At 36.0% G+C, this 115,343-nt stretch carries 108 protein-coding genes (2 of these 108 running past the window's edge); 100 read left to right on the top strand and 8 right to left on the bottom strand.

What is annotated here, in order from left to right; genetic code table 11:
• The 7 genes from carB to I589_RS09385 all read left to right on the top strand — a co-directional run.
• Window positions 1-1,618, top strand: the 3' portion of a protein-coding gene (gene carB / locus I589_RS09420) for a carbamoyl-phosphate synthase large subunit (RefSeq protein WP_010767676.1). 1,568 nt of this gene lie to the left of the window's left edge; 1,618 of the gene's 3,186 nt are visible here — the last part of the coding sequence; its start codon lies off the left edge, out of view; its stop codon occupies window positions 1,616-1,618.
• Between the two features lie 200 nt (window positions 1,619-1,818).
• Window positions 1,819-2,601, top strand: coding sequence for a dihydroorotate dehydrogenase electron transfer subunit (locus tag I589_RS09415; RefSeq protein ID WP_010767677.1), 783 nt, complete (start codon window positions 1,819-1,821; stop codon window positions 2,599-2,601).
• Window positions 2,598-3,524: a dihydroorotate dehydrogenase gene (locus tag I589_RS09410; protein ID WP_010767678.1), complete on the top strand. Its 927-nt coding sequence runs from the start codon at window positions 2,598-2,600 to the stop codon at window positions 3,522-3,524. Before I589_RS09415 ends, I589_RS09410 begins: the two co-directional genes overlap by 4 nt.
• Entirely contained in the window at window positions 3,524-4,243 is a 720-nt protein-coding gene (gene pyrF, locus I589_RS09405) for an orotidine-5'-phosphate decarboxylase (RefSeq protein ID WP_010767679.1), read from the top strand. Before I589_RS09410 ends, pyrF begins: the two co-directional genes overlap by 1 nt.
• On the top strand, window positions 4,240-4,872 hold the full coding sequence (gene pyrE / locus I589_RS09400) for an orotate phosphoribosyltransferase (protein ID WP_010767680.1): 633 nt from the start codon (window positions 4,240-4,242) through the stop codon (window positions 4,870-4,872). Before pyrF ends, pyrE begins: the two co-directional genes overlap by 4 nt.
• 280 nt (window positions 4,873-5,152) lie before the next feature.
• On the top strand, window positions 5,153-5,866 hold the full coding sequence (locus tag I589_RS09390) for a carbonic anhydrase family protein (RefSeq protein ID WP_010767681.1): 714 nt from the start codon (window positions 5,153-5,155) through the stop codon (window positions 5,864-5,866).
• On the top strand, window positions 5,863-6,753 hold the full coding sequence (locus I589_RS09385) for a LysR family transcriptional regulator (RefSeq protein ID WP_010767682.1): 891 nt from the start codon (window positions 5,863-5,865) through the stop codon (window positions 6,751-6,753). The genes I589_RS09390 and I589_RS09385 overlap by 4 nt, the downstream gene beginning before the upstream one ends.
• A gap of 413 nt (window positions 6,754-7,166) precedes the next feature.
• On the opposite strand, the gene efbA is transcribed toward I589_RS09385, so the two are convergent.
• Window positions 7,167-8,870 (bottom strand): fibronectin-binding protein EfbA, encoded by a 1,704-nt coding sequence (efbA, locus tag I589_RS09380; RefSeq protein ID WP_010767683.1) that lies wholly within the window; start codon window positions 8,868-8,870, stop codon window positions 7,167-7,169.
• Window positions 8,871-9,200: 330 nt separating this feature from the next.
• Between efbA and I589_RS09375 the strand changes: the two genes are divergently transcribed.
• A complete protein-coding gene (locus tag I589_RS09375) occupies window positions 9,201-9,695 on the top strand; it encodes an AmiS/UreI family transporter (RefSeq protein WP_010767684.1) in 495 nt (164 codons plus the stop codon).
• Window positions 9,696-9,863: 168 nt separating this feature from the next.
• Here the strand turns inward: I589_RS09375 and I589_RS09370 are convergent, their stop codons facing one another.
• Window positions 9,864-10,238 (bottom strand): DUF1622 domain-containing protein, encoded by a 375-nt coding sequence (locus I589_RS09370; RefSeq protein WP_010767685.1) that lies wholly within the window; start codon window positions 10,236-10,238, stop codon window positions 9,864-9,866.
• Window positions 10,239-10,412: 174 nt separating this feature from the next.
• Between I589_RS09370 and I589_RS09365 the strand changes: the two genes are divergently transcribed.
• The 70 genes from I589_RS09365 (at window position 10,413) to I589_RS17840 (ending at window position 89,475) form a co-directional block, all read left to right on the top strand.
• A complete protein-coding gene (locus tag I589_RS09365) occupies window positions 10,413-11,012 on the top strand; it encodes a hypothetical protein (protein ID WP_010767686.1) in 600 nt (199 codons plus the stop codon).
• Between the two features lie 329 nt (window positions 11,013-11,341).
• The gene (trpX, locus tag I589_RS09360; RefSeq protein WP_010767687.1) at window positions 11,342-12,340 is read left to right on the top strand and encodes a tryptophan ABC transporter substrate-binding protein; all 999 of its coding nucleotides are present in this window, start codon (window positions 11,342-11,344) and stop codon (window positions 12,338-12,340) included.
• Window positions 12,341-12,371: 31 nt separating this feature from the next.
• Window positions 12,372-13,250 (top strand): ABC transporter permease, encoded by an 879-nt coding sequence (locus I589_RS09355; protein WP_010767688.1) that lies wholly within the window; start codon window positions 12,372-12,374, stop codon window positions 13,248-13,250.
• 6 nt (window positions 13,251-13,256) lie between these two features.
• On the top strand, window positions 13,257-14,036 hold the full coding sequence (locus I589_RS09350; protein WP_010767689.1) for an ABC transporter ATP-binding protein: 780 nt from the start codon (window positions 13,257-13,259) through the stop codon (window positions 14,034-14,036).
• A 302-nt stretch (window positions 14,037-14,338) separates the two neighbouring features.
• Complete coding sequence (locus I589_RS09345) at window positions 14,339-14,998, top strand: M23 family metallopeptidase (protein WP_010767690.1); 660 nt, start codon at window positions 14,339-14,341, stop codon at window positions 14,996-14,998.
• A 484-nt stretch (window positions 14,999-15,482) separates the two neighbouring features.
• A complete protein-coding gene (gene aroE / locus I589_RS09340) occupies window positions 15,483-16,352 on the top strand; it encodes a shikimate dehydrogenase (RefSeq protein WP_010767691.1) in 870 nt (289 codons plus the stop codon).
• 29 nt (window positions 16,353-16,381) lie between these two features.
• Window positions 16,382-17,410 carry a 3-deoxy-7-phosphoheptulonate synthase gene (gene aroF, locus I589_RS09335; RefSeq protein ID WP_010767692.1) on the top strand — a complete coding sequence of 343 codons (1,029 nt, stop codon included), beginning with the start codon at window positions 16,382-16,384 and terminating at the stop codon, window positions 17,408-17,410.
• 10 nt (window positions 17,411-17,420) lie between these two features.
• Window positions 17,421-18,491, top strand: coding sequence for a 3-dehydroquinate synthase (gene aroB, locus I589_RS09330; protein ID WP_010767693.1), 1,071 nt, complete (start codon window positions 17,421-17,423; stop codon window positions 18,489-18,491).
• An 8-nt stretch (window positions 18,492-18,499) separates the two neighbouring features.
• On the top strand, window positions 18,500-19,666 hold the full coding sequence (aroC, locus tag I589_RS09325; RefSeq protein ID WP_010767694.1) for a chorismate synthase: 1,167 nt from the start codon (window positions 18,500-18,502) through the stop codon (window positions 19,664-19,666).
• 13 nt (window positions 19,667-19,679) lie between these two features.
• Window positions 19,680-20,771: a prephenate dehydrogenase gene (locus I589_RS09320; protein WP_010767695.1), complete on the top strand. Its 1,092-nt coding sequence runs from the start codon at window positions 19,680-19,682 to the stop codon at window positions 20,769-20,771.
• An 11-nt stretch (window positions 20,772-20,782) separates the two neighbouring features.
• Window positions 20,783-22,075, top strand: coding sequence for a 3-phosphoshikimate 1-carboxyvinyltransferase (aroA, locus tag I589_RS09315; RefSeq protein ID WP_010767696.1), 1,293 nt, complete (start codon window positions 20,783-20,785; stop codon window positions 22,073-22,075).
• A complete protein-coding gene (locus tag I589_RS09310) occupies window positions 22,072-22,578 on the top strand; it encodes a shikimate kinase (RefSeq protein ID WP_010767697.1) in 507 nt (168 codons plus the stop codon). Before aroA ends, I589_RS09310 begins: the two co-directional genes overlap by 4 nt.
• The gene (gene pheA / locus I589_RS09305) at window positions 22,579-23,430 is read left to right on the top strand and encodes a prephenate dehydratase (RefSeq protein WP_010767698.1); all 852 of its coding nucleotides are present in this window, start codon (window positions 22,579-22,581) and stop codon (window positions 23,428-23,430) included.
• Between the two features lie 134 nt (window positions 23,431-23,564).
• Window positions 23,565-24,683: an LCP family protein gene (locus I589_RS09300; RefSeq protein WP_010767699.1), complete on the top strand. Its 1,119-nt coding sequence runs from the start codon at window positions 23,565-23,567 to the stop codon at window positions 24,681-24,683.
• An 86-nt stretch (window positions 24,684-24,769) separates the two neighbouring features.
• Window positions 24,770-25,618, top strand: coding sequence for a DegV family protein (locus tag I589_RS09295; RefSeq protein ID WP_010767700.1), 849 nt, complete (start codon window positions 24,770-24,772; stop codon window positions 25,616-25,618).
• 230 nt (window positions 25,619-25,848) lie between these two features.
• A complete protein-coding gene (locus I589_RS09290) occupies window positions 25,849-26,328 on the top strand; it encodes a DUF6530 family protein (RefSeq protein ID WP_010767701.1) in 480 nt (159 codons plus the stop codon).
• Between the two features lie 14 nt (window positions 26,329-26,342).
• The gene (locus tag I589_RS09285; RefSeq protein WP_010767702.1) at window positions 26,343-28,562 is read left to right on the top strand and encodes an AAA family ATPase; all 2,220 of its coding nucleotides are present in this window, start codon (window positions 26,343-26,345) and stop codon (window positions 28,560-28,562) included.
• A gap of 378 nt (window positions 28,563-28,940) precedes the next feature.
• Window positions 28,941-30,581: a glycoside hydrolase family 13 protein gene (locus I589_RS09280; protein WP_010767703.1), complete on the top strand. Its 1,641-nt coding sequence runs from the start codon at window positions 28,941-28,943 to the stop codon at window positions 30,579-30,581.
• A gap of 10 nt (window positions 30,582-30,591) precedes the next feature.
• On the top strand, window positions 30,592-31,194 hold the full coding sequence (gene yqeK, locus I589_RS09275; RefSeq protein ID WP_010767704.1) for a bis(5'-nucleosyl)-tetraphosphatase (symmetrical) YqeK: 603 nt from the start codon (window positions 30,592-30,594) through the stop codon (window positions 31,192-31,194).
• 54 nt (window positions 31,195-31,248) lie between these two features.
• A complete protein-coding gene (locus I589_RS18360) occupies window positions 31,249-31,392 on the top strand; it encodes a hypothetical protein (protein ID WP_010767705.1) in 144 nt (47 codons plus the stop codon).
• A 195-nt stretch (window positions 31,393-31,587) separates the two neighbouring features.
• Window positions 31,588-32,499 carry a helix-turn-helix domain-containing protein gene (locus I589_RS09270; protein WP_010767706.1) on the top strand — a complete coding sequence of 304 codons (912 nt, stop codon included), beginning with the start codon at window positions 31,588-31,590 and terminating at the stop codon, window positions 32,497-32,499.
• 88 nt (window positions 32,500-32,587) lie between these two features.
• A complete protein-coding gene (fss3, locus tag I589_RS09265) occupies window positions 32,588-35,812 on the top strand; it encodes a fibrinogen-binding MSCRAMM adhesin Fss3 (RefSeq protein ID WP_010767707.1) in 3,225 nt (1,074 codons plus the stop codon).
• A 112-nt stretch (window positions 35,813-35,924) separates the two neighbouring features.
• Window positions 35,925-36,239 (top strand): YdcP family protein, encoded by a 315-nt coding sequence (locus I589_RS09260; RefSeq protein ID WP_010767708.1) that lies wholly within the window; start codon window positions 35,925-35,927, stop codon window positions 36,237-36,239.
• A 12-nt stretch (window positions 36,240-36,251) separates the two neighbouring features.
• Window positions 36,252-36,626: a YdcP family protein gene (locus I589_RS09255; protein WP_010767709.1), complete on the top strand. Its 375-nt coding sequence runs from the start codon at window positions 36,252-36,254 to the stop codon at window positions 36,624-36,626.
• Window positions 36,627-36,635: 9 nt separating this feature from the next.
• On the top strand, window positions 36,636-36,971 hold the full coding sequence (locus tag I589_RS09250) for a hypothetical protein (RefSeq protein ID WP_010767710.1): 336 nt from the start codon (window positions 36,636-36,638) through the stop codon (window positions 36,969-36,971).
• A 15-nt stretch (window positions 36,972-36,986) separates the two neighbouring features.
• Entirely contained in the window at window positions 36,987-38,348 is a 1,362-nt protein-coding gene (locus I589_RS09245; RefSeq protein ID WP_174298976.1) for an FtsK/SpoIIIE domain-containing protein, read from the top strand.
• A gap of 226 nt (window positions 38,349-38,574) precedes the next feature.
• Window positions 38,575-39,720 carry a DNA cytosine methyltransferase gene (locus I589_RS09240; RefSeq protein WP_034684939.1) on the top strand — a complete coding sequence of 382 codons (1,146 nt, stop codon included), beginning with the start codon at window positions 38,575-38,577 and terminating at the stop codon, window positions 39,718-39,720.
• Window positions 39,707-39,997 (top strand): hypothetical protein, encoded by a 291-nt coding sequence (locus tag I589_RS09235; protein ID WP_010767713.1) that lies wholly within the window; start codon window positions 39,707-39,709, stop codon window positions 39,995-39,997. Before I589_RS09240 ends, I589_RS09235 begins: the two co-directional genes overlap by 14 nt.
• Window positions 39,998-40,252: 255 nt before the next feature.
• Complete coding sequence (gene mobT, locus I589_RS09230; protein WP_010767714.1) at window positions 40,253-41,437, top strand: MobT family relaxase; 1,185 nt, start codon at window positions 40,253-40,255, stop codon at window positions 41,435-41,437.
• Window positions 41,438-41,453: 16 nt separating this feature from the next.
• Window positions 41,454-41,573: a DUF3789 domain-containing protein gene (locus I589_RS18825; protein ID WP_010767715.1), complete on the top strand. Its 120-nt coding sequence runs from the start codon at window positions 41,454-41,456 to the stop codon at window positions 41,571-41,573.
• Window positions 41,574-41,577: 4 nt separating this feature from the next.
• Entirely contained in the window at window positions 41,578-41,799 is a 222-nt protein-coding gene (locus I589_RS09225; protein ID WP_002298822.1) for a hypothetical protein, read from the top strand.
• A gap of 14 nt (window positions 41,800-41,813) precedes the next feature.
• Window positions 41,814-42,317, top strand: coding sequence for an antirestriction protein ArdA (locus I589_RS09220; RefSeq protein ID WP_010767716.1), 504 nt, complete (start codon window positions 41,814-41,816; stop codon window positions 42,315-42,317).
• An 89-nt stretch (window positions 42,318-42,406) separates the two neighbouring features.
• Entirely contained in the window at window positions 42,407-44,449 is a 2,043-nt protein-coding gene (locus I589_RS09215) for a PHP domain-containing protein (protein WP_010767717.1), read from the top strand.
• On the top strand, window positions 44,430-44,729 hold the full coding sequence (locus I589_RS09210; RefSeq protein ID WP_010767718.1) for a hypothetical protein: 300 nt from the start codon (window positions 44,430-44,432) through the stop codon (window positions 44,727-44,729). Before I589_RS09215 ends, I589_RS09210 begins: the two co-directional genes overlap by 20 nt.
• A 66-nt stretch (window positions 44,730-44,795) precedes the next feature.
• On the top strand, window positions 44,796-45,185 hold the full coding sequence (locus tag I589_RS09205) for a conjugal transfer protein (RefSeq protein WP_010767719.1): 390 nt from the start codon (window positions 44,796-44,798) through the stop codon (window positions 45,183-45,185).
• Entirely contained in the window at window positions 45,169-47,619 is a 2,451-nt protein-coding gene (tcpF, locus tag I589_RS09200; RefSeq protein ID WP_211215222.1) for a conjugal transfer ATPase TcpF, read from the top strand. The genes I589_RS09205 and tcpF overlap by 17 nt, the downstream gene beginning before the upstream one ends.
• Window positions 47,620-47,623: 4 nt before the next feature.
• Window positions 47,624-49,738 (top strand): CD3337/EF1877 family mobilome membrane protein, encoded by a 2,115-nt coding sequence (locus tag I589_RS09195; RefSeq protein WP_010767721.1) that lies wholly within the window; start codon window positions 47,624-47,626, stop codon window positions 49,736-49,738.
• Window positions 49,735-50,739, top strand: a complete 1,005-nt coding sequence (locus I589_RS09190; protein ID WP_010767722.1) for a bifunctional lytic transglycosylase/C40 family peptidase — start codon at window positions 49,735-49,737, stop codon at window positions 50,737-50,739. The genes I589_RS09195 and I589_RS09190 overlap by 4 nt, the downstream gene beginning before the upstream one ends.
• Window positions 50,740-50,755: 16 nt before the next feature.
• A complete protein-coding gene (locus I589_RS09185; RefSeq protein ID WP_010767723.1) occupies window positions 50,756-51,670 on the top strand; it encodes a conjugal transfer protein in 915 nt (304 codons plus the stop codon).
• A gap of 847 nt (window positions 51,671-52,517) precedes the next feature.
• Entirely contained in the window at window positions 52,518-54,617 is a 2,100-nt protein-coding gene (locus I589_RS17850; protein ID WP_010767724.1) for a BspA family leucine-rich repeat surface protein, read from the top strand.
• Between the two features lie 478 nt (window positions 54,618-55,095).
• A complete protein-coding gene (locus I589_RS09175) occupies window positions 55,096-55,797 on the top strand; it encodes a WxL domain-containing protein (RefSeq protein WP_010767725.1) in 702 nt (233 codons plus the stop codon).
• A gap of 129 nt (window positions 55,798-55,926) precedes the next feature.
• Complete coding sequence (locus I589_RS09170) at window positions 55,927-56,955, top strand: WxLIP family cell surface protein (protein WP_010767726.1); 1,029 nt, start codon at window positions 55,927-55,929, stop codon at window positions 56,953-56,955.
• Between the two features lies 1 nt (window position 56,956).
• The gene (locus I589_RS09165) at window positions 56,957-57,337 is read left to right on the top strand and encodes an LPXTG cell wall anchor domain-containing protein (protein WP_010767727.1); all 381 of its coding nucleotides are present in this window, start codon (window positions 56,957-56,959) and stop codon (window positions 57,335-57,337) included.
• Window positions 57,338-57,566: 229 nt separating this feature from the next.
• Window positions 57,567-60,389 (top strand): BspA family leucine-rich repeat surface protein, encoded by a 2,823-nt coding sequence (locus tag I589_RS17845; RefSeq protein ID WP_010767729.1) that lies wholly within the window; start codon window positions 57,567-57,569, stop codon window positions 60,387-60,389.
• Window positions 60,390-60,720: 331 nt separating this feature from the next.
• Complete coding sequence (locus I589_RS09150) at window positions 60,721-62,337, top strand: helix-turn-helix domain-containing protein (protein WP_139242884.1); 1,617 nt, start codon at window positions 60,721-60,723, stop codon at window positions 62,335-62,337.
• 792 nt (window positions 62,338-63,129) lie between these two features.
• Window positions 63,130-63,591, top strand: coding sequence for a hypothetical protein (locus I589_RS09145; RefSeq protein ID WP_010767732.1), 462 nt, complete (start codon window positions 63,130-63,132; stop codon window positions 63,589-63,591).
• 52 nt (window positions 63,592-63,643) lie between these two features.
• Entirely contained in the window at window positions 63,644-64,051 is a 408-nt protein-coding gene (locus I589_RS09140; protein ID WP_010767733.1) for an RNA polymerase sigma factor, read from the top strand.
• A gap of 82 nt (window positions 64,052-64,133) precedes the next feature.
• A complete protein-coding gene (locus I589_RS09135) occupies window positions 64,134-64,325 on the top strand; it encodes a helix-turn-helix domain-containing protein (RefSeq protein ID WP_010767734.1) in 192 nt (63 codons plus the stop codon).
• A 168-nt stretch (window positions 64,326-64,493) separates the two neighbouring features.
• On the top strand, window positions 64,494-64,601 hold the full coding sequence (locus tag I589_RS18790) for a DUF3789 domain-containing protein (RefSeq protein WP_010767735.1): 108 nt from the start codon (window positions 64,494-64,496) through the stop codon (window positions 64,599-64,601).
• 797 nt (window positions 64,602-65,398) lie between these two features.
• Window positions 65,399-66,766 carry an MFS transporter gene (locus I589_RS09130; protein WP_010767736.1) on the top strand — a complete coding sequence of 456 codons (1,368 nt, stop codon included), beginning with the start codon at window positions 65,399-65,401 and terminating at the stop codon, window positions 66,764-66,766.
• A gap of 211 nt (window positions 66,767-66,977) precedes the next feature.
• Window positions 66,978-67,892, top strand: coding sequence for a sugar phosphate isomerase/epimerase family protein (locus I589_RS09125; protein WP_010767737.1), 915 nt, complete (start codon window positions 66,978-66,980; stop codon window positions 67,890-67,892).
• Between the two features lie 54 nt (window positions 67,893-67,946).
• Window positions 67,947-68,906, top strand: a complete 960-nt coding sequence (locus tag I589_RS09120; RefSeq protein ID WP_010767738.1) for an ROK family protein — start codon at window positions 67,947-67,949, stop codon at window positions 68,904-68,906.
• 214 nt (window positions 68,907-69,120) lie between these two features.
• Window positions 69,121-69,579: a C-glycoside deglycosidase beta subunit domain-containing protein gene (locus tag I589_RS09115; RefSeq protein WP_010767739.1), complete on the top strand. Its 459-nt coding sequence runs from the start codon at window positions 69,121-69,123 to the stop codon at window positions 69,577-69,579.
• On the top strand, window positions 69,557-70,729 hold the full coding sequence (locus tag I589_RS09110) for an apurinic/apyrimidinic endonuclease family protein (protein WP_211215219.1): 1,173 nt from the start codon (window positions 69,557-69,559) through the stop codon (window positions 70,727-70,729). The genes I589_RS09115 and I589_RS09110 overlap by 23 nt, the downstream gene beginning before the upstream one ends.
• A 1-nt stretch (window position 70,730) precedes the next feature.
• Complete coding sequence (locus I589_RS09105; RefSeq protein WP_010767741.1) at window positions 70,731-71,912, top strand: lactonase family protein; 1,182 nt, start codon at window positions 70,731-70,733, stop codon at window positions 71,910-71,912.
• Window positions 71,913-71,939: 27 nt separating this feature from the next.
• Window positions 71,940-73,052: a Gfo/Idh/MocA family protein gene (locus I589_RS09100; protein WP_010767742.1), complete on the top strand. Its 1,113-nt coding sequence runs from the start codon at window positions 71,940-71,942 to the stop codon at window positions 73,050-73,052.
• 59 nt (window positions 73,053-73,111) lie between these two features.
• Complete coding sequence (locus I589_RS09095) at window positions 73,112-74,206, top strand: Gfo/Idh/MocA family protein (protein ID WP_010767743.1); 1,095 nt, start codon at window positions 73,112-73,114, stop codon at window positions 74,204-74,206.
• Between the two features lie 18 nt (window positions 74,207-74,224).
• A complete protein-coding gene (locus I589_RS09090; protein WP_010767744.1) occupies window positions 74,225-75,580 on the top strand; it encodes an MFS transporter in 1,356 nt (451 codons plus the stop codon).
• Between the two features lie 126 nt (window positions 75,581-75,706).
• The gene (locus tag I589_RS09085) at window positions 75,707-78,151 is read left to right on the top strand and encodes a GH39 family glycosyl hydrolase (protein WP_010767745.1); all 2,445 of its coding nucleotides are present in this window, start codon (window positions 75,707-75,709) and stop codon (window positions 78,149-78,151) included.
• A 252-nt stretch (window positions 78,152-78,403) separates the two neighbouring features.
• Window positions 78,404-80,266: a PTS sugar transporter subunit IIABC gene (locus I589_RS09080; protein ID WP_010767746.1), complete on the top strand. Its 1,863-nt coding sequence runs from the start codon at window positions 78,404-78,406 to the stop codon at window positions 80,264-80,266.
• Between the two features lie 11 nt (window positions 80,267-80,277).
• Entirely contained in the window at window positions 80,278-81,051 is a 774-nt protein-coding gene (locus I589_RS09075) for an HAD family hydrolase (RefSeq protein WP_010767747.1), read from the top strand.
• Between the two features lie 499 nt (window positions 81,052-81,550).
• The gene (locus tag I589_RS09070) at window positions 81,551-81,829 is read left to right on the top strand and encodes a hypothetical protein (RefSeq protein ID WP_010767748.1); all 279 of its coding nucleotides are present in this window, start codon (window positions 81,551-81,553) and stop codon (window positions 81,827-81,829) included.
• 414 nt (window positions 81,830-82,243) lie between these two features.
• The gene (locus tag I589_RS09065) at window positions 82,244-82,663 is read left to right on the top strand and encodes a MerR family transcriptional regulator (protein WP_010767749.1); all 420 of its coding nucleotides are present in this window, start codon (window positions 82,244-82,246) and stop codon (window positions 82,661-82,663) included.
• 77 nt (window positions 82,664-82,740) lie between these two features.
• Window positions 82,741-83,607, top strand: a complete 867-nt coding sequence (locus I589_RS09060; protein WP_010767750.1) for an aldo/keto reductase — start codon at window positions 82,741-82,743, stop codon at window positions 83,605-83,607.
• 27 nt (window positions 83,608-83,634) lie between these two features.
• A complete protein-coding gene (locus tag I589_RS09055; RefSeq protein ID WP_010767751.1) occupies window positions 83,635-84,252 on the top strand; it encodes an NAD(P)H-binding protein in 618 nt (205 codons plus the stop codon).
• Window positions 84,253-84,343: 91 nt separating this feature from the next.
• A complete protein-coding gene (locus tag I589_RS09050) occupies window positions 84,344-84,991 on the top strand; it encodes a flavodoxin family protein (protein WP_010767752.1) in 648 nt (215 codons plus the stop codon).
• 15 nt (window positions 84,992-85,006) lie between these two features.
• Window positions 85,007-86,302 carry an MFS transporter gene (locus tag I589_RS09045; protein ID WP_010767753.1) on the top strand — a complete coding sequence of 432 codons (1,296 nt, stop codon included), beginning with the start codon at window positions 85,007-85,009 and terminating at the stop codon, window positions 86,300-86,302.
• Between the two features lie 1,271 nt (window positions 86,303-87,573).
• The gene (locus tag I589_RS09040) at window positions 87,574-87,765 is read left to right on the top strand and encodes a DUF3173 domain-containing protein (protein WP_010767754.1); all 192 of its coding nucleotides are present in this window, start codon (window positions 87,574-87,576) and stop codon (window positions 87,763-87,765) included.
• Window positions 87,766-87,821: 56 nt separating this feature from the next.
• On the top strand, window positions 87,822-88,913 hold the full coding sequence (locus tag I589_RS09035; protein ID WP_010767755.1) for a site-specific integrase: 1,092 nt from the start codon (window positions 87,822-87,824) through the stop codon (window positions 88,911-88,913).
• 178 nt (window positions 88,914-89,091) lie between these two features.
• On the top strand, window positions 89,092-89,475 hold the full coding sequence (locus I589_RS17840) for a DUF6891 domain-containing protein (RefSeq protein ID WP_010767756.1): 384 nt from the start codon (window positions 89,092-89,094) through the stop codon (window positions 89,473-89,475).
• A 141-nt stretch (window positions 89,476-89,616) separates the two neighbouring features.
• Here the strand turns inward: I589_RS17840 and I589_RS09025 are convergent, their stop codons facing one another.
• From I589_RS09025 to I589_RS09015, 3 genes are all read right to left on the bottom strand, one after another.
• Complete coding sequence (locus tag I589_RS09025) at window positions 89,617-91,146, bottom strand: L-lactate permease (protein WP_010767757.1); 1,530 nt, start codon at window positions 91,144-91,146, stop codon at window positions 89,617-89,619.
• A gap of 1,309 nt (window positions 91,147-92,455) precedes the next feature.
• Window positions 92,456-93,295, bottom strand: coding sequence for a helix-turn-helix domain-containing protein (locus I589_RS09020; protein WP_010767758.1), 840 nt, complete (start codon window positions 93,293-93,295; stop codon window positions 92,456-92,458).
• A gap of 349 nt (window positions 93,296-93,644) precedes the next feature.
• Window positions 93,645-94,274 carry an SDR family oxidoreductase gene (locus I589_RS09015; protein WP_010767759.1) on the bottom strand — a complete coding sequence of 210 codons (630 nt, stop codon included), beginning with the start codon at window positions 94,272-94,274 and terminating at the stop codon, window positions 93,645-93,647.
• Between the two features lie 137 nt (window positions 94,275-94,411).
• Here I589_RS09015 and I589_RS09010 point away from each other — a divergent pair, with 137 nt between their 5' ends.
• From I589_RS09010 to I589_RS08990, 5 genes are all read left to right on the top strand, one after another.
• Window positions 94,412-94,729 carry a winged helix-turn-helix transcriptional regulator gene (locus I589_RS09010; RefSeq protein WP_010767760.1) on the top strand — a complete coding sequence of 106 codons (318 nt, stop codon included), beginning with the start codon at window positions 94,412-94,414 and terminating at the stop codon, window positions 94,727-94,729.
• Between the two features lie 186 nt (window positions 94,730-94,915).
• On the top strand, window positions 94,916-95,362 hold the full coding sequence (locus I589_RS09005) for an NUDIX hydrolase (RefSeq protein ID WP_010767761.1): 447 nt from the start codon (window positions 94,916-94,918) through the stop codon (window positions 95,360-95,362).
• Between the two features lie 94 nt (window positions 95,363-95,456).
• Window positions 95,457-95,960 carry a P-loop NTPase family protein gene (locus tag I589_RS09000; protein WP_010767762.1) on the top strand — a complete coding sequence of 168 codons (504 nt, stop codon included), beginning with the start codon at window positions 95,457-95,459 and terminating at the stop codon, window positions 95,958-95,960.
• Window positions 95,961-95,975: 15 nt separating this feature from the next.
• Window positions 95,976-96,794, top strand: coding sequence for a DUF2785 domain-containing protein (locus I589_RS08995; protein WP_051100879.1), 819 nt, complete (start codon window positions 95,976-95,978; stop codon window positions 96,792-96,794).
• A gap of 32 nt (window positions 96,795-96,826) precedes the next feature.
• Window positions 96,827-97,450, top strand: coding sequence for a class I SAM-dependent methyltransferase (locus I589_RS08990; protein WP_010767764.1), 624 nt, complete (start codon window positions 96,827-96,829; stop codon window positions 97,448-97,450).
• Between the two features lie 120 nt (window positions 97,451-97,570).
• Here I589_RS08990 and I589_RS08985 read toward each other — a convergent pair whose 3' ends face one another.
• The gene (locus I589_RS08985; RefSeq protein WP_010767765.1) at window positions 97,571-99,064 is read right to left on the bottom strand and encodes a glycoside hydrolase family 43 protein; all 1,494 of its coding nucleotides are present in this window, start codon (window positions 99,062-99,064) and stop codon (window positions 97,571-97,573) included.
• 710 nt (window positions 99,065-99,774) lie between these two features.
• On the opposite strand from I589_RS08985, the gene I589_RS08980 reads away from it, so the two are divergent.
• The 7 genes from I589_RS08980 (at window position 99,775) to I589_RS08950 (ending at window position 107,465) form a co-directional block, all read left to right on the top strand.
• Window positions 99,775-102,219, top strand: coding sequence for a glycoside hydrolase family 38 N-terminal domain-containing protein (locus I589_RS08980; RefSeq protein WP_010767766.1), 2,445 nt, complete (start codon window positions 99,775-99,777; stop codon window positions 102,217-102,219).
• Between the two features lie 53 nt (window positions 102,220-102,272).
• On the top strand, window positions 102,273-103,202 hold the full coding sequence (locus I589_RS08975; RefSeq protein WP_010767767.1) for an ABC transporter permease: 930 nt from the start codon (window positions 102,273-102,275) through the stop codon (window positions 103,200-103,202).
• Window positions 103,203-103,218: 16 nt separating this feature from the next.
• Window positions 103,219-104,130 (top strand): carbohydrate ABC transporter permease, encoded by a 912-nt coding sequence (locus I589_RS08970; protein ID WP_010767768.1) that lies wholly within the window; start codon window positions 103,219-103,221, stop codon window positions 104,128-104,130.
• Between the two features lie 20 nt (window positions 104,131-104,150).
• On the top strand, window positions 104,151-105,626 hold the full coding sequence (locus I589_RS08965; RefSeq protein WP_010767769.1) for an ABC transporter substrate-binding protein: 1,476 nt from the start codon (window positions 104,151-104,153) through the stop codon (window positions 105,624-105,626).
• A 209-nt stretch (window positions 105,627-105,835) separates the two neighbouring features.
• A complete protein-coding gene (locus tag I589_RS08960) occupies window positions 105,836-106,435 on the top strand; it encodes a DUF624 domain-containing protein (protein WP_034684922.1) in 600 nt (199 codons plus the stop codon).
• A 127-nt stretch (window positions 106,436-106,562) separates the two neighbouring features.
• Window positions 106,563-106,820, top strand: a complete 258-nt coding sequence (locus I589_RS08955) for a TfoX/Sxy family protein (RefSeq protein ID WP_010767771.1) — start codon at window positions 106,563-106,565, stop codon at window positions 106,818-106,820.
• Window positions 106,821-107,231: 411 nt separating this feature from the next.
• Complete coding sequence (locus I589_RS08950; protein WP_010767772.1) at window positions 107,232-107,465, top strand: hypothetical protein; 234 nt, start codon at window positions 107,232-107,234, stop codon at window positions 107,463-107,465.
• Window positions 107,466-107,505: 40 nt separating this feature from the next.
• On the opposite strand, the gene I589_RS08945 is transcribed toward I589_RS08950, so the two are convergent.
• Window positions 107,506-107,688 carry a hypothetical protein gene (locus I589_RS08945; RefSeq protein WP_010767773.1) on the bottom strand — a complete coding sequence of 61 codons (183 nt, stop codon included), beginning with the start codon at window positions 107,686-107,688 and terminating at the stop codon, window positions 107,506-107,508.
• Between the two features lie 13 nt (window positions 107,689-107,701).
• Window positions 107,702-107,926 (bottom strand): helix-turn-helix domain-containing protein, encoded by a 225-nt coding sequence (locus I589_RS08940; protein ID WP_010767774.1) that lies wholly within the window; start codon window positions 107,924-107,926, stop codon window positions 107,702-107,704.
• 241 nt (window positions 107,927-108,167) lie between these two features.
• On the opposite strand from I589_RS08940, the gene I589_RS08935 reads away from it, so the two are divergent.
• The 10 genes from I589_RS08935 to I589_RS08895 all read left to right on the top strand — a co-directional run.
• Window positions 108,168-108,407 carry a hypothetical protein gene (locus tag I589_RS08935; protein WP_010767775.1) on the top strand — a complete coding sequence of 80 codons (240 nt, stop codon included), beginning with the start codon at window positions 108,168-108,170 and terminating at the stop codon, window positions 108,405-108,407.
• Window positions 108,408-108,410: 3 nt separating this feature from the next.
• Window positions 108,411-108,905, top strand: coding sequence for a hypothetical protein (locus I589_RS08930; RefSeq protein WP_010767776.1), 495 nt, complete (start codon window positions 108,411-108,413; stop codon window positions 108,903-108,905).
• A gap of 33 nt (window positions 108,906-108,938) precedes the next feature.
• Window positions 108,939-109,088 (top strand): hypothetical protein, encoded by a 150-nt coding sequence (locus tag I589_RS18480; protein WP_010767777.1) that lies wholly within the window; start codon window positions 108,939-108,941, stop codon window positions 109,086-109,088.
• Window positions 109,089-109,208: 120 nt separating this feature from the next.
• The gene (locus I589_RS08925; RefSeq protein ID WP_010767778.1) at window positions 109,209-111,551 is read left to right on the top strand and encodes a hypothetical protein; all 2,343 of its coding nucleotides are present in this window, start codon (window positions 109,209-109,211) and stop codon (window positions 111,549-111,551) included.
• Window positions 111,541-111,792, top strand: a complete 252-nt coding sequence (locus I589_RS08920) for a hypothetical protein (protein ID WP_010767779.1) — start codon at window positions 111,541-111,543, stop codon at window positions 111,790-111,792. The genes I589_RS08925 and I589_RS08920 overlap by 11 nt, the downstream gene beginning before the upstream one ends.
• 114 nt (window positions 111,793-111,906) lie before the next feature.
• Window positions 111,907-112,611 (top strand): hypothetical protein, encoded by a 705-nt coding sequence (locus tag I589_RS08915; protein ID WP_010767780.1) that lies wholly within the window; start codon window positions 111,907-111,909, stop codon window positions 112,609-112,611.
• 70 nt (window positions 112,612-112,681) lie between these two features.
• Window positions 112,682-112,945: a hypothetical protein gene (locus tag I589_RS08910; RefSeq protein ID WP_010767781.1), complete on the top strand. Its 264-nt coding sequence runs from the start codon at window positions 112,682-112,684 to the stop codon at window positions 112,943-112,945.
• Between the two features lie 239 nt (window positions 112,946-113,184).
• On the top strand, window positions 113,185-113,376 hold the full coding sequence (locus I589_RS08905) for a hypothetical protein (RefSeq protein WP_010767782.1): 192 nt from the start codon (window positions 113,185-113,187) through the stop codon (window positions 113,374-113,376).
• 147 nt (window positions 113,377-113,523) lie between these two features.
• Entirely contained in the window at window positions 113,524-114,651 is a 1,128-nt protein-coding gene (locus I589_RS08900) for a replication initiation factor domain-containing protein (RefSeq protein WP_010767783.1), read from the top strand.
• 630 nt (window positions 114,652-115,281) lie between these two features.
• A protein-coding gene (locus tag I589_RS08895) for an ISL3 family transposase (RefSeq protein WP_010766954.1) crosses the window boundary here: on the top strand, window positions 115,282-115,343 show its beginning. It continues 1,234 nt past the right edge of the window; the window shows 62 of its 1,296 coding nt (coding positions 1-62); its start codon is at window positions 115,282-115,284; its stop codon lies off the right edge, out of view.

The following is a 115,343-nucleotide window of genomic DNA, read 5'->3' as shown; positions in this document are numbered from 1 at the left end:
CACCTGTGCAGCTGAATTTGAGTCTCAAACTCCTTATTTCTACAGTACCTATGAGTTTGAAAATGAAAGTATTCGCTCTGAAAAAGAATCGGTTTTAGTTCTTGGTTCGGGTCCTATCCGAATTGGTCAGGGGGTTGAATTTGACTATGCAACGGTTCACTCTGTCAAAGCCATTCAAGCAGCTGGATATGAAGCGATTATTATGAACAGTAATCCTGAAACAGTTTCTACAGATTTCTCTATCTCTGATAAATTATACTTTGAGCCGCTAACTTTAGAAGATGTCATGAATGTTATTGCTCTTGAACAACCAGTAGGGGTAATCGTTCAATTTGGTGGACAAACAGCGATTAATTTAGCGGAGCCACTTGTCAAACAGGGAGTCAAAATTTTAGGAACGAGTATTGAAGATCTTGATCGTGCGGAAAATAGAGACTTATTTGAACAAGCCTTAAATGAGTTAGAAATTCCTCAGCCTCCTGGTGACACAGCAACAAGTAAAGAAGAAGCTGTAGCTGTAGCCAATAAAATTGGCTATCCAGTTCTTGTTCGACCTAGCTATGTACTTGGTGGACGAGCGATGGAAATCGTGGAAAACCAGCAAGATTTGGAAGATTACATGGTTCATGCCGTGAAAGCTTCTCCAGAGCACCCAGTATTAGTTGATAGCTACTTGTTGGGTCGAGAATGTGAAGTCGATGCCATTTGTGATGGTGAAACAGTCTTGATTCCTGGAATTATGGAGCATATTGAACGTGCCGGAGTTCACTCGGGAGACTCAATGGCGGTATATCCTCCACAAACCTTATCTAAGGAAATTCAAGCAACTATTGCCGAATATACCGAAAAACTTGCGTTAGGATTAAATTGTATCGGGATGATGAACATTCAATTTGTCATTCATGAAGAAAAAGTCTATGTCATTGAGGTCAATCCACGAGCAAGTAGAACCGTCCCATTTTTAAGTAAAATTACTGGCATTCCAATGGCTCAAGTAGCAACGAAGGCGATTCTTGGTGAGTCTCTAAAAGAAATGGGCTATAAAAACGGATTATATCCGGAAAGCCAGCAAGTACACATTAAAGCACCCGTCTTCTCATTTACAAAACTTCAAAAAGTAGATACGTACTTAGGCCCAGAAATGAAGTCAACAGGCGAAGTGATGGGCTCCGATGTCAGTCTAGAAAAAGCATTATATAAGGCCTTTGAAGCATCAGGATTGCATTTACCAAGCTATGGTGCAGTATTGTTTACTATTGCAGATGAAACAAAAGAAGAAGCACTTCATCTAGCAAAACGCTTTTATGAAGTTGGTTATAGCCTTTTGGCAACAAAGGGGACTGCCGCTTATTTCAAAGAGCATGGGTTGGATGTGAAAACTGTCGCTAAAATTTCTGAGTCAACCGAAAAAACAGATGTCGTTGATTTAATTCGCAGTGGGGAAGCCCAAGTAGTGGTTAATACAATGGACAAAGACAGAAGTCATTCATCAAAAGACGGCTACACTATTCGTCGAGAAGCGGTTGAGCATGGCGTACCATTATTCACCTCATTGGATACAGCAGACGCCATTTTGCGAGTACTTGAATCCCGAGCATTCTCAACACAAGCGATTTAAAAATATCAGAAAAGCAACAGGTCAGGAGTTACCTTATTTTTCCCTGAGATTAAGATGTACACGTCCGAAATACAACTGGTCAGTTATTTTCAGATGTCCTAAACTCTTAATAAATCACGGAAAAGCAGTAACTCCTCAGACTCTGCTTCTCCACTTATTTTAGATAAACCTCATACATAACTGAGAAAAGGAGCATGAAAATGAAACAAGAAATGATGAAAATTGTCAGTCAAAAGCAACTGGCACCTAGAATTTTTGAGCTTACCTTAACTGGTGAGCTAGTAAAAGAGATGGGTACACCTGGTCAATTTATTCATATTCGGGTTCCTAGAGCTGATTTACTTTTGCGTCGACCAATTAGCATCAATCATATTGATGCTGAAAAACAGACTTGCAGGATTATTTATCGAGTAGAAGGTGAGGGGACAAAAGAATTTTCACAGCTTCAATCAGGCGATTTACTAGACGTAATGGGACCATTAGGTAACGGATTTGATCTCACAGGGCTAAATAAAGGCGATATTGCTTTTATTGTCGGAGGGGGTATTGGCATTCCTCCCTTATATGAGCTCTCAAAGCAATTACTCAAAAAAGGAGTGACACCAATTCATTTTCTGGGTTATGCTTCTAAAGAGGTCATGTATTACCAAGAAGAATTTGAAGGTTTAGCTGAAACAAGATTTGCTACAGATGATGGAAGCTTCGCTCACCATGGTCATGTCGGCCATTTATTAGAAGAAGCTGTCCAAACGATTCCCCCTGCTGCTGTTTTTGCTTGTGGGGCAAATGGCATGTTAAAAGCTGTTGAATCTCAGTTTAAAGAACATCCAAATGTTCAATTGTCTCTGGAATCAAGAATGGCTTGTGGAATGGGGGCTTGTTACGCCTGTGTTTGCCATGTTAAAGATGATGAAACAGGAAACAAGAGTGTGAAAGTCTGTGATGAAGGACCTATATTTAAAGCAGGGGAGGTTGTTTTATGAAGAATCGATTAGCGGTTCATCTACCAGGTTTAGACTTAAAAAATCCAATCATGCCCGCTAGTGGCTGTTTTGGTTTTGGTAAAGAATACAGTAAATACTACGATTTAAATCAGCTTGGTTCAATTATGATTAAAGCAACAACGCCTGAAGAACGTTTCGGAAATCCAACTCCTCGGGTAGCAGAAACACCTAGCGGCATGTTAAATGCTATTGGATTACAAAATCCTGGGCTAGATGTAGTGATGAATGAGATTTTACCTAGTCTGGAAGCTTTTGATACACTCCCAATCATTGCAAATGTTGCTGGGGCTTGTGAAGAAGATTATGTGCTTGTCTGTGAAAAAATCAGTCAAGCAAAAAACGTGAAAGCAATTGAACTAAATATTTCTTGTCCAAATGTAAAGCATGGGGGAATCGCTTTTGGAACAGACCCAGATGTTGCTTATGCATTGACTAAAGCTGTTAAAAAAGTTTCTCAAGTACCAATTTACGTCAAGCTTTCACCGAATGTGACAGATATTGTCCCAATCGCTAAAGCAATTGAAGCAGGTGGCGCAGATGGCTTTACTATGATCAACACCTTGCTTGGAATGAGAATCGATTTAAAAACACGAAAACCAATTTTAGCCAATCAAACAGGGGGCTTATCCGGACCTGCAATCAAACCTGTGGCCATTCGTTTAATTAACCAAGTAGCAAATGTCTCTAACTTACCTATCATTGGGATGGGGGGCGTTCAAACGGTTGATGACGTTTTAGAAATGTACATGGCAGGAGCAAGTGCTGTCGCTGTTGGAACAGCAAACTTTACGGACCCTTATATTTGTCCGAAACTGATTAATGAATTACCAAAACGAATGACTGAGCTTGGAATTGATTCATTAGAACAATTAATCCAAGAAGTAAGAGAGGGAAGAAAGTAATGAATACACGACCAATTATCGCCTTAGATTTTCCAAATCGAACAGATGTAGAATCTTTTTTAACAAACTTTCCTAAGGATGAATCCTTATTTGTAAAAATCGGTATGGAATTATTTTATCAAGAAGGACCAGAAATTGTTCGCTGGTTAAAAAGTTTAGGACATGACGTCTTTTTAGATTTGAAATTACACGATATTCCAAATACTGTTGAAATGGCGATGCGCAGATTAGCAGGTCTTGGCATTGATTTAACTTGTGTTCATGCAGCAGGTGGGGTGCAAATGATGGAAGCAGCACTTAACGGTCTTAAAAAAGGAACTCCTGAAGGACAAAAACGACCTTTACTTCTTGCTATTACGCAGTTAACCTCAACAAGCGAAGAACAAATGCATGAAGATCAATTAATTGAGGTTTCTCTTGAAGAAAGCGTGATTCACTATGCACAATGTGCAGCAAAAGCAGGATTAGATGGTGTGGTTTCTTCTGCATGGGAAGTCGCTCAAATTAAAGAAGCAACTCGTCCAGAATTCATCTCCTTAACACCTGGTATTCGACCTGCGGGAAGTGAAGTAGGAGACCAAAAGCGTGTGGTTACTCCTGGAAAAGCACGAGAAATCGGCTCAAACTTTATTGTAATTGGTCGTCCAATCACGCAGTCAGAAACACCTTATGAGACTTATGTACAAATCAAAAACGAATGGAATGGAGAACAAAAATGAGTGAAATAGCAAAAACAATTGCAAAAGATTTACTAGATATTAAGGCAGTATTTTTAAGTCCTACAGAACCGTTTACTTGGGCAAGTGGAATGAAAAGCCCAATTTATTGTGATAACCGTATTACAATGAGCTATCCAAATGTCCGAAAAGACATTGCAAAAGGGCTTGCTGAAAAAATCAAAACATCATTTCCTGATGTAGAAGTCATTGCTGGAACAGCCACTGCTGGAATTCCTCATGCTGCATGGGTAGCAGAGATTTTAGACTTACCGATGGTTTATATTAGAAGCAAAGCAAAAGATCACGGAAAAGGAAATCAGATTGAAGGACGTATTTCAAAAGGACAAAAAATGGTAGTTATTGAAGATTTAATTTCTACTGGCGGAAGTGTTCTTGAAGCCTCAGAAGCTGCCAAGCGTGAAGGAGCTGATGTCTTAGGCGTAGCAGCTATTTTCACCTACGAACTCCCAAAAGGCAAGGCGAACTTTGACGCCTATCATACACCATTAGTTACATTGACAAACTATTCTACCCTTATTGATGTAGCCTTAAACTCTAAGTATATTAATGAAACTGAATTAAAACTTTTAAAAGACTGGAAAAATGATCCAGAAAATTGGTCAAACTAGTCTTTTAAGAAAAATCAAAGCAAGACGTTTAAAAGACTGGAAGCTCAGAGGAAGAAATCTCGCCCTATTTTGTTGGGCGCCTGATTTTGTTCTTCTGTTTCTGTCTTTTTTTCTCTCAAGGATTATCGGTAAATTTATGAGCAATCTAAATGACAATTTTCATTTCTTCCGTCAAACTATATCTATTAGTGTGTATCATCTGCTAGTTGCTAGCCTTCCCTCACTATTTTTGGCGAGAGACAGGACTTTTATTGAATCTATAAAATTTGGAGGGAAATAGATGAAGAAGATTAAAAATATGGATGTCGAGTGGGGCTATTCAGGAACACGTGGGCCAGAGCACTGGCATGAACTGTGTGACTGGTTTAAAGAAGGGGCATCTTATCCTTATCAATCACCCATTCCATTACACCATCAAAAAATAGACGCCTCCGCTATTAACGAGTTGGCATTTTTTTATGAACGCGAGCACTTTACAGAAAAAGAGTTCAAAAATACTTTACACTTTGTTCCTTACGACACGAAAAGTTATGTTTTATTTAATGGAGTGAAGTATTCCTTAACGGACATTCACTTTCATATGCCCAGTGAACATATCATTGATGATCATCAAGAAGAACTTGAATTTCATCTTGTACACATGAATGAGCAAAAAGAAAACTTGGTTCTAGGAGCATTGTTTACTCTTTCAGATACTGGCGGACTCATCCTAAAAAATCAAGAGGGTGAGGTATGGGACTTTGATAATCATACGGAATGGTTTAATCCAGAAATATTTTTACCTGAGAAAAAAAGTCATTTTTATTATGTAGGCTCATTGACAACGCCCCCAACTAAGGGACCCATTAATTGGTTTGTTTTTGATACCGTTCGCACTATGAACCGAAACTTTGTCACACAATTTCGAAATGAAGTTGCTGAAAATAACAATCGACCTCTGCAGCCAATAAAAGATAGAAAAATACGCTATTTTACTGGAGTGAAGAAAGAATGAATCTTCAACAGCTCAAATATGTCGTTGCCGTAGCGAATAATGGTAGTTTTCGTGAGGCAGCAAAAAAAATGTATATTACGCAACCCAGTCTTTCAAATGGTATTAAGGAATTAGAAACTGAAATTGGGTTAACCTTGTTTACTCGAACAAACAAGGGGGCGTACCTCACAGAAGAGGGAAAAGACTTTTTAGAACACGCTGAAAAAATTCTTTTTCAGATGGATCACTTGGAAACTCGTTATCAAAAAAAAGAACAGCAAGAACGATTTTCTGTGGCTTCCCAGCATTATGATTTTCTAGGGCCGGTTATTGCTAAGTTACGAACCCAATTTCAACCACAATACAAACAGTTTCGAATTTTTGAAACAACAACTGCCAAAGTCATTGAAGATGTGCAGCAATTTGTTAGTGATGTAGGATTAATTTACTTAAACGAACATAATCAATCCAGCATTTACCGCTATCTTGAACAAGCAGATTTAGAATTTGAGCATTTAGGGACGTTTCAAACGCATATTTTTTTAGGACCACAGCATCCTTTGGCAAATCACACATCTATCCACATTCAAGAGCTTGCTAAATTTCCACAAGTCCGCTTTACACAGGATGGACAAAACTTTGCTTATTTTTATGAAGATTTAATTGAAATTCCTGAGCAAGAAACGGTTTTTTATACTAGTGATAGGGGAACTTTGATGAATTTACTTCTTGAAACAACGGCTTATGCTTCAGGTTCAGGAATTGTAGTTGGTGGAAGTAAAAGCCAAATTTGTCTGATTCCTTTAGCAGATGCTTCTGAAAATAAATTTTGTGCAATCTATCCGAAGAGAAAGCAGCAAACACCTATTGTGCGTGCATTTATTCAAGAGGTTAAAGCGTTATTATAATATGTAACTTATCTAATGAGCTCAAGCGCTGAAAAAAATCAGTTTTCATGAAGTTGAGAGAGGTCGAGGTAGAAGTGTTCAGCTCCAAGAAATAAGAAGGAATTCACGAAGATTGCTCCTCAAATCTTTGGGAATTTCAGCTTATTTTCGAAGCCTTCAACTCTAGCATGTCTCATGCGTAGAAGTTGTTGAGAGACAAACGCAGTGGAGACCTTCAACTCTAGCATGTTCCATGCGTAGAAGTTGTTGAGAGACAAACGCAGTGGAGATGAGTGACTTCTGTTCCCAACCTTTATTAAGTTTTTACGAGTGTGAGACCTAAAAAATACCCCAACTCTTTTTAAGCAGCGATTTCTTCTAAGACTGTGCATCATCTTAGACACTATCGATGCCCAAAAAAGGTGGGGTATTTTTTATTTTTCTTTTAGTGATTCTACTGTTGCTTCTTCTGGTGTGACATAAACAGTCTTTTGATTTTCATAAATAACATAGCCTGGTTTTGCACCATTTGGCTTTCTGATATGTTTGACTTGAACAACATCTACTGGAACTTGAGCAGAATGTCTATATTTCGAGTAGAATGCAGCTAACTCTGCTGCTTCTAAAATTGTTTCTTGTGTTGGATCATCACTTTTTATAATGACATGGGAACCAGGAATATCTTTTGCATGTAACCAATAGTCTGTTTTTTTCGCTGTTCTTAACGTTAATTGGTCATTTTGTAAGTTATTTTTTCCAACAAGCAGCTGTGTGCCATCAGAAGAAAGAAAACGTTCTGGTTGAGATTTCTTTTCCTGCTTTTGTTTTTTATTTTTACGTTTACGAATGTATCCTTGTTCAGTTAGTTCTTCTTTGATGACTGACAAATCCATAGGGCCTGCAATTTCAAGCTGTGCTAGAACGGATTCCAAATAGGCAATTTCATCTTTAGTTTCTTGAATTTGTTGACCAATTAGTTTTACAGCATTTTTTAACTTTTGATATTTTTGAAAATATTTTTGTGCATTTTGATTAGGCGAAAGGGCGGGATTTAATTGAATCGTCAATAGTTGATTTTCTTCATAATAATTGGGTAATTCAACTTTTGAAGCCCCTCTTGGAACTTGCGTCATAAAGGTTGTTAACAGTTCACCGTCGCGACGGAATTCTTCTGCGTTTTCAGAATCAGCCAGTGTTTTTTGACGTTTTTTTAGTTTTGTTTTATTTCTCTTTAGCTCATTTTCCATCTTCCGCAACAACTCGCTACCTTGCTGCTTAACACGATCTTTTTCAGCTTTATCTCCATAGAAGGCATCTAAAAGCTGACTTAGCGTTTCATAAGACATTACTTTTGTCGTTTGATTTGCCAGATTTTCATAGAGAATGGGGGTGAAATATTCTTTTTGTCCCACCGTTGTCAAAGTTGGCTGTATATGGTCAATGGCAGAAAAAAAGTCTGTCCAAACAGCCATTTTTTCATTTGGACGTTGGGCAAAGCGATAAGCAAGTTCATCTGCTGTATCTCTGCCAAATCCTTGAAATTGCTGTTGTAAATAATTCCCAGTCAATTCTTCTGCTTGAGATAAACGATGGAAGATTGCTTCTTTTTCTATCTCAAATGGATTTCTTTGTGTTTGAAGTGGAGGAGCAACATAATCGACTCCCGGAAGCAGTGAACGGTAAGTATTTTGTGAGCTTCCTATATGTTTGATTGCATCGAGAATCTTTCCAGTTTCTTTATTTAACAGAACGATGGTACTGTGACGTCCCATCAACTCAACAATTAAGACGATATTTTGTAAATCACCCAGTTCATTTCTCTTTGAAAACGTAAAATGAATGACACGGTCATTTTCGATTTGGTGAATACTTTCGAGAATTGCACCTTCCAGATATTTTCTTAACATCATCACAAAATTAGGCGGAGTTTCTGGATTTCCATAAGCAATCTCTGTCAACTGCACACGCGCATAGCTAGGATGAGCTGATAGTAACAGGCGTTTATTTTTCCCCCGTGCACGAATTACTAAAACAACCTCATTTTCGTAAGGCTGATGAATTTTTGAAATACGACCAGAAAGTACCTCTGTTTTCAGTTCTTGAATCATTGCATGTGTAAACACACCATCAAAGGACATTAAAATCCCTCATTTCTTTTCTAGAATATCTCTATTATAACGAAAAATAGAAAGAACTCCAATCTCTAGGTTAGAAAGAACAGGTTCAGCTATGAGAACCATGTAGACACATCTTACTTCAAAAACCTGCAACTCTAGCATGTGTCATGCATAAAAGTTATTGAAAAACAAACGAAGGAAAGTATCATAGCAAAAGTAACTGTTAGAATTATGTACCGAGCTCCTTCTGGGAAATAAAAACTAACTTTTTTCTTAGATTTTTTTCATTTTTCTTTTTCAAAAAGTGAAAACACGTTATTCTTAAAGAAAAAAAGAAGGGTAGGTACAAGTTTGTTAGGAATTGGATTGTTATTTGTTGGCATCACACTCATCTGTAATGGTTTAGGGGGACTACTTGGTATTCACCAAAAATCTTTAGCAGTAATGAATCTTTTTACAGGGACACTCTCTTTTTTATGCAATATGATTTATGTTATACGAGGAGACTATTATGAAGCTGGAACAGGTTTTTTGTTTGCCTTCACCTATTTGCTTGTGGGAGTTCTCTATATTTATAATCTGGATATGCGTATCTATGGAATCTTTGCCTTATTTGTTGCGATTAATACGATTCCTTGCGCGTATATCAGTTGGCAGATAGACGGTGATCCTTTGTTTGCCATTATTTGGTTACTTTGGGGTCTATTATGGGCAACAGGATTTATCGAGTATGTTTTGCATATCCATATAGGAAAACCGGTACTGTATTTTGCTCTCTTTTGCGGAGTGTTTACTACATGGATTCCAGGATTTTTGATGTTAACGAATCTTTGGCCTTATGGATAGAGACTTATTGAATAGCGACAAAAGAGCGAGGAGATGTCGGAACAGAAGTGTTCAGCTACGAGAAATAAGAAGGAATCCACGAAGATTACTCGTGAATTCCTTCTTATTTCTATAAATCACGTAGTTTCACTTTCAATGATGAACAGTACCTATTCTCAGAGCCAAACACTACTGCCCCGACTGTTTCTCATGTTCAAGTGCATCTTGTATTTCTTGATGTAGAAAATAGGAAATGACCGTTCGTATCACTACAAGTGCTGCTAGTCTTAGGATATCCGATAAACTTGGGTTAATAATAGATTCAATAATATCGGCTGCAATTAAAATTTCTAAGCTGAGTAATATATAACTTCCTAAAAAACTTTTAATGAAATTATTTGTTTGAGCTGCTTTCATTCGATCTTTTTGCATGATGTCAGAGCGCAAAAAATCAATCCCAGCGCAAATAACTCCCCAAATTAATACAATAATTGACAAAATATTTAGTGCAAACACGAGTATTTCTAAAAAGGGAGTAACTAATTGCATTAGTTGGTGTGCCATATAAATTCCTCCTTGTACTTCTTATCTCTAGTCTATCACAACAAATGAAATACAACAGGTATACGCCTACAATACTCCATTTCCTTTTCTTATTTCTGAATTTATTTACAGAAAAGATGGTTATTTTTTTTAATAATAGGTATAATAGATAGAGAAAAATTAGGAGGCTGTTGCATGGAGAATTGGTTAAATAAACTAAAAAATAAATTGGTAGATACTTGGTATGATTTCGTCGACTTAGCCACTGCCAATCAAAAACGTAGTTTAATCTATGCAGGCTCTTTGTTGGCATTTGTTACTATCTCGACTATTATTATGATTCTTCTTCAACCAGGCATCCGAAAAGAAGAAGTAGAAAGCTTGGTTTATCCAGCAATTCACTCAAGTAAAGTAAAATTCTTTGAAGAAGATGCAGATAAAGTGATTAAAGAAAGTAAAGCAATCTCTGTCATGTATAGCAAGCCTGACGGACAAAGCTATGAGAGTGTAATAAGTCTACTAAATGATTCAAAAGCAGTAAAAGAATTAAATCGAACGGTTTATTTTTATCCAATTGTCTATAAATCAAAACAATTAGAAGAGAAATATTCCATAGATAGTAATCAGGTAACCTTTGTTTTTTACGAGAATGGTGTAGAAAAGAATCGATTTGCTGTTGAAAATTTAAAAGACTTTGATAAAGAATTTATCCCAGAGCTCAATCGCTTACCAATGTGGAATATAACAGATTTACAACAAACAAGCCAATCAACAACTGAATCTTCTTCTCAATAAAATCTCATCTTTTTTTCATTTTTTTGTTGACGAATGAAAATTCATCCTGTACACTGAGTTCAATCATAAAAAAAGGAAGTGGCCATCATGAATCTATCTATCAAATTTGTAAAAGTGAATAACGTATGGCAAAGCTGGCGTAGATAGTTGTATTGATGAAGTCATTCATGGATACAGCTTTTAGAGTATGTTCTAAAATTTGTATCTATGCTAAGAAAATCTTATTCGGCCGCATAGATGAACTGTCTATGTGGTCTTTTGTTTTGCGACAACTACCACCACTCGGTAGTTGTCTTTTTTATTAAAAAAACAAGTTGGAGGAATTATAAATGAAAAATAAACGATTAATTTTTGCGGTCAGTGCCGTTGTCCTCGTACTCATCGCGTCATTCTTTTTACAAGAGAAGAAAACAGAAACAGTCCAAATTGAAAAGAAAAAAGTTGGTGTATTGCAATTCGTCAGTCATCCTGCATTAGATGAAATTTACAAAGGAGTAAAACAAGGACTAGCAGATGAAGGGTACACTGAAGATAAAATTGAAATTCTCTTTCAAAATGGGCAAGCCGATCAAAGTAAGCTAACTACAATGAGTCAACAGCTGGTTCAAAAAAAATCCGATGTGTTAATTGGCATTGCGACGCCCGCTGCTCAGTCTCTAGCAACAACTACTTCTGAAATTCCCATCGTTTTAGGGGCAGTAACTGATCCGGTGGGGGCAAATCTTGTAGCCGATAATGAAGCACCTGGCGGAAATATTACAGGTGTCTCAGATAAATCTCCAGTAAATGCTCAAATGGCACTAGCAAAACAATTACTTCCTACCGCAAAAACAGTGGGTATTTTATATTCGTCAGCGGAAGATAATTCAAAGTATCAAGTGGCTGAAGCGGAAGAAGCTGCGAAAAAACAAGGCTTTATGACAAAGAAAATGGCAGTTCCATCAAGTAATGAAATTGCTCAAACGGTTCAGGTCATGAGCCAAGAGGTCGATTTCATTTATATTCCTTTGGATAATACGATTGCAAATGCCATGCAAACAGTCGTCAGTGAAGCAAATAAATCAAATAAACCAATTATTACCTCTGTTGATACAATGGTTCAGCAAGGTGGGTTAGCCACTGTTGGAATCAATCAGTTTGATTTAGGGGTACAAGCAGGAAAGATGGCTGCAGATATTTTATCTGGGAAATCCGAACCAGCTACTACACCAATCTATACATTTACTGAAGGAGATACGATTATAAACACTACACAGGCTGAAAAATTAGGAATCACAATTCCAGAAGAATTAAAAAACTCAGCCAAGTTAGTTACAACAGAAGAATAAGCATATACAAGATGAATGAGGAGGAATAAATATGATTGTTTCAGCAATTGGTCAAGGAATGTTATGGGCAATACTTGGGTTAGGGATTTTTATGACCTATCGAATTTTAAATTTTCCAGATATGACAACAGAGGGTTCATTTCCTCTAGGAGGAGCTGTCTGCGTGACGGCCATCTCTCATGGAATTCATCCTATACTTGCCACTCTTTTGGGGATTCTTTCTGGAATGCTTGCCGGAATGGTAACAGGCTTACTATTTACAAAGGGGAAAATACCTGTCATCTTAGCGGGAATCTTGGTGATGTCAGGACTTAATTCAGTGATTCTTTTCGTTATGAAAACACCGAATCTTTCTTTGTTAAATAAACCGAGAATTCAAGATTTTTTCATTAAGCTCAATCTGCCAGATTATTTTGATATTGTGATTGTTGGGCTTCTTGCACTAGCCATTATCATCTCCTTACTTCTTTTCTTTTTTAATACAGATTTAGGACAGTCCTATATTGCGACAGGAGACAATGAAACGATGGCACGTTCATTGGGGGTGGCAACTGATCGAATGAAAATATTGGGATTAACACTGTCTAATGGTGTTATCGCATTATCAGGTGCACTGATTGCTCAAAATGACGGCTACGCAGATGTAAGCAAGGGGACAGGGGTGATTGTCATTGGTCTTGCCTCTATCATTATAGGGGAGGTGCTATTTGGCGAATTAACCTTTACCGAACGGCTCATCGCAATCGTTATTGGAAGTATTATTTATCAGTTATTGATTTTACTTGTTATCGCAGCCGGATTTGATACCACCTATCTAAAAATCTTCTCCGCAGGAATTTTAGCTTTATGTTTAATGATTCCACAAGTAAAACGTGCGTTGAATCTCACATTAGGCACAGAAAAGGAGTAACAGCATATGGCAATTATTGAAATCAAACAAGTTCGAAAAGAAATTGATAACGGGATTCAAGAAAAAAAAGTCTTATTAGATAGTATTGATTTAACCATAAATGCCGGTGAATTTGTCACGGTATTAGGGGGAAATGGTGCTGGAAAAAGTACACTGTTTAATTCTATTGCGGGAACGACGACTGTGACAAGTGGAACAATCACGATGGGGGATCGACTCGTAAATAATCTTTCCGAGGAAAAAAGAGCCGAATTTCTTTCACGTGTGTTTCAAGATCCAAAGATGGGAACGGCGCCTCGAATGACTGTCGCGGAAAATCTACTTCTTGCACAAAAAAGAGGGGAAAGACGCATTTTGAAAAAAAGACAGTTAAAACAGCAAAAAGAGTATTTCTATGAATTATGTAAAGAAGTTGGAAATGGACTCGAAAATCATTTAGATACTCCAACCGGACACCTTTCTGGTGGGCAAAGACAAGCTTTAAGTCTGCTAATGGCAACGATTAAACGACCAGAGCTGTTATTACTAGATGAGCATACAGCAGCCCTTGATCCAAAAACGTCCAAACAATTAATGGCGCTAACGGATCGTCGTATTAAAGACGAACAGTTAACTTGTCTGATGATTACCCATCGAATGGAAGATGCGTTACATTATGGAAATCGACTAATCGTTTTACAAAAAGGAAAAATTATTCAAGATCTTTCGGCAGAAGAAAAAGAAAAATTGACACTTTCAGATTTACTTTTATTTTTTGAAGAACAAGAGGAGGTCATTGTAGGGTAAAAGACATTTCTTCGTTCGCTATCAGTTCCAGTTTATCTACACTGGAACATTCCATGAATAAGGAATATAAGGTATACTACAAGAAACGACTGATTGGCTCATTTTATTTACGAATGTGATTATGAGATAGTCAAAAAAATACGGGTAACCAAATCCGTATTTTTCTATAACTAGCTTACTGGATAACAATTCTAGGATTTAAGTGTGAAAAGAATCGTGTTTATGCCTATGCAGTTAATGAACGAAAAAAGGAGGGAATACCGACGGAAACGAAAAAAAATGAAGAGTTTCTAATAGGCGGTTTGCCATTTGAAGGGCAATGGCTCGTTGGAAATACACCTGCAAATCAGATACCCAGCCATGGAACCACTTTATTTGGTACAAGCTATGCATTTGATTTTATGGCAGTTGACCGTAAGACGCGAACAGCCCCCAGTAAAAGCTGGCGCACATTTTTTGGGGTAGAACAACCTGAACTATTTTACAGTTTTGGCAAATCAGTATTTTCTCCAATTGAGGGAGAAATTGTAAGTATCCATAACGGGGAGGAAGATCATGTAGCTAGACGGAGTTGGTTTACATTACTCCCTTATGTGCTGAGTCAATCTTCACGTATACGCAAAGGACACCAGGCAATTGCCGGTAATTATCTTGTCATCAAGGCAAAGGAAGTTGATCTATTTGTTGCGATTGTTCATCTACAAAAAGATTCTATACTTGTAAAAGAAGGACAGTCCGTTACTGAAGGGCAACATATCGCCAACTGTGGAAACTCTGGAAATTCAACAGAGCCGCATATTCACATTCAGGCTATGAATACTTTAGATTTTTCAAACGGAAGCGGCATCCCACTTTTTTTCCGGCATTTTACACAACGAGAAAAAGAACAGATAAAAAAACGAACCAATGCTTTCCCAAACTCAGGTAGTGTTGTTTCTTCTGAAAAAATACCTGCTGAATAGTGAATAATAAAAAGAAATAGAGCTTCTATCCCTATGGACGCCTTGATTTCTCTGATAGAACTATTGATAGACGCAGTAATAAATAAAGGTGGATTTTTTGAAGGAAAGAAATCTGCTTCTGAAAATAAAATGAAAAAATAATGAAAAAAAGTGTTGACAGCTTTTTCTATTCATCCTATACTTAGGTCAATCTTAAAAACAGTTTGGAGCGATTGTTATGTTACAATTACAAAAACCACAACTGAATAATTATTACTTTAGCTATTTTAGATAAGGTTGTATTCATGAATTCATGGATGCAAACCTAAACGTTTGTATCTATGATGGCTAGGGAAATTTAAGATGCGAAGTTGTCTTATCCGCCACATAGATGAAAATCTATAGTGGCTTTTTATTTTCTGCACTTGTAAAAGGTGCTCACTGTAGATTTTTTGAAAATTTACGGTGAGCACCTTTTTTTGGATAATTGATTGGAGGAGAAAAAATGGAAAACAATATTACTGGACACACAAGACTGGTAGGACTTTTTGCGACACCGATTCGTCACAGTGTATCCCCCATGATTCACAACACTGCATTTCAAGAATTAGGAATTGATGCGGTCTATCTTGCTTTTGACTTAGGAGTTGATCGACTTTCACAAGCTATTGACTCCATTAAAAATTTAGAGATGCTTGGAGCAAATTTATCCATGCCAAATAAAATGGCGGCAGTTCCAATGATGGATGAGCTAAGTGAGGCAGCTAAGTTAGTCGGTGCAATCAATACCATTGTAAACCACGAGGGAAAATTAACCGGGCATATCACAGATGGAACAGGATTTATGAGAAGCTTGAAGGATAAAGAAATAGACGTAATTGGGAAAAAAATGACCATCATTGGCGCAGGTGGGGCAGCCACAGCGATTATTGTTCAAGCAGCATTAGATGGCGTAAAAGAGATTGCGGTCTATAACAGACACGATGACTTTTATACAAGCGTTCAGAAAAAATTAGCCTACGTACAAGAAAATACCTCTTGTTTGATTACCTTACATGATTTAGAAGATAAATCAGCTCTTGCAGATGATGTAGCAGATAGTGTTCTTTTCATAAATGCTACAGGAGTTGGCATGCAGCCTAACATTGAAGCAAGTCCAATTGAAGATTTTTCTATCATTCGTGAAGATTTAGCTGTCTATGATGTCATCTATAATCCTAGGGAAACCAAATTTTTGAGAGAAGCACGTCTTCGTGGAGCAAAAACTGCTAATGGCTTAGGCATGCTCCTTTATCAAGGTGCCGCAGCATTTGAACTCTGGACACAGCAGGAAATGCCTATAGAAAAAATAAAACCAATTGTAGAAAATAGTTAAACTAAAATAAATAGAGATGAGGAAAAGTAATGATCGTTATCATGAAATCAAATGCCACAAAAGAACAGCTAGAACGTGTTGTAAATCGAGTAAAAAAAGAAGGACTAGATGTCCAAATTAATCAGGGAAAAGATCATGTCGTCATCGGACTCTTAGGAGACACCAAAACTATACAAGATGTAGCTTTCAACAGCTACGATGGGGTCGAAAATACGGTGAAAATTTCCAATACGTATAAATTAACCTCTAGAGAATTTCATCCTCAGGACACAGTTGTAGATGTAAATGGCGTAAAAATAGGGGGAACTGAAAACTTCGTAACCATGGCAGGCCCTTGTTCCATTGAAGGTTTGGATCAAATTCGTGAGTGTGCCCGAATTGCCAAAGCTGGAGGTGCTCAAATTTTACGTGGTGGCGCCTTTAAACCAAGAACCTCTCCTTACGCCTTCCAAGGATTAGAAGAAGAAGGATTAAAATACATTCGTCAGGCAGCAGATGAGCTGGGTATGCAAGTTATTACAGAAGTAATGGATGAAGGACATATCGATATGGTTGCTGCATACAGTGATATTCTTCAAATTGGTGCAAGAAACATGCAAAACTTTAAACTATTACAAGCCGTGGGAAAAACAGGAAAACCAATTGGCTTGAAGCGTGGAATTTCTGGTACTATTGACGAGTGGCTGAACGCAGCTGAATATATCGCTGTTCAAAATAATCATCAAGTGATCTTTATCGAACGAGGAATTAGAACCTACGAAACTGCAACCAGAAATACATTTGACTTAAGTGCCGTCCCTTTAATGAAAAAATTAAGTCATTTTCCAATTATTGTTGATCCAAGTCACGGAACGGGCATTTGGGATTTAGTTCCTCCAATGGCAAGAGCGGGAGTCGCTTCTGGTGCAGATGGTATGATTGTTGAAATTCATCCAGATCCAGCAAATGCTTGGTCAGATGGTCCCCAGTCTCTAAATGAAAAGACCTACATGAACATGATGAAAGAAGTTCAGATTATGGAAAAAGCGATGAGAGAAATTCAAGCATTAGAAAAGTAGGTGAGGCTATATGAAGTTAACTGTTACTCTTCCAGAACACGCATATGATATTCTAATAGAAAAAGAGTCGTTGACACAGATTGGCTCATGGGTTTCCTCTTTGTGGACAAAACAAAAAATTTGTATCATTACAGATGACACTGTTCAATTATTATATGGAAATCTTGTCTTTCAACAATTAAAGGAACAGGGATTTGATACGGTTATTTTCTCCGTTATCCCTGGTGAAACAAGCAAATCTATCTCAGTTGCCTCAGACATTGTTGATTTTTTAGCTGAAAATGGATTTACTCGAACAGATGGAATTCTTGCTTTAGGCGGGGGAGTCGTTGGGGATTTAGCTGGATTTGTTGCTTCCATTTACATGAGGGGAATCCATTATCTCCAAGTACCAACCACCTTACTTGCACAAGTAGATAGCAGTATTGGAGGAAAGACCGCTGTTAATACAGAACAAGCTAAAAATTTAATTGGTAGCTTTTGGCAGCCTGAAGGAGTGCTTGTTGATCCACTCACTCTAAATACTTTAGAGGTTCGCCGAATAAGAGAAGGGATTGCAGAAATCATAAAATCAGCAGCCATTGCGGATGCCTCTCTTTGGTCACGATTAGAAGCGTTGGAAAATGAGCAAGCCTTACTAGAAGACGCAGAAGCGATACTTACGGCTTGTTTAAAAATAAAGCAATCCGTTGTTGAAGAAGATGTCTTAGACAATGGTAATCGTTTGATTTTGAATTTTGGTCATACGATTGGTCATGCTATTGAAGCTACCGCAGGTTACGGGGTCGTAACCCATGGTGAGGGTGTCGCAATTGGTATGACTCAAATCACACGTATTGCAGAGAAAAAAGGACTGACAGCGAAAGGAACGACAGAAAAGCTGACTCAAATGAGTACAAAATTTGGTCTTCCTACTCAGCACAGTCCATGGGAAAAAGACGCATTGTTTCAGGCGATTACCCATGATAAAAAGACACGTGGAAACACCATCAAACTGATTTTATTAGAAACAATTGGACAAGCAAAAATTCAAACAATTGAGACACCATTAGTCAATGAATTTTTAGTTATAAAGGAGTGAGGAAGAATATGAGATTTCTGACAGCTGGAGAATCACATGGACCAGAATTAACAACTATTATTGAAGGACTACCCGCAGGAATGCCTTTAACGGCAGAAGAAATTAATAGTGAGCTTGCCAGACGTCAAACAGGCTATGGTCGTGGCGGAAGAATGCTTATTGAAAAAGATCAAGTGAAAATTACTTCAGGGATTCGCCATGGAAAAACACTTGGCTCACCGGTCACATTAGTTGTTGAAAATAAAGACTGGAAAAATTGGACAAAGGTGATGGCGATAGAAGAAGTCCCTGAAAAAAATAAAAACTTACGTCGCGTGAGTAAGCCGCGCCCTGGTCATGCCGATTTAGTGGGGGGTATGAAATATCATCACGACGATTTGCGAAATGTCTTAGAACGTTCTTCCGCTAGAGAAACAACCATGCGCGTTGCGATTGGAGCAATTGCAAAAAAACTTTTAAAAGAGTTAGAGATTATTGTTGCCGGACATGTCGTGACATTGGGCGGTATTCATGCAGAAATTCAGGATGGACTAACTGTTACTGAAATTAAAGAACGTTCAGAAGCTTCAGAGGTTCGAGTAGTTGACCCACAGGTTGAAGAAGAGATGAAAGCGTTAATTGATCAAACGAAAAAAAATGGTGATACAATCGGCGGTGTGGTTGAAGTAATCATTGGAGGAGTACCAGCTGGACTTGGCAGCTACGTTCAATGGGATAAAAAGTTAGATGCAAAAATTGCACAAGCTGTAACCAGTATCAATGCGTTTAAAGGAGTACAGTTTGGACTAGGATTTGAAATGGCGAATCTCCCAGGTTCAAAAGTCATGGATGAAATCGTTTGGGACCAAACAAAAGGCTATACACGAAGAACGAATAATTTAGGGGGCTTTGAAGGTGGCATGACCAACGGAGAGCCCATTGTGGTGCAAGGAGTTATGAAGCCTATTCCAACACTATACAAACCTCTGCAAAGCGTAAACATCGACACAAAAGAGCCCTACAAAGCTAGTGTCGAACGCTCAGATAGTACTGCTGTTCCAGCAGCAAGCGTAGTCTGTGAAAGCGTCGTAGCTACTGAGATTGCAAAAGAACTCTTAGATAAATTTCCAAGCGACTCGTTTGAAGAACTTCAAAAAGCTGTTTCAGACTATCGTACCTATTTAAAAAACTATTAGGAGGTTTCCTAATATGCGAAAAAAAATTCTAGTGGTGGGCTTAGGTCTCATTGGCAGTTCTTTAGCACTTTGTATAAAAAAAGGACAGCCTGATGCAATTATCATTGGATGCGATCATTGCACTCAGACAGAAAAAATTGCAAAAGATACCCAGATTATTGATGAGATAGCCGACTCATTTCAGCAAGCGGCTGAACAAGCTGATGTTATTTTATTAGCCGTTCCTGTGCGTGTCTGTATTCAAAAGATTCATGAGCTGAAAACATTTACCCTAAGACCACAGGTGATTGTCACGGATGCCTGTAGTACAAAATCTGAAATTATGGAGGCAACAAAGGACGCTTCCTTTCTTTTTATCGGTGGACATCCAATGGCAGGCTCCCATAAATCAGGTGTGCTAGCTGCAAACGTTGACTTGTTTGAAAATGCTTATTATATTTTTACTGTCGATGAGGTAAATAAAACAATGGTTAGTGAGCTTCAATATCTTTTACGAGGAACGCGAGCAAAATATGTTGTGTTAGATGCCTATGAACATGATGAAATTACAGGGATGTTGAGTCATTTACCGCATATTATTGCTGCAGGCCTCGTCAATCAAAGTGACCGATTTAATCAAGTATTTCCACGCTCGCGTCAGCTGGCTGCTGGCGGATTTCGTGATATTACACGAATTGCTTCTTCTGATCCTACGATGTGGACAGATATTTTATTAAGTAATCGGGATGCTCTGTTACATAAGATAGATGAGTGGGAAAAGACTATGGGTGAAGTTCGAACATGGATAAGTGAGCGAGAAGAACAAAAGATCTATCAGTTTTTTGAAAAAGCAAAAGAAACACGTGATCAGCTACCCGTTCATGAGCAGGGCGCAATTCCTGCATTTTATGATTTACTAGTAGATGTTCCTGATGTTCCAGGGGTCATCGCTGAGGTTACTGGCTTACTTGGAAGAAAAGAAATTTCTATTATAAACTTGCGTATTCAAGAAACACGAGAAGATATTATCGGGGTTTTACAAATAACGTTTAAAACAGAAAAAGATCGTTTGGCAGGAAAACAGTATTTAGAAAAAAAGACAACCTACACTTGTCGTACAAAATAGGAAGTGATTGAATGAAGCTCGTGACAAATAAGCAACAATTACAGGGGACACTGACTGTTCCAGCAGATAAATCTATTTCTCATCGAAGTATCATGTTTGGTGCGATGGCTAAAGGAACGACAACCATTCACAATTTTCTTAGAGGAGAAGATTGTTTGGCTACGCTACATGCCTTTAAAACACTTGGGGTACCTATAGAAGATGACGGAGCGGTCATTACCATTCATGGGAGAGGCACCGATGCATTCATCCCTGCTGATGCACCAATTGACGTAGGAAATTCAGGGACGACGATTCGCCTATTAATGGGAATATTAGCAGGAACAAATTTTTCCACAACCTTGACTGGCGATGACTCTTTAAGTAAGCGTCCTATGGCACGTGTGATGGACCCCATCAATCAGATGAATGGGGAAATTACAGGAAATAAACACACCCAATTTCCTCCTATAACCATTCAAGGAAGAAAGACGCTACACGCAATTACCTACGAAATGCCTGTAGCAAGTGCACAAGTAAAATCTGCAATTTTGTTTGCTGCACTTCAAGCCAATGGAGAGTCCATCATTATTGAAAAAGAACCTTCCCGAAATCATACAGAAGAAATGATTCGACAATTTGGCGGACAGATTGAGATACAAGATAAAATGATTCGCCTAAAAGGACCACAAACGCTCAGTGGGCAGACAGTGGTTGTTCCAGGAGATATTTCTTCAGCAGCCTTTTTCCTCGTAGCGGCATTAATTACAAAAAACAGTACGATTCAATTAACGAATGTTGGTATTAATCCTACTCGTACAGGAATTCTTGATGTTATTCGAGACATGGGAGGAGAGATACAGGTAAGTGAATCCGATTCTGAAAACCAGTCAGCAACAATTACTGCTCGCTACTCTTCGCTTAAAGGGTGTACCATTGGCGGCGCGATTATTCCTCGACTGATAGATGAATTACCTATTATTGCCTTATTAGCTACCCAAGCAGTGGGTCAAACAATTATTCGCGATGCACAAGAACTAAAAGTAAAAGAAACGAATCGTATTGATGCGGTCGCTAGAGAATTAACAAAAATGGGCGCGTCTATTCAAGCAACAGAAGATGGATTGATTATCAACGGACCTACGCCACTACATGGAGCAAACGTTACAAGTTACGGAGATCATCGCATCGGTATGATGCTTCAAATCGCCGCCCTCCTTGTAGCTGATGGAGAGGTTGAACTTGACCAAGCGGAGGCAGTTTCTGTTTCCTATCCAAACTTCTTTTCAGACTTAACAACATTATTACCTGGGGGTGCTATATGAAAGGAATCGTATTAATTGGGTTTATGGGTGCTGGGAAAACCACAGTTGGCCAAAAGCTCTCACAAAAAACAGGATTACAGCAAATTGATTTTGATGAGCTGATTGTTCAAGAAATTGGCATGACGATTCAAGAATATTTTGACCAATATGGCGAAGAAGCTTTTCGAAAAAAAGAAACAGAAATTCTTTCCAAATCGCTGGATTTAGAGCATATTATTTCTACAGGCGGAGGGATTGTATTAAAGGAAGAAAATCGACGTTTACTAAATCAAATGCCCACCGTTGTTTATTTAAAAACAGATGCAGATGAGTTGGTCAAACGCCTTAAAAGGGATAAAACAACCGTTAGACCTCTTGTCGTTTCAAAAAGTCCAGAAGAGATTAAAGAAGTCTACATTCCGCGAATCCCCTTTTATGAAGAGAGTGCAAACATTATTGTAGAAACAACCAACCGAACACCGGATGAAATTGTTCAAACAATCCTTTTAAAAGTAGGTGAGTAAGTGAAAATTGGCTATTTAGGTCCTGAAAGTTCCTTTACCTATCAAGCAGCTAAAACAGGATTTCCAGAGGGACAACTTGTCCCATTTTCCAGTATCCCTGCCTGTATAAAGGCTGTCGAATATGGTAAGGTCGCCTTGAGTGTCGTACCAATTGAAAATACTTTAGAGGGTTCCGTTAACACAACAGTTGACTATCTCTATCACCAATCCGCGATTCCGGTTGGTGCTGAATTGATTCTTCCCATTCATCAGCAATTGATGGTATCAAAAGAAAATGAGAAGAGGTGGGAATCTGTTGAGAAAATCCTTTCTCATCCTCAGGCACTAGCTCAATCATCTCAGTTTATTCAACAGCATTTTCCTAAAGCAGTTGTTGAGGCTACTCCTTCAACAACTTACGCTGCACAATATGTTGCTGAACATCCAGAGGAGCAAATCGCTGCCATTGCGCCAAAAAACGCTGCTCGTACGTACCAGCTTGCTATCGTTCGTGAAAATATACAGGATATCGAAATAAACCATACTCGCTTTTGGGTCATTGGTCAGCCTGAAATTTCCTTACCACTTTCTAAAAAAAAGAGTAAAACGACTCTTGCAATCACGATGCCCTCTAATCAACCGGGCTCTCTTCATCAGGCGCTTTCAGCATTTAGCTGGAGGAAAATCAGCTTAAGTAAAATTGAGTCTCGTCCGCTAAAGACAAGCCTTGGTGAATATTTCTTTTTATTAGATATAGAAATGGATAAACCCAAAATCTTAGTTGACAATGCAATCGAAGAAATTCGTTTGTTGGGTGGGGAAGTCAAAATATTTGGTCATTACGGAATTTATCCTGTAAAAACTATCGAATGACTCTTTGTGTCTTTAAACCTTTTCTGATGTTTTATACTCAGAAGGTTTTTTTTGTCTTAAAATTTTCTAAAAAGACTATGAACTTTTTTTTCATCAGGTATGCTAGAGAAGAAGAGAAATGGAGGCTATCGCTTATGAGTCGAATGGATCGTTATAAAAACTTACATGATGAATCAGAAACAGTAAATAATAAAAAATCTTTCTCACCAAGAAAAGAAAGACAGCAAAAAGAACCAGTTGAGTCAGCTGCTGAAGAGCAATTATCTGCACCACAAACGAAACAAAGAAAAAAAGCAACATTTTTTCATACATCAAATTCGCCGGAAAAAGAAAAGAAACCCAAACAAAAAAAATCTCGAAAAAAACACAAAGGGCTACGAATATTGGGGCTTCTTATTTTACTCGTATTTTTATTTTCTGGCGGGATGTTTGCCTATGGAAAATATAGTGCAGAGCACGATACCTCCCTGCCAAAAGAAGAGCTGGAAACATTTAATGGGGTGACTAGTGCTGATAAATCAAATAATATTCTGCTTTTAGGAAGTGACAGTCGAGGAGGAGAAACTGGACGGGCAGATACGATTATGGTAATTCAGCTTGATGGTTCTGGGAAAAAGCCAAAAATGATTTCCTTTATGCGTGATACTTTTGTGACAATTCCTGGTGTGGGTGATAATAAAATAAACGCTGCCTATGCATTTGGCGGAGCTGATCTTGTACGGCAAACTCTTTTAGATAATTTTGGTATTGATTGTAAATATTATGCCAAAGTTGACTTTCAATCATTCGAGAAGGTGATTGATTCCTTATTTCCAAATGGCGTACAGATTGATGCCGAAAAAGATATGAGTAGTCACTTAGAAGTCCCTATAAAAAAAGGACCTCAAAAAATGAACGGGTTAACATTATTGCAGTATACACGCTTTCGTATGGATGAAGAAGGAGACTTTGGTCGTGTTCGACGTCAACAACAAGCAATGTCTGCTATCTTTTCTCAAATGAAAAATCCACTGACACTTATCAACTTGCCATTAGCCTCTGGAAAAGCAATTGGCTATACGTCTACAAATATTCCAACAACCTTTTTGCTGAAAAACAGCTTCTCTGTATTAAAAGGGGCAGGAGGAATTGATCGTCTAAGTGTACCCGTAGAGAATTCTTGGAGTTATGGAAATTCTGACTATGCCGGAAGCATTTTAGTCGTTGATAAGGAACAGAATAAACAAGCTATCCAAACATTTTTAGCCAATTGATTGTCTGAAAATTTATTTTCAATGTTTTTCAATCTATGCTATTATTATATTTGAACGGTGAAATTTCTTTGAAACGAGGAAACTAAATGAAACTAGCAGTAGTCACAGACAGTACAGCATATCTGCCTGAACGTATAAAAACAAAAGAAAATCTCTTCACTATTCCAATTCCTGTTATTTTGGATGGAAAGATTTACAATGAAGGTATTGATATTGAAGCAGATGAATATTACGATTTACTGAAAAACAGCAAAGAATTTCCAACAACTTCTCAACCTGCATTAGGAGAGGTGTTGGCGCTTTATCAAAAGATTGCGGATAAAGGATACGATACAATTATTAGTATCCACCTGTCTGCTGGTATTTCCGGTTTTGTTAGTACTTTACATGGAATCAAGGAAGCAATTGACGGAGTCACAATTGTCCCTTATGATTCTGAAATTACTAGCTTACCAATGGGACATATGGTAGAGGCGGCATTGGATATGTCTGAAACAGATGCGTCACTAGATGAAATTCTTGCCAAAATTGATATTATTCGAGATAACACTTACGCGTATCTAATTGTAGACGATTTAAACAATCTTGTTCGCGGAGGACGACTAACAAATGGCGCTGCCTTGATTGGTGGTTTGCTTAAGATTAAACCAATTTTAACCTTTGAAGAAGGAAAGATTGTGTTATCTGAGAAGATTCGATCAACAAAAAAAGCTTTTACTCGTGCTGAAAAGATAGTTGGACAACGCTATAATGAAATCCAATATCCAGTAAAACTTTATGTGATTCATGCAAATAATCTTGAAGTAGCAAAAGAAGAAAAAGAAAAGCTCCAAAAACAATATCCCGATGCAGAAATTGAGATTGGCCATTTTGGTCCGGTCATTGGAACTCATTTAGGAGAAAAAGCAATTGGATTAGCCATCTCAGCGCAATAATTCTTATATATTCTTTCATCACAGGCCTATAGAAGAACATTCAAAAGAATCTCTTTTGAAGTCTTCCATGGGTCTTTTTTGCCCTTTAAAGAGCTAAAGAAGTCCATTAATATCTTTCCAACATGTTTCAGTAAATCTCTTTTTTTGATAAATTGACACATTTCTATTATAATTTACTAAATTACTAGTTTAGTAAATTAGTAAATTACTAAAAGGAGGTTGGCGAGTTTATGAAAATCCCAACAAATCTTAAACATAAACCTGTCATCGTTGTAGAAGACTATGACAAAATTGATGGTAATTATGCATTAGATACGGATGCAAAAGGGCTTTCTTTAGGTCTTGCACAATGGAATGATAGAGGGAAAGTCGATATATCAGGAAAGGTTTGGCGTCATACAGGAGAAAAATGGTCACGTCAGTCTGAAGAGCTTCCTATTACTCGAATACTTGATTTGGCTATTTTAGTCGCACGAGGAAATCTTTATTTTCAAGATGCCTATCGACATGAAAAATTTTACGATCCAGAGAATCCAGAGATAGATATCATTGGTCTTCAAGGAAATCGAATGACAGTTGAGGTAGATACGGACAATCCAATGATTGATGAAGATATTTTATTATACTATGATACATTACAAAAAGATGGCGAATTAATCGGTGAACGTATGCGTGTATTAAAACGTTTGTTAGATGATCTAGGCTATTAAAAGGAGTTTTCCCTATGACCTCTTATTCAGTGACGGAAGGTAGAATTTTCTCTCGTTTGGAAAAACAAATGATTTGGAAAAAGCCCAAAAGTCATCAAACCAGTGAAGAAGAAAAACGGATTGCACAAGAAATTAAAACGAATTGGCATGATCCTGAAATGAAACTTTTTAATATTTTATTAGAAGGAGATGCTGGTTCTGGAAAAACCCAATTAGCAAAAGCCTTATCTGCTGATTTACAGCTACCTTATACAAAGGTGACTTGTTTTGCAGATATGGATAAATCAGACGTTTTTGGCGCGTTATTGCCAATTATTTCTGCAGATGATGAGCTAGATAGTGAATTGCTGGAAGCCATTTACCAAACAGATTCATTTGATGCAGTAATCAAGTTGATTCAACAACATTATAGTATCAATCAGAGTACTGCAAAAGAACGCCTTGCTAAGCTGATTCATCGTATTGACGAAAACCAGCAGGAAACCGTTCATTATAAGTTTTACCCTTCTGAAATTGTTCGTGCAATGGAAAAGGGTTATCTTTTAGAAATTCAAGAGCCTACAGTTATTCGCGATGCTTCTGTTTTAGTAGCATTGAATTCCGCATTAGAGAGTAATGGTATGCTAAATATCCCTACAGGGGTTATCCAACGACATCCAGATTGTATCGTTGTGATTACCACCAACCGTAATTATCAAGGGAATCGGCCCCTAAATGAATCTCTACGTGACCGAATGCAGCATGCCGAAAAAATGGATTTACCTGCTGTATCCGTGATGGCTGAACGGGCATTAGCGAAAACAGGTGTTAATGAACTTGATATTTTGTTAAAAATGGCAGAAATTATTCAGCTTCTCGATCAAACGGCTAAAGCAAATGCCATCAAAGGGGTTGCTGGTATGCGCTCTTATTTCTACTGGGTAAACACCCTAAAACAAGCGCAGGATCCCTTAATTTCTATCTACCCTAAAGTATTTTATAAAGTGACTACTGATCCCAACGAGCTAGAAATTTTAGAAAATATTTTAGAAGAAAGTGGCTTGCTTTCTGAGCTGCAAGTTCTTTTGCAAAAAAATCCGTTACAAGAATTTCTTAAAGAAGAGCAGAAAATTGCTGGAAGAAAAATTTCAGCAGAAGAAGCAGAATTGAGAAATATTGAAAAAGAAACAGAAGAAGCGACTTTATTAGGCGATTCTGACCAAGTATCAGAAGTATCAGCCCCAAAAGAAAAACAGGAAAAAAGAGAAGCTATTGAAGTGGAAGAAACCAAAAAGAGTGAGGACACTGTTGCCAATGGACATACAGAGAAGGAGAGTTCTGATGAAGAAACATCCATGTCTCCCTCTGAAATGGAAGCTGTCGACAAAGAAAAAAAGCGTAGTTTGAACAAAGAAGCGCGCCAGCTCTTAAAAGATACAGCTCACGCAAAAGAAGGACTGATTATCCATCGCCCAACATTCAAAAAAAAAGATATACTCATTGCCAAAGAAGCAAAGAAGAAGATTCTTCCTGCCGTTGAAACACTGAGTCGGAAAATGTTGGATTTACTTGATAAAGAGGTTACCACAACCTATCAAACAGGAAAATATGAAGGGAATCGGTTTAATGCTAGCCGAATTGCTTATGGGGATTATAAAAATTTTGATAAAAAGAATCCACCCCATGAAGAGCCTTCGCTAGCGCTCGCTATTCGCGTGGATGAATCTGGTTCCATGATACGAGAGGGTCGGATAAACAGTGCGCAGACAGCCGCTCTTGCAATTACTGAGTTTGCGAAACGAGTAAACATTCCTTTAATGATTTATGGGGATACTGCAGATGTCTCAACAAGAGAAAAGACCTCTATATTTTCCTACAAAGAGTTTGATGATTCCTTTGATTATGTCGATGCTAAAATCATATCCATGAAACCACGTCAAAATAATCGTGATGGCGTCGTGCTTAAAATTATGGCAGATAAATTGTCAAAACAAACAGCGACAACTAAATTGCTATTGACTATTAGTGATGGGCAGCCAAAAGCCTTACCTGATTATACAGGAGACAAAGCAAAAGAAGATATTCAATCCGTTTTAAAGGAATATGAACGACAAGGTGTACTGTTTTTATCAGCTGCTATCGGTCAAGACAAAGAGGTTATCAAGGAAATTTATGGAGAAAATCGTTATTTAGACATCAGTGATTTAGCGACTTTCCCTGAGAAAATTATTCAACTAATTGCCCGCTATTTGTAATTGGCAAATGCGCTCTGGGAGTAGTGTAAAAACTAGCGAGTTATCGAATAGAACACGGAGTTCCTGCTTACACTAAAAAAGAATACGTAAATTCTCCAGCTAGACCATTGGTGTAGCTGGTTTTCTTTAAAAACACATATAAAAACAGAGGAACTCTTATTCAAGCACTCTATGAATGAAATAAGCTTGACCAGCAAATAGAATTACTTATGAAGGTTTTTCAGAAGTAATTAGAAAACGTTCTCTCAAAAATAAACAATAAATATATTATGTAAACAAAAATAAATAATCACGCTCATCTTGTTACCGGTAACAACAGTTTTTAAGGTATGTTTTCCTTTATACTGAGAAGTATCTAGAAAAATGGAGGAATCGGATATGAAACAAACACGTGCATGGTGGAAAGAGGCGGTGGGTTATCAAATTTATCCACGAAGCTTTTACGACAGTAACAATGATGGAATTGGAGATTTAAATGGAATTCGTGAAAAATTGCCGTATCTGGTAGATTTGGGTATTGACTTTATCTGGATTAATCCTATTTATGATTCTCCCAATGTAGACAATGGTTATGATATCAGTGATTACCAGGGGATTTTAAGTGATTTCGGTACCATGGAAGAGTTCGATTTACTTTTAAAAGAGGCGCATGATTGTGGGATAAAAATCATCATGGACTTAGTCATCAATCATTCTTCTGATCAGCATCAGTGGTTTATTGAATCAAAAAAAGGACTAGATAATCCGTATCGTGATTATTACATTTGGGCAGAGGGGACACCTGATACTCCTCCATCAAATTGGGAATCAATTTTTGGCGGCTCAATCTGGAGCTATGATGAACAGAGCCAGCAATATTATATGCATGTATTTGCAAAAGAACAGCCTGATTTGAATTGGGAAAACAAGATGCTAAAAAAAGAAATTTTCACAATGATTGAATGGTGGCTGGAAAAAGGAATTGACGGGTTTCGGTTAGATGCAATTTCACACATCAAAAAAGCTTCTTTGGATACAACGCCTAAAAATCATCCATTTGATCCATTTATGAATGTACCAGGAATCGAAGCTCATTTGGAAGAACTGCGTGACCTATTTAAAAAATATGACATCATGACCGTAGGAGAAGCAAGCGGAGTTTCTGCACAGCAAGCACCAAAATGGGTAGGTGAAGATGGCTATTTCAACATGATTTTTGAATTTGATCACATTTCTCTTTGGAATAAAGAAGAGACTGGAAAACTAGATGTTGTTCAGCTAAAAAATGCGTTATCTACTTGGCAGACTGCATTAGACAAGAAGGGCTGGAATGCCTTATATATGGAAAATCATGATGTACCGCGAGCTGTTTCTGCTTTCGGAAATGATACAATTTACTGGAAAGATTCAGCCAAAGCTATCGCTATGATGTATTTCTTTTTACAAGGAACACCTTTTATTTATCAAGGACAAGAGATTGGTATGACTAATTATCCCTACACAACAATTGATGAAATAGATGCTGTTGATTCGCGTGCGTTTTATTTTCGATTATTGGATGAGGGAAAAAGCGTAGCAGACGCCTTACGAATTGTGAGTAAAACAACTCGTGATAATAGCCGAACACCTATGCAATGGACTGACGAGCACTACGCAGGTTTTTCAGAATCAACACCATGGATGAATGTTAATCCAAATAAGAATAAGATTAATGTTGCACTTCAAGAATCTGATTCATCCTCTATTTTAAATTTCTATAAAGAATTAATTGCGATTCGTAAAAAGTCAGAGACATTAGTCTATGGTTCCTATAAACTTTATCTAAGTGAGCATCCACAAGTGTTTATCTATGAGCGTATACTAAACAGCAATCGATTTCTAATTGTGGTCAATTTATCAGAAAGCCCAGCCAATCTGCGGTTGCCTGAAAGCCTCTCTGATTCTTCATGGAGTCATGTAGTAGGAAATAGCGAACAAAATTCAATGCTCACTTCTAAAATCACCTTGTCGCCTTATGAGGCACATCTATTTAATAACTAGGAGGAGTGGAATGGTTCAATTAACTGATTTCAGACTAGAAGTGGAAGGAACAGTTGAGCAACAGATGATTGCATATCTCACTTACTATGGATTTTCAGAGGTAGCAAATCACTCTCTAGCAGTAGCGTCTGAGGCAAAACGTTTAGCCTCTAAATTTTCTGCAGACCCTGAAGCAGCCTATATTGCAGGTCTACTTCATGACAGTAGTGTGTTTATTCCAAACAAAGAGCGAGTAGCACTCTGTCAGACACTCAATTTAACTGTGTATCCAGAAGAAAAACAAGTACCTATGCTGTTACATCAGCGACTCTCTAAAGTACTGGCAAATGAATTCTTTGGTGTGAGAGATGTATCCATACTGAATGCAATCGAATGTCATACAACATTAAGAAGCTCTCCGTCAAAAATGGATTTGATTGTCTTTTTGGCTGATAAATTACAATGGGATCAATCATACGCAGCTCCTTACTTAGACGAGTTAAATAAAGCCCTAGAAATGTCATTAGTTCATGGAGCAAAAACATATATTGACTGGACATTGAAACAAGGAGTCCTTGTTTTACATCCTTGGTTAAGACAAGCAAATCAGTGGCTCAATCAGCAGGAAGAGTGAAAGATAAAAATATATCTAACTAGTATTCATAACAATTTAGGAGATAGAATTTAAATGAATAACGATAGAAAAGAAGAAATTGTTGAGGCGCTTAATTTCACTATAAATTCAGGGTATTTTGATGAACAAGAGAGCGAAAAACTCGCAATTGAATACTTGGAAGAGTTCTACATGGACGAGGATGAGCCTAAGAAGTAGCATTTTTGAAGAGGGAATCCTATTAAATCAATCTTTTCAAGTGGCGAAAAATCCGTGACTTACCCGTTTAAAAAAGTTTAAACTGTCATGCGGTTGTCACGGATCAAAAAAATTGTCAAAAACGGAATATTTTCCCTTGAAGGTTTTTAACCGTCAGCGTATGATGAAAGCATCTCATGAGGAGGTGCTTTTTTCATGTCTGAAAATATAAGTGGTGACTTACTTAAAACTTTAAGGAAAGAGCGCAAGCTATCTCAAAAGAAGTTGGCTGATTTAGCAGGTGTTTCACAAAGTGCTTTAGTAAAGTACGAAAAGGGAACAAGAAAAATATCAAAGGATATCGATACTGTTTTAAGTGAGATTTTCAATGTAGATACACTTTTGGGGGATCAAACTGACCTTGTAACAACTATAGTAAATCAATTGTTGTTTTTCAAAGAAAAGAATAGTTTAACAAGTAAACAGTTAGCACAAAAGATTGGAATTGATGCACCTTTGATGAGTCGTATATTGAGCGGTAGTCGAAAGCCATCAAAGGATGTACAGCAAAAAATTGCTGTGTTTCTCTCTAACGATGGTAAAGAAATTTTGATGAATATAAAACAAGATGATGGTTCGTTTAAATTACCCTTTGTCGATAAAATGGCGATGGGAAAACGAATCCAAGAGATTCGGAAAAATCGCGGCGAGACACTGGAAAAATTTGGTAAGAACTTTAATCGACCAGCAGGCAAGAATGTTGTGAATAGATGGGAAAAAGGTACGAATATTCCTGATATCGAAAGATTGATGAATGTTGCCTATCTTGGGAAAGTGACTGTTTCCTACATTTTATATGGAGATATTTACAGTAAGATGTTAAAAGAGGGAAACAAGGTTAGCCAATTTGAAAAGTTAGCCCCTTTCCGAATGGGATTAAGACTTCGAAAAATTCGAAGGGATTATCGTTTGGAAAGAGAAGACTTTGGAAAGTTTTTTTCGCCTCCTATTACAAAATGGTCGATGGATAGATACGAGAATGGAAAAGATATCCCAAATACCGATCGTATTATTCAGTATGCCTATATAGGAAAAGTCTCTTTGGAGTTTTTGGTATACGGTATCTGATAATTTTTGAAAAGAATAGTTTTAACATTTGAGGCATTCAGAATTGGATGTCTCTTTTTTTATCCAATTTTGAAAGGAGATTTATTCTATGAAAAAGCCGAGATTTAAAAATTGGCGATTGTGTGCGACTATAGCTTTGTTAGGACAAACAATTGGAGGAACGATTGGCACTACGATTGCCTTGGCCGATGAAATTACTCATCCACAAACGGTAACCGTGGAATTAGATTTAGCGCATCAATATGCTGTCGAAGGTACATTTAGTGATGGACGATTGATGTCAGAAGTCACTGTGCCTCACTATGCTGTCTATAATGGTGTGAAACAAGATATTTTCTGTATTGAACCAGGGATTCCGATTGATAATCAATTCACTCCGGGTTATGAGAAAAATCCATTACCTGATATGCCGGAAAAAGCAAAACTAGTGTCCGTTTTGTGGAAAGAAGTGGGTACGGATGTGGATACTCATATTGTGGCTCAAAAAATGATTTGGCAAGAAGTCAATGGCTACACACCTCACTCAATCAAACGATCGGATGGTAGTGCCGTAAATATCGCAGCTATTGAGGCAAAAATCAATCATGCAATCGCAGATTATCAGAAGAAACCAAGCTTCCATAATTCCACAGTAAAAACAGTGTTAGGTCAATCGATCACGGTAACGGATACTAATGGTTTGAACTTATCAGAGTTCGATGAGGTTGTTCAAAATACCGCAAACATTGATTATCGTGTGAATGGAAATAAATTAGTGCTCACACCAAATGGAAACTCCAAACCAGGATTACTGACATTGAAAAAATCGGTTGGTACCGGAACACCGGTGGCTTATAAAAAAGCAGGGCAACAAACCTTAATGCCTGGGGCAATTGATAAACCTAATACTTACAGTGTGATAATTGATGTGGAGACAAAAGGATCCCTGAAAATCAAAAAAGTCGATAAAGAATCAGGTAATGTTGTACCTGGGACAGTGTTTCATTTAGATTTTGGGAAAGCTTTACCTGAAAAAGATGTGACTACCGATAAGGAAGGGATTGCGAAATTAGATGGGATTCCCCATGGTACAAAGGTAACTATCACGGAAAAATCGGTGCCAGATCCTTATACGATTGATGAAACACCAATGATTGCCACGATTAAAGCAGGAGAAACGATTTCGGTGGTTTCTAAAAATACTCGTGAAAAAGGTCAAATCATTTTGGACAAAACTGGGGTAGAGACTGGAAATGATCTTTGGAATGAAAATTACACTTTAGCTGGTAATACCTTTGCTATTCGAAAGGACAGCTCTATTGGAGATATAGTCCAAGAAATAATTACTGATGAAAAAGGACATGCAGAAACACCAAAAGAAATCGATAGGGCTTTGGAATTAGGTACGTATTATATCACGGAAACCAAAGCTAGCAATGGATTTGTTAACACTTTTAAGCCAGTGAAAGTTGAATTAAAGTATGCCAATCAAACGGTAGCACTTGTTACTAGTAATGTGAAAGGTCAAAACCAAGAAATCACCGGTGAAACAACCTTGACAAAAGAAGATAAAGATACCGGGGATAAGACTCAAGGGAAATCTGAATTTACAGGAGCGGAATATACTCTCTTTACTGCAAAAGATGGTCAAGCTGTCAAATGGAATGATGCTTTCAAACCAGAATTAGTGAAGGGGACAAATGCTTCTGATAAAACCGTCACTTTGACTTTAGATGAAAATAATCAAGTTGCAGTTAAACACTTAGCGATTAATGAATATTATTGGCAAGAAACTAAGGCGCCAAAAGGGTATAGTTTAGACCAAACCAAATACCCTGTATCCATTAAAAAGGTTGATGATAACGAAAAAAATGCGGTCATTACCAGAGACGTTACGGCGAAAGAACAGGTGATTCGCTTTGGCTTTGATTTCTTTAAATTTACCGGATCAGTTGTGGGAACTACCGAAACTGGCTTCAATGATTTAACGTTTAAAGTTACGCCATTAGAAGGAACCAACGAAATCACAGGTGCTGAAGATGAAGCTACCACAGCCTACAATGAGCAACTAGGATTTGATGGTTATGGCAAGTTTGAAAATCTGCCTTATGGGGATTATTTGCTCGAAGAAGTGGAAGCACCAGAAGGATTTCAAAAGATTGCGCCACTAGAAATCCGTTCTATTTTTAAGGAAAACAAAGACGATTACACCGAGAGTGAATATATCTTTACCATTACCGAAAAAGGGCAAAAACAACCGATTAAGACGGTGACAGTTCCTTATGATAAACTCACCAACAAGAATTTTTCTATTAGTTTGAATCGTTTGATGTTTTATGATTTGCCGGAAAAAGAAGATAGCTTAACTTCCCTTGCAACTTGGAAAAACGGCACTAAAGAATTAACCAAGCTTGCTTCTACCGAGTTAGTCGATAGATTGAGCTACAATTTGCATGAAATAAAAGAAGAATGGTATGTTGTGGCTCAAGCAATTGATGTAGGGGCAACAAAAGCTGCTCAAGAAAAAGATCAAAAAGCCAAACCTGTCGTGATTGCTGAAACAACATCAAATTTGGCTAACAAAGAGAAAACAGGAACTTGGGAAATTCCACATAAACTAACAATAGAGCAAGTCTTGGATAAAACCATTGTTTTATTCAATTATGTGTACGAAAATAAGGAAGCCTTTGAAGCAGGCGATGAGCCGATTGCAAAAGATGCTAGCTTGAATAATCAAGCACAAACTGTAAATTGTAACGTAGAGCGTCATGTTTCTATCCAAACAAAAGCCCACTTAGAAGATGGTTCTAAAACCTTTACTCACGGAGATATAGTAGATATGTTTGATGATGTTTACATTATTCATGAAGTACTGGATGGTTCAAAAGAAGCTTTTGAGACTATTCTGTATGCTATACTACCAGATGGTACGAACAAAGAAATCTGGAAATCAGGAAAAATTGACTATGAAGTGAATGATAAAGAATACACCAAAACAGTGCTTGCGGAAAAAGTGGACACGAGTAACTATCCAGAGGGTACAAGTTTTACCTTTAAAGAGATCAACTATGATAAAGACGGAAATATCAATGGAAAACACAATGAGGATTTGAAGGAAAAAGCCCAAACCTTAACACCAAAAGAAGTTCCAACAGCACCTAGTACACCAGAAAAACCTGAAACGCCAACTACTCCAAGTGACTCTCAAGAATCGCGGGCCACAACGAAGACATTACCTCAAACCGGAGAGAAAAACTCCAATATTTTACTGTTCATTGGTTTTACCTTGATCTTTGCAACGGCTGGCTATTATTTCTGGAATCGCCGAAACTAAGGTGATGAGATGAATCAAATAAATTGTAACAACCAACACGCGCGACCGCCTCCAAAAAAAGTGGTTGCGCTATTTTTGTATCCAAAACTAAAAATGAGAAGAGGATAAGAATATGGAATTGAAATTTGTTGTGCCAGATATGGCCGAAACCTTTGGGAAGTTAAGTTATGCCGGTGAGGGTGAAGTTTTAACAGAAGGATATGGTCGGAATACTACGATTATTGGTCGCAGTTACCATTTATATTCCAGTAAACAACGAGCAGATGATATTGAAGTCGTAGTTGCAGCGGAAGCCGGAGAAAAGGATTTTGATCAAGACCAACCGTTAAAAGCCGTTAATCCCCATTTAGTTGCCAAAGGGTATGAGATTGAGAACCGCGGTTTTACAGATTATGTGTTGTATGTCGATGATTTAGTGAAAGCATAGGAGGAGAAAAATATGAGACTAACGGAAGGTATTGTGGTAGATTCAGGACTAACTTTTGGTAAGTTGCGCTTTTCTGCATTGCGCCGAGAGGTACGGAAACAAAATGAGGATGGAACGATTAGTAATGAGGTAAAAGAACGAACCTATAACTTGAAATCTTCGGCTCAAGGTCGAATGATTCAAGTAAGTATCCCAGCAAATGTACCATTGCGAGAGTTTACCTATGATTCAGAAGTTGAATTAGTCAATCCAATTGTGGATACCGTTGCCAATTATGTTTTCCGAGAAGGAACCACCGTTAATTGGTTTATTAAAGCAGACGATTTGAAGCTAAAGCATCCAAAAAATCAGGGAATATCTACTAACCAAAATGAAGAGAAGAAATAGGTGAAGATTATGGATATTGATATCGAGCATCTTTTAGATCGTCTAGATCGATATGGAAAAGGAGAACTGACCGAGGAACAAGTTATTAAAACATTGACATTAGATGAAAAAATGTTTCTTATTCTGCACCACGGATTTCTTGAAACAGATGAAGATGCACTTGATGTAATGGGCTGCTTAGATAAAGTAGGGGCTTTCTTTTTAGTGGTGGAAGTAAAGGAATGTTTGTGTCGGGAAGCAGAATCCGTCTTGGAAGAAATCGGTGTGGAAATGCCTGATGCCATTGGAGACTTTTTAAAGCAACTGGTTGAAACTAAGCAACTTCCCATAGTAGTAAAAAATTAGAATGACTTTTTTCTATTGGAGGTGTTAAACATCAGACAGTACAAAGGGCATCGTATACGAGCAGGAGATCAACACTTAATTTGTCACTTTATTCTTGGCTGGCTAATCGCTTTGTCCATTGGTTGGATGAGCATCTTTTATTTTCAAAAGCTTAGACGATTTGATATTTCTAAGGTATCACTTTCCACTATTGAAATCGTTTGGTCCATGAAAGATTTAATTTGCTTACTAGGAAGTCTCGCTCTTTCAGGAGCTATGATATTGCTTTATATACACTTTTTTCAGGCTCATTGGCGAAGTCTATGGCATCGACAAAAGCTAGCCCGGATGATTCTAGAAAACCATTGGTATGAAGTGAAACAAACTCAAAGTGAAGGCTTTTTCAAAGATTTTAGTAGTAGTCGAACCAAAGAGAGTATTAGTTACTTTCCCAAAATCTATTATCGAATGAAGGATGGATTACTTTCAATTCGCGTTCAAATTTCACTGGGAAAATATCAAGATCAGCTATTGAAGCTGGAAAAGAAGCTAGAAAGTGGACTGTATTGTGAGTTAATAGAAAAAGAACTCAAAGATTCCTATGTGGAATACACATTAGTGTACGATATGATTGCCAATCGAATTGGGATTGAAGAAGTAGTGGCAGAAAATGGGGCTCTGCGATTGATGAAAAATCAAGTATGGGCATATGATTCCTTGCCTCATATGTTAATCGCAGGTGGTACAGGTGGTGGGAAGACTTACTTTTTACTAACCATCATCGAGGCTTTACTGAAATCTGATGCCGAACTGTTTATTATCGATCCCAAAAATGCGGACCTCGCCGATTTAGGTACGGTGATGCCTCATGTGTATTCTCAAAAGGAAGAAATTTCTGCCTGTGTTGAGGATTTCTATGAACGTATGATGGCTCGTAGTAAGGCGATGAAAGAAATGTCGAACTACAAAACAGGAGAAAATTATGCCTACCTAGGTCTTTTGCCAAATTTCCTAATCTTTGACGAGTATGTTGCTTATATGGAAATGTTAACCACAAAGGAGAATGCGGTGGTTTTGAATAAGCTCAAACAAATCGTTATGTTAGGACGTCAGTCTGGTTTCTTTTTGATTCTGGCTTGTCAAAGACCGGACGCGAAGTATTTGGGAGATGGAATTCGTGATCAGTTTAATTTTCGTGTTGCTTTGGGACGCATGAGTGAGTTGGGATATTCTATGATGTTTGGGGAGGTCGATAAAAACTTCTTTATGAAAAGAATCAAAGGTCGAGGATATGTTGATACTGGAGGGAGTGTGATTAGTGAATTTTACACGCCTTTAGTTCCAAGAGGGTATGATTTCTTAAAAGCCATCAATGAAGTAATACAATCAAAAGAATAATTGAGGAAATTATGGAAAAATAAAACCGTAACTTTTTTACATTACAAAAGAATGCTTCTGCGAAAGAGTTGAAGGCAGTCTTCAAATATGTAGCAGATGAATCCAACCGAAAACAACGTAAATTGATTGGTCTGGATAAAGAAAAATAATTTCGAATCGAAAATAGTTGTAGAAGCCAAGAGCAAAATATTCTTGGCCTTTTTCTTTTCAATGAAAGTGGTGATTTATGACATTTTTGGATTTGTTTGCCGGTATTGGTGGGTTTCGTTTAGGGATGGAACAAGCTGGACACCATTGTATCGGGTTTTGCGAAATTGATAAATTTGCTAGGCGTAGTTACAAAGCAATCCATGACATAAAGGAGGAGGTTGAAATGCATGACATCACAAGTATATCAGACGAGTTTGTTCGATCAATCGGACCAATTGATATCCTTTGCGGCGGATTTCCGTGCCAAGCTTTTTCAATTGCGGGAAAGCGACAAGGATTTTCCGATACTCGAGGTACTCTCTTCTTTGAAATCGCTCGGTTCGCCGCTGTTCTCCGACCTAAATTTCTATTCCTTGAGAACGTCCGGGGATTACTCAATCACGAAGGAGGGGCTACGTTCGAGACAATCCTCCGAACGCTGGATGGATTGGGGTACGACATGGAGTGGCAGGTGCTTAACTCAAAAGCCTACGTTCCCCAAAGCCGTGAGCGAGTTTTCCTTATCGGACATTCTCGAGATGCATGTACCGAACAAGTATTTCCTATCATTGGACCGTCTGCAGCATCTGATCAAAAAATCAGAAACCTGTTAAATATTAATCCATCCAATCATGGTATGGGTGGAGAAGTATATGGACCAGATGGTGTTGCCCCAACCTTAATGGGAAATGAAGGAATTAAAATTGCTTTGCAAGCGAAAAAAGGAAGTTCTGTGGCGGGAATGTTGCTTGGTAATTTCGAACAAGGAAATCGAATTTATGATGTATCAGGAACGGCACCTACCTTATCAACAAAGCAAGGTGGTACTAAGATCATGATTCGGAAAAACGAAAAAGAATATCACGAAGTTAAGCCAGGGGATAGTGTGAACTTGGCTTTTTCTAATTCAAAAAGTCGTCGGGGGCGTCTTGGTAAACAAAGTGTTCATGCCTTGTTGACAGGAGGTCAACAGGTAGTTGTCACGGATCAGTATCAGATTCGTAAATTGACGCCGCGAGAATGCTGGAGGCTTCAAGGATTTCCTGACTGGGCCTTTGAACGGGCTGCCAAAGTAAATTCAGATAGTCAGTTGTATAAACAGGCCGGGAACTCTGTGACAGTCCCAGTCATTTTTGATATTGCCAGAAGACTAAAGAAGGTGGAGGCACATGGGTTACGATGAGTTGATTAGCGAGATTTATTGGGTTATTGGAAAGATTCAGTCAGATCCAGAACTAGAAGAAGAATTGCGGCGATTAAATTTTGATATTCGCAAGAACGGAGTGAAAGTTCATGGTGATCTTTATGTGATGGATGAGGAGACAGATACTCGAATCGAGGTTAATCAGGTAATCACAGAATTTGAACGAATTGCTGATCAAGCAAAAGAACCAGATATTCGTCAATACTTGTTAGAAATAAAGGCAGAGTTGGAAACCGATGGAATTAAAGATGAGTGAGAGCTCAATATCCCAACTTTAGGCGCTGACCGCGGCGGATTTGCGAAGCAGAAATCCTCCGTGGTGCTGTGCCTGTTCATGGACGGCTTTAGCCGGCCATGATGTCTCACCCCCCGTATCTAACAGGGGGGTACAAAAACACAAAAAATAATCAAGCAAAGATTAAAAATGGTTGCTGTAACAAAGTTAATAAGCTGTTTAAACAGGTGTTAACTTATTTGGAAAAGTTAACATCTCAAATTTAGAGGTGAGAATTTGGTACAAAGAAATTTAGATTACCATTTATTAAAAGACAAACGTAACGAATATGGCGTTTCGCAAAATAGATTGGCTACTGCTTGTGGGCTTAGTCGCTCGTACTTAAACCAGATAGAAAACGGTGGCGTAACTGCATCTACAAAGACTATAAGGAAAATTTTTGACCAACTGGAAAGTTTCAATCCCGACTTGCCTTTGATGTTATTGTTTGACTATGTAAGGATTCGGTTTCCCACAACGGACGTGCGGAAAATCATCCAGAAGATTTTACATTTAAAATTTGACTACATGCTTCATGAAGATCATGCCTTTTACTCTTATCAGGAACAATATGTAATGGGAGATATAGTGGTGATGCTTTCTAATGAGGAAGATAAAGGCGTACTGATAGAACTTAAGGGGCGTGGTTGTCGGCAATTTGAAACGTTTCTGCTCGTTCAAAAACGTACCTGGTACAGCTTTTTTGATGATTGCCTAAAAGCTGGTGGAGTGATGAAACGCTTGGATTTGGCAATCAATGACAGAGTCGGCTTATTGGATATTCCTGAATTAACAAAGAAATGTCAAAAAGAAGAATGTATTTCTCTATTTCGTACTTTTAAGAGCTATCGTTCAGGTGAACTTTTGAAACATGATGAAAAAGATGGTATGGGGAACACCTTGTATATTGGGAGTCTTAAAAGTGAGGTCTATTTTTGTCTATACGAAAAAGATTATGAGCAGTATATTAAGCTCGGAATTCCTCTAGACCAGACAGAAACGAAGAATCGTTTTGAAATTCGCTTGAAAAATGACCGTGCCTATCATGCCATTCAAGATTTGTTAAACGGTCGAAGCATTGAGAGTACTACGTTTTCCATTATCAACCGCTATCTACGATTTACGGATAAAGTAGAAGGTAAACGGCGAACCAATTGGCCGATGAATGAACAATGGGGGCGCTTTGTTGGACGGAATCGCAAAGAAATTCACTTAACTTCTGATCCGAAACCATATACCATTGAGCGAACTTTGAATTGGTTAGGACGACAAGTAGCGCCTACTTGGAAGATGGCAAAAGAATTGGATCGGTTGAATCAGACAAATTTTATACAGGATATGTTAGAGAATTCACAATTATCCGAGCGCTATAAAAAGATTTTAGAACAACAAAGTATGGGGATTGAAAATTTGATTATGTGAGAAAAGAGGAATCGTTATGAGAATTATGAAAGATATTTTATTGGTAATTGGCAGCAGTATAATTGGTGCCACCATAATGTGTTTAAGGAATGCGGGTTTCGTTACGGATCGAGTAATAGGAAAGAAAGGAAGATGACAAGATGAATTTTGGTCAAAACCTGTATCAATGGTTTTTAACCAATGCTCAATCTCTGGTTTTATTGGCGATAGTGGTGATTGGTTTATTCTTAGGATTTAAACGTGAGTTTTCCAAACTGATTGGTTTTTTAGTGATTGCTTTAATTGCGGTAGGATTGGTTTTTAATGCTTCTGGAGTAAAAGATGTCTTACTCAATCTGTTTAACCGAATTGTTGGTGCCTAAGGAGGACAATAAATATGGAGAAGATGCGCGTTTATATTGCGAATCTCGGGAAATACAATGAAGGTGAGTTGGTGGGGGCATGGTTTACCCCACCTATTGATTTTGATGAAGTGAAAGAACGCATTGGGTTAAATGATGAATACGAAGAATATGCGATCCATGATTATGAGCTCCCCTTTGAGATTGATGAATATATGGCAATTGACGAGATCAATCGGTTGTGTGGGCTGGCAGAAGAACTAGAAGGAACGCCGATCGGCGAAGTTGCTTCAGAAATCCAACATGCATTTTTCAATTCTTTTGAAGAAATGGTGGAGCATGTGGATGATATTATCTGTTATCCCGATTGTAATGATATGAGTGATGTGGCGTATTATTTGATTGAGGAAACTGGAGCTTTGGGTGAAGTGCCTGCTCATCTGCAGAACTATATAGACTACGAGTCGTATGGTCGAGACTTGGAAATTGGAGGGAATTATTTAATCACTAATTTAGGTATTTATGAATATTCAATCTGAAGTAGGAAAACGGACATTAATATCTCATTTATTTTATCTATTGAAAGTGTTAAGATTAAAGGTGAAGTAAATGGGGAGGAAATTGATGGATGAAAAAGTTAGACTTGCATATTCATACAGTTCGATCTATAAGTGATTCAAAGAAAATAGACTTTTCAATTGAGAAACTATCAGAATATATACATGAAAAAAAACTTGATGCAATAGCTATTACAAATCATAATATTTTTGATATTGAACAGTTTAGGAAAATTAGAGAGGCAATTGAAGTACCAGTTTTTCCAGGGGTAGAAGTTGATTTAGAAAAAGGTCATCTATTATTAATTGGTGATTGTTCAGAATTTCCACTTGAAGATTTTGCAACATCATGTGAAAAGTTGCTTAATTTTATAAAGGAGCAGTCCGACTCTCTGACTTTATCAGAATTCTATTCAGTTTTTCCAAAGCATACTTTAAAAAAATATTTATTGATTCCGCACTATCGTAAATCACCTGAGATTTCAGAAAGAATTATACATGAGCTATCAGAAAACTCTACCATTAGTGCTGGAGAGGTCAGTTCTCCAAGAAAATTTATGGAACTTAAAAATGAAATTGATGGATTAACCCCTGTTTTGTTTAGTGATCAAAGAATCTGTAGTTTTATGAGTAGTTTTAATAACCATCAAACTTATTTGAATATTTCCGAAATTAGTTTAGCCGCAATTAAGGGGGCATTATCGGATAAAACCAAAGTAAGTTTATCAAAAAAGGACGGAAAGAACTTATTTGAAATTCATGATGGAATTAACGCCTCTACAGGTTTAAATGTATTGTTAGGGGAAAGATCTTCCGGTAAAACTCATTTATTGAATAAAATAAATGAAAGTACAGAGAATACGAAATATATTCGTCAATTTGAATTAGTAGAAACTGATGATAAACGTTCAGAAGAAACATTTCATGCTCAGTTACAGAATGATGAAAGTATGTTTTCAGCAGAGTTTTTATCGGAGTTTAATGAAATCGTCAAAGACATATTGAATATTGATGTACTTACTACCAAAAAAAATGTTAACGACTATGTGCAATCATTGTTAAAAAATGCTGAAAGTACAGAAAAGAAAGATGCTTTTGCCAAATCAACCCTTTTTAGTGAAGAAAAGTTTAAGCATAAGGATACATCTACTTTAGAAGAATTAATAAAAGCAACTCAAGTAATTCTTGAAAACAATGAATACTCAACACTTATTGATGAAGTTATCGAAAGAGAACAACTTGTGAAACTGTTGCTTCGCCTGATTAAAGAACACAGACGGATTTCTTTGGATAATGAAATAAAGGAGAAGGCAAACACTATAATCGGCAATGTTCAAAGTGAACTATCTTTGAAAACAACAACACAAAGAATTCTTGATATTGATTTAAGTAAGGTTGCTGAAGAACAGCTAAAAATAAGAAAGTTTAATGAGCTCACAGAAAAACTACAACAAGAAAAAATTCTTAATGAAAAGCAAACTTTTGATTTTACAGTAAGAAAATCTAAAAGAAAGTTTGCTACTCCAAGGGAATTGATTGAACAAGCAAAGAAGAGAATGAGTTTTTCTGATATATTTTCATCGTATTCAGTTCCATTTGATTTTTTACAGAAACTAAAAAGTAAAAAAGAGCTTGAACCCGCAGATTTTTATAAGTATTTTGTAAAGATACAGGTAGAAATTTTAAACAAGGATTTGAAACCAGTCTCTGGAGGACAACGAGCAGAATATAACTTTTTACGGAAAATAGAAGGCGCTCTATCACATGATATGCTTCTCATCGATGAACCTGAGTCATCGTTTGATAATCCGTTCCTAAATACAAAAATTAACACAATGTTGAAGGATATTTCGAAGTACATTCCAGTATTTGTTTCAACTCATAATAACACAATTGGTGGTTCCATTAGTCCGGATTTCATTCTGCATACAAAAAGGAGTATTGAACAGGACAAAGCTAATTTTAGAGTTTATACCGGCTATCCAACAGATAAAATCCTATACTCAAATGATGGGAAATCAATTAATAATTTATCTGTTCAGTTAACATGCCTTGAAGCAGGCGAAAGTTCGTATAGTAAGAGGAGCGAAATGTATGAAATACTTAAAAATTGAAAATAATCAAGGCTTTTTCTTAAAGGAAGACAATTGGATTGCGGTTGATCAAATCACAAAGGAGGACCTTTTTAGTTTTATTAACATTATCTTGGATAGCGTTGAAGGAGAATTTGAGATGGATGAATTTTCTGAAGAGACAATTCAACACGCTGCTCACAAAATTATATATAAAAATATTTACAATAAACTTTTAGAATTAGAACATGAGAAGGATAATCTTCATGATAAAGTAAATCAACAGTTTTCAACTGCATTTCAAAAGTATTCAAATGATTAGTGATAAATTTTTAAAAGGCTCATTCATTAAGGATGAGTCTTTTATTGTGTTATAGGAGATGAGTCAATGAAAAAAATAAAAAGCTATACTAGTATCTGGGCAGTTGAAAAAGTCATTTACGCGATAAATGACTTTCAGCTGCCTTTTCCTGTGACCTTTAATCAAATGGCATGGTTTGTTTTATCCTTGCTATTGGTCATTGTATTTGCACATGTGCCTCCACTATCTATGATAGAGGGGGCATTTTTAAAATACTTAGGCATACCGGTGGCAGTTACATGGTTTATGTCACAAAAGACCTTTGATGGAAAGAAGCCATTGGGATTTTTGCGATCCTTTGTCAGTTATCATTTACGATTTAAGGTCACTTTTGCTGGAAAGAAAGTCAAGGAACAGAAAAAACGATGGGATGAACCCATCACCTTGGTAAGGAGTGTAAATTATGTATCCAATTAAGTATATTGAAAATAATCTCGTCTTTAATCATGAGGGAGAATGTTTTGCCTATTATGAACTAGTACCTTACAATTACTCTTTTTTATCCCCTGAACAGAAATATCAAGTTCATGATAATTTTCGCCAATTGATTGCACAAAATCGTGAAGGAAAGATTCATGCTTTACAAGTTGCCACAGAAAGTAGTGTTCGAGCTACTCAAGAACGATCGAAAAAAGAAATTAAGGGGAGGCTTAAAGAAGTTGCAAAACAACGGGTTGATATGCAGACAAATGCTTTAGTGTCCATGATTGGCGATAGTCAAATTGATTATCGCTTTTTTATTGGCTTCAAGTTGATTGCTACTGATGAAGAAGTAAATTTAAAAAGTCTCAAAAAAACTTTCTTTTCTGGATTTCAAGATTTTGTCTATGGGGTCAATCACCATTTAATGGGGGATTTCGTTTCGTTATCTAATGAAGAAATCCACAGGTATACCAAGCTTGAAAAATTGATGAAAAGTAAATTAACCCGTAGATTCAAAGTCCGACGAGTAACACCCAGTGATCTTACTTACTTGATTGAACATATTTATGGAGAGAAAGGGACACCATTTGAAGAATACGAGTTTCAGTTACCGAAGAAAAAATTGAAATCAGAAGCCTTGGTGAAGCGGTACGATTTGATACGCCCCAGTCGTTGTTTGATTGAGGAAAAGGCAAGATATTTACGGATGGAACATGAAAACTATCAGTCGTATGTAGCCTATATGACGATCAACATGATTGTTAGTGAAATGGAGTTTCCATCTTCTGAACTATTTTATTATCAGCAACAACAGTTTACATTCCCAATTGATACGAGTATGAATGTGGAAATTGTGACGAATAAAAAGGCCTTAGCTACTGTCAGAAATAAGAAAAAGGAACTCAAAGATTTAGACAATCATGCTTACCAATCTAATAATGATACAAATTCAAACGTCTTAGATGCCTTGGACTCAGTCGATGAATTAGAGACCACATTGGATCAGTCTAAAGAGTCTATGTACAAATTAAGTTATGTGGTTCGTATCAGCGGGGAATCATTGGATGAATTAAAACGCCGTTGTGATGAAGTCCTAGATTTTTACGATGATACCAATGTTAAATTAGTTCGACCTTTTGGCGATATGATGGGGTTACATGAGGAGTTTTTGCCAGCTAGTAAACGGTATATGAATGATTATATCCAATATGTTACTTCTGATTTCTTGGCCGGACTTGGTTTTGGAGAAACTCAAATGTTAGGAGAATTGGAGGGCATTTACTTTGGCTACAATGTAGACACTGGGCGCAATGTTTACCTCAAACCAGCATTGGCTTCACAAGGAGTAAAAGGGTCAGTTACAAACGCACTAGCCGCAGCTTTTCTTGGTTCGCTCGGTGGTGGGAAATCCTTTAGTAACAATCTCTTAGTTTACTACGCAGTACTTTTCGGTGGTCAAGCTGTGATTGTTGATCCAAAAGGCGAGCGTGGTGGCTGGAAAGAAACTTTGCCAGAAATTATGGATGAAATCAATATCTTGAATCTAACGAGCAAGCCAGAAAATCAAGGCTTGCTTGATCCTTATGTAATTATGAAAAAAAAGAAAGATTCCGAGAGTTTAGCCATCGATCTACTCACTTTCTTAACAGGTATTTCAAGTCGAGATGGAGAGAAGTTTCCAGTTTTACGGAAAGCCATTCGAACGGTTACTCAAAGTAAACAGCGAGGGTTATTACAAGTAATAACCGAGCTACGAAACGATGGCACTACAGTGGCGGAAAATATTGCCGATCATATTGAATCTTTTACTGATTATGATTTTGCTCAGTTGCTCTTTTCAGATGGTTCGATTAAACAGTCTATTAGCTTAGACAAACAGTTGAATATTATTCAGGTGGCGGATCTGGTCTTACCAGATGCAGAAACGACTTTTGAAGAATATACGACAATGGAATTACTTAGTGTTTCCATGTTAATTGTTATTTCGACTTTTGCCTTAGATTTTATTCATAGTAATAGAGAGGTCTTTAAAATCGTTGATTTGGATGAAGCTTGGAGTTTCTTGCAGGTTGCTCAAGGAAAGACTTTATCAAATAAATTAGTCAGAGCCGGTCGAGCGATGAATGCTGGTGTTTATTTTGTTACTCAAAATAGTGACGATTTACTAGATGAACGATTGAAAAACAACATTGGTTTGAAGTTTGCCTTTCGCAGTACCGATATTCATGAAATCAAGAAAACTCTCGAATTCTTTGGTTTAGATCAAGAAGATGAAAGTAACCAGAAGCGTTTACGAGATTTGGAAAATGGGCAATGCCTGATGCAAGATTTGTACGGTCGTGTTGGCGTGATACAAGTTCATCCAGTATTTGAAGACCTCTTCCGTGCTTTCGACACGCGTCCACCTGTCCATGAGAGAATGGAGTGAGCGAATGAAAAAGAAACTTTTTCGAATCATTGGAATTGTTTTTGTTTGTCTATTCTCGCTCATCGTTCTAATAAGTTTAATCGGTACGGTAGCGGAAGCTACAGGGCTTGTAGATGACAAGGTTCAAGCTGGAAATATTTACTCTCAATATTCTTTGAATAACTATCAGCTCGATTTTTTTGTAGACAGTTCTTGGGATTGGTTACCTTGGAATTGGGGGGATGGTCTAGGAAAAAGCGTAATGTTTGGATTATATGCTATTACAAATTTTATTTGGACTGTTAGTTTGTTTTTGTCAAATGCGACGGGATATGTGGTACAGGAGGCTTATAAGTTAGACTTCATATCAGATACGGCAGAAAGTATCGGAAAGAACATCCAAATATTAGCAGGAATTACCGAAAATGGTCTTCAAACTTCCGGTTTTTATTTTGGTTTTCTCTTATTGATGATTTTAACTTTAGGAGTTTATGTTGCCTATACAGGTTTACTCAAACGGGAAACTACTAGAGCCGTTCGAGCGGTGATTAATTTTGTGATGATTTTTCTACTCTCAGGTTCATTTATCGCTTTTGCACCCACTTATATCACGAAAATCAATGAATTTAGCTCAGATGTCAGTGAAGCAGCTCTCACATTAGGAACTAAGATTGTGGGACCCAACTCTGAAATCGAGGGGAAAGATAGTGTTGATTTGATTAGGGATAGCCTATTTTCGATTCAAGTCCAACAGCCATGGCTATTGTTGCAATTTGCTGATTCTAACATCGAAGAAATCGGTGAAGATCGGGTAAATAAGATTTTATCTGTGAGCCCTGATAAAAATAAGGGAAAAGATCGGGAGGAAGCGGTCAAAGTAGAAATTGAAGATAATGACAATGCAAATCTGAGCATCACGAAGACCATGGACCGATTAGGAACTGTGGTTTTTTTGGTGTTATTCAATATTGGGATATCGTTCTTTGTCTTTCTACTAACGGGGATTATGTTGTTTTCTCAAATTCTTTTCATTATTTTTGCGATGTTTCTGCCAATCAGCCTCTTATTATCTATGTTGCCCACATATGAAAGTTTGGGGAAGAAGGCGGTTATTCGCTTATTTAATACAATCATGATGCGCGCGGGGATTACGTTAGTTATTACAACGGCTTTTAGTATTTCAACAATGTTTTTCAATATCTCGGCTACTTATCCTTTCTTTATGGTAGCTTTCCTCCAAATCGTGACCTTTGCCGGTATCTATTTCAAATTAAGTGACATTATGAATATGTTCAATCTCCAAAGTAATGATAGTCAGTCAATGGGTAGACGTGTCATGCAGAAACCTCAAATGTTGATGAATCGTAAATTGCGACAACTCAATCGAAATGTAGGTCGAACTTTGACCTTTGGCGGAGGTGCAACCGCAGCTAATAAACCGGCAGCTAGTCCTTCGAAGGGAAAACGTTCAAAAAAGGCTGATTTATATAATCGAACGAACCAATCAATACAAGACAACAAAGAGTCAAGCTCTGACCTGGAAAAACAAAATCATACATTCGGTAATAGAAAATCATCACGAATAAATTCAGCGGGTAGAAAAGTTGGAAAGGTACTTGATTCAAAATCTATGGTAAATGACAAATTAAAACAAACGAAAGACCAAGTAACCGATATGCCAACGAATTTGAAATACAATCTTTATAAAGGAATTGAGATGACGAAAAAGGCACCAAGAGAATTCAAGCGTGGGCTTGTGGAGGAGAAAAAAGAGCGAGAGGAACAACGAGAATATCAACACCAAAAAAGGCATAAAAACATGGATGAAAAACGCAAGATGCTGGTTACTCCGAAAGCTACTTCATCGAATCGTCGAACCAATGTTTCAGTTAGTTCACTCGTAAATTCGAAACAACGCCCTTCAATTAATCAACACCAAATAGAAATGAGCGCTCAAAAAGACATTGGTTCACAGTCTAAACAAAGAATTCACCAGCAAAACACTAACCCGCAAGTAAAAAGAAAGTTAACGAATACGCGATTGTTGAAACAACACTCCACTCTAACAAAAAACGGGAGTCTTCATTATCAAAAGAAAGTTGTAAAACGTCCTAAGGTAAAGCAAGGTGATTCAACATGACAATTAAGAGACTTGGTACGATTACATTTTCTATATTAGTGGTTTCGTTTATGGGTATCTTGATGTGTGTCGGTTTATTGTTTGGTGAGGATAATGTGGGGATCGGTGACTCGGAATCTACTGGTGGGATTAGTGTTTCAGAAGAAGTTTTGAAGCATCGTTCACTTGTAGAGAAGTACGCTAAGGAGTCGGGGATTTTAGAATATGTTCCGATTCTTTTGGCGATTATCCAAGTTGAATCAGGTGGAACATCGGAAGATGTGATGCAAAGTTCTGAATCAGTGGGTTTACCGCCTAACTCATTGAGTACTGAAGCGTCAATCAAACAAGGGTGTATTTACTTTGCTTCCTTGGTTAAACGAGCAAAAGGTTTAGGTTGTGATCAAGATGGTATCATTCAAGCCTACAACTATGGTGGCAGCTACTTAGACTATGTCTCAAAAAACGGGAAAAAACATGGTTTGTCTTTAGCAGAATCCTTTGCAAAAGAAAAGTCAGGTGGACAAAAAGTTGATTATTCTAATCCAATTGCTATTAAATCAAATGGGGGCTGGCGCTATAACTATGGGAATATGTTCTATTCTTCATTGGTGAAGCAATATCTGACTAAAACAAAATTTGATGATAAAACTGTTCAAGGGATTTTTGATGAAGCTTTTAAGTATGAAGGCACTGCGTATGTATTTGGTGGGTCAAGCCCAGCAACGGGGTTTGACTGTAGCGGATTAACCCAATGGTGTTATGCAAAAGTCGGTCTAAAACTTCCACGAGTTGCTCAGGATCAGTATGATGCCATGACTCATATCGATCTAAAAGATGCAAAGCCGGGAGATTTAGTTTTTTTTCATTCAACCTACGATGCAGGAACTTATGTAACTCATGTGGGTATTTATGCGGGAGACAATCGAATGTTCCATGCGGGAAATCCAGTGGGATGGGCCGATCTGACAGAAATATATTGGCAGCAGCATATTATTGGGGCAGCGCAGTATAAACTATAGAGAAGAGGAATGCAAAATGAAGATAAAAATTGAGCGAAGTAAGAGAGAAAAGGCTCTAAAAAAGAAAAAAGAACGCGTTGTTTCAGTAGGAAAACATCGGAAAAGGGTGCTTGCTCTTTGGATTCTACTATTTTGTAGTTTGATTTTTGGAATCTACAAAAATTTTACTGCCATTGATCAGCATACTACTCACGAAAAGGTAGTAATAAAAGAAAAAGTGCTGAACACTTCAGGAATTGAAAATTTTACTATAGATTTTGCTAAGGAGTATTTTTCGTGGAAGAATAATGAACTAGATATTGAGAAAAGAATGAGTGATTTAACACAGTATCTAACAGAAGAAGGGAGTACTTTAAGCCAAGATATGATTCGAGCAGATATCCCGACTAGTTCTGAGGTAGAGTCAGTAAAAATTTTAGATGTAGAAAAAAAATCAGATGAATTCACTATTTCTTTTTCAATAAGTCAAAGAATCGATGAAGGAAAAAGAAATCAAATGATAAATACAGTTTACCGTGTCACAGCTTATGATGATAAGAAAGGTGGATATATCATAACTAGTTTACCCACTATGATTGGAAAACAGTCAAAAGCCAAATATGAAGGAAAACACTTAGAAAGTGATTCTACTATTGATGCTAAAAGGGTGGAGGAAATGACTGGGTTTTTAGAAACATTCTTCATGCTTTATCCAACAGCTTCAGAAAAGGAGTTGCGGTACTATATTGATCATGATGTTTTGAATCCGATTAATTACAATCTTAAATTCAAAGAAATTGTTTCTCCCATTTATCATGAAAAAGGAAAATCAATTCAAGCGACACTTGTAGTGAAGTATATTGACGATATCACGAAGACCATTTCTAGTTTTCAATATACTTTGGTCCTGCAAAAAGATAAGAATTGGAAAATTATTGATAACAAAAGTTAAATAGAAATCGTTTAGAATAGTGTGATAGTTGATGCTTTTTTCGTTGAGGTTTAAATGTTCATATCCAGAGATAGGTACTTACGATTATATATAATCAAATAATAGGGGAGGAAGCAGTGATCACGTCATTCATTCATTAATTCAAGATAGATTTTAATACTTTACTTAATAATAGTTCAAATTGATTAAATGCTATCGAATGAAAAAGGTTAAGATGATATCCTGAAATAAGCTGGGTTTATGAGAACAAAGTAGAATTAGTTTTCATGCTACGAAAGTAGGCACTAGTTTGATTACTTATTGGCCCATAATGGAGATTTCTGAAATGGTTATCCTCTTTTTTTTTACTTGAAAAATATTGGATATCCTAAAGGTACTTTTTTTAATAGAATTTAATTGGGAAGTATATAGGCGAAATAGGGAATAATCTGAATTATCGAGATTATTCCCTATTTTGTTTTTCATTTTAACTCGGAAGAGATAATTTCAAAATGATTATTTATTTTTTTACCAGTCTAAAAGAAACGGATAAAAACTACCGTTGTTTTGCTATATCCTAAACAAAATAGAAAAGGCTGAACTTTCAAATTTTTAACTTATATAGGGGACAATTTGAGTTTAATTAAATGAAACTTGTATTAGCTGTATTTCTGATTGTTCTTTTCAATAAAGGGATGCAGAGATGCAGTTAGTTAATTCTGTACGACATTTTCTAACTTTATTACTACTTAACATTTCTATTTTATAAAAACTTAGAAGACAAAAGCTATATGGTAACTGATTCACTTTAATCGATCTATTTGCGTACAATTATGACCAATTGGAAAGGGTAAGGAGTTGATTAATCATGCGAGTAAAGAAGCCTTTATGTATGTTAACCATATTGATAGCAATAAGTGGTCATCTTGTTTTAACGCAATCTGATAAAGCTCAAGCTAATGTATCAGGTTCTTCAAGTGATAGCCTAGATGAAATCATAGATATTCCATCGTTAGAATCAGATGTACTAAAGCAATCAACGGAAAGTTCCAAACAGACTGATAGTAAAATGGAAGAGGAAACTACTAGTAGTGAGACAAACTCATCAAGCCAAAAAAGTTCTAACAAGATACAAGAAAATTATTCAGATGAAAAACAAACGAATGAAAAAGTAGTCGATGCTGGTTGGACATATGTTTTACAAGATGGTTATGCGTATATAATTAGTTCAGATGCTAGTGGCAATGTTGAAGTGCCTGATACTTTAGGTGGAAAACCTATCCGGTTTAAAACTCTTGATTATTCGGTATTTAATAATTATCAAAACATAACTAGTTTCAAAGTCAGTGCGCCCTTATTAGTGGATTCTATCACATTTCAAGCTTGGAATAATTTAGAAAGCGTTGACTTAAATCTAATAAGTGTTGGGAATAATTCTACAGCTCGCTTGTTTGAGGGTTGTAATCAATTAAGGAGTATTAATCTAAATAATTTTGATACATCAAATATTACTAATATGAGCTATATGTTTGCTGGCTGTATCAATCTTACTAGTTTGAATGTATCAAAATTTGAAACCGGGAATGTCATCGATATGAGTTCGATGTTTCTTGATTGTAATAGCTTGACTAACTTGAATGTAGCGAACTGGGATACATCTAAAGCGGTTAGTATGGCAGGTATGTTTAAGTTTTGTTACGACCTTGCCCGCATAGATTTATCGAACTGGGATACTTCTAAAGTCACCAATATGGTTGATATGTTTTATAACTGTAATAGCTTGGTCGGTTTAAATGTGTCAAATTGGGATACTTCAAGGGTTGTTAATATGGAAGGATTATTTGCCGCCTGTATTAGCCTTCGTAGTATAAATGTAACGAACTGGGACACATCCAATGTTACTGATATGTCTAACATGTTTTCTTATTGTTACGCTCTAACTAGTTTAGATTTATCGAATTTTAACACAATGAAGGTTACTGATATGAGCTATATGTTTGACTCTTGTCCTAATTTTATTAGTTTAAATGCATTAAATTGGAATACGTCCAACGTTATCAATATGAAAGGAATGTTTAGGGAAAAAGCAGATAGTCCTGACCAAATTTTAAATATACAAACAAATGATCAGAATCTGCTCACTTATAATTATGCAGAAGATCGACGATTCCCTTATGGACCTAAATTTGATCCTGATGGTGGAATATTTCCTGATGGAACCTCCACAACTAAGTCTTACTTTTCAAAGGTCGCTATGACTCCTAATGAATATCAGAATAAAATTACTTTGTCTTCCTTCAGGGAGTATATAAAAGGTATCGAACCAACTAAAGAAATGAATAACTTCTCAGTTTGGACAAATACTCCAGGGAAAAATTTTGACAAGATTACGAATGTTTTGGATGAAATACACACGACTTATATAGCTAATTGGCATCCTATAATAACCCCAAATATCCCTGATGGAAGCACATCACCGGATAGTGTGTCCCCTCTAAGCAGACTTGGAATAGCCTATTATCCAACAATACTGACGATTCCAAAAACTGAGTTGAATGAATCCGGCGAACAAATTATACCTATCCAAACAACAAGTTTGCACATTGGTGTGAAAGATCAATCAGCTTTTACATCTTGGACTCTACGGGCTCAGGTAAGATGGGATAAAGATGATTTAAGTGGTAGTTCAATCTTAAGTAATAATGAAGGAAAAGTGTGTAAGAACGAAAATAACGGAATTGATCCATTTAGAGAAGAGGATTTAAAAGACACATCCGAAGTAATTGGTGAACCACATCTTTCGATTAACGAGATGGAATCATTAATCATGAGTGCCCAAAATGATAAAAGAGTTGGCGTTTATGATTACTCTCTAGGTAAATTAACTTTGATTATTCCAGAAGTAAAATATGTAGAACCAAATCAGTACAGTGGAACTATCCAATGGAACTTGGTATCAGCACCATAGAAATTATTCATAAAAATAATTTTTTACCTACAGTTAGTATGTTGCCGAATAGGAGGAATATAAGGCCGCTTAATTTAGAACTAAGATTCCATTTTAGGGCTCTTTGTAAAATAGTATTAAGAGAGTGAAATCAGTAGAATAATACAAAACGGCTAGGCAGTTCTTTTGTCTAGTCGTTTGTTCGTCTTTGGTTTGGCATTTCTAAAATATTTCCCTTTAACTTATGAGCGAAGAGTAAAGGTAAATAAGCTATGTACTTTGCTAACTATAAAAAGGATTTCAAATAGTTCAAGTATGAAGATGCTTCCATAATAACTTTTTCTAACTAGAGGAGACAAATTTGATTATTCATTTTTTTACAAAGCGTAAAAAAGTGAATAAATCTGATTCTCATTTTAGCGTATTCTTTTTGAAGGCAGGTGTTTATACAAAATACTAAAAAGTAAAAATTATCAACAGGGAAAAAGGAGATTGAATTATGAAAAAACTATTCATGCCAATGATTACTACAGCAATTTTAGCTACATGCACTTTAGGAACTACATCTGTATTTGCAGCAGATGGAACCCCTGACCCAAGTACTGCTGAAACTCCAGTAACTGCCGAACTGGAGTTGAAAGATGCTGGTCCAATAACCCCACCTATTGATCCAAGTGATCCAAATAATCCAGGAGAAGATCTTACTCCAATAACAGGTCATTTTGGAATTGCCTATATTCCTAAGCCTTTAAGTGCGACTTCAAAATTAGAAAATACGGGTCAACAAACGATAGCTTTGAAGAATACGATAGGTAAGAATAAGTGCAATGTTGGGATCAGAGATACTTTACGTAAAAAAAATAAATGGGTATTGTCTGCTCAGCTTACATGGAGCGGAGCAAATGCTTCATTCATGGACGGTACAACTATCACTGGTGAAAATGGTCAAGCGATGGAGAATATTGCTGGGGTCTTAGGAAATATCCAAAATGGTGAAGTATCTACAAGCGCAACTTCTCTTAGCATTAGTAATACGCCTACAAATGTACTAGAAACGGTTGATGGAAAACAAACTAACGGAATTTATAACTATGGATTTGAAAATCCATCATTAGTAATTCCTGCTACTGAAAAAGTTCCTGCAGGTTCCTATTCAGGTAACATTACATGGAACTTAGCTGCGACACCTGTAACACCATAACTTCTTTACTTCTTAGAAGGGAAACAACCTGTTTTCCTTCTAAACTATTCTTATTTCAAGATTTTACCTGCCAGAAATAAGAATAGTTTAGAAAGAAAAATAGCAATGATAGAGAGGTGAATAAAATAAATGAAACGATTGTTGTTGACGGTCGTCATTTTTTTTAGTTTGAGTTTAACTATTAGCAATACCACTTATGCGGAAGAGACCTCTGAGGAATCAGCAGGCGGTTATACAATTGAAGGGATTCCTAATTCTCATCAAATAGATCCAGATTCTGGATATTTTGATCTATACGAGGTTCCCGGTGAAAAAGACCATTTGAAGTTAAAAATATTGAATCAATCGAATCAGGAAAAAGAAATGTCAATAAAAGTTACGAACGGGAATACTAATTCCAATGGGTTAATAGATTATACAGGTGAATTAAAAGACCACCCATCATTAAAAATTCCTCTCAACTCTATATTAAAAACGGCTGACGATACTGTAATCGTAAAACCGAATAGTGAAAAAGAAGTAACATTGAATTTAACTATGCCAGAAAACCAATTTGAAGGAATTATACTTGGAGGCATTCAAGTTTCTGATATCACGCAGTCATCAAACTCGTCAAACACAACTTCTATTAACAATAAATATGTATACACTCTTGGTGTCGTCCTGAAAAATGACCCCAAAGTTGAGACTTTCAAAAACATATCTATCGTATTAGAAAATATACAGAGTGAATTATTTTACGGTAAGAAAGTAGTGCAGGTTAACTTGCTGAATGAAAATCCTTATATTTTAGGTAAAGCTACAGTTCAGGGCACTATTACTGATGAAAAAACAAAGAAAATAGTTCAAGAACAAAAAAATGAAAATGTATCAATTGCTCCTAACTCGATTTATCCTTTCCAGTTCGATTGGAAGAAAGAAGAAATAAAACCCGGAAATTATTTATTCAGAGGGGTAGTTAAAACAAAAGACAATAAATGGGAATTTTCTAAGAAATTTACGATTACAAGGGAACAAGCCGGCAATATGAATAAAAAAACGGTGTTTAAAATTTTTATTCCATATTGGGTTCGATTTTGTTCTGTATTCTTTTTAGTCCTGGTGCTTATGACAAGTTCTTGGATAATTTATCGCGGGCTTAGAAAAGAGGTATCTTAATATGAAGTTTAAAAAACTGAGAAAACTCGATATTCTAATATCTATTTTTCTCTGCATAGTCTACGTTTTATCTTTCTTTAATAGTACCTCCATATATGCAGCTGAAAGTAATAATACCTATGTAAATAATGAAAAGACAGAAATAAAAATTGTTCTTGAAAAAGCAATTTCACCTGGGATATTACCTGGAGAAGGTGAATCGGCTGAAAAAAATAAGACTGATTCTCGAGATTCTATACAGAAGAGCCATCTAACTACAAACACAGCTCTTTTTCCAAAAACTGGGTCTAAGAAAAATAACTGGTTTTTTATTGGAACAATTTTTTTAATAACTGTATTTTTGTATGTAAGTTTGAATCAAAAGCATAGGGAGGGATTCTGATGTATTATACTCCGATGTTTCTAATATTGTTGGGTATCGTTTTTCTAGTCTTAGATATCTTCTTTTTCTTAAATGATTATAGAAAAGTTACACTAAGACAATATAAGAGGAAAAAATTATACGTTAATTGGCTCGCGCTGATCAGTTCATTTGCGCTTACTGGGACAGGTATAATATATCTTTTTCTTATTTATGACCAATTAAAAAGGTGAGAGAGTGATTAAACATTATGCAGGTAAAAAAATTTTTATGTATTACAACTGTATCGACAGTATTAAGCGGTTATCTTGCTGTGATGCAAACTGGTACAGCTCAGGGAAAAGAGTCAGGTATTTTTAGCAATAATATAGATAAAACTACAGATATTAAATCACTAAACTCAAATGATCTCGAACAATTAACAGAAAATTTATCAACGAATCAGTTGAATCAGACAACAGATTCTACAAACCACGGATTTTCTTTAGAGGATGATTCTGATAGTCAAGAATTTGTAGAAAATAGTACAGAAATATTTCAACAATCTGATAGCGGAATCACACAAAAGACTACTAGTACAGAGGAAAGTTCAAATCAAACAACTTCTACGGCTTCATCTGTAGAGACACAAGCTAGTTCATCTGAAGCAAAACAGATAAACAAAGGGACTGAAAATGGTTGGAACTATGACATACGAGGAGATTATGCCTATATCACTAGTTCAAATTTGAGCGGCGATGTTAGTGTGCCAAGTACTTTAGGTGGAAAACCTATTCGATTTGAAAGGCTAGATGGGTCAGTGTTTGTTAATTATCAAAATATCACTAGTTTTAAAGTCAGCAGCCCTTTTTATGCGGAAGCTGTTAGTTTCAAAAGATGGTCTAATTTGGAAAGTGTTGACCTAAATTTGATTAGTATAGGCAATAATTCTACAAAGGAGATGTTTAGAGATCTTTCAAAATTAAAAAGTATAAATTTGTATGATCTTGACACATCTAATATTACTGATATGAGCGGTATGTTTTATGGTTGTACTAGTCTGACTACACTAGATGTATCGAAGTTTAATACATCGAATGTCATTGATATGGCCAGTATGTTTTATAGTTGTACTAGTCTGACTACACTAGATGTATCGAAGTTTAATACATCGAAAGTTACTGATATGACCGGCATGTTTTACAACAGTAGCAATCTCAGTACACTAGATCTCTCGAGTTTTGATACGTCCAGTGTAATTAAAATGTCTTTCATGTTTTCTTTATCAGGCGTTAATACATTAGATTTATCACACTTCAATACATCGAATGTCAAAAATATAAGTTATATGTTTTCTTGGTGTGGAAACCTCACTTCTTTAAACGTATCGAATTGGAAAACGACTAATATTACTGATATGAGTAACTTATTTGCTAATTCAGGGCTTATTAGTTTGAATTTATCAAATTGGGATACTTCAAATGTTACTGATATGAGCAACATGTTTTACAACTGTAAAAGCCTTAGTAATTTAGACTTATCGAATTGGAATACGTCTAATGTTAACAATATGAATACTATGTTTAGTTATACGGGCTTAACTAGTCTAAATGTGTCGAGTTTCAATACGTCCAAGGTTACGAATATGGCGGATATGTTTACACATAGCTTAAAGCTTACTAGTTTAGATTTATCAAATTGGGACATGTCGAATGTTACAACTATGTCCGGAATGTTTAGTTATTGCATCAGTTTAAGCACTTTAAATGTATCAAACTGGGATACGACTAAAGTTAAGGATATGAGAAATTTGTTTTGGAACACAAGTATAACTAGTTTGGATTTATCAAATTGGAATACGTCCAATGTTACAACAATGTATGGCTTATTCTCGGAGTGCAGTAATCTTAGAAGTTTAGATGTATCGAGTTGGGACACGTCTAAAGTTAAGGATATGACTAATATGTTTAATAATACAAGCTTAACTAACTTGGATATATCAAATTGGGATACTTCCAGTGTTACGAATATGCAAGGCATGTTTTCTGATAATTTAAAATTAATTAGTTTGGAAGTGCCAAATTGGAACACTTCTAACGTTACTAATATGAGTGGCATGTTTATGCTTTGTCCTAAATTTAAAAAACTAAATGCTTCAAACTGGGATACCTCCAGCGTGACTAATATGGGCTTTATGTTCACAGTTCAGACTACTGATCCTGAACAAGTTTTGCTTGTTCAAACGAATGATCCGAAACTACTAACTTATGATTACTATAGTGTGGATAGAAGGATACCAGGTGGTCCTAGGTTTAACCCTGATGGTGGAGTGTTCCCTGATACAACAGACATTAACAAGTCATATTTTTCAAAAGTTGCTATGACTACTAATGAATACAAGAATAAAAATACTTTGTCATCCTTAGAGGAGTACGTAAAAAAAATAGAACCCACTAAGGAAGGTTCTGATTTTATAAGCTGGACGAATTCTTCTGGTAAAAATATTGATGAGATCACGAATATCTTTGATGAAGTGGATACCACATACACTGCTAACTGGCAACGAAAAAATGATCCTAATATTCCTGACGGAAGTACACTTCCAGACAATGTGAATCCAAATAGTAGATTAGGAATAGCCTATTATCCAATTAAATTATCAATTCCAAAAACGGAGTTAAATGAATCTGGCGAACAAAACATTCCAATTCAGACAACCAGCATACATGTGGGTGTAAAAGATTATTATGCTAATACTTCTTGGACTCTTAGAGCTCAACTAAAATGGGATAAAAATGAATTTCATGGCAGTTCTATTCAAAGTGATAATAATGGAAAAGTGTACAAGAATGAGAACAACGGGAACGACCCTTTTACAGATAATGATTTAAAAGATACTACCGAAGCAAGAGGTGAAAGATACCCTACAATTGATGAGTCGGAATCAACCATTATGAGTGCTACTAATGGGAAAAGGACAGGGGTTTATGATTACTCTCTAGGTAAACTAACTTTAGTCATTCCAGAAACAAAATATATAGAACCAAATCAATATAGTGGGACTATTCAATGGAACTTGGTGGCAGCACCGTAGTAAACGACTGAAAAAAGATTTAGATTCTCTATTATTAATTTTCATTGTCAATTGAAACTGACAGTGTGGTATTGAAACACTTAAGGTTGAATTCACTTCTACTTTAAGTGTTTTTAAACTAATCAGGAGAAGCGTAAGAGTTATATCTAAAAAAGTACTTTCTTATGAAGTAACTTTACTGAAGTCAAATTGATTCCCATTATTATCAGCGTATGTTAATACGAAATTTACTATGTAGTATATGCATAGTAATCACACTTACATTGATGTTTAAGAGCATTTAAAAGTAGTTTTTCTAGGGCTGAAAATATTTTTCTTGTACGGTATACTTTTGATTGCATTTGTGAAATTAAGACTGTTTAGAGAGGTGATTGAGAAGTATTGTGAATTAATAGCGATTGCTAACGAGTTCAAACTAAAGAGATATCTTTTTGTCAATAAGGTGGCTTTGATCTCGTTTACGATATTGAAGAATCATTTGTGCTTAATCGGTCCTGTAAACAATAGCTCAAAATATATGGAGGTATTAGATGCTTTTTATTTTGGAAAAAAAAATGAAAATAAAGTCGAAATTTGTAAAATAATGCTGTTTCTTAAAGAAACTGAAGCTTGTTCACTCAAGAATCTTAGTGAGCAAACAACCGTTAGTACAGTTACTATCAGAAATTTAATTAAGGAAATAAACAGTGACTTGGATGGTAATATCCATATTGAAATACAAAACAACCTTGCTGTTTTAATTGAAAATAATTATAACATTGAACAAATAATCGATTTTTATAGTCTTAATGATATGGGGTATAAAATTTTAGAAAGTTTACTCATAAAATCCAATATAAACACTATACCTCAGTTGGCTCAAAATTTATTTATCAGCGTACCACAAGTATACAAAGTCATAAGATCGCTTAACAAACATTTATTGCCTTACCATGTTTCAATTGCTCTTGACGAGATAATTCATTTAAAAGGAACCGAAGCAACAATAAAGAACGTACTCTATGAATTAATATCCTTATCCAATAAGTTGGGCGAGAACCTAAATATGAATCCTGAAAAGAATCTATTAAGAAGACAAGTGAATATCATTTTTGCTCAGTATGGGATAATTGCTAGTTCATCAAATATCATGTCTTTTGCTAATTGGATATTAACTTGCTTGAATTGGAGATATGTTTTAAAGAAAAAAAACGTAATTATTACAGGGAAAAAACCCTACGATAACTATCCTTTTCATTTAGATACAGAGTTCGTAGAAATAGGAACTACTGTATTGAAAAATTTAGGACAAAACAATTCTAATGACAAAGAAATTAGAGACTTATATCTAGGTCTTACAAATATTGTACTCAAATTTTCATCACCATCAGATGCCTTGTTTTTCCAAAATAATTTTATTAAATGGGATTCTTCTGATTACAAATTGAAAAACTTTATCGATTGTTTGAATAAGTTGATTGTAAAGAAGAATAACCAAGACTCTACGAATTTCCCTTTAGATTCGTATGTGCTATTTATATTGAATTACTTATCTTATTTCTTCATTTCCTGGAAAGAGAATTTAGAATTATATAAATATATCTATGGAACTAGACCTGTTAATTATGACATGGTAGATAAGCTATGTAAAAAATACCTAGATTTAAGCGATGAATTTACCAAAGACGTTTATATAAAGCATTTTTGTTTAATGATTGATTATTATAATTTGCACAACAATGATGACATATTGATGAATAAAAGGTTTATATACGAATCCATTCTAGGAATTGATACTGAGAACCTTATGTTAGCCAAGATAATTTCTCTATTTGGGACGACTACAAATCAAACAAATCCCAATATTGAGTATATATATATAGTTGATGATATTCGATTAATTAAAGACTCACACAAAAAATATATGTTACTACAGGACTTCTTAAACTATATAAAAGAACTTTTTTAGATTAGTAATTATCAGTGGTGTCTAAATTAATGTAGTTTACTTGGGGAATTATAAATGATGTGATATAAAGATGGTCTTACAATTCGAAGCGATTCAATAGGATAACTAGGCTGGCTGTCTAGTTATCTAATACATAGATTTCAAGATTTTAGAAGGCAACTGTTGATGCGAAAAAGATATAGGTATCTATTTGCTATTGATGAAATAATCAAAAATAGAAAAAGTATTTTCGACTTTATAAGTGTCGATCACAAATATCAGTTTATCGCTTAAATCTCTTATCGTGCTGAATAAAAGTTGTCGGTGTAATAAAAATAGGTGAAGTTATCTATCAAATAATAAAATCGAGAGTTTGTGACACCTAAGCAGGGAAAAAGGTAATGAAGGAATTGGTGCAAGAAGATGTTTGGGTTTTATGCAGTATGAAATCGTGGTACCAACAAAATGATTGCAACAATGAGAGATCAAAAATTATGGATATTGAAAAAAATCATATAAAAATAGGATATCCAGTAATGTAATTGTCATTGAAGTAGAAGTTAAGTTTGAAAGACTGAATAGAAGTGTAATGAGTGAGGAAAAATGTGTTTATCATTATCGAGGAATGAGGGTAGCCTATGTCACTTTTTAAGAAAGATGGTATTACCTGGGCACTAATGATGATTTAAGTAAAGTAACAATTGCTAGAAAAAGTTGAGGAAAAAAATTTGTCTGTTTTAGATGAATTTTCGATTTGAGTGTCCAGTTTCATATGGTCCTTTTGTTTTTAGTAATGAAAGGAGAAGAAAGAATATGGATATTCGTGATGAAAAATGTCGAGTGTACGAACAGCTGAAATTGTTGATGGAGGAAAGGAGGGAACTTTCAAGGCAGTATTATGATTTAAAAGAATACTTAATTCATTTAGAGGACAATCAGATCACGAAAAAAACTAGTGAAAAATTACATCGTGAAGTGAAGCCAATAAATATAAAAAATGAAAAAGAGCTTCAGGATTTCTTTACTCAGCGAAAAACAATCGGCAAACTTCATCGATCTTACAAAGATTATGGGTTTATTATTGCATCAATTTTGAAAGAGTCAGGCAAGCCATTATCATCTAAACAAGTATATCGTAAGTTGACGGAAATGTGTGATGTTGTTCCTGATTATCGAAACTTAGTAAATAATATTCTTCCAAAAATTAATCGAGATGAATCACTCCCCGTTGAACGTGCTATGAGAGGATATTGGCAATACAGACTCAAAACCTAATTTGTCCGTATATCTTTTTCCTTTCGCATTTTCAAGGGAAGAAGTGACAGCGATGAATCAGAACTTTGATAGTGTAAATTACGAAGCTAAAATTATTAGTTATATTCAAAAAACAGTTCATAATACCGCAATTAATTATTTTGTTAAAAAAAGCAGGCAAAAAAATGTTGAATTTATTCCTGGGCAAAAGGTTCTTGATTATTTAATCGAAGAACAATCTATTTTCCCCAAAGAAACCATAACGGTAGAATATAAAAATTTTCCAATAGATTTTTCTAATTTTGACTTAGCTATTGAATTTCAGGGATTATCTAAGTCAGATCAATCTCTACTAATCCAGAAATATATTCTTGGATATTCAGATTATGAAATTTCCATTCGATTATCCCTTACCAGACAAGCAGCAACAAAAAAGCGTCAACGTATTTTAAAGAAGATTCGAGAGCGATTAATGCGCTAATCCTAACAATCTATATGATTCGTGATCCTCCTAAATCACTCCTGATATCATTTGAGTGATAAGTTAATGGAGGATGCATGATGTGAAATCTTTAGTAGAACTCGTTATTCTTGTACAAAAGAATGATGAGGAGGCGTTTGCTCAAATTGTTAATAGTTTTAAACCTTTATTAGTTAAGGAATCTTGTAGAAATGGAAAATTTGACGAAGATTGCTACCAAGAGTGCTTGATCAGACTATTTTTAGCATTGAAAAATTTTGAGATCCGAAAATGATTTATTTTTGAAACATCAGTTCATTTTTTGTGTAATTTGTTTTCATGAAAGGTAGGTCTATTTAAGTTGGCCTATCTTTCTTTGATGGAAGCAATGATCATTTTTATCTAAATTATGTTTTATGACTTTAGTTCAACAGAAGAGATTTGAAAGGGAAGAGGTCTTATTATGTTACTATTTCTATTAGGGGTATTTTTAGGCGGTGTATTAGGAGTAATTATAATGAGTTGTTTAGCTACTGGAAAATATGATGATATAACTTCTAAAAGGGAATAGCTTTTACATAGATATATGGGACTAAATCAATATCACTAAGATTTGTTTCACTATCATTGTGGTAACACGATAAGACTTTGTTAACAATAATTATTACTACTGTTATCTATATGGAATGACAATACTTTTTTTGACAAAAACTATAAGTTTTCTTGGATTATCTTTGAAAATTGGTCCTCTCGGATATGATTCAAAAGAAGACTTTTTAGATAAATCAAAAAGCTATTTCGGATTAGGCGAGACGAGACGTACCATAAATGATGATATTTTTTTGGTATACAAAAATTTCTGCTAAATTAACTACGTAAATCATCACCTATTTAATAATTAAAATATGTAGAAAAACAAATTAGTTCTTAAATTATCTATCTAGTACTGGATAATTTGAGGGCTTTTTTAGTATCCGAATTAGACTTAGTTATTTGTTCTTATGGGTTAATGAAACCAAATGCTGATATTATCTTAAAGTAATATTGTATTATTATTTTTGTCAAACTAGCACGCCTTCTAATTACTAAGCGCGAATCCTCATTTATATTCTGAATCTTGCGCTTTTTCTTTCTTTTAAATTCCTATTTTTGTAAAAGGCTTTCTTAAACAGTTGTTTTGTGTAAAAAAAATATAGTTAGAGAATCTCAAAAAGACTAAATTTGACTATATACAAAAAAGGAGGCAGTAGGAATATTCCAACTGAACGGATTTGTTTAATGCTTCAGTGGAGACAATAATGGCCAAATAGTAACTGGTCTTATTGGAGGGATTTGTTTGATATCAGAATATAATTATGGAGGGTTTCGATGAATCAAAAAGTATTAAATTCATTTCTTGATAACAGCAAGTTTAATGGATTTCATAAAGTATTGTTGGCTATTGGCTTTTTTGTCATCACGTTTTCTGGGTATGAGTTGTCAGTTTTCGGATCTATCGTACCGGTAGTTATCAAAGAATGGAATATCAGTACGACACAGGTTGGTTTTATTGGAAGTTCAGCTATGTTTGGGATGATGCTAGGGGCCATTTTACTAAGTTTTTTAGCAGATAAGTTTGGAGTAAAGAAATTATTAATCGTATCTATTTTTATCTTCAATTTTTTCATTGTATGTGCAACCTTCACTAATAGTGGGTTAATGTTTGGGATTTGTCGATTTATGGCTGGTGTTGGCAGTGGGGGAGCGACTCCAATCGTTATCTCCTTGTTAACGGAATATTCCCCAAAAGCAAACAAAGCAAAGATGGTTGCTTTTGCTATTTGTGGAAACCAAATTGGAGGAATCTTAGCTCCATTAGTGGCTATGAATGTAATGCCACAATTTGGATGGAAACCTGTATTATGGCTCTCTATTTTACCTTTGTTACTAATCCCTGTCTTCATTAAAGTGATTCCAGAATCAGCACGTTTTTTATCTCAAAGTAACCAAACAGACAAATTAAACGCGACATTAACTAAAATTGATCCTAATTATCAAGCGGTATTGGAGACAACTAAAGAAACGATTACTTTTGATGCTGAGGATGAAAAAAACGTAGAAAAGGTTTCTTACCTAAAGTTATTCAACAAGCGATATGCACTAGGAACAGTTCTTATTACGTTAATTTATATTTGCGGGCTACTTACCATTAACGGTGTGAACGTTTGGTTGCCACAGGTTATGAACTCAAATGGCTATGCATTAGGCTCTAGCTTAACGTTTTCCGTGGTATTAAATTTAGGCACGCTTTTAGGCACCGTTCTTTGGGCAATTATGGTAGATAAAGTTGGCTTTAGAGTGTTGATGCCAATCATTTATTCTGTTGGAGCAATCAGCTTGTTTGGTATGGGGATTAAGGCAAATCTTTTGGTTCTTTATCTGTTTGTTGGTTTAATCGGTATGTTTGCATTTTCGGCACATTCATTAATGAATACATTTGCGTCTCAATATTATCCAGCCGAAATTCGTACTACAGGAGTAGGTTTTGCGAATGCGACAGGTCGAATTGGTGGAATGTTAGGGCCAATCGTTGGTGGAATGTTGCTTACAGCAAATGTCTCAATCACTATGTGGTTTTTGGTTTTTGCGATACCAGGTATTGTTGCCGCTATATCAATAACGTTAATTAATATTCAAACTAAACATTTTAAACAAAAAGAAAATGTGATTCCAGAAAATACGGTTGTGGAAAAATAAGTTCTTATAGCAATCAAGCGACTTTGCTTGATTGCTTTTTTTGTCCGCAAAGCAAGATTTAACTATTAAATTTTGTTCTATACGGAATGAATCATTTTCAGAACAAAAATAAGGACAAATATTTCAATGAATATTGAATAAAACTTCCAATGCTTTAACAGTTTGAGGACATTAGAATAAAGGTATGAAAGAACAGAAAGAAGGAAAAATCATGAAATTAGGAATCGTCAGTGCGATTTTTGATCAAAGTAATTTCGAAGAGATGATTGATATCGTAGCAGAAAATGGTCTTGATTGCGTCGAGGTTGCTTGTTGGCCACTGGGAAAAGCTGAGCGTCGCTATGCGGGTGTTTCGCATATAGACACTAAAAATTTAACCAAAGAAAAATCAGAAGAGATTTTAGCCTATTGTAAGCAAAAGAAGGTAGAAATCTCTGCTTTAGCTTATTATCCAAATCCGTTAGATGAAAATTTAGAAAAACGCCAAGAAGCGATCGATCATTTGTACACCTTGATCGATGCAGCGAGCTTAATGAACATCAATTTAGTTACGACATTTGTCGGGCGGATGCAAAGTAAATCGGTCTCTGAGAATTTGAAGGAAGCAGCTAAAGTTTGGAATCCAATTGTTAAATACGCTGAAGAGAAAAAAGTAAAAATCGCGATCGAAAATTGTCCGATGCTTTTCACTGAAGATGAATGGCCGGGAGGGCAAAACATTATGACTTCGCCTAGTAATTGGCGAAAAGTATTTGAAGTAATTGATAGTGACTACTTTGGGATTAATTACGATCCATCCCACTTTATTTGGCAGCAAATCGATTATATTCATCCTTTGTATGAGTTCAAAGAGAAAATTTTCCATGTTCATTACAAGGATATCAAAGTATATGCTGATAAGTTAGCTGACGTTGGCGTGATGGCTACACCGTTAGAATACATGAGTCCGAAATTACCAGGTTTAGGTGATGTTGATTGGGGTCAATATGTGTCTGCTTTAACGGATATTGGTTATGAAGGGTATACGTGTATTGAAGTAGAAGATAAAGCTTTTGAGAAAACTTATGAGGACGTCAAAAAGTCTGTTACCTTAAGTACGAAGTATTTACGAAATTTCATTATTTAGAGAATTTTAGCGAAGAGGACGAAGTATTCGTTCTCTTTTTTAGGAGGAAAAGCAATGATTAAACAAATGATTGGTATTGATATAGGTGGAACAACGATTAAGTTGGCTTTGATCGATGTTTATGGAGAGATCCATAAAAAATGGCAAATCCCAACCAATATCACTGAAAATGGCAGAAATATACCGACTGACATCGTTCGAAGTATTCAACAAACGATGCTTGAACAAAACGATCAGCAAGCAGAAATTATTGGGATTGGTATCGGAGTTCCCGGACCGATTTCACCTGATGGGCAGATAGTCGTTCGTGCAGTGAATCTAGGTTGGGAAGACATGCCGTTGAAATCGGCGATTGAAAAGGAATTAGATATTCCTGTTGTACTTTTAAACGATGCGAATGCGGCAGCTCTTGGTGAGATGTGGAAGGGAGCTGCGAGAGGAAAATCTAATTTGGTCTTTGTTACTTTAGGGACAGGCGTCGGTGGAGGAATTATTCTAAATGGAAAAGTGATTAATGGTGTTCATTCTTCTGGCGGTGAAATTGGTCATATTCCTATTTATTCGCAAGAACAAAGAACCTGCGGCTGTGGGAACACAAATTGCTTGGAAACTTTCGCTTCTGCAAATGGACTCGTAAAAACGATGCAGAATATGATGGAAGAGAATCAAGAAAATCTTTCTGCGGTTGATGTTTTTACTTGGATTGAGGCAGGAGACCAAAAGGCCATGACTGCTTTAACGATTACAGTAAATTATTTAGGTCAAGCCATCGCTGGAATCATGAATACGGTTGATGCGGAGGAGGTAGTGATCGGCGGCGGGTTATCTGGAGCCGGTGACGCGTTGTTAATTCCATTGAAAGAAAAAATTGATCAATTCATTTTTCCGGCGATTCGTGGAAACTACAATGTAAGTAAAGCGCAACTCGGAAATGATGCGGGAATCTACGGAGCTGTCTATTCGTATCTGTCTAGTAATGAGATACTGACTATGGAAGAAACGTTACTAAGATGACAAAAAGAAAACAAAAGATTGTGACAAAAAGAGTGCTCATAAACGGACAAGACAAAATATGATAGTTAAATTTTGTCTTTTCATAGAAGCAGTTTAGTCGGGATAAAAAAAGAAGAGTGAAATTGCAGTATTAATGGGTAAAAATGAAATGGAGCGCACTTACAAAATAGCTTAAATTATGAGTATAGCAAATAACAAAAGGGAGGACATTTAGATGTTCGATAATTTTTTAATTCGAAAAGACAGTTTGAAAAACGATGTTGACCAAGATGGCAATATCGTGGGCTTTCAATTTGCAGCAAGAAACGCTAACTACCGAGGAGTATTTTTATCCCTTCACAATGGCTACTATATCAAAGTAGATGACACTGAATACCCAAGAGAATTACAGACTTTTGAAATCAATGGAAAAGAACCTCGTGATTTTGAAGAAATTAAAAAAGCTGTTTGGGAGCACTGGGATTACGATGACGAGGGAATCGTCCATGTGCAAAAGCCAGGTGGATTAACTCCAGGGAAACACATTTTAGCCTTTCAGCAATCTGTTCTGGCTGCATACGGATACATGCCAACAGATGAAGAATGGGTGAAAAATCCTCCAGTTCCGGGCTCCGGCGCAGGATCAGATAAGACACGTAATATCGTAAAATATGAACTGGAATTACAAGCATAGAAGGGAGCAGTTAGTAATGGGAAAAATCAAACGCGGCGTTTCATTTTACAGTTACCAACAAACGCAGTTTTTTAAAGAATTAGATTTAGAAGGACAGGTCAAAGAAGTTGGCACAAATCTTTTTGGAGCGGATGGAATCGAGATTTTAGATGAGATGTCTCTAAGACAATATCCAAATCCGCCAGAGGAATTTTTCGATCAATGGTTTGAATGGATGGATAAATACAAGACGACTCCTGTGACTATGGATGTTTTCCATGATGTATTGCAATTTCGTGATCATGTGATGAGTTATTCAGAATCAGCAGAGCGTTTGAAAAATGATATTCGCTTGGCGAAACGCTTAGGCTTCAAAAATGTTCGGACACTAGCAACTACACCAGTTGAAATCATGATCGAAGCCTTGCCTGTCGCGGAAGAATGTGACATCAAATTAGGCAAAGAGATCCATGCGCCGATTCCGATCAATGGTCAGTATGTCAATGAGATTGTGGAATACGCTAAGAAATCTGGAACCAAACATTTAGGACTCGTTCCTGACTGGGGCATCTTCGCTTTTCGCCCTTCTGAAGCGGCGTTGGAATGGTACATGCGTCAAGGAGCCAAACAAGAAAGCTGTGATTTAGTTGTTCAATTATGTATGGACAATCATCTAGGCAAGAGCAATGAGTTAAATGAAATTGATCTTTCATTATATAGTGCAGGGAATGTCCAATCTTTGTTCCATCGCTATTTGAAGCATGATGAAGCACCAGCTGATTTATTGCCAGCCTTCAAAAAAATGCAACAAATGATCCGTGACAATGTGCCAGATTATACAGATATTGATTTTGAAGTCATGTCACAAGCACTATTGCTTTCTAGAACGAAACCAGAGGACTTAGGTGCGATCATGCCTTACATCGTGAGCATCCACGGTAAATTCTACAATATGTCTGAAATTCCTGGAAAACCTGGTCAATACCAGGATATCGCCATTGATTACGAAGGGCCAATCAAGTTCTTGAAGGAAAACGGTTATGAAGGCTATATCAATTCGGAGTACGAAGGTCAACGTTACTACCAAGATCGGACCGAAAAAGAATTAAACAGTGAAATCGAACAAGTGAGAAGACATCAAGAAATGCTAAAAAGATTGATTGGTGAATAGGATGAATAAACAAGAAATCATTTATGTAGGCGCGTGGGGCGCGGACATTCAAGGCGTGAATAACCCTGAAGCAGGCGATGGCGGGATCAAGGCCTATGATGCGAAAACGTTTGAATTAGTCAGCAAAGTAACGCCAGATGTCAATGTCGGCAGTATGGCGGTTGCTAAAAATGGTCGCTATATCTATGCCACGGATGAGCGCAAAGATTTAGGTGGCGTGCACGGAAATGGCGGAGGTATCGCTTCTTACTCGGTAGATGAGGATGGAAAGCTTTCCTTTTTGAATGAAGTCTCTTCAGCTGGAGCCTATCCTTGCTATATTACGGTAGATAGTCAAAACAGATACGCCTTTGCGGCTAATCATGGCAATCATGAAGAAGTCATTACTCGCAGTGTGCGAACAGAACAAGGAACATATGTAGCCAAACGCTTCTTTGATGAAGGCAGTATCGCGATGTTTCCAATTAATGCAGATGGAAGTCTAAGTGAGTGCTGTGAACTGAAAGTGTTGGAAGGCTCTAGCGATTTGCCGTTATTCCAATGGACAAGTCATCCTCATAGTGTTTGTCTCGATCCAACCGAAAACTATCTGCTTTGTGCAGATAAGGGTTGTGATTTGATTCATGTTTATAAGATCGATTACGAAGAAGGAACCTTGAACGAAATCTGGGCTCAAGAAACAGAAAAAGGATCTGGGCCAAGACATATCGCGTTTCATCCAACACAGCCAGTTCTTTATTGTAACAGTGAGCAAAACCATACAGTCCATAGTTACTCTTTTAATTCAAAGACAGGCGAGATGAATCATTTGGAACGTGCAGTTACAGTGTCGGATAACTATCAACCAAAGGACGATCCAACTGATATCTTCGCTCATAATCAAACAGCCGATCTAAAAATACACAAATCCGGTAACTATTTATATGTCTCAAATCGCGGTGATGACAGCATTGCAGCTTACCGTTTGAGCGAGAACGGAAAAATGGAATTGATCGAAATCGTTTCTTCAGGCGGAGCGATACCTCGCAGCATTAATTTTGATTTAGCGGGTAATCATATATATGTAGTGAATCAACGTTCAGGGACTATCAATAAATTTTTAGTCGATGAAGCCAATGGAAAACTGACAAATACAGGTTCAGAAATTCAAGTAAATAATCCAGTGAATATTCAATTTGGTTAAGACCATGTAGCAGAGAGGAAGAGAAAAATGGAAAAACTAAAAATCGGTATTATCGGAACAGGAGGTATTTGTAACAACAAACACCTTCCATCCTTAGAAAAAGTAGCAGATAAAGCGGAAGTCGTGGCATTATGCGATATCGAAGAAGAAAAGGCGTTAGCAACTGCCGAGCGTCATAATCTGAAGGATGTCAAAATCTACACAGACTATAACGAATTATTGAAGGACCCAAGTATTGATATCATCCATGTTTGTACACCAAATGTTTCTCATTGCGAGATCACAGTAGCAGCCTTCGCTGCTGATAAGCATGTGTTATGTGAAAAACCAATGGCAGCGACCACAGAAGATGCGCGTAAAATGATGGAAGCTTGGAAAAAGAGCGACAAGAAATTTACTGTCGGTTACCAAAATCGTTTCCGTCACGATGTGCAAGTCTTGAAAAAGGCCTGTCAAGCTGGAGATTTAGGAGATATTTACTACGGAGAAGCGAATGCAATTCGTCGTAAAGCTGTACCTACTTGGGGCGTCTTCCCAGACAAATCCAAACAAGGTGGCGGTCCCTTGATTGACATTGGCACGCACGCCTTAGATATCACATTGTGGTGTATGGATAACTACGAAGTGGATAGCGTTAGCGGTCAAGTCTTCTATAAATTAGGTAACTTACCGTCAGCGGCGGAAGGCAATACCTATGGCGCTTGGGATACTGAAACCTTTGAAGTAGAAGACTCAGCGATGGGCTTTATCAAATTCAAAAATGGTGCGTTGATTAACCTGCGAGCATCGTGGGCATTGAACTATATGGATGCCAGAGAAGCAGCAACGACGCTTTGTGGGACTTTAGAAGGTGCCGAAATCAAATATGGCGGCAGCTACGAAAATGCGGAATTATGGTTCAATCATACTCGTCATGGAAAAATGAGTGAAGAAACCTTATCTGGTGAAGCCTTAGTGGATTACTTCGAAGGAGTCAATGAACCAGCTGGTGTGGCGGAAGCAAAGCAATGGATTGATGCGATTTTGACAGATGGCGAGCCGTGTGTGAAGCCAAGTGAAGCTTTCAAAGTTACACAAATCTTAGATGCGATCTATCAAGCTTCGGACGGGAACCAGACAATCAAATTAGCGATGGAATAAGCTGAATAAGGCGGTCAGGGATTGACCGTCTTTTTTGAAAAAGAAAGGACGGAATTATCATGAAATACAGATATGCAGTAGTTGGCTACGGCTTTATCGGTCGCCGTCATGTGGGAACGTTGAAAAGCCTAGAGAATGTGGACTGTGTAGCGGTTTGCGATATAAACCCGCAACGGTTAGAAGAAGTACGCGGGATTTATCCAGAAATCGAGACCTATGGAACAATTGATCAGCTTTTGGAGGAATCAGATATCAATGGTGTGATCATCTCGGCAAATAATAACCAACACAAAGAATTAGTCATCAAAGCCGCACGGGCAGGAATGAATATTATTTGTGAGAAGCCTGCTGCTATGAGTGTGGCGGAATTCGACGAAATGATGGAAGCCGTTGATCAAGCAGGCGTTACCTTAACGGTTCATCAGCAACGTCGTTTTGATAAGGATTTCCAAACTGTAAAGAAATGCTACGAAGAGGGATCTTTGGGTGATGTCTATACGATCAAAAGTTCGTTATATGGATATAACGGCAATATGCACGATTGGCACGTTTACAAAGCGGAAGGCGGAGGGATGCTTTATGATTGGGGCGTTCACTTGATCGATCAGATTTTGTACATGATGGAAAGCCCGTTAAAAGCAGTGTTTGCTGATATTCGCAATGTAATTAATAAAGAAGTTGATGATTACTTTAATATTCTACTGCGCTTTGAAAATAGTGTGACCGCTGAGATTGAATTAGGTACGTATTATTTATCTGATCAAAAAGAATGGTTTGAACGTCATTGGTATATGGGCGGCAATACGGGAAGTATGTATGCCAACAAATTTGATCCAGAAGGCAAGATCGTTCGCACAACAAAACTATTGGAAAACGTGAATGAGGATCAAGACAAATCAGCGAAATCCTACGGACCTACGCGTTCATTCGGAGTACCGGAACCAGGGTTGATCGTCACCGAAGATATTCCAAAAGTTGAGACAGAACATATTGAATTCTTTGAAAATTATTTTGCTGCTCTGAATGGCAAAGCAGAACTATTAGTTAAACCGCAAGAAGTTCGTAAAGTATTGGAAGTCATGGAAGCTTGCTGGAAGTCTGCAGAAACGTTCTCAAGTGTGACATTTGAGTCATCTGTGGAAGCAAAGGTCTAGTTTTAAGGGGGAATAAACATGCAAGAAAATGTAGTAAGTAACTTTATTGATAATAGTAAACTCGGAAAATTCCATGTCACCTTGGTTGCTTTAGGTGTTTTTCTGATTGCTTTTACCGGGTATGGTGCAACAGCTTATGGCTCTATTATCACTTCCATCACTTCTGAGTGGAACTTGAATGCGACAGTATTAGGATATATGGGCAGTCTATCTGAATTTGGCTCGATGTTTGGTGCAGTAATCTTAAGTATCATCAGCAATCGTTTAGGTGTAAAAAAGGTCTTGATCGGTTCAGTCTTGATATTCTGTGTCTTTACCTTTGGACAATCCGTAGTAAATACACCGGTATTATTCGCAATTTTCCGATTTTTAGCAGGTGTTGGTTTTGGCGGGGTGATTCCGTTAGTAATATCATTGCTGTCGGAATATGCCCCAAAGAGCAGCAAAAGTAAATCAGTAGCAATTGCTCTATGTGGAAATCAAATTGGTTCGATCATTGCTTCTCTATTAGCGATTGTAATACTGCCGCGTTTGGGTTGGCGTCCGGTGTTGTGGATGGCTTTCGTTCCTATTTTGTTCCTAGTTTTCATTATTAAACTTGTACCAGAATCGGCCCAATACTTAGTAAAACACCAAGAAACAGAAAAGCTGAAAAAAGTATTAGAAAGAATTGATCAGGATTATACGAAGAAGATTGATCTTGAACAGTTGAAAACAATGAGTGCTGAAGGGATACAACCAGAGAAAAAAGTATCGTATTTCGCACTATTTAACGGTCGTTTCATTCTCGTAACGTTACTGGCTTGTATCATCTATATTATGGGGCTGCTTTTCATTAACGGAGTGATTGTTTGGTTGCCGGGAGTGATGGTTCAAAATGGCTTCTCCTTAGGTTCTAGTTTAGCATTCTCGATTTTCTTGAATGTAGGAACGATCGCAGGTACGGTTGTCTGGGGCGCAGTAGCTGATCGCAAAGGCTTTAAGGTCCTCTTACCAGCAATTTATGGAATCGGAGCAGTTGTATTGATGCTGATGGGTGTAAAAACCAATATCATCGTATTATACCTCTTTGTTTTCTTAATTGGTTTCTTTCTATTCTCGGCGCATAGCTTAGTTAATGCTTTTGTTTCGCAACACTATCCAGAGGAGTTGCGTACTTCAGCGGTCGGTTTGGTGAATAGCGTGGGGCGTTTAGGTGGAATTTTTGGACCGACATTGGGCGGGTTGTTGTTATCTGCCAATGCATCAATCAGTACGTGGTTTATTACTTTTGGTGCTACTGGATTGATTGCTGCCGCTTCTTTCGTGGCGATCAACTTGATTACCAAATCAAAGGAAGCTGAAATTGATAAAGTAGATGCAGTAAAAGGCTAATTTAAAAAGAAGCAGTTGATAATAATTTTACCAACTGCTTCTTTCTCTAAGCAAGTCTTTTATACTCTGGTTAACGAAATGAAACCGGTTTGCTATAATGAATGAACAAGAGTTAGGAGGGAAAAGATGGAAAAAGATTACCTCTCTTCAGATGTATTAATGGATGTTGAATTTACAACTCAAGCAGAAACAAAAATTCATTATCACGAAAATTTCGAGTTATTATATGTGCTAAATGGTGAATTATCACTGACAGTCGAGGGTGAAGAATATCAGTTAAAGCAAAAAGATTTGATCATTGTTAATTATAACCGCAAGCATCGTTACATAGGATCTGATGATCTTTTTCTCGCTCGTTTTGTTATTTCATACAGCAAGGTAAAAGAATTATTAACTAAAGATATGATTCTGTTTTGGTGTAATTCCACGTTAGAAAAAAACGAGTCTTATGATGAGATGAGAAAAATCATCGACCAGATTCTTAATCAGCAGGTTGTGACAAATCAGAAAAATCAAATCTACAGAATGAGTTTGTATTATCAGCTGCTTCATGTGATTTCTAAGAACTTTTTGCTGACATCAGAAAATGTTCGTTATCAATCAGAGAAGAAAAATGATAGTCGAATGGAAGAGATTTTCCAATTCATTCGAACGAATTATCAGAAGAGCATTACACTGCAGGAATTAGCTAATCATTTCTTTCTTTCAACGGCTTATCTTTCAAAATACATCAAGAAGAAATGCAACGTTAGTTTTACAGATCTGGTCAATTCGGTGCGTCTGACACATTCAATGACTGATTTGCTCTATACGGACGCGTCTATTATGAAAATCGCTATGGATAACGGATTTGCGAGTGTTGCTGCGTACAATAAAGTATTTAAAGAAGCCTACGATATGACACCCTCCTTGTTTCGGAAAAATGCCGTGACGACAGAAAAAAAAGAACAGCATACTCAAGATGAAGAGGAACTGCGTGAGAAACTTAATAGCTATCTAAATGAAAATCAGATAACCGACGAACAAGGGGAAGAAAGCCATGATCGAAACATCTCATTTATTTTGGATCATCAAAAAGCTTACAAGCAGACCAGCTACTATAGTAAGCTAATCAATGCTGGGACAGCGATTGATTTAACTAAATCAGACTTTCAGGAACAAATCATTTATTTAAAAAATAAGCTTGGGGCAGAATATATACGTTTTTGGGACATCTATGATCCCAATCTTTATCTAGATATTCATGCGACAAAGGAAAATTTAAACTTTAGTAAGCTGGATACAGCGATAGATTTTCTCGTCAAGAATCAGCTGAAACCTTATATCGAACTGGGGTTCAAACCGATTCGACTATTGAAAAATACGCAAGATGCATTAGTGGAGATTCCGAGAAATGAAGATTTTGATTCACCAGAAGAAATGCAGCGCTTTTTCAGAGAATTGCTTCGGCACTTTATTAAACGCTATGGTTCAGAAGAGGTACAAAAATGGTATTTTGAATACTGGAAAAAAGAAGACATTGCTTTTCTAGATTTACGCTATAATTATTCGCCTCAAACGGAAGAAGTGCATCGCAATTATTTTTCAAACTTTGACAGAATCGCTGGAACCATGAGAAAAATTTTACCGGATATTAAGATCGGCGGTGGCGGATTTCCAGTGCAGCATTATGGAAATAAAGGCTTTCGCGATTTATTGTCCCTATGGCAGGAATACGATGAGAAACCTAATTTCTTGACGATTACTTGTTATCCTTATCAATTAGAAAAGGAATCAGATAATTACTACGAAAAAAAATCAACGGATATTTTCTTTATCAAACATAATTTAGAGGTCGTCAAAGAAGCATTAGCACAAAGTGCATTTCCAGAGACGCCGATCCATGTTTCAGAGTATAGTCTGACACTCTCTAATCGAAATCCAGTCAATGACCATTGTGCGAAGGGGAGTTATTTGATTCAAAATATGATCTCAACAATCGGTGGCGCCGAGTTGTTTGGACATTGGCTAGGTACGGATATCTATGCGGATCTTCAGGATTCTCAGGGATTCCTTTTTGGAGGCTGTGGTTTACTTACGAAGACAGGAGTAGCGAAACCAGCCTTTTATGCACTTGAATTTCTACATTCACTATATGAAGATATCTATTACAAAGAAAAACATTGCATTGTTACAGGAAATACGAGAGGTTCTTTTCGCCTTGCTTGTCACAACTATCGTAAATTAAATTTCAATTACTACCTGACGGATGAGAGTAAAATTCAACTAGAAAATTTGTCCAATTTTTTTGAGGACAATGAATCCTTATCGTTGAATATCGATATTAACGGTGTCGAAAATGGCAGTTATATCATAAAATCACGTGTGGTAAACCGTGCACATGGTAGTGTTCAAGAGGAATGGAGTCGCTTTGACTTAAAAGAGTTGAGTATGAATGAACAGGACTATTTGCATCGCATCAGTACTCCACGGCTGTTAAACACAAAAGTAAAAGTTGAGAATAATCGTCTACAATTTTCGATTCATTTAAAGCCTCATGAAATCCGTTATTTGCATGTAACAATGGAATAATCCATAACCTGAAATATCTTTGATTCGTCTAGAGATATTTCAGGTCTTTTATTGGACAAAATCTGACAGTCATTTTTTTGCCTTTTCAAAAACGAGGCCTTTTCTAAGAAAGAAATCAGCCTAATTCCCTTACTATTTTGCCCATAACTTCGGCGGAGTTGGCTAAGGACAAACGCTATTATTATCATTAAGAGAACGTTGAAGGACCAATGTGTACGCGGATTACTTGAAAAAGAAAGGACCTAGATTGAGATGAGTGAAAAAGAGCAAATTCATGGGATTACACAAGGAGAGATTGTTCCATTAAGCGAAGTGAAAGATCCGATCTTTTCAGAGGAGATGATGGGAAAAGGAGCGGCAATGAGACCAAATCTAGGAGAAATTTATGCTCCTTTTGATGGGGTTATCGTCAGTGTATTTCCGACGAAACATGCGATTACGTTGAAAAGTGATCAGGGTTGTGAGGTATTGATTCATGTAGGAATTGATACAGTTAATCTGAATGGAGAACTTTTGGAGCCGCTAGTTTCAGAAAATGACCGTGTTAAAACAGGGGATCTAATCATGCGTTTTGATTTAGTGAAAATAAAGGAGCGAGGATATGATCCCATCATCCCACTAGTAATCCTAAATACACCAGATTATAAGATAATCGAGGTTAACGAATTGGAACAGGGAGATCGTGAGACACTTCTATTGGATATTGAGAAAGGCGAGATACCAATGGAAAAAAAGGAAATGAATTCAAAAGAATATGCTTTAGAACATGACATCATTCGTGCATTGGGAGGTAAAGACAATATCACTTCACTGGGGCATTGCGCCACCAGATTGAGGATTAACTTAAAGGATGAAGCAGCTGCAGACGAAGAAAAGCTTGAAAAAATTCCTGGTGTACTAGGTATCGTTAAATCCATGGGTGGATTGCAGATCGTCATCGGCAATACCGTTAATCAAATCTATGACAATATTCAAAAACTCTACAATATAGAAAGTTCGACAGAGAAAATGAAAGAAAAAGGATCGGTTCCAAATCGGATTTTGAACGTATTATCCGATATTTTAAGCCCAGCAGTTCCATTGATTATGGCTAGCGGATTTATTTCTGCAATTCTGGTCATTATGACTCGATTAGGTATGGATCAGGAAAGCTCGACCTATGTAATTTTAAATAGCGCCGCCAATGTCGTTTTCTATTTCTTACCGTTGATGTTGGCTTACACCGCATCGAAGAGGTTTAAATGCAATACGATCTATGCGCTATTTTTAGGAGGACTGTTTTTACATCCGAATATTCTAGGCTTCGCTCAAAAAGGTGGAACTGTTGATTTATTTTACTTGCCTGTGACAGCTGTGGACTACTCTTCTAGTTTATTGCCGATCATTTTAAGCGTGTGGGTTCTGTCATACGTCGAAAAACTAGCTGACAAATATGTTCCAGATGCGGCCAAATATGTTTTTAAACCCTTTGCAATCGTGGTGGTTATGTTACCGATCGCCTTGTGTATTACTGGTCCGGCAGGATTCTTATTGGGTGAAGGAATCGGAAGTATTCTAACTTTGATCTATAGTCACGCAAGTTGGTTAGCAATTCTATTAGTAGCTTCTTTTGCTCCACTTTTAGTCATGACGGGGATGCACATCGCCTTGACTCCGATAATTATTTTGACAAACTTTGAGAACTTAGGCTATGACAATATGCTTCTGATTGCTTTTATTGGGATGAACTTCTCACAATTCGCGGTGGCATTAGCAGTAATGTTCAAAACGAAGAAACGTAATTTAAAACAGCTTGCGGCTAGCTGTGCGATTACGGCATTTTTAAGCGGTATTACAGAGCCCACTCTTTATGGAATCAGTGTGAAGCTGAAAAAGCCTTTTTATGCGACCTTTATTGGTTGTATCGCAAACGGGATCTTTTGTGCCATCGCCAATGTTAAAATCTTTTCATTTGCGCCACCATCATTTTTTACGTTACCAATCTTTATGAATCCTGATGGGTCAAATACGAATTTTATATTGGCCTTATGTACAATTGGAATTACGATTGTAGTGACCTTTGTGGCAACCTGGATTTTAGGATTTGATGATTCGATTTTTGAGACAGAGAGTTAAGAGGGAAAGACATGGAGAAAAAGTTATTCGTTTTTGACCTTGATGGAACTCTGCTAACAAGTAAAAATCAGTTACTTCAAAGCACGGTGCTAGCATTGGATTACTTACAAAGAAAACACACGGTAATGTTGGCAACAGGACGAAGTCGTTTTCTCATCAAAGATATTTTAGATGAGTTAACTATAAAAGATTATATTGTTTGCAATGGCTCTGCTGCTTTTCTTAACGATAGACAGGTGTTTAAGAGAACACTGGAAAAAACTAAATTAAAGACTCTACTTACCCATTTTAGGAAACAAAAGATTGATATTGCATTAACTGGATTAGATCATTTTTGTCGGATATCCTCGTTTCAAGTTTCTCAAATGGAACAAGCAATGCGCTCTATCGGTGCAGAAATCCCTGACTATTTGCCAGATTTCCACTTGAAAAATGATATCTATCAGGGACTGGCATTTTATGACCCGCAGCTTGATGAAAGAATACAGAGAGAATTTTCAGATTTTCGTTTTGTTCGTTGGCATCCTTCATTCGTTGACATCGTCCCTAATCAAGGGTCGAAGGCAGTCACAATGCTGACTATTGCACAAAACTTAGGAATAAAAACTGAGAACATTATTGCCTTTGGTGATGAAATAAATGATATTGAGATGTTAACAGCGGCTGGAACGGGCATAGCCATGGGCAATGCTAATGATTCTGTAAAAGCAATCGCTGATTTTGTGACCAAAACGAATGATGATGATGGTATCGTGTATGCGTTAGAGAAGTTCAAGCTATTATAAAGTGAGGGTGGAGAATGCGATGTTTTCCACCTTTTTGGTCATCAAGTAATTATTAAGTCTTGTCCATTTTTGTACCTTCGTCAGAAATTAAAGTAAATTAAGCAAAAAAGTACCGAAAGAAAAGGTAGTTGTTTTTTGTCGCTTTTAAGCAGGAGGGAAAAAGTGAAGTATCTGGTAGTTTGTGTTAATAGGGATAAAACAAAAGAAGAAAAAAACTTTAAAACTTGTCGTGAAGCACTGTGCTTTGCGACCAATTACAACAAGATAAAATCCAGTAAAATTTACAAAGAAGGTTGTTTGATTCAGAGATTTACCTATTAGTTATTTTAATACCAAACACTTTATTCTGTGTAAACTATTGGAATTACGGTTCGTAGGAAAATTATGTATTGCATTTTTCATCGACTTATCTCTATTTACAAATATATATTATTACTAAGAAGTCCAATCATCTATATCGGTGATTGGGCTATTTTTGTGTTTAAGGGAGAATCAAGAAATGTTCGATATACAAGAAAATTGCTATGTCACGAGAGGAGTGAATGAACAAGTAACAAAGGAAATACAGCAACGTTGTTTTCAGTATCATTTGTTGTACCACTTCAAAAAAGCATATATTATCAACATGACTCGTAAACCTACATTCGTGTGGGGATACGGGTCTATTTTGTGTTTTGGACGGATTACTAAGTTGAATAAGAAAATCAATTTATTTATCGCCAGATATCAAAAAAATAGTGAACGTAGAGGTTCAGTTATTGTTGTGGCGTTTTGTTGAGGTTGTTTATCAATGAACCTCAAACTAATAATGTAGATAAGTGTTGGAAACGTGGATTGTAAAATATGAACAGCTATGGTTCATTTTGGAGTTAAGTACGATGATTGTCCCTCCATAAAAAACTGTTGTTTTCTCCTGTTCCTAATATCTGCAGAAGTTTCTAATAGAAAGAAAGAGTCATTAAGGAAAAAATGGTAGATTTATGAGGCATCAGTGCAATTATTGAAAAATATTCGAGACAAACAATCGTGCAAAAAAAGTTATCGAACAGAATAAAAACTATTGTAGATTGGTTGAACACTGTAATTGAAATTAAGGCCTTTATTATAAAATTGATCTTTTGAATTTATTTTTCTGGCCTTTGAGTGAACTCCATAGTTTATGATAGTTTTAAAGATGAGGAGGTTAAATTAAATGAATATCAAAAAAGCAGCCGAGATGTTTGATTTAACAACGGATACACTACGCTATTATGAGCGTGTGGGAGTTATACCACCCGTTCATCGCAATTCCAGCGGGTATCGAGAGTATACGATTAGTGATTTAAATTGGATTTATCTAGCGAAAAGCTTGCGTAATGCGGGATTATCAGTTGAATCTTTGATTGAGTTTGCTGATTTGGCACAATTAAGAGAAACGCAAAATGTGGAAGAGGCTCAAAAACAGATTTTAGCTGATCAATTAGAAGAGCTGGATCAAAAGATGGCTGAAATGCAAGATGTTAGAGAAATGCTGGCGTACAAAATTGAAACCTATGACGATCACATTGCGAAGTTCAAGGCTGGAGAAATGACACCAGATAAGGTTGAAAAGTTGTGGGAGCGAAAAAAATAAATACTTTTTCCTTGCTATGGAGTTCACTTCAAGGTTTAGGATAGATCATGTAATCAAATTTAGAGGAGGAAACACAAATGCAAACAATCAAATTGAACAATGGGGTAGAAATGCCGCAATTAGGATTTGGGGTATATCAAATTCCCTTAACTGAAACAGCTGAAGCCGTGTATCAAGCAATCAAAGCCGGATATCGTTTAATCGATACAGCTTCTGTTTATGGAAATGAGAAGGAAACTGGAGAAGGGATCAAACGTGCGATTCATGAAGGTCTCGTTACTCGTGAAGAGCTATTTGTTACCTCAAAACTGTTTATTCTGCAAGCACCTGAAGCAAAAGCTGCAGAAACGATCGAACAATCACTCAATGCAATGGGACTTCATTATTTAGACTTGTATCTGATCCATCAACCATACGGAGATGTTTATGGTGCATGGCGAGCAATGGTCGCAGCCCAAAACTCTGGAAAATTACGAGCAATTGGTGTCTCAAATTTCAAATCAGCGAAAATGATTGAGTTTGTCGGATTGAATGAAGTAAAACCGCAAATCAATCAAATTGAAGTAAATCCTTGGAATCAACGGGTGGAAGATCAAGAATGGCATGAAAAATATGGCGTGCAAATGGAAGCCTGGGCACCTTTTGCGGAAGGACACCATGATCTATTTACCAATCCTGTTTTAGCTGAAATCGGTGAACAATATGGAAAATCCGTTGGACAAGTTGTTCTTCGCTGGTTGATGCAGCGTGGGATCGTCGCTTTGGCAAAATCAGTTCGTCCAGAACGTATGGCGGAAAATATTGACATCTTTGATTTTGAATTATCAGAAGAAGATTTTGAAAAAATTTCAGCTTTAGATATGAAGGAATCTGCCTTCTTTGATCATGACGCTCCACAACAAGTGGAATGGTTCATGAATCGGATGCTGGATACAGAAAAATAGTTATTCGTTTACAGGAGGTCAAATCAGATGAATGTACTTATTATTGGAGCAGGCGGTCAAATACCAGAAGTTTTGATCCCGCTCTTACAAGAACAGGTCAAGTTGAAGCTAACCCTTTTTGGACGGAATGCGGCTAGTTTACCCTATGAAAATGTAAAGAAAATCAGTGGGGATGCTGGTAATGTGTCTGATCTGATTCATGCTATGCAAAATCAAGACATCATTTACATGAATTTCGACAATAAAAAAATCACAGAACAGGTAATCGAAGCAATGCATCAAACAGGTGTGAAGCGAATTATCCAAGCAGGTGTATTAAGTGTCTATGGCGAAGTTGCGGAACCTTTTGCAGCATGGAATAGTCGTATGATGGGAGGCAGTATCGCTCACAATCGTGGTGTGGAAGCCTTGGAAGCAAGTGATCTCGATTATACGTATATGCGAATGACCTGGCTATATAATGGCAATCGAAGTGATTATGTCGCTAGTCCTAAAGGAGAACCATTTTTAGGTGCTCAAATTACAAGACGATCAATTGCACAATTTGTTTTGGATACTATCACAGGCAAGCGTAATGGTGTACGGGCTAGTATCGGATTGTGGGAACCAGGATCAGAAAATAAAGCCAAACCTGATTTCTATTAGCTGTCTTTCAATAGGATAACTGTGGGTTGCGATATAGCCATTTCGAGCCATATCGCAACTCTTTCTATTTCTAAGGTGGGAGGTCATGCATATGGTTAAAAAGAATTTTTTCAGCGTCATCTTATTATTACTAGGTATTTTAACAATCAGCTTCGTTTTATTTTCAATCATGAGGAATAACTCGACGAATGAAAAGGAAGGATCAACGATGGAAAAGTCTAAAACATTGATTGTCTACTATTCACGTACAGGAAATACCAAAGCTGTTGCAGAACTGATTGAAGAAAAGGTCGGAGGGCAGCTGGTTCAACTTGAAACAAAGGAAGTACGTCCTTCAAATTATCAGGAAGAAGTAGCACAGAATCAGCAAGAGCAAGAGAGTCAAGTGGAGCCTGAACTAAAAACGAGCATTCCTGATCTCGAAGAATACGACCGGATTTTTATCGGCGCGCCAACCTGGAGTATGGCTTTGCCGCAGGCGGTTGTCACGTTCTTGAATAACAATGACTTTAACGGGAAAACGGTCATTCCATTTAATACAAATGGCGGTTATGGAGTAGGTACAAGCTTCGATCAAATAAAAACGGATGCCAAAGGAGCAACTGTTCTTGAGGGCTTTTCTGTGCAAGGCGGTGAAGAAAATAATGGTGTCTTACTCGCTATCAAAGATAGAAAAAAAGTTACAGTATCTCGAGAGTTAGATACATGGCTTAAAAAAATTGGACAATTAGAGAATTAGAAAGAAGTTAATAACTTGGATAAACAAAAATTCGGAATCATCTTACCAATCACTTTACTATCGTATTTTTTAATATTAATGGACAACTCGATCATTTTTACGAGTTCGGTTCAGATCGGGGAAAGCCTCGGACTTTCAGATGCGGCGCTATCTTGGGTATCGAGTGCCTACACGCTTACTTTCGGAGGCTTTTTACTATTAAGCGGACGACTATCAGATCTTTTGGGACGCAAACGAATCTTTCTGTTGGGATTGTTCATCTTTGGGATTAGTTCGTTGTTCATTGGTTTATCGACAAAACCGGAGATGATGATTGCCATGCGAGCTGTTCAAGGTATTGGCAGTTCGATCATTGCACCTACTACTCTGGCTTTAATTATGGATGCTTATAAACTGAATATGCGTCAGCGCGCGATTTCCTATTATGGGGCAACGGCGGGGATCGGTTCAAGTGTTGGCTTATTAGTCGGCGGAGGATTAACAAGTCTTATTTCTTGGCGGGCGGGTTTCTTAATAAATGTGCCTTTCACGATCATTCTCTTTTTCTTAACATTACGATTCGTGGAGAATTCTGAAAGAAAAAGCGAAAGAATCGACTATCTTGGAAGTCTGTTATCGATCATTGGCTTGATTGGGATGATTTACGGCTTTACTGAAGGAAAAACCTTAATCGTATTTGCTGGAATCGTTGTTTTAGGATTGTTCATCCTTCGTGAACGAAGGATATCTTTTCCGATTATGCCCTTATCGCTATTTAGAAATCGAATCCGTTCCGGGGCGTATGTTGCTCGACTTTTATTTATGATGGCGATGCTGCCATTTTGGTTCTTCTTGCCGCAAATGATGCAGACACAATTTGGATTTTCAGCTTTACAATCGGGGATGGCCTTTTTGCCATTGACGATCGTCAACTTTATCATTGCGCTGCAATTGCCGCGTTTAACTGCCAAATTTGGCAATAATAACGTCTTACTTGCGGGAGAAATAATACTAGCTGCTGGGTTGATCCTATTGGCAGTCTCAAACATAAATAATGGGTATTGGGCAGCGGTGTTCATTCCGATGATCATACTGGGCTTGGGACAAGGGCTGATTTTAGCGCCCGTCACATCAGCAGGTGTTCATGATGCGCCCAATGAACTGGCAGGAGTCGCAAGCGGTGTGACTAATACGATGCATCAGATCGGTGGCCCAATTGGTTTGTCATTGATCGTTTCTGTTACTAATAATTTCCAACCTGAGATTTGGCTAATGCTACTGTTTACTATAGTTTCGATTATTGTAGTTTTTATATTCGTTCGTTCTAAATAGTGGCAGTATACTTGATCAGCAAATCATTATTAATAGAACAAGTTTGGTAAATACTTGAATATTTAGAATAATAGAAATGCAGGCTATAATCAATCGAGGTTGAACATAGTCTGCATTGACTCGTTTAGGATTTATTATGGTCTACTGAGCCAATCAGTCTGTACCACCTTTAATTGCTATTTGTAGTAATAGATAAATGAGTGAGTCAACTATCTTTGGAAGCGTCATGTCAATGTTTTACATTCATGGGGATTTGAACAATATCACCTTGAACTAGCGTTTGAACTGCTTTATCTTCCTCTTGATACAAGTCTCTGCCGTCAGTGATCACTAAAGCAGCGTTTACTTACTTGTAGGTTGAAGGAATTAAAACGATTGAAGAAAGATTGCTTTTATTAGCATCAAAAGGTAATTGAATCAAACAGTGATACTTTAAGATAAATAGTTATAGTTTCAATTTAGTTGAGTAGAATATGAGGCATAGATTTTTTTCAATAGGCTATGCCACAAGTGAAAATTGACTTCAAATTACGAAGAGTTTATATTTATATTTTCTGAATCAAATAAATTTACATATATATATTATTACTATTAACCCTAATCATCTAAACTTGATGATTGGGTTATTTTTTTGCCTTAAAAGGAGGAACAAGCAATGTTCGATACACAAGAGAGTCACTCGCTATATCACGAAGAGAGTGAATGAACAATAACAAAGGAAATAAAGCTATGATGTTGGATCCGATGGACGAAAAAGGGAAACGAATAAACTCACCTATAAATCTTTAATTCTCAATCGAAACGACTAAAGAGTCCTTAACACGATTACTCATCACTAAAAGTAACTGTTCTTTCAATACTCCTATAACTTACAAATGTCATAACAATAAAATTTTCTTAAAAAGTATCTTTCTTTTAAAGAGAGTTGCTTTTTTGTGCTCTCAATTGTCTTTATTAGTGTAAAGAAAATGACCTTTGAAAACTAAATACAAAATCTATCAGTACTTTCCATTTGCAGGGAGCATTTCTTAATTACGCCATGACGAATTAACGGAGCGAAAAATAATTAAGGTAAGAATTGTCAAATTTGAGCCATGATCTGCAAATGTAATAATGATACTTCCGTAACTAAACTGGCTCGCCATTACTGGGGAGAGGTGAGAATCCTATGTGCTTTTGACAGGAGCAGCTGATAGATTAGTAGAGATTTTATCAATCAATAACTTATGATTTTTAGGGAGGCGCTGACATAAGAAAGAGAAGGCGATAGAATGAAGACAGCCACTCGGCAAGATTTAATTAAGATGGGGTTTTCGCAGTATTACGCTGACAAAATCTTCAAGGAATGTAAAGCTCTTTTGATTGCTAACGGATATTCTTTTTATCGAAACAACAAGATTAAAAGGATACCGGTCAGTGTCATAGAAGAGGTCTTAAACATTTCTTGGAAGGATGAATACTGATGAGAAGAGTTGCAAATGTGTATAAGGATGAAAAAAGGGGGACTTAGTATTTTTCTTTGACTCTGGGCTATGATCGTTTCGGAAAGAGAATACAACCTACTAGAAGAGGGTTTAAAACGCAAAAAGAAGCAAAAGATGCGATGGAGGAATTAAAAAAGAATTACTCTGACTCTCAAGAGATTTATTTACAAGGAATCACTTTCCGAGAATTTTATAAGAAGTATTTTTTTCCTTGGTATAAGCTTGGGACGATTGAGAAAACTTGTGTAAAAACTGATAAGACTTTAAAACGGGCGTTAGCCTATTTTGGGAAAATGCAAATAGAAAAAATTAAACCCATTCATATTCAAGAATTTCAACAATATCTGGTTCAAGAATGTTCTGTTACAAGTAAAAAAGGGGTAGTTAGACCTTTATCTAACAATTATATTAAACAGATATTCAATAAGCTGCGGATTATTTTTAATCGAGCGGTAATTTTGGAAATCATTGATGAGAATCCAGTAGATACTATAGGGAAAATTCGAACAGAGCGATCAGTGGTTGCATTCTGGACAGTTGAAGAGTTCAAGAAAGTGTACAATTACTCTTATCGTTGCGATTTCCAAGAAGCGTTTTACAAAAGAATGATGCGCTTTTTATTCGTAACCGGTCTAAGAAGTGAAGAGCTTTTTGCACTTCAATGGTCGGATATCGATTTCCGTAAAGGAACTTGCAGCGTGAGTAAATCACTCTATATTCGAACGAGAACAGATTATGATTTCTCGGATACAAAAAATGCTTCGAGTATCCGAACCATTACATTGGACAAACAAACCGTTAAGGATTTGAAAGAATGGAAAGAAACTCAAAAAACAATCGGAGATGACCTTGGCTTTGTATTTACATTTGATGGGCTGCCACCGTCCCCAAAGACATTTTTAGGGCGAGTAAAAAAATTGGCTGAAGTGGCTGGAGTCAAACCTATTCATTTACATGGACTTCGACATTCTCATGTTGCATTTTTAATTGAGCATAATAACAATATCTATGCAGTATCGAAGCGATTGGGCCATTCCACTGTTAAGACTACTTTAGATAAATACGGTCATCTTTATCCAGAAACAAATCAAACTTTGGCAAATGAATTCACCAAATTTGAAGTTTAATTTTTTTTACAGATTACTGCTGTCAAATTACTGTCACGAGCCGTTTTTAGTCAAATTTTGAATATAGGGTGTTGATATATTGGGCTTTTAAGGCCAGTTGTCGGAATCGAAGATGGATAATGATTTTCCCGCACCATCATACAATAGGATGAAAAAAATCATTAATGAGGTGGGTGAAATGAGACCACTAGATACCGGGCAAAAAAACTATGAACGATTACAAGGCGTATTTGATCAATTAAATCGTGAGGGAATCATCTCCATTGATTATGCTGGATTTGATATTAGTGAAGGTCATGAAGAGGTGGGCGTCGTTTTTAAGTTCATGAAGGAAAATGACCTCCTAAGAAATGGCTATTGTTTTTATCATCAACAAGATATTGAACGATGTATGGATTCTGAGAATAGAACACTCTTTCTTGCGTTTCATAGCTTAAATGGTGATGAAGAAATAGCGTTGAAAGTAGGAAAACGCATCGTAGATTTATTAAATCAAGCGAGATTTGAGGTAGAATGGACTGGTTCACTGAATCAGCGAATAAGGATTCAAAATTTCTACTAGGATAAACTATTCAATTTAGAACCAGTGGGAAGTACACGTGCAATAAAAATCATGCAACAATCTAATGAAGCTCAGGGCAAACAGTAAAAACTGTTTATCCCGAGCTTTTATTTGTATTGTCCAATTTATTATGGATTTTTGCTAAATTTGACCAAATAGTTTACCTAAACCAAAGACTACTAGACAAATAATGAGTGTATAAATAACACAGAATTTCATTGCTTGTTTTAAAATCGTTCCTTCTTCTCCATCAAGACCAGTAGCACCTGTTGCCACCGCAATACTTTGAGGAGAAATCATTTTTCCTGCAGTCGCACCCGCCATATTTGCTGCGGCTAACCAATAGGGATTCACCTGTAAACTATCTGCTGCTTTCACTTGTAGTTCCCCAAATAATACATTTGCTGAAGTATCGCTTCCCGTTATGAAGGTACCTAGTGCACCAATAATAGGAGCGATGAATGGATAGAAGCCACCAGTCAAAGTAACTAAGCTTACTGCAATTACATTAATCATTCCGCTATAGCCCATAACTTTAGAAAGACCAACGATAGAAGCAACTGTAACCATTGTTTTTGTCATTTGTTTTATCGTTTTCCATAATATTTTTGCAATGTTAGAAAACTTCATTCCTTGGATTAGTCCACCTAAAAAAGTGGCAAGAATAATTAGTGTGCCTGGAGCTGTTAGCCAATTAATAACATATGGAGCTGCATTTTCCCCTGTAAAAATAGGAATACTCGTTGTCACACTAGCTAAAGCATTATGAATGGTTGGGAATAACGAAGAACTAAAGATGATAAAAATAAATACCAAAATAAAAGGTAACCATGCCATGAAGCCATCTTTTTTTGATACAGGAGCTATTTCATGTGTATGACTATCTTTTGGTCCTATCCATTTTGCCATGAAAATAGTGACTAAAATACATAAAAGTGAGCCCACAATCGATGGGAGTTCTGCTCCTAAATACTGCGAAACAATGACTTGTGGCACAGCAAAGGTAACACCTGACACAAGCGTTATCCAAAAAACACCTTTAATTGATTTTATTCCTTTACCTGTTAATGAAACTAAACAAAATGGAATTAAGATAATCAAAATACATAGTTGTAAGGAGACCACCAAAGATAGCTGTTTCACTTCCAAACCAGATACCTGTGCAAGGGTAGTAACAGGTAAACCAATTGCACCAAAAGCAGTTGGTGTCGTGTTTGCAATTAAACAAATTACTGCGGCTTTTATTGGCGACATCCCAAGAACTGCTAAAATACTTGCAGGAATCGCAACAGCGGTTCCAAATCCTGCAATCGCCTCTAAAAACCCACCGAATCCCCATGCAAGTAATAATACGAGGATGCGCATATCTCCAGAAATAGCTGTCAACATATCTTTAATTTTTTCCATTCCACCAGATTCACTACTTAAATTATAAGTGAATACAGCGGCGATAATCACATAAACAATTGGCCACAATCCCATAACAATTCCCTCTAAAGAGGCAGTTAAACTATCAGTCACTGAAAATTTAAATCCTAATATACTAATAATTATTGTTATTACCAAGCCAATCATGCAGGCAATATCTCCGCGTATTTTAAAAACACCTAATGATAAAATTAACCAAATAATTGGAATAATAGCTAGAAACGTTTGCATTCCTTCTGACATAAAAACAATCCCTTTCCCTTTTAGTTACGCGTAGAAATTGTTCAATTCTACGTGTAGTTCTGTTTAAGCACATATTTTCTTATAAAATATTAGAAGAGAACTACTTTTCTCAACAAGATATAAAACAACCAGAATTAAATGAATACCAATTTTTCTGTCAATAAAAAAACACCTCCTCATGTCCACAATTTAAGTAGGAGAGAAAGTGATTGTTCGATTCAGAACACCAACCAGAAAAAAACTAACAATATCTGGAGTATGAGGTGAAGGGAATAATAACTATCCTACTTAATAATTAAGTAAAGAATAATTAATAAACATTCTAATCTAACAATTATTATAACAACGATTATATAATTTGGCAAGCGCTTTCTTAATAAAAATTCTTTATGTTATCATAAGATGAGTAACTATGCATTTTATTACGAAAAAAATAAAGAGCGTATAGTTTTTCTCTCCTTAATAGTAGAAAACTATGTGTCATGGGGCAAACATAAAAAATAAACCGTTCGATAAGTAGTGATACTTTATAAATAGCAGGTGTAAATACATCATTACTTTTAGTTATCCTGAAATCGAGTTACCAAAACACTATGCATCTATCTCTGTTAAAGTTGAAATTATTTTGCTCTTCAAAAAAAAAAGATACCTTCAAGTCAAAAACATGTTCAAACTATTAGCTGATTTTTCTATTCAAGTTTCATTCACATACTTTATTGTCTAATTCACTTTGTCTAGGCAGAATAATAGTATATTTTATCAATTACATACTTAATTTTAGAAAAATTTCTCTTGTTGTATAGTTAAAAAATACGATAATTCTATTAATTTAGGATTACTTCTATAAAATAAACGGTGATATACTATTTTTATCAAAAGAAAATAGAGGACAGTTTCCTTGATTATTTACGCTCTCTTGTAGTCATTTCTAGTTCATTAAAATAACTAGAATTATTTGTATCTATCAAAAAATATTTTAAAACGCTTTCTTTTTCTTGTGTTCATGTTATAATTTTATTCAAGGAATAATGAATGATTGAAAGACAAACTAAGAATTTGATGAGTTTTATTATAAACATCTGCACAAAAAAACTTGCTATTGCTTTTATTATCAAAAAGATACTTTTTTCGATAATATTCAGCAATAACAAGAAATTTCTGAAAATAATGAACACAGGATTTTCTGAACTGATTCACACTATAGTGTGCGTTTCAACTTTTTATTCATACGTAAGTAAATCCTCGTCTTAGTAACATATAAGCAAACTCACTCTAGGCATTTTCAGAAGCTATAGGGAGCCAGTACTTATTATTTTGACAAATCCTTTTCAATTGTGCTGACTAAATAATCATTATGAACTAATTCAGCCATCTTTTTGGCAAATTCATATTCTTTGATTCCTTGCTCAGCATCCAATGAATAAAGATTAAATGCTTTTTCATAAATAAGAAAATCTAAACCAAGTAGGGAAGAACTATTTGTACAGATATCAATTCCACGATTACAATAGTCAATTGCTTTTTGGTATTCTTTAAGACCAGAGTAATGCTTAGCTACGTTATAAAAAGTAGAGGCGATTCGTTGATCAAGTGTTTCTTGAGGGAGTAAATTAATCAGCTCAATTGCTTGATTGAAAAATGTTTTTGCTTGATCAGGTAGCTGTTTCTTAGAATAGTAAACACCTAGTAGATTCGTTGATAAAATGGTTGTCAAGTCATTTTTCCCTGCGCCCATGTCAATTGCTTTATACAGATTGAATAAAGCCAAATCATCATTTTGACTAGCAAACAATGCAACGGCACCCTGACAATAATAAAAATCTTGTAACAGGTAGTCATCCAGTGTTTCCTGTACATCTGAAATAGAGTTTAATAATTGTTCAGCTTTCTTATATTGATTTTTTTGCATAAGAAGCATGACTTTTCTAAGATTGGTTTGTACTTGTGTTGTTTGTACAGTAATTGTTACTTCATTCACATCTAAATCTAAACGATTACAGATAGCAGTAATAATTTGCATGCTATTCGCTTTATTTTTTTTCTCAATATTACTGATTGTTGCTTGTTTACAAATGCCATCGGCCAACTGATTCTGAGTCATTTTTAATTCTTTTCTTCTTTTTTTAACTAATTGTCCATTTATTTGCATAGTTGTATTATCCTCCTAACCCTTGTCTAATAGAATATATCATTGCTTTCAGAATATCAAGCAATAATATATTTTATAAATATAAAATATTTATTAAGAGGTGAAAAAAATGTACCCAACAAGTCCAACAGATATACTAATCGATGCATATGGAAACGCACATTTTATTGGAACATAGAGGATTTCCTCTAATTTTTCTACAACTTCAAAGAGAAAATAGCTTGAAACGGAACACAACTGGTTCGGTCTCAAGCTATTTAAATTTTAATAAAGATTGATGAAAAGAAAACATTCACTGCCTATCAACCGAAGACGCTTTTATCAAATAGAATATTTTTATTTCACCTGTTTATTTACTTAAAACTGAAATACGCTCTTGTACATGTTTTCCTGATAAAGCTTCATCGATCATCGCAATTGCATAGTCTTTATAACTAATAAAGCTTTCACCTTTTTCATTCACAGAAAATTCTTCTCCACGAAGCAGGTAGTCTCCTGTACGTTCCCCGTCTGCACGAAAATCTGCTGCTGGGCTTACATAGGTCCAGTTTACGTCAGATCGTTTACGTAAAGCATCTAAAGAGTCTGACATGCTTGAAGCAAGGGGATAGAATGCTTCAGGAAAATCTTTTCCATCCATTAATCGTGTGGTATGGGAACTATCCGTATATAATCCGCCTGCGCCACCAACAACTAGTAAACGGTTCGGTTTTCCACTTAAAATATCGGATAAGTAAAGAAGAGAAGTCGTGTGCTGTGGTAATGTTTCTGGCGTCCAAGCACCAAATGCATCAATTAATACGTCAAACTCTTTAACATCTTCATAAGTTAAATCAAATAAATCTTTTTGTATCATCGATTTAGCAGCTGTTTTATTTTCGCCACGTACAATTGCCGTTACATCAATATTTCTTGAAACAGCCTCCTCAACAATCACACGACCTGCTTTTCCGTTTGCTGCAATAACTCCTAATTTCATCTGTTCTTCATCCTTTCATTCTCTATTGTAAAAATTTCTTTCTACATCTATAATAAGACGAACACTTACTTATGTAAAGTAAGCACTTTTGAGAGCTATAGCATCCAAAAAGATACTATTGTAAGGAGGAAAGGTTTATGGAACAAAATTTACCTGCATGTCCAGTAGAAACAACTTTATTATTAATGGGAAATCGCTGGAAAGTTTTAATTATTCGAGATTTGTTAGATGGAACAAAGCGATTTGGAGAATTAAAAAAATCCATAGGAAATATTTCTCAAAAAGTATTAACGACTAATTTACGGACAATGGAAGAGGCTGGGCTTGTTACCCGTAAAGTTTATGCGGAAGTTCCCCCGCGTGTAGAATATAGTTTAACTTCTACCGGGAAAAGTCTGGAGCCCATCCTAGATGCAATGAGAGACTGGGGAGAAGAATACAAACAGTTAGCTTAATCGTTATCGAGGTCAAGGCAGAAGTGTTTATTAAGTTTTTTCCGAGGATAGGATATAACTTGATCGTTATGGCACATCAATTTTTCCTTTTTTCAAAAAATTTTTATATATTGAAGGAAATCATGGTATAATCAAGAGAATATTCTGACAATTCACGAAGTAAGTGATACATTACAAGGAGAACTCATGTTAAAGGTAGAATGCTTACCACTTTTAGAAATAGAAGATGATAAATTAGACTTTGCTGTAATCATTGCTAGATATAAAAATAAATATTTTTTTGTCCGGCATCATGCTAGAGAGACCCTAGAGATACCTGGTGGACATAGAGAGTTAGACGAGACGATAGAAACTTGTGCTAAAAGGGAACTTTTTGAAGAAACTGGCGCCGTTGACTATCGTTTACGCCCACTTTTTATTTATAGTGTCACAAAAGGGGATTTTACAGATTATGGTCAGGTATTTTTTGCTGAGGTCTTTAAAAAAGAGCGTCAGCTACATCATGAAATAATAGATTATCAACTGCTGAAAGAGGCACCAGAAGAATGGACCTATCCACTTATTCAACCACTTTTATTTCAAGAATTTAAAAAAAATTTTGAGAGTGATAGCTATAAAACCATAGAAAATTAGGAAAATAAAAATTTCATCTACTTATAGCTAATCATAATATTTTTTTAAGGGTACTGGAAGGTTGACTGTATAAGTTTAATCAGAAGGAGATTTCATGAATTTACAAACTAGTAAAAGAATACTCATTATTGGCTCTCCTGGATCAGGTAAGTCAACTTTAGCCGGTATTTTAGAAAAAAAGTTATCCTTACCAGTTATTCATCTAGATCAGATAAACTGGAAAAATAATAAAGAAACCCTTTCAAGTCAGGAATTCGATGAGAAATTAATTTCTATTCTTTCTAGTCGTGTTTGGATAATTGATGGAAATTACAATCGAACGTTAGAATTAAGAATTCAGGCAGCTGATACAGTTATTTGGTTGGATTTTCCAAGACTTCTTTGTGTGTATAGAGTCCTCAAACGATATATATTAGGGAAATTCAGAGAATCCTCCTATGGCAATCCCAATCGGTTAGAAAAAGAATTTATTTCATTTATTTGGCATTTTAATAAAACAAATAAACCCAATATGTTGTTTTTGATGAAAAAATATGAGAAAAACTGTCAATTTTATCAGATAAAAAGACCCAAAGAAATAAAGCAGCTTTTTGTATAAAAAGGGGGGGATAAAATGATGACAACTATAGAAATAAAACAAATTTTAGAGGAGAGACTTCAAAAAGAAATCCCCTTTACTTGCTCTGATACTGAGCTTGACTGGCTATTAGCGCATATCGGTGATGAAGACGCTACTATTCGAGATACACTGGTTTTTAATGCTTTAGCACTAGGTATAATCAATCAAGGCTTTACAAAAGAGCAATTCCATTATCTGGCAAGTAGGGTCTATAATGAGCAACTGCTGTTTTTCCAATTAAGCAAGAAAGGAAAAGCAACTTTGACAAGAAGTTTTACTGCTCTATTAATAGGTTTCATTGTCCAGGCAGATGGTGACAAAGAGAGTATCTATTTTTCTTTATTATCAGATACATTGAGAAACTATTTTTTTACATGTGGAATCACCTATCTTTCTTTAGAAACAGATTACATAGGATTTTCTCTCCAATACGGCTGGGTACATGCAATTGCTCATGGGGCAGATTTGCTGAAAAAATCATCTCTCCATCCCTCGTTTCCAAATAATTATTATCCTGATATACTTTCAGCTATTTCTCATGTTTTTCACATGATGGATGCTCCTTTTGTCGATGGAGAAGAGCGCAGATTAGCAACTATCATTTATTCTTTACTACTTGTTAATAAGATGGATGAACTTCTTTTTATAAATTGGCTAGATACGTTAATCTTTCCTAAAACATCTCCTTTAGACTATCAAAGACTTTCATGCTTTGAAAACTTTTTAGCTGCTATTTACTTCCACTTAGAAGAGCAGGACATGCTTAGTCCTAGATTCAAAAAATTTCTCTTAGAGAAATTAAAAGATTATTAACTTACTTGCACTGTAAGATCAGGAGAAATCAAATGTTCTATTTATTTTTATTTATTTTCTGTTTACTTAGTCTGGCTTTTCTTTATCGTCACTTATTAAATCAATCAAAAAAACCTAGCGGACCATTAGGGATACTAATGATGAAATTATGGAATACGAGTTATCTTCCCATGGTCAGATGGGCAATTTCTTTATCAAAGAATCAATTGCCAAGCACTGTATTGGATGTTGGCGTAGGAAATGGACAATCTACCGCCTATTTACTAAGTAAGCTCCCTACTGTAGATATAGTAGGGATTGATATTTCTGAAACAGCTACTGGGCAAGCAGCCAAAAACTATTCGAGTATTTCTTTTTTCACAATGGACGTGAAAGAAACAACATTCGAAGATAAGCGATTTGAACTAATTTGCGCCTTTCAAACCCACTTTCATTGGTCACATCTCGAAGAAGCGTTCCGTGAATTACATAGAATTTTAGCTGATGATGGAACAATCCTACTCGCTTCTGAAAAAACAAAAATCAATTATTTTCTCCCATTTTTAAAAACTACTGAACAATTTCAGCAATTTCTTATGCTTATGAACTTATCAATTGTTACCGTTAATGAGAACACACAATGGATAAGCTATGAAATTAAAAAAATCATTTCATGAAAAGTAGGAGATAGAAAAAAGCGAAACTAGTTCTATCTCTCTACCATAAAAAATTCGTAAAAAACATCGGACAAGAGTTCCTTAAATAAAAATGTTTCTCCCGACCTCATTTCTTCGTATTTATTTTTCTATATATTCACACCATTCACACGTAAGAGGCTCTCCAAATATCGTTCCGTTCCCTGAGGCATATATCCCTAAAAAGACACCTGTGAATACCCCACCAACCTCCGTTGTAACATAGCGTGTAGAGGCAGATCCTACAGGTTGAAGGTGGTCTTCGCTACCAATAGAAAACCGATATTCAGTTGGGGTAGCTTGAATACGCAGACAAATGCTGTCTAATTCATCAATAGGGAGGATTTGTGTGATTCCTGATAATTCACCTACTCGTTGACGAATAATAGCTTGTAGGCCTGTTAATTGTTGTCTCACAGCAATTTCATAGTGATGTGTCCTATTTAAGAAAACGGTTAAACCAAATTCACTCGATTCTTTTAATATTGGAAGTTTAAACTTTGCAGTGAATTGGCAGTCCCATGCTTGTTGACGTCGACCTAACCATGTTATTTTTTCATTATCATCAAGTGTATTGGCTTGGCCAAGTAACTGTAAGCCTGATTTTGTTTGATAGATATGTTCTTCTTCCTTTTGATAGAGCATAGTCCACGCAGGGCGTAAAACTTCTTGACCAAACCATTCTTTTGGTGTCTGTGAACAAAATGGATGACTTGTCAAATCGGGACCTGACATTTCCAAGTCTACGCTACCATTATTTCCAAATACTGGCCAGTCTCCAGACCAATCCACAGGAACTAGAAAGGTTTCTCTTCCTAAAAGGTGGCGTTTGGGAAATTCATGGAACGGGCGAATTCCCAGACAAACAGCCCACCAATTTCCAACATGATCCTGAATTAAATCTGCATGACCAATTGCTTGAATACAAGAGGGGAGACTTCGATTAGTTAACACTGGATTTTTTTCATAAGCTGTATAAGGACCTTCTATACGTTGACTTCGTGCCATCGTAAGCATATGTCCATAACCAGTTCCGCCTTCAGAAATAGCCAAGTAGTAATAATTATCTTTTTGATATAGATGAGGACCTTCTGGATCCGCTGCACCGATTCCTTCCCAAATATTTTTTCTAGCGGTTGTATTTCCAGTTTCCAAGTCAATTTCACAGAGATAAATTTCTTTATCTGTTCCTGTATAGTAAACTTTGCCATTTGTATCGAATAATAAGGAAGGATCAATTCCCGGTAAATCTAAAAAAATGGGCTCTGACCATTCACCCAATATATCATCTGTCCAAATGAGAAAATTCCCCTGATTAGGAACATTCGTACAAACAACATAAAAGCGTCCATTATGATGACGAATCGTTGGGGCATACAAGCCAAATGCATTTGGTGCTTGATTTGACAACTCAATCTGATTATTTCTTGTTATACAATGACCAATCTGTTCCCAATTGACTAAATCCTTGCTGTGATAGAGGGGAAGACCGGGAAAATACTCAAACGAACTAGTAACTAAATAGTAATCTTCTCCAACACGGCAAATGCTTGGATCTGGATTAAAACCAGAGAGTATAGGATTTTTGATTTTCATGAAAGCGCCTCCGTATCTTTTTTTTAAAATTACCATGTATTTCTATAGATAGATAGGGAGAAACTAGACATGTTCATGTAAAAATTAGTGATAAAAGTCTAACATTTTACTCAATTAAAGATGAAGAGATGATTTCCATTCTTTTTCAGACTTAGCTGCTTTTATTAGTTGAATCTTAGCTTAAGGGCAGGTGATTACCCATAATCAGGGAATAATACAGGATTAGTTTATCCTTCTCATCGCACTATCACTGATACTTTTACTGACTCCTTCCTCTAGACAGATACCCATCAATTCTGACAAACTCTTTTCTGTAAACACAGCTGATTTTTTTGAAATCAGTTATTTTATTCCTCTAAAAAAAACAATCTTACTCCAAATAAACTCTTCTTTAACTACGCTTATAAAAACCAAGAAAAGAATAGAACAATAGCCTAAAAGCCTTGATATAGCTGACTTTTAAAAAGACCATTTTACATAAATTACTATGCTATACTCTTTTTATAAACAAATTGTTGTTACTTTTAATCTACTAAATATTTATTTGAATTTAACAAAACACTCTGATTAACTATATTTTTTTTAGTGTTTTATTTCTCGAATAAGTAGGTAGCTAGTCTAAAAAAGGATAATAATCTTGTTTGTTTTTAGTAAGTAATCACTCACTAATTAATAGACAATTTATAAAAATAGTAAAGGAGTCATTGTACATGAAAAAGAAAACGCTTTATCTGATTCACCACTCTCATACAGACATCGGCTATACCGATCGTCAAGAGAAAATAAGTAGATATCATATTGATTTCATAAAAAGTGTGCTTTATTTTTTAGAAGAAATCGAGAAGGGACATCATCCCGAATGGAGCGGTTTCAAGTATACCTGCGAAAATTATTGGCAAGTTGAGCAATTCTTAGCACATAGTACACAAGAAGAACAGAATAAGTTTGAGTATTACTTAAAAAAAGGACTCATTGATATCTCCTTAAATTATCTAAATATGACTGAGCTAGTTGATGAGGATGTATTAAACAAAAAATTAGCGCAAGGAAAACACTATACAAATTCTATCGGATTTGAGACAAATTCTGCCATGACAGCAGATATAAACGGCTTTTCATGGGGATATGCGGAAAGTCTCTTTCAACATGGAGTTGAAAACTTATACTCGTGCTTGCATACTCATCACGGAATGTTTCCGTTGTTTAAAAAACAAATTCCCTTTTGGTGGGAAACACAGCAAGGAAATAAAATTTTGGTCTGGAATGGTGATCACTATCAAACAGGAAATGATTTTTTACTAGTTCCCAATTCTGATCAATCAAAACAATATGATGAATCTGGATATAGTGTTGAACGAGCAAATGAGCAGTTTAAAATAACCGAAGAACGCATCTTTCGCCATTTTGAATTACTTGAAGAAGAAGGATACCCTTATTCATTTTCTCCCGCAATGATTAGTGGGATTGTAACAGATAATGCACCACCCAATCCACGAATGATGGAAGTCATTCATAGATGGAACAAGCAACATGGCGAGCAAATCGAAATTGAATTGATTACCTTAAATGAATTCTTTCATATCTTACGAAAAGAACCTACAAAGATTCCAACGTATAGTGGCGACTGGACAGATTGGTGGGCAGATGGTGTTGGCTCGACACCTGCTCCAACAAAAATCTATCGAGATGCACAAAGAAAGTATCGGATAGCAAATAAGCTAACTACGGATTCAAATAAAGGGAATCCTGAATTATTAGCGCAGGCTGAACATCAATTAATGATGTATGCAGAACATACGTGGGGCTATCATTCTTCTGTCGCCCAACCTTGGAATACATTTGTGAATGATTTGGATTATAGGAAAGCTGCATATGCTACGAATGCGAACAGTTTTATTTCTCAACATTTAGATGAACTGCTTGCAAAATTAGGGGAAGAATCTATTCAAATGAATCGCGAACCCTTTTATAAGATTATAAATCCGCATAAACGGGAATTAATGGATTATGCAAGAATTTATATAAAACATTGGGAAACCATTGATGATTCTTATTACGGAGCCAACAAAACAGACTTTGTCGAAGTCCTTGATTGCCAAACGGGTAAGGTTATTCCATGTCAAGTTTTAGATACAGCCTTAGGAAAGGAAATTGAATTTCTAGTGAACTTGAAGCCACAAGAAGAACGTTTGATTCGACTGCGAAGAAAACCTGTGGAACAATCACTTACTCAAAAATGGAATCACGCACATATTGGGACTGAACTGGTTAGCGATATTGCTTCATATGACGGTTATACTCATCGCATCTCTACTTACAGCGTCGAAACGGATTACCTGAAATTGGAAATTGATTATGCAAATGGAATTCAAACGTTCATAGATAAGAAAAATAATCTTGATCTTCTACATCCTAATCGATTGGCTGCTCCTTTTTCCGGAATCTATGAAGTGACGCCAATTTCTACGGATGCATGTGCTGAACGACGAATGATGGGGCGAAATCGTAAGGGAAGAATTACTGAACGAACTTTTTCAAAATTAGTAAATGTTCGTTTAATTTCTAATGAAGAAGTATATGCACTTTTAGAATTAGACTATGAATTAAAAGGAACAAAAATGTATACAGTTGTCCTTCGCGTATATAAAGGTATCCCCAAAATTGATATTACTGTAAGAATCCAAAAAGAAAACGAGTGGGCCCCAGAAAATCTATATATCGCTTTACCTTTTAGCTATGGGGAAGACTATGAGCTATTCGTTGAAAAATCTGGAACGACTTTTAGACCTGCTATTGATCAATTACCTGGAACAAACAATGAATTCTACTTACTAAACAATGGGTTAACCTTTACAGATGGAAATCACAGTTTAGTAGTTGCTATAAAAGACACACCATTAATTGCGTTAGGCAACTTGGAAAGTCATCTCATTGAGTTAAATTCAAAAGAAACTGAAAGGAAGAATAAAGACCTCGTTTATTCCTGGCCAATGAATAATTTTTGGGAAACAAATTTTAAAGTTGATTTATCAGGGTTTTATGAATTTAACTACTCGTTGCTGTTAACCTCCAATACAACACCAAATGACTCTGTGGAGAGAGCAACCGAATTAAATGAAGGAATTCTTGTTATTGCTTATAATCCCAAAAAATAATAGAAATATCGTTTTTAGCTTTTCTTTATAAAAATTTGTAAAAGGTGGCTGCTATGAAAAAAAAGTTCAAAAAAATATGGAGCCATAAAGTATTATTACTTATGACTTTACCTGGGATATTGTGGCTGATTCTCTTCTTTTATATCCCTGTATTAGGCAATATGGTTGCCTTTAAAAACTTTAAAATTTCTGAAGGAAGTTTCTTTCAAAGTTTAATCGAGAGTGAATGGGTTGGATTGAAAAACTTTGAATTTTTATTCACTTCTTCAGATGCCTATATTATTACCAGAAATACGATTTTGTATAACGTGACCTTTATTGTCATAAATTTAGTTGTAGCTGTTACACTCGCAGTAATTATGAGTCAACTACGTTCAAGAAGACAAATTAAAGTTATTCAAACGTCCATGCTTCTTCCTTATTTTTTATCATGGGTCATTATTAACTTCTTTGTTGGAGCTTTCCTAAATCCAGATATCGGTTTATTTAATAAAATGATTGAAGCTGGTGGAAGAGAGATGATTAACTGGTACAGCGAACCAAAATACTGGCCATTTATTATTATTTTCCTTGGTGTCTGGAAAGGGATTGGCTATAACAGTATTGTTTATTTTGCATCAATCATGGGGATTGATCCAACTTATTATGAGGCTGCTGAAGTCGATGGCGCTAGTAAATGGCAGCAAATCAGACATGTTACGCTTCCTCAACTTATTCCTTTGATATCAATTCTTACTATTTTAGCAGTAGGCGGAATATTTCGTGCAGACTTCGGTTTGTTCTATCAGATTCCAAGAAATTCAGGAGCTTTGTTTGATGTTACAAACGTTTTAGATACGTATATCTATAGAGGATTAGCGAATTCAGGTGATATTGGCATGGCCTCAGCAGCTGGATTGTATCAATCAGTGGTAGGATGCACACTTGTTTTAGTTTCGAATATGCTTGTTCGAAAATTTGACGAAAACTCCGCACTATTTTAGAAAGGAAAAGATTTTAATGGAGAAACAACAGGTTCAGTCAGTAAACGTCAAAGGCTTTAGTCCAAAAGCCAACATACTTTTTTCAGTACTTATGTGGATAGTCGCAATATCGTGTATCTTTCCTTTTCTATTTGTCATCATCATTTCATTTACTAGCGAACAGTCTTTAACTACACAGGGATATCAGATTATTCCATCACAATGGAGTCTTGACGGCTATAGATATTTATTTGAGATGAAGGATCAAATCCTGCAAGCATTATTTATTACGGTATTTGTAACTATTGTGGGAACGATTGTTAACGTCGCATTTACATCTACCTATGCGTATGCTTTATCGCGAGATAGTTTACCTTTTAAAAAATTTTTTACCGTTTTTGTTTTGATATCTATGCTATTTAGTGCAGGTATGGTACCCAACTATATTGTTATGACTAGTCTATTAGGATTAAAGGATAATATACTTGCGTTAATTTTACCTATGGCATTGTCTTCTTTTAATATTATTGTTATGAGAACTTTTTATCGTCGTTCTGTTCCTGATTCAATCATTGAAGCAGCGAAAATAGATGGTGCTGGGGATTTAAGAACCTTTATTCAAATTGTTTTGCCGTTATCTATACCAGGACTAGCGACCATCAGCTTATTTGCTGCATTAGGCTACTGGAATGATTGGTTTAATGCGTTACTTTATATCCAGAGTGATAATCTTGTTCCTTTACAATATTTATTAATGAAAATTCAGGCAAATATTGATTTTATCATCAAAAATGCTGCAACTAGTGCTCAATTGGGCTCTGTAACGATTCCAAAAGAGGCCACTAGAATGGCTATGGTCGTATTGTCTACCGCGCCAATCGCTGCAACCTATCCATTTTTCCAAAAATACTTTGTCGGTGGATTAACCATCGGCGGTGTAAAAGAATAACTATTAAAGGAGTAATAAAAATGAAAATATTCAAAAAAATGATCGTAGCAAGTACAACACTCATGATTGGAATAGGGATACTTACAGGGTGTTCTAGCTTAACTGGAGATAAACAAAAAAAACAAACAAGTAAAGAAAATGATTCAACCTTATTAATGTATCGAGTTGGTGAAAAGCCTAAAAATTTTGACGATCTGATGGAGTATGTTAATGGTCGATTAAAAAAAGAGACGGGTGTGGAATTAAACATCCAATATATCGGTTGGGGAGACTATGCACAAAAAATGTCTGTAATTACTTCTTCAGGTGAAGACTATGATATTGCATTTGCAGACAGCTATGTAAATAATGCGCAAAAAGGGGCCTATAAAGATTTGACTGACTTAGCACCAAAATACGCAAAAGAAACAATGGATAATCTTGATCCGACGTATATAGAAGGCAATAAAGTGAATGGAAAGCTTTATGCTATTCCTGTAAACGGCAACGTCTATGCTCAAAAAGTGATTACATTTGATAAGAAATTAGTCGATAAATATAATTTGGATATAACCGGTGTAAAAGATTTAGAAGATTTAGAACCTCTACTGCAAGTGATTAAAGACAAAGAGCCATCAATCCCGCCATTTCCAATTGGAAAAGATGTACGCTTAGGGAACATGGACTATGTGTATGATCCTTCTGTTCCACTAGGTATTGATATGGACAGTCAAAATATGGATAAAATTATTAATCCTTATACAGAATCAGATCGTTTATTAAAAGACTTAAAAGATGTACATTCACTATATTCTAAAAAATTAATTCCTTCAGATGCTGCGACCTCAGAATCAATTTATCGTTTGGATGAAGAAACGTGGTTTGCACGTATTGAAACACAAGGACCTTTTGACTATGGTGATACTATTTTATCTCGAGCAGCCGGTAGAGAGCTTATTTCTGTTCCATTTACAGAACCAATTAAAGATAATGGACAAATGTTTGTTGCGAACTGGGTTGTTTCAAATACATCAAAAAATGTTGAAAAATCTTTAGAAGTTTTGAATATGATAAATACAGATAAGGAATTGCTTACAACTATGGTCTTCGGATTAGAAGGAGAGGGCTGGGAAAAGGTTGGCGATGAGCAAATGAAAGTTCTACCAGGATATGATGCTAGCTCAAAAATCATTGGTGGGGCATGGATGACTGGAGATAACAATACACTTTTCTCTGATGAAAGAATTACAGATGAAATGATTGAAAAGCGCGATGAATCAATTGCTGAAGCACAAGTATCACCTTTACTAGGATTTAGCTTTGATGAATCAGCAGTAAAAACTGAAGTCACTAATATAAAAAATGTTACCAGTCAATATTATGCTGGTTTCAGTACGGGAACATTAGATCCAGCAGAAAAACTAGAAGAGTTCAATAATAAATTAGAAGCAGCAGGGCTATCAAAGGTTCAAAAAGAAATGCAAAAACAATTTGATGAATTCAGATCCAATAAGTAGTGTTACTAAGAGTGGGGAAGAAGTAGTTTATAGTAAATTAGATGAGGACTAGATAAGTTCACTTCTAGTTTATGATGGATAAGAGCAAATAGAAATTCATTGGCTACTATTAGCTACTAATTGTATAGAATCTGAGAATTATGAATGGTTTTTATATTCAATCTCAGATTCTTCTCCGTTATTACCATTTAATGAAAGAAGTTGAATTTATGATTGAAAAAGGAGTTACCGAAGGAATAAATAAATTTTATTATCTTTTAAAGCTATCAATGTATATTTGGGTAATCAGTTTAGTAGGTTGTTTAATTTTTGGATTGATTCCTGCAATTATTTCAGGCCTGGAGCTTTTTCAAACAGACCCGTGGAATGAGAAAACCATTACTCTACGCAGTCTGTACGATGGCTTTAAACGAAACTTTATACAAGCAAATCAGATAGGTCTCACATTTAGTTTAGTTTGTTGCATACTCCTTTATAGTCTATGGTTCTCAATACAAATTGAAGGAATTCCATTTTTACTAATTGACTTTTTACTCGTTTTTATGATTTTTTTAGTCTCCATTTCTTTTTTTCATAGTCTGTCAATACTCGCTATGTTCGAGATTAGCTATAAAAACCTTTGCTATTTGTCTTGTATTCTTTTCTTTAAAGAAACCCGTGTGATGTTGACGTTCAGTTTCTTTATTTTCTTGTTTCTGATTCTGGCATACAAATTACCTGCACTTCTTTTTTTCTGCGGGGGAGGGACTTTTGTAGTTATCTTAGCAAAAGTAGGGACAAAAACTGTACAAAAGCTCCAATTTATTTAATAATCTTTTATTTCTGAAAAAATTACTTAAACACTATCATCTGGCTCAGAAGCAACTACTGGTATGATACAATAGACAAAGAGACACACTGTATCCTTATTTATTATGAAAGAGAGAGACATTTATTATGGGAGAACTAACACTATTGCCTAATATTGGACCAGAATTGGAAAGACAGCTGAATACAATTGATATTTTTACTGCAAACGATTTACAAGCTATTGGCAGCCAAAAAGCTTGGTTGAAGATCAGAAAACTTGATGCCTCGGCTTGTTATAATCGACTATTAGCATTGGAAGCTGCAATTCAAGGAATTTCAAAAAATGATTTAACAATCTCAGACAAACAGATATTAAAGTCTTTTTATCAATTATCTATAAAATAAATTCCATAAAGCATCTAAAAAACTTACAGCAGTAAAAATTTCTTTGAGTTTTTTAGATGCTTTAAAATTACGTGATAAGCCTCATAAATTCGTAGTTAAGGCTTATCACGTTTTTGAATAAGTTAGCTCTGAGAGATTTTAAAAGATTACAATAACTTTGAAATAGTTCGTTTGTTGGTAGGAATTACTAATAAACTACTAAAAAACGGTCAGATACAGAGAAATTCGATCACTTTAACATACTTAAAGTGATAAAAAGGCAGTTCAAGTTGTTGATAAATCTGACCTTAATATAAATGATTAAACAATGTGTAGTATCAAGGATTCATAAATCTACTTTGTATAATATATATTACTATTCCCCTTTAATTAATGGTAGAATATAAATATAATAATTACAGGAGGAAAAAAATGACTATCATTAATAATGAACGCTTATGGTTTGGAATAGGTACTGAGCTGTTGCTCGGAATAGCTTTTATTTTTATTTTATATTTTATATTTACTAGTGGGAAAATTAGGAAAGATTATCTCTCAAAAAAATCTTTTAGCAAGTCGTCGCTTTGGATATCTTTAATATTGCTTATTATTTCAATGTTTTTTGTTTATTTTGGAATGATTAGCAATGCAATAATTAAATTTTAATAGACCAAAAGACTAGTGTACATTTTGCACTAGTCTTTTTTTACAGATGTTTCACCTTGTTCATAACTTTTTGATTTCTTTCTGCTGTATGTTCTAATTCAAGGAATCTTTTTCTATCTCTCATAACCGTTGCTATTTCAATTATATCTTCAATAGTCGCTTCAGTATTAATAAACTTTTTGATTTCCTTCAAATTACGTTTTCCTTTATGTTTTTTTAGCACACATACTTCCTCCTTATTTTTGATTATATGGTGGAAAGTCCAAAAATTCGATTACGCTCATGTCTAAAGCCTGACATATTTTGTAAAGCATATCCACTTTAGGAACACTTTTTCTTATAAACATATTACTCAAGGTTGACTGCCTAATGCCACTAACATCTGCAAGTCTGTTTACTGTCATGTTTTTTTCTCTCAGTAAACCGTACAGCCTATCAATTATTATTTCATTATGATTCATTGGTCTACCTCACATAAGAGTATTTATGTAGTTAATTAGCTACATATAATTATTTTAAAGTAGTTAACCAAATATTGTTAACCAAAAATGGTTGATTATCAACCCAAACTGGTTTATACTTTAATTAACCAATTATGGTTAACGAATAAGGAAGCTGTCAAATCATGTCAGTAAATAAAAATTCCTAATTTGCTAAGTAAATAATTTAATTATTTAAATAAAAATAGAATGGAGAATGTCAATGTTTGTCAGTACAGGTAAATTTATTTTTGAGAAGTTAGAGGAACGTGTAAGTAAAGGTGGGAATCCTTTTAGACTAGTGCATTTGATTGATACGGAAAACTATCAACGCTTAGAATTTTTTGCTGATAATGATGTGAAAGTCACTTGTAACGAAGGTCAACCATGCAAAGTTGTGTTAATTGCACAAAAAATGGGCTATAGCACAAGCATGAACTGCTTAACTGTGTCACCTGCATAATGTATGGAAAATGAGAGTAAAGAGGTTAACGCTGAATTAAAACAGGAAATCAGCGACTTAAAAGGGTTATACGTAAAAGAATTAGAAAGACAAGCCAACGAACGTGAATCAAACGCTGCTATCGAACTTGAACGGACTGAGAAAACCGAAAAAGAACAAGAAGAAAGCATAAAAATTGAAAATGAGCGTTGGGATAAAATGTACCAATTGATTGAGAACCAATCTCCAAATGAAGAAATGCTAAAAAATGAAGAGAACTTTCGAAACGACATTTTAAAAGCTCTTAACGATTTGAACACAGATGATAGTCAAATGAATACATTAAAAAATATTGATACTAAGTTGGGTGTGCTAGTTAAAAATTTAGATGAAGAAACAAAACAAGAAGAAGTGAGTTATTTTACAAACGTAAGTATTTTAGCTTTTTTATACTTTTTCATTCCTGCTTTTTTGGCTTATAAAGGGCTCTCTAAATTATTTGATAGCGCATTTGCTTAATATAAAAAAACATACAATAAAAGGAGGATGTCAATGTTTACTGCAGATATGTTTGACCCTGTTGTTACTGCAATTACGGCAGTTGTGCCGATTGGTATTGGTGTAGGGGCTTCAATCCTTGCTGTGACTTGGGTTGGTAAAAAAGGATTTACTTTCATCAAATCTATGATGAATAAAGGCTAGTTTTATGCAATAAATAAAATTAATAAGTTTAATTTTCCTTTGAGGGCTAGGCGAAAGCCTAGTTCTTTTTATTTTTTCGGAAAGGGGTAACGCAATGATAAATATAAAAAAAATAAGTAAGTGGGTCGGTATAGTTTTTTTATTTCTAATTTCGGCACTGCTAGTAATTATGTTTATGCCGATAGTCTCCCTAATCATGATTTATTTGGAGGAATTGACTTCGCTGTTTCTGAGACTAGCGATAGTGGCGATAGTTCTGAAAATATCATGGACATTGATACAGATAGCGATAGGCAAGAAGAAAGTGACAGTTCCGAAATCATTCAAGACAGTGGCGAAGAAAGTTCTCCGTTTGACATAAGTCAATTTGGTTATACTGAACCTTCTGATGAAGGGATTAAAAAAAGATTTTGGCTTTTTGATTCTTCCTTATTTACAGATGTACCCGAACATGTTGGTGAAGACGGATATGTAAAACAGAAATTGACTCGTGGTGTTTGGGGAAATACTTTTTTTGCTCAGACTACATGGGGGAGTGGTGAGTTTTATGATTATATTGGACCTGCTTTCAACGGTTGGAGATACAACTATACGCTTGACTGGCGTAGCCGTATAGATTTACTCACGAATGCCACCAAAAACAGTGTATGGGCTACAAATAGCCGAATTGATGATACAAATTATGCTGTTGATAGAGTAAATAGTGCACTGGGGACTCATACGACAAATATCAACAATGCGTTTAAAAGGATTGCTACTTTAGAAACTGGTCAAACAAGTTTAAATGACTATATTGGACGTGTCGATACTGCTCGTGTAAGTAACTACAACACATTAAATACAAAAATAAATAATAATTATAGTACGTTGAGTACTAGGATAAGTGATAATTATGCGACGCTTTGGAATCGCACAGTTACTTTGTTCAATAATGATGCAATTCTTGATTCGAATATTACTGAGGTTGATAATCGAGTGACTAGTTTATCGAATTACATTGGTACTGGACTTGGTGATCTTAATAGTTCTAACAATGTAATTAAGAATCTTGTGACAATTATTAGGGATAAGATTTTATCAATTGCTAGCGATAGTGGTGTTATTGTCAATCTGTTAACGATTGTTAGAGATAAGATTTTAACTTTGACGTCTGATATAGCGGTAACTAAAAACCTCACAACTATTATTCGTGATAAAACGCTTACAATAGATAGTAATTTGGGTAAGCTAACTGCCACAAATACAGATGGAAAAATGATTCTTTGGGATAAACTCGATAATCATTATGCCGAACTTAAAAACTTAGGGAGCTTACTTGGACAAACAAAAAATTTAGTTAGTATCATACGTGATAAAAATATTATTTTTGAAACGGCACTGAAAAATGTAAATAGTAATCTAAGTTTGATTAATGGCAGTATTACTGCTCAAACATTGTCCAATGTTGCGGATACTGTTCTTGTCACTAATGCGCTTGGTGAGATTACTAATGGTATATCAGCTATATCTGGTCAGTTAGACGCTTTTATGGATAGTAATGATAAATTATGGAGTTCTACAGATTACAATGCAACTGTTGTAGACGGTGACAGTTCAGCCGTAAAACTTTTTAAATATCAGTTTGCTATTTTGAAAAATACTATTGTTGATACGCTAAATGCGAATCAAAAAAATACGCAATTTTTATTTGATAAGTATTTCGGGCTAGAACCTGGAAGTGCGATATACGCTCTCAGATATACGATAGTTGATGGATACACACAAACCAATGAATTGCTACAACACATTTTTGACGGGCTTAATTTACTTGCTATAGGACAAAATACTACGAATGGCTGGCTTGAGTTATTTTTTCAAGGCATAGTAGATTTGAAAAATACTGGAGCTGTTATTACGCAATGGTTAAATCAAATCTATGAGAAACAAATTATAGTGCCTTCAATGCCCTTTGATTTTGATAGGCTTCAAGAAATGTTAGATGGGCTTAATTTTGGAAATATTGTAAATGAAGCTGGTACAAATATGTGGGATTTTCTTAAAAGTTTAGTTGATAATCTAGGGAATATAATTAGTACGGGTCTTACTGAATTAGGCTCTACGGCTAGAAAAATCTTAGATTTTTTAGACAGTTTGATTGATGATATTATCCGCTTAATTGTTCCCGAAAATTTAGATTTTCTTGATAAGGGGTTCGATTCTATTAAAGCAAAATTTGACGTTAAATTTGACGGAATTCTTAACGTTGGTGGGCAGATTAAAGATATTTTTACACCTACAGAAAGTGATTTTTTTAGCGCTATTTCTTTTAGTTTTATGGGTGCCAGCTTTGTTCCTGATAAAAGTGTAGCTGATATGTTTGTACCAAAATTTCGGACGGCTTTCGCAGTGCTGATTTGGCTTTATGTTGCTTGGTTTGTTTATCGGAAATTGACCGGACAGGGGGACATTATTAATGATAATTGAGTTGCTCTTTCAGTTAATTATCGGATTGATTAACCTGCTGGTTTCGATTATTCCCGATATTTCATTAACGATAGATTTACCCGATACCAGTTGGTTTTCTGAAATGCTTGGATTGGCAGATTATTTTTTCCCAGTTACTACTTTAATAATGGCGATAGGCGTTATCGTAGCTGTTCAAAATGCTCAATTTTTTATAAAGATATTTACATTTATAATCAAACGAATACCGTTTATTGGGTAAAAAGCGCACAAAATGCAGACAGTCTTTAGGCTGTCAGGCATTTTTGTACTTTTCCCATTATCGGTTCGTTTAATTTAATGAAAAAAGGTTATGCAAAGGAGAGGCTTTTAACCTATGAAATTCTATCAGTTTATTAAGTATAAGGTGAAAGATGTCAAACATTATAGACAATTAAGAAAACAGGGGATAAAACCTTTTAAAGACTTTGGGCTTACTCTCTTTACTGGTCGTCAAGGAGCTGGTAAAACTATGTCATTGGTTTACGAAGCCGAGCGTTATCGTGCCGAATTTCCCGATTTATATATATGCAGTAACTTCGGCTACGTTTATCAAGATGAGCCTATGAAATCTCTTGCTGATATTCCCAACGCCGTTTTAAAGGCGAATGCTTTAAATAAGATTGGCGTGCTGATTCTTTGGGACGAGATACAAAATGACTTTGATAGCTTTAGTAAAGTGTCTAAGGACGTTTTAAGGACGGTCACGCAACAGCGTAAACAAAAGATAAAAATACTTGGTACTAGTCAGGTGTTTACTCGAGTTTCTAAAGCGCTTAGAGAACAAACATTTGAAGTGGTGGTTTGTAATACGATTATGGGACGTTACACAAAAGGTAAGTTTTACGATGCTGACGAGTTTAGTCATAATATCGACAAACCTGAGGAAAAGAAACAGTTACATAGACTGCGAACCGTTTCTTTTGTTCAAACAGACGAATTAAGAGAGCTTTATGATTCTTATGCTGTGATTCGTACACTTTCCGAACAAGCTGTACAAGAGAAAAAGAATCCCAATAATGTGGTGGTGATAAATCAATGATGATTGTTTTAAAAGTGGTGCTCTTTTTCGTTGCTTACTATTTCTTTGCGAGAAGTCTTGAGCGCGATTAATGTTTACCGAATTCGATTATTTAAAAGTGCTAAAAGTTGCTACATACGGCATTGAGCGCAACGGTGTAGATAGGTTTTATCAATTATTGTTTGTCGAGATCCCGAACAGTAAAAAACGACTCTGTTTTTCCATTAATCGTCAAGTTGACATACTGCATTTGAAAAAAGGGGATAGGGTACGTATTAAGCTAGATTGGTTTGTGAAAGGTTTTGAAAGTACAGTGCCACAGTTTAAAGTTGTCGCTGTTATTAAGATAGATTAACGTTTATTTGATTAGTAGAGGGGGCTTTCCTCTGCTAATTGAATAAATGTTCCTGCAGGGTCTGCGATTGCACCACGCAGTCGGCTAGAAGCCGAAAGGAATCTCAATATCAAAGTGTTACTCTAAAAATCGATTTTTTGTGTCACACTTTCAAACGTGCAGCACACTTAAAAGAGTAACACTTCTTACTGCAGTAAAACATAAGTGTTACACCATTCAGGAACTTAGGAGGAATGAAAATGGGAGTTGCCGAAGGTAATGAAAGGCGGTTTGTTACGCTACCAGTTGAATACTGGACTTATTTAGAAGAAAAGGCAAAAGCTTCGAAAGATAACTGCAGATGGTATGGTGGTCGCCATACAGTCAGTGAGGAACTGAAAAAAATGGTTAAGGTTGATATGGACATGAAGAAAGCTGGTTTTTTAAATTAATATAACAAAATTTAAAAAGACCCCCACCTACTAACAGGGGGGTCTACAATACACAGTATATAGCCCAACACCTTACTACATATGGGCTAGGGCTTGATTTTAAATAGGAAAAGGACTCTTAAAAATAAATAACATAGGGGTTGTGTTATGAGTAATGTTTCAATCAATACTTCAAAAGTCTCAAATAAATATATCACAATTGACTGGTTAACTGCTAGTTTCTCGCTTGATTATGATGTTCATGAATTTATAACCGAGGTTTTACAAATGGACTATCGTGATTTTATTTTTGAGGTAGGGGGGATAGGTCGCTCTTATCATTACGGGAATACTGCGAAATTTGATAATATACACATTTATTACTCAACAGCTCTAGACGTTGAGAACGGTTCAAATAGTGGATTTGCTGTGAATTTTAACGGTCAAGGTTGCCGACAATATGAAATTTATCGGTGGAATGAAAATAATTGTTGGACTTGGTATGATACGATACGAAACTTATTGAAAATCAGTGGTAATTTTACACGTTTAGATATAGCTTTAGACTTGATTAATTCCAAATATACTTGGCAATTTCTTTTGAAGAAAATTTATGAAAAAACGTTGATTTATAGAGGAAATGTGAAGCGAATTAATAAGATTAATACTAAAACTGGTGAGGATTATAATGCTAGTATTTATATAGGCGATAAGCCCCAACAGTTAAATATCTATGATAAAAAAGGAGAACGCTTTGACCGTGCGAAACAAGAATATGACGTTGATTCATGGACACGTTGGGAGTTACGTTTATCTTCCGATAAAGCTCATTTAGCTGTGTTAGAGCTTGCTGAGGGTCGTGAATTATCAGATTTATTTCAAGGTATCTTGTCTGCACATTATCGCTTTGTGACACTTACAGGTGATAAAAATCGCTCCAGGCGTGAGAATGCTCGTTGGTGGACTGAATTTCTTAATAATGCGTCAGAAACACATCTATATGTATCAAAAGATAAACCTACATTGAAACGTAAAGAAAATTGGCTAGAAAACCATGGACCAGATAAAGCTGAGTTAATGCTTTATTTGAAAGATTATTTTGTTTATGGCTCGAACGCTGCTCATGAAAAATTGCTATCAAGAATACAACTACAAAGACAAAATGTTACTAATACAGACATTCAATTGATTCTACAAGGAATAACTGAAGAATTTGCTGAAAATGGCTCTGTGAGCCGTTATAAAACAAGTCAAGTTGTCAATGAATTACATGAGTTGCTGTATAATGATATTTAGGAGGAATTTTTTTGCTAAAGAAAATATTGAGTTTATTCCGAAAAAGACAAAAACGGACTATTAAACAATGTACTCATTGTATTATGTACTGCGAATCTAGTGAGGATTTATGTACAGATTGTAAACTATATTATGACTATAGTCATAACTGGGATTAGCAACAGACCAAGCTTTTTACAAATCTACTTTGTATAATATATATTATGTAAACTAAAATATTTTATTTATTATTTCCTCTTATTCACAATGAATGATAGCTGGTTATGCTGTCTCTCTGGTGTCTCCTCTATTAATTTGCTAGATTCCTAGTGTGTGTGCTGCTAAAAGATATAATAAAAATTTAGTTTTCAGTGTATCGACTAATTATTAGCTAGATTTAAATTAGTTTTCTTATCAATTGTTCATTTCAAGGATTTATTCTGCTGCTAATTAATAAATGGCTAAAAACTATGTATTTAAAAAAACTGCTACCAATGATAGATAGCAGTTTTTTCGGCTCTATAATTTATGGGACTGATGAATCATAATTGATTCTTCAGTCCCATTTTCACTTTAGGTATTAAAAAACATATCGTTCTCTAGTATGATTAAATCACCACAAAATAAACAACTGAGAGGACGATATGCTATATGAATGATTCTATCAAAAAAATGCTGAGAATAATAGAGAAAGATTTGATGATTACAGAGGT

Origin of the sequence: Enterococcus phoeniculicola ATCC BAA-412 (assembly GCF_000407505.1) — a bacterium.
GTDB classification, from domain to species: Bacteria; Bacillota; Bacilli; order Lactobacillales; family Enterococcaceae; genus Enterococcus_K; species Enterococcus_K phoeniculicola.
This window is presented reverse-complemented; position numbering and strand designations above follow the sequence as displayed.

What these genes read in the sequence shown, in the direction of transcription:
- I589_RS09185 (WP_010767723.1), top strand. Translation starts at nt 50,756, where the DNA reads ATGAAGATAAAAATTGAGCGAAGTAAGAGAGAAAAGGCTCTAAAAAAG.
- I589_RS08955 (WP_010767771.1), top strand. Translation starts at nt 106,563, where the DNA reads ATGGGAGAACTAACACTATTGCCTAATATTGGACCAGAATTGGAAAGA.
- I589_RS09000 (WP_010767762.1), top strand. Translation starts at nt 95,457, where the DNA reads ATGAATTTACAAACTAGTAAAAGAATACTCATTATTGGCTCTCCTGGA.
- I589_RS09165 (WP_010767727.1), top strand. Translation starts at nt 56,957, where the DNA reads ATGAAGTTTAAAAAACTGAGAAAACTCGATATTCTAATATCTATTTTT.
- I589_RS09040 (WP_010767754.1), top strand. Translation starts at nt 87,574, where the DNA reads ATGAAGACAGCCACTCGGCAAGATTTAATTAAGATGGGGTTTTCGCAG.
- I589_RS09350 (WP_010767689.1), top strand. Translation starts at nt 13,257, where the DNA reads ATGGCAATTATTGAAATCAAACAAGTTCGAAAAGAAATTGATAACGGG.
- I589_RS09095 (WP_010767743.1), top strand. Translation starts at nt 73,112, where the DNA reads ATGAAATACAGATATGCAGTAGTTGGCTACGGCTTTATCGGTCGCCGT.
- I589_RS09105 (WP_010767741.1), top strand. Translation starts at nt 70,731, where the DNA reads ATGAATAAACAAGAAATCATTTATGTAGGCGCGTGGGGCGCGGACATT.
- I589_RS09415 (WP_010767677.1), top strand. Translation starts at nt 1,819, where the DNA reads ATGAAACAAGAAATGATGAAAATTGTCAGTCAAAAGCAACTGGCACCT.
- I589_RS09220 (WP_010767716.1), top strand. Translation starts at nt 41,814, where the DNA reads ATGGAGAAGATGCGCGTTTATATTGCGAATCTCGGGAAATACAATGAA.
- aroA (WP_010767696.1), top strand. Translation starts at nt 20,783, where the DNA reads ATGAAGCTCGTGACAAATAAGCAACAATTACAGGGGACACTGACTGTT.
- I589_RS09295 (WP_010767700.1), top strand. Translation starts at nt 24,770, where the DNA reads ATGAAACTAGCAGTAGTCACAGACAGTACAGCATATCTGCCTGAACGT.
- I589_RS08975 (WP_010767767.1), top strand. Translation starts at nt 102,273, where the DNA reads ATGAAAAAAAAGTTCAAAAAAATATGGAGCCATAAAGTATTATTACTT.
- pyrE (WP_010767680.1), top strand. Translation starts at nt 4,240, where the DNA reads ATGAGTGAAATAGCAAAAACAATTGCAAAAGATTTACTAGATATTAAG.
- I589_RS08920 (WP_010767779.1), top strand. Translation starts at nt 111,541, where the DNA reads ATGATAATTGAGTTGCTCTTTCAGTTAATTATCGGATTGATTAACCTG.
- I589_RS09385 (WP_010767682.1), top strand. Translation starts at nt 5,863, where the DNA reads ATGAATCTTCAACAGCTCAAATATGTCGTTGCCGTAGCGAATAATGGT.
- I589_RS09225 (WP_002298822.1), top strand. Translation starts at nt 41,578, where the DNA reads ATGAATTTTGGTCAAAACCTGTATCAATGGTTTTTAACCAATGCTCAA.
- I589_RS09210 (WP_010767718.1), top strand. Translation starts at nt 44,430, where the DNA reads ATGAAATACTTAAAAATTGAAAATAATCAAGGCTTTTTCTTAAAGGAA.
- I589_RS18480 (WP_010767777.1), top strand. Translation starts at nt 108,939, where the DNA reads ATGTTTACTGCAGATATGTTTGACCCTGTTGTTACTGCAATTACGGCA.
- I589_RS17840 (WP_010767756.1), top strand. Translation starts at nt 89,092, where the DNA reads ATGAGACCACTAGATACCGGGCAAAAAAACTATGAACGATTACAAGGC.
- I589_RS09285 (WP_010767702.1), top strand. Translation starts at nt 26,343, where the DNA reads ATGACCTCTTATTCAGTGACGGAAGGTAGAATTTTCTCTCGTTTGGAA.
- I589_RS09010 (WP_010767760.1), top strand. Translation starts at nt 94,412, where the DNA reads ATGGAACAAAATTTACCTGCATGTCCAGTAGAAACAACTTTATTATTA.
- I589_RS09260 (WP_010767708.1), top strand. Translation starts at nt 35,925, where the DNA reads ATGGAATTGAAATTTGTTGTGCCAGATATGGCCGAAACCTTTGGGAAG.
- I589_RS09125 (WP_010767737.1), top strand. Translation starts at nt 66,978, where the DNA reads ATGAAATTAGGAATCGTCAGTGCGATTTTTGATCAAAGTAATTTCGAA.
- I589_RS09240 (WP_034684939.1), top strand. Translation starts at nt 38,575, where the DNA reads ATGACATTTTTGGATTTGTTTGCCGGTATTGGTGGGTTTCGTTTAGGG.
- I589_RS09270 (WP_010767706.1), top strand. Translation starts at nt 31,588, where the DNA reads ATGTCTGAAAATATAAGTGGTGACTTACTTAAAACTTTAAGGAAAGAG.
- I589_RS08950 (WP_010767772.1), top strand. Translation starts at nt 107,232, where the DNA reads ATGACTATCATTAATAATGAACGCTTATGGTTTGGAATAGGTACTGAG.
- I589_RS09235 (WP_010767713.1), top strand. Translation starts at nt 39,707, where the DNA reads ATGGGTTACGATGAGTTGATTAGCGAGATTTATTGGGTTATTGGAAAG.
- I589_RS08995 (WP_051100879.1), top strand. Translation starts at nt 95,976, where the DNA reads ATGATGACAACTATAGAAATAAAACAAATTTTAGAGGAGAGACTTCAA.
- I589_RS08915 (WP_010767780.1), top strand. Translation starts at nt 111,907, where the DNA reads ATGAAATTCTATCAGTTTATTAAGTATAAGGTGAAAGATGTCAAACAT.
- I589_RS08990 (WP_010767764.1), top strand. Translation starts at nt 96,827, where the DNA reads ATGTTCTATTTATTTTTATTTATTTTCTGTTTACTTAGTCTGGCTTTT.
- I589_RS18790 (WP_010767735.1), top strand. Translation starts at nt 64,494, where the DNA reads ATGTTACTATTTCTATTAGGGGTATTTTTAGGCGGTGTATTAGGAGTA.
- trpX (WP_010767687.1), top strand. Translation starts at nt 11,342, where the DNA reads ATGAAAAATAAACGATTAATTTTTGCGGTCAGTGCCGTTGTCCTCGTA.
- aroC (WP_010767694.1), top strand. Translation starts at nt 18,500, where the DNA reads ATGAGATTTCTGACAGCTGGAGAATCACATGGACCAGAATTAACAACT.
- I589_RS09065 (WP_010767749.1), top strand. Translation starts at nt 82,244, where the DNA reads ATGAATATCAAAAAAGCAGCCGAGATGTTTGATTTAACAACGGATACA.
- I589_RS09110 (WP_211215219.1), top strand. Translation starts at nt 69,557, where the DNA reads ATGAACTGGAATTACAAGCATAGAAGGGAGCAGTTAGTAATGGGAAAA.
- I589_RS09145 (WP_010767732.1), top strand. Translation starts at nt 63,130, where the DNA reads ATGGATATTCGTGATGAAAAATGTCGAGTGTACGAACAGCTGAAATTG.
- aroB (WP_010767693.1), top strand. Translation starts at nt 17,421, where the DNA reads ATGAAGTTAACTGTTACTCTTCCAGAACACGCATATGATATTCTAATA.
- I589_RS09050 (WP_010767752.1), top strand. Translation starts at nt 84,344, where the DNA reads ATGGTTAAAAAGAATTTTTTCAGCGTCATCTTATTATTACTAGGTATT.
- aroF (WP_010767692.1), top strand. Translation starts at nt 16,382, where the DNA reads ATGATCGTTATCATGAAATCAAATGCCACAAAAGAACAGCTAGAACGT.
- I589_RS09355 (WP_010767688.1), top strand. Translation starts at nt 12,372, where the DNA reads ATGATTGTTTCAGCAATTGGTCAAGGAATGTTATGGGCAATACTTGGG.
- I589_RS08970 (WP_010767768.1), top strand. Translation starts at nt 103,219, where the DNA reads ATGGAGAAACAACAGGTTCAGTCAGTAAACGTCAAAGGCTTTAGTCCA.
- I589_RS08905 (WP_010767782.1), top strand. Translation starts at nt 113,185, where the DNA reads ATGGGAGTTGCCGAAGGTAATGAAAGGCGGTTTGTTACGCTACCAGTT.
- I589_RS09255 (WP_010767709.1), top strand. Translation starts at nt 36,252, where the DNA reads ATGAGACTAACGGAAGGTATTGTGGTAGATTCAGGACTAACTTTTGGT.
- I589_RS09060 (WP_010767750.1), top strand. Translation starts at nt 82,741, where the DNA reads ATGCAAACAATCAAATTGAACAATGGGGTAGAAATGCCGCAATTAGGA.
- I589_RS08960 (WP_034684922.1), top strand. Translation starts at nt 105,836, where the DNA reads ATGATTGAAAAAGGAGTTACCGAAGGAATAAATAAATTTTATTATCTT.
- I589_RS09115 (WP_010767739.1), top strand. Translation starts at nt 69,121, where the DNA reads ATGTTCGATAATTTTTTAATTCGAAAAGACAGTTTGAAAAACGATGTT.
- I589_RS09320 (WP_010767695.1), top strand. Translation starts at nt 19,680, where the DNA reads ATGCGAAAAAAAATTCTAGTGGTGGGCTTAGGTCTCATTGGCAGTTCT.
- I589_RS09055 (WP_010767751.1), top strand. Translation starts at nt 83,635, where the DNA reads ATGAATGTACTTATTATTGGAGCAGGCGGTCAAATACCAGAAGTTTTG.
- I589_RS08965 (WP_010767769.1), top strand. Translation starts at nt 104,151, where the DNA reads ATGAAAATATTCAAAAAAATGATCGTAGCAAGTACAACACTCATGATT.
- I589_RS09300 (WP_010767699.1), top strand. Translation starts at nt 23,565, where the DNA reads ATGAGTCGAATGGATCGTTATAAAAACTTACATGATGAATCAGAAACA.
- I589_RS09290 (WP_010767701.1), top strand. Translation starts at nt 25,849, where the DNA reads ATGAAAATCCCAACAAATCTTAAACATAAACCTGTCATCGTTGTAGAA.
- I589_RS09215 (WP_010767717.1), top strand. Translation starts at nt 42,407, where the DNA reads ATGAAAAAGTTAGACTTGCATATTCATACAGTTCGATCTATAAGTGAT.
- I589_RS09020 (WP_010767758.1), bottom strand. Translation starts at nt 93,295, where the DNA reads ATGCAAATAAATGGACAATTAGTTAAAAAAAGAAGAAAAGAATTAAAA.
- efbA (WP_010767683.1), bottom strand. Translation starts at nt 8,870, where the DNA reads ATGTCCTTTGATGGTGTGTTTACACATGCAATGATTCAAGAACTGAAA.
- I589_RS09140 (WP_010767733.1), top strand. Translation starts at nt 63,644, where the DNA reads ATGAATCAGAACTTTGATAGTGTAAATTACGAAGCTAAAATTATTAGT.
- I589_RS08985 (WP_010767765.1), bottom strand. Translation starts at nt 99,064, where the DNA reads ATGAAAATCAAAAATCCTATACTCTCTGGTTTTAATCCAGATCCAAGC.
- yqeK (WP_010767704.1), top strand. Translation starts at nt 30,592, where the DNA reads ATGGTTCAATTAACTGATTTCAGACTAGAAGTGGAAGGAACAGTTGAG.
- I589_RS09090 (WP_010767744.1), top strand. Translation starts at nt 74,225, where the DNA reads ATGCAAGAAAATGTAGTAAGTAACTTTATTGATAATAGTAAACTCGGA.
- I589_RS08935 (WP_010767775.1), top strand. Translation starts at nt 108,168, where the DNA reads ATGTTTGTCAGTACAGGTAAATTTATTTTTGAGAAGTTAGAGGAACGT.
- I589_RS09170 (WP_010767726.1), top strand. Translation starts at nt 55,927, where the DNA reads ATGAAACGATTGTTGTTGACGGTCGTCATTTTTTTTAGTTTGAGTTTA.
- I589_RS17850 (WP_010767724.1), top strand. Translation starts at nt 52,518, where the DNA reads ATGCGAGTAAAGAAGCCTTTATGTATGTTAACCATATTGATAGCAATA.
- I589_RS09310 (WP_010767697.1), top strand. Translation starts at nt 22,072, where the DNA reads ATGAAAGGAATCGTATTAATTGGGTTTATGGGTGCTGGGAAAACCACA.
- I589_RS08940 (WP_010767774.1), bottom strand. Translation starts at nt 107,926, where the DNA reads ATGAATCATAATGAAATAATAATTGATAGGCTGTACGGTTTACTGAGA.
- I589_RS09175 (WP_010767725.1), top strand. Translation starts at nt 55,096, where the DNA reads ATGAAAAAACTATTCATGCCAATGATTACTACAGCAATTTTAGCTACA.
- aroE (WP_010767691.1), top strand. Translation starts at nt 15,483, where the DNA reads ATGGAAAACAATATTACTGGACACACAAGACTGGTAGGACTTTTTGCG.
- I589_RS08980 (WP_010767766.1), top strand. Translation starts at nt 99,775, where the DNA reads ATGAAAAAGAAAACGCTTTATCTGATTCACCACTCTCATACAGACATC.
- I589_RS17845 (WP_010767729.1), top strand. Translation starts at nt 57,567, where the DNA reads ATGCAGGTAAAAAAATTTTTATGTATTACAACTGTATCGACAGTATTA.
- I589_RS09280 (WP_010767703.1), top strand. Translation starts at nt 28,941, where the DNA reads ATGAAACAAACACGTGCATGGTGGAAAGAGGCGGTGGGTTATCAAATT.
- I589_RS09365 (WP_010767686.1), top strand. Translation starts at nt 10,413, where the DNA reads ATGGAGAATTGGTTAAATAAACTAAAAAATAAATTGGTAGATACTTGG.
- I589_RS09130 (WP_010767736.1), top strand. Translation starts at nt 65,399, where the DNA reads ATGAATCAAAAAGTATTAAATTCATTTCTTGATAACAGCAAGTTTAAT.
- I589_RS09070 (WP_010767748.1), top strand. Translation starts at nt 81,551, where the DNA reads ATGTTCGATATACAAGAAAATTGCTATGTCACGAGAGGAGTGAATGAA.
- I589_RS09025 (WP_010767757.1), bottom strand. Translation starts at nt 91,146, where the DNA reads ATGTCAGAAGGAATGCAAACGTTTCTAGCTATTATTCCAATTATTTGG.
- I589_RS09250 (WP_010767710.1), top strand. Translation starts at nt 36,636, where the DNA reads ATGGATATTGATATCGAGCATCTTTTAGATCGTCTAGATCGATATGGA.
- I589_RS09015 (WP_010767759.1), bottom strand. Translation starts at nt 94,274, where the DNA reads ATGAAATTAGGAGTTATTGCAGCAAACGGAAAAGCAGGTCGTGTGATT.
- I589_RS09080 (WP_010767746.1), top strand. Translation starts at nt 78,404, where the DNA reads ATGAGTGAAAAAGAGCAAATTCATGGGATTACACAAGGAGAGATTGTT.
- I589_RS18825 (WP_010767715.1), top strand. Translation starts at nt 41,454, where the DNA reads ATGAGAATTATGAAAGATATTTTATTGGTAATTGGCAGCAGTATAATT.
- I589_RS09005 (WP_010767761.1), top strand. Translation starts at nt 94,916, where the DNA reads ATGTTAAAGGTAGAATGCTTACCACTTTTAGAAATAGAAGATGATAAA.
- I589_RS08930 (WP_010767776.1), top strand. Translation starts at nt 108,411, where the DNA reads ATGGAAAATGAGAGTAAAGAGGTTAACGCTGAATTAAAACAGGAAATC.
- I589_RS08900 (WP_010767783.1), top strand. Translation starts at nt 113,524, where the DNA reads ATGAGTAATGTTTCAATCAATACTTCAAAAGTCTCAAATAAATATATC.
- I589_RS09100 (WP_010767742.1), top strand. Translation starts at nt 71,940, where the DNA reads ATGGAAAAACTAAAAATCGGTATTATCGGAACAGGAGGTATTTGTAAC.
- I589_RS09120 (WP_010767738.1), top strand. Translation starts at nt 67,947, where the DNA reads ATGATTAAACAAATGATTGGTATTGATATAGGTGGAACAACGATTAAG.
- I589_RS18360 (WP_010767705.1), top strand. Translation starts at nt 31,249, where the DNA reads ATGAATAACGATAGAAAAGAAGAAATTGTTGAGGCGCTTAATTTCACT.
- I589_RS09410 (WP_010767678.1), top strand. Translation starts at nt 2,598, where the DNA reads ATGAAGAATCGATTAGCGGTTCATCTACCAGGTTTAGACTTAAAAAAT.
- I589_RS09370 (WP_010767685.1), bottom strand. Translation starts at nt 10,238, where the DNA reads ATGGCACACCAACTAATGCAATTAGTTACTCCCTTTTTAGAAATACTC.
- I589_RS08910 (WP_010767781.1), top strand. Translation starts at nt 112,682, where the DNA reads ATGTTTACCGAATTCGATTATTTAAAAGTGCTAAAAGTTGCTACATAC.
- pyrF (WP_010767679.1), top strand. Translation starts at nt 3,524, where the DNA reads ATGAATACACGACCAATTATCGCCTTAGATTTTCCAAATCGAACAGAT.
- I589_RS09390 (WP_010767681.1), top strand. Translation starts at nt 5,153, where the DNA reads ATGAAGAAGATTAAAAATATGGATGTCGAGTGGGGCTATTCAGGAACA.
- I589_RS09190 (WP_010767722.1), top strand. Translation starts at nt 49,735, where the DNA reads ATGACAATTAAGAGACTTGGTACGATTACATTTTCTATATTAGTGGTT.
- I589_RS09205 (WP_010767719.1), top strand. Translation starts at nt 44,796, where the DNA reads ATGAAAAAAATAAAAAGCTATACTAGTATCTGGGCAGTTGAAAAAGTC.
- I589_RS09085 (WP_010767745.1), top strand. Translation starts at nt 75,707, where the DNA reads ATGGAAAAAGATTACCTCTCTTCAGATGTATTAATGGATGTTGAATTT.
- I589_RS09075 (WP_010767747.1), top strand. Translation starts at nt 80,278, where the DNA reads ATGGAGAAAAAGTTATTCGTTTTTGACCTTGATGGAACTCTGCTAACA.
- fss3 (WP_010767707.1), top strand. Translation starts at nt 32,588, where the DNA reads ATGAAAAAGCCGAGATTTAAAAATTGGCGATTGTGTGCGACTATAGCT.
- I589_RS09195 (WP_010767721.1), top strand. Translation starts at nt 47,624, where the DNA reads ATGAAAAAGAAACTTTTTCGAATCATTGGAATTGTTTTTGTTTGTCTA.